Source organism: Aeromicrobium sp. Leaf272, assembly GCF_001422865.1.
Taxonomy (GTDB): Bacteria; Actinomycetota; Actinomycetes; order Propionibacteriales; family Nocardioidaceae; genus Aeromicrobium.
The window spans coordinates 7,946-118,921 of record NZ_LMMY01000016.1 but is presented as its reverse complement, the minus strand read 5'-3'; the positions used below and the strand labels follow the sequence as shown (position 1 = coordinate 118,921).

At 71.2% G+C, this 110,976-nt stretch carries 115 protein-coding genes, 4 tRNA genes, 1 pseudogene and 2 riboswitches (1 of these 122 running past the window's edge); of the genes and pseudogenes, 25 read left to right on the top strand and 95 right to left on the bottom strand.

All coding sequences use genetic code 11. The annotated features are described in order from the left end of the window. From pheS to infC, 7 genes are all read right to left on the bottom strand, one after another. On the bottom strand, positions 1-762 hold the 5' portion of the coding sequence (pheS, locus tag ASF38_RS16825) for a phenylalanine--tRNA ligase subunit alpha (RefSeq protein ID WP_055970361.1). Its footprint begins 342 nt before the window's first position; the window shows 762 of its 1,104 coding nt (coding positions 1-762); it begins with the start codon at positions 760-762; its stop codon lies beyond the left edge, outside the window. Positions 763-840: 78 nt separating this feature from the next. Further along, on the bottom strand, positions 841-1,887 hold the full coding sequence (locus tag ASF38_RS16820) for an ATP-binding protein (protein ID WP_056554976.1): 1,047 nt from the start codon (positions 1,885-1,887) through the stop codon (positions 841-843). A gap of 23 nt (positions 1,888-1,910) precedes the next feature. After that, complete coding sequence (locus tag ASF38_RS16815) at positions 1,911-2,630, bottom strand: 3-keto-5-aminohexanoate cleavage protein (protein ID WP_056554978.1); 720 nt, start codon at positions 2,628-2,630, stop codon at positions 1,911-1,913. Further along, on the bottom strand, positions 2,627-3,430 hold the full coding sequence (locus ASF38_RS16810; RefSeq protein WP_235492994.1) for an RNA methyltransferase: 804 nt from the start codon (positions 3,428-3,430) through the stop codon (positions 2,627-2,629). Before ASF38_RS16810 ends, ASF38_RS16815 begins: the two co-directional genes overlap by 4 nt. A gap of 41 nt (positions 3,431-3,471) precedes the next feature. Further along, positions 3,472-3,864 (bottom strand): 50S ribosomal protein L20, encoded by a 393-nt coding sequence (gene rplT, locus ASF38_RS16805; RefSeq protein ID WP_055970368.1) that lies wholly within the window; start codon positions 3,862-3,864, stop codon positions 3,472-3,474. Between the two features lie 27 nt (positions 3,865-3,891). After that, entirely contained in the window at positions 3,892-4,086 is a 195-nt protein-coding gene (rpmI, locus tag ASF38_RS16800; RefSeq protein WP_055970371.1) for a 50S ribosomal protein L35, read from the bottom strand. A 1-nt stretch (position 4,087) separates the two neighbouring features. Next, positions 4,088-4,816: a translation initiation factor IF-3 gene (infC, locus tag ASF38_RS16795; RefSeq protein ID WP_055970373.1), complete on the bottom strand. Its 729-nt coding sequence runs from the start codon at positions 4,814-4,816 to the stop codon at positions 4,088-4,090. Positions 4,817-5,102: 286 nt separating this feature from the next. On the opposite strand from infC, the gene ASF38_RS16790 reads away from it, so the two are divergent. Then, the gene (locus tag ASF38_RS16790; protein WP_056577582.1) at positions 5,103-6,107 is read left to right on the top strand and encodes a GNAT family N-acetyltransferase; all 1,005 of its coding nucleotides are present in this window, start codon (positions 5,103-5,105) and stop codon (positions 6,105-6,107) included. A 176-nt stretch (positions 6,108-6,283) separates the two neighbouring features. On the opposite strand, the gene ASF38_RS16785 is transcribed toward ASF38_RS16790, so the two are convergent. The 24 genes from ASF38_RS16785 to pyrR all read right to left on the bottom strand — a co-directional run bounded on the left by ASF38_RS16785 (position 6,284) and on the right by pyrR (position 30,099). Continuing rightward, on the bottom strand, positions 6,284-6,769 hold the full coding sequence (locus ASF38_RS16785; protein WP_055970377.1) for an SseB family protein: 486 nt from the start codon (positions 6,767-6,769) through the stop codon (positions 6,284-6,286). Then, complete coding sequence (locus ASF38_RS16780) at positions 6,766-7,179, bottom strand: PH domain-containing protein (protein WP_055970379.1); 414 nt, start codon at positions 7,177-7,179, stop codon at positions 6,766-6,768. The genes ASF38_RS16785 and ASF38_RS16780 overlap by 4 nt, the downstream gene beginning before the upstream one ends. Beyond that, on the bottom strand, positions 7,176-8,027 hold the full coding sequence (gene hisG, locus ASF38_RS16775) for an ATP phosphoribosyltransferase (RefSeq protein ID WP_055970380.1): 852 nt from the start codon (positions 8,025-8,027) through the stop codon (positions 7,176-7,178). Before hisG ends, ASF38_RS16780 begins: the two co-directional genes overlap by 4 nt. A gap of 115 nt (positions 8,028-8,142) precedes the next feature. Next, a complete protein-coding gene (locus tag ASF38_RS16770; RefSeq protein ID WP_055970382.1) occupies positions 8,143-8,406 on the bottom strand; it encodes a phosphoribosyl-ATP diphosphatase in 264 nt (87 codons plus the stop codon). Between the two features lie 7 nt (positions 8,407-8,413). Next, positions 8,414-8,893 (bottom strand): 6,7-dimethyl-8-ribityllumazine synthase, encoded by a 480-nt coding sequence (ribH, locus tag ASF38_RS16765; protein WP_055970385.1) that lies wholly within the window; start codon positions 8,891-8,893, stop codon positions 8,414-8,416. Next, on the bottom strand, positions 8,890-10,170 hold the full coding sequence (locus ASF38_RS16760) for a bifunctional 3,4-dihydroxy-2-butanone-4-phosphate synthase/GTP cyclohydrolase II (RefSeq protein WP_055970387.1): 1,281 nt from the start codon (positions 10,168-10,170) through the stop codon (positions 8,890-8,892). The genes ribH and ASF38_RS16760 overlap by 4 nt, the downstream gene beginning before the upstream one ends. After that, the gene (locus ASF38_RS16755) at positions 10,167-10,838 is read right to left on the bottom strand and encodes a riboflavin synthase (RefSeq protein WP_055970389.1); all 672 of its coding nucleotides are present in this window, start codon (positions 10,836-10,838) and stop codon (positions 10,167-10,169) included. The genes ASF38_RS16760 and ASF38_RS16755 overlap by 4 nt, the downstream gene beginning before the upstream one ends. Then, positions 10,838-11,890, bottom strand: coding sequence for a bifunctional diaminohydroxyphosphoribosylaminopyrimidine deaminase/5-amino-6-(5-phosphoribosylamino)uracil reductase RibD (gene ribD, locus ASF38_RS16750; RefSeq protein ID WP_056577579.1), 1,053 nt, complete (start codon positions 11,888-11,890; stop codon positions 10,838-10,840). Before ribD ends, ASF38_RS16755 begins: the two co-directional genes overlap by 1 nt. 77 nt (positions 11,891-11,967) lie before the next feature. Next, a riboswitch (FMN riboswitch) is annotated at positions 11,968-12,098 on the bottom strand. 96 nt (positions 12,099-12,194) lie between these two features. Next, entirely contained in the window at positions 12,195-12,860 is a 666-nt protein-coding gene (rpe, locus tag ASF38_RS16745; RefSeq protein ID WP_056577576.1) for a ribulose-phosphate 3-epimerase, read from the bottom strand. Between the two features lie 34 nt (positions 12,861-12,894). Then, positions 12,895-14,166 carry an RsmB/NOP family class I SAM-dependent RNA methyltransferase gene (locus ASF38_RS16740; RefSeq protein ID WP_056577568.1) on the bottom strand — a complete coding sequence of 424 codons (1,272 nt, stop codon included), beginning with the start codon at positions 14,164-14,166 and terminating at the stop codon, positions 12,895-12,897. Positions 14,167-14,176: 10 nt separating this feature from the next. Further along, positions 14,177-15,100 carry a methionyl-tRNA formyltransferase gene (gene fmt / locus ASF38_RS16735; RefSeq protein ID WP_055970398.1) on the bottom strand — a complete coding sequence of 308 codons (924 nt, stop codon included), beginning with the start codon at positions 15,098-15,100 and terminating at the stop codon, positions 14,177-14,179. A 57-nt stretch (positions 15,101-15,157) separates the two neighbouring features. After that, entirely contained in the window at positions 15,158-17,158 is a 2,001-nt protein-coding gene (locus tag ASF38_RS16730) for a primosome assembly protein PriA (RefSeq protein WP_235497778.1), read from the bottom strand. Positions 17,159-17,509: 351 nt separating this feature from the next. Next, entirely contained in the window at positions 17,510-18,697 is a 1,188-nt protein-coding gene (metK, locus tag ASF38_RS16725) for a methionine adenosyltransferase (protein ID WP_055970400.1), read from the bottom strand. Between the two features lie 94 nt (positions 18,698-18,791). Then, positions 18,792-20,045, bottom strand: a complete 1,254-nt coding sequence (gene coaBC / locus ASF38_RS16720) for a bifunctional phosphopantothenoylcysteine decarboxylase/phosphopantothenate--cysteine ligase CoaBC (RefSeq protein WP_056577565.1) — start codon at positions 20,043-20,045, stop codon at positions 18,792-18,794. Between the two features lie 10 nt (positions 20,046-20,055). Then, entirely contained in the window at positions 20,056-20,361 is a 306-nt protein-coding gene (gene rpoZ, locus ASF38_RS16715) for a DNA-directed RNA polymerase subunit omega (protein ID WP_056554994.1), read from the bottom strand. After that, entirely contained in the window at positions 20,358-20,996 is a 639-nt protein-coding gene (gene gmk / locus ASF38_RS16710) for a guanylate kinase (RefSeq protein ID WP_082480845.1), read from the bottom strand. Before gmk ends, rpoZ begins: the two co-directional genes overlap by 4 nt. After that, positions 20,986-21,309, bottom strand: a complete 324-nt coding sequence (gene mihF, locus ASF38_RS16705; RefSeq protein WP_055970407.1) for an integration host factor, actinobacterial type — start codon at positions 21,307-21,309, stop codon at positions 20,986-20,988. Before mihF ends, gmk begins: the two co-directional genes overlap by 11 nt. A 61-nt stretch (positions 21,310-21,370) precedes the next feature. Next, positions 21,371-21,814: a hypothetical protein gene (locus ASF38_RS16700; protein ID WP_056577562.1), complete on the bottom strand. Its 444-nt coding sequence runs from the start codon at positions 21,812-21,814 to the stop codon at positions 21,371-21,373. A gap of 64 nt (positions 21,815-21,878) precedes the next feature. Next, entirely contained in the window at positions 21,879-22,694 is an 816-nt protein-coding gene (gene pyrF / locus ASF38_RS16695) for an orotidine-5'-phosphate decarboxylase (RefSeq protein WP_082480856.1), read from the bottom strand. Next, positions 22,691-26,038, bottom strand: coding sequence for a carbamoyl-phosphate synthase large subunit (gene carB / locus ASF38_RS16690; protein ID WP_055970411.1), 3,348 nt, complete (start codon positions 26,036-26,038; stop codon positions 22,691-22,693). The genes pyrF and carB overlap by 4 nt, the downstream gene beginning before the upstream one ends. After that, on the bottom strand, positions 26,038-27,249 hold the full coding sequence (gene carA, locus ASF38_RS16685; protein ID WP_200914578.1) for a glutamine-hydrolyzing carbamoyl-phosphate synthase small subunit: 1,212 nt from the start codon (positions 27,247-27,249) through the stop codon (positions 26,038-26,040). The genes carB and carA overlap by 1 nt, the downstream gene beginning before the upstream one ends. Further along, positions 27,246-28,547 carry a dihydroorotase gene (locus ASF38_RS16680; protein WP_055970414.1) on the bottom strand — a complete coding sequence of 434 codons (1,302 nt, stop codon included), beginning with the start codon at positions 28,545-28,547 and terminating at the stop codon, positions 27,246-27,248. The genes carA and ASF38_RS16680 overlap by 4 nt, the downstream gene beginning before the upstream one ends. Then, complete coding sequence (locus tag ASF38_RS16675) at positions 28,544-29,509, bottom strand: aspartate carbamoyltransferase catalytic subunit (RefSeq protein WP_055970416.1); 966 nt, start codon at positions 29,507-29,509, stop codon at positions 28,544-28,546. Before ASF38_RS16675 ends, ASF38_RS16680 begins: the two co-directional genes overlap by 4 nt. After that, complete coding sequence (gene pyrR / locus ASF38_RS16670; RefSeq protein WP_055970418.1) at positions 29,506-30,099, bottom strand: bifunctional pyr operon transcriptional regulator/uracil phosphoribosyltransferase PyrR; 594 nt, start codon at positions 30,097-30,099, stop codon at positions 29,506-29,508. Before pyrR ends, ASF38_RS16675 begins: the two co-directional genes overlap by 4 nt. A 265-nt stretch (positions 30,100-30,364) precedes the next feature. On the opposite strand from pyrR, the gene ASF38_RS16665 reads away from it, so the two are divergent. Both ASF38_RS16665 and ASF38_RS16660 read left to right on the top strand, forming a co-directional pair. Then, the gene (locus ASF38_RS16665) at positions 30,365-31,474 is read left to right on the top strand and encodes a DUF222 domain-containing protein (protein WP_056577557.1); all 1,110 of its coding nucleotides are present in this window, start codon (positions 30,365-30,367) and stop codon (positions 31,472-31,474) included. A gap of 9 nt (positions 31,475-31,483) precedes the next feature. Beyond that, on the top strand, positions 31,484-32,662 hold the full coding sequence (locus tag ASF38_RS16660; protein ID WP_156366977.1) for a hypothetical protein: 1,179 nt from the start codon (positions 31,484-31,486) through the stop codon (positions 32,660-32,662). A 1,248-nt stretch (positions 32,663-33,910) separates the two neighbouring features. On the opposite strand, the gene ASF38_RS16650 is transcribed toward ASF38_RS16660, so the two are convergent. Continuing rightward, a complete protein-coding gene (locus tag ASF38_RS16650) occupies positions 33,911-35,308 on the bottom strand; it encodes a recombinase family protein (RefSeq protein ID WP_082480843.1) in 1,398 nt (465 codons plus the stop codon). Positions 35,309-35,508: 200 nt separating this feature from the next. Next, a complete protein-coding gene (locus ASF38_RS16645; protein ID WP_156366976.1) occupies positions 35,509-36,588 on the bottom strand; it encodes a hypothetical protein in 1,080 nt (359 codons plus the stop codon). A gap of 68 nt (positions 36,589-36,656) precedes the next feature. On the opposite strand from ASF38_RS16645, the gene ASF38_RS16640 reads away from it, so the two are divergent. Next, positions 36,657-37,232, top strand: a complete 576-nt coding sequence (locus tag ASF38_RS16640; RefSeq protein ID WP_056577546.1) for a GNAT family N-acetyltransferase — start codon at positions 36,657-36,659, stop codon at positions 37,230-37,232. Between the two features lie 21 nt (positions 37,233-37,253). On the opposite strand, the gene ASF38_RS16635 is transcribed toward ASF38_RS16640, so the two are convergent. The 10 genes from ASF38_RS16635 to aroC all read right to left on the bottom strand — a co-directional run bounded on the left by ASF38_RS16635 (position 37,254) and on the right by aroC (position 45,895). Beyond that, positions 37,254-38,222, bottom strand: coding sequence for a glycine betaine ABC transporter substrate-binding protein (locus ASF38_RS16635; protein ID WP_055970425.1), 969 nt, complete (start codon positions 38,220-38,222; stop codon positions 37,254-37,256). Between the two features lies 1 nt (position 38,223). Further along, a complete protein-coding gene (locus tag ASF38_RS16630) occupies positions 38,224-39,015 on the bottom strand; it encodes an ABC transporter permease (protein WP_056555014.1) in 792 nt (263 codons plus the stop codon). Continuing rightward, positions 39,012-40,217: an ABC transporter ATP-binding protein gene (locus ASF38_RS16625; RefSeq protein WP_082480842.1), complete on the bottom strand. Its 1,206-nt coding sequence runs from the start codon at positions 40,215-40,217 to the stop codon at positions 39,012-39,014. Before ASF38_RS16625 ends, ASF38_RS16630 begins: the two co-directional genes overlap by 4 nt. After that, positions 40,210-40,857, bottom strand: coding sequence for an ABC transporter permease (locus tag ASF38_RS16620; RefSeq protein ID WP_055970427.1), 648 nt, complete (start codon positions 40,855-40,857; stop codon positions 40,210-40,212). Before ASF38_RS16620 ends, ASF38_RS16625 begins: the two co-directional genes overlap by 8 nt. A 153-nt stretch (positions 40,858-41,010) precedes the next feature. Next, the gene (gene nusB, locus ASF38_RS16615; RefSeq protein ID WP_056577543.1) at positions 41,011-41,415 is read right to left on the bottom strand and encodes a transcription antitermination factor NusB; all 405 of its coding nucleotides are present in this window, start codon (positions 41,413-41,415) and stop codon (positions 41,011-41,013) included. Continuing rightward, complete coding sequence (gene efp, locus ASF38_RS16610; protein WP_055970431.1) at positions 41,415-41,978, bottom strand: elongation factor P; 564 nt, start codon at positions 41,976-41,978, stop codon at positions 41,415-41,417. The genes nusB and efp overlap by 1 nt, the downstream gene beginning before the upstream one ends. After that, positions 41,978-43,096, bottom strand: coding sequence for a Xaa-Pro peptidase family protein (locus ASF38_RS16605; RefSeq protein WP_056577540.1), 1,119 nt, complete (start codon positions 43,094-43,096; stop codon positions 41,978-41,980). Before ASF38_RS16605 ends, efp begins: the two co-directional genes overlap by 1 nt. After that, a complete protein-coding gene (aroB, locus tag ASF38_RS16600) occupies positions 43,093-44,208 on the bottom strand; it encodes a 3-dehydroquinate synthase (RefSeq protein ID WP_056577537.1) in 1,116 nt (371 codons plus the stop codon). The genes ASF38_RS16605 and aroB overlap by 4 nt, the downstream gene beginning before the upstream one ends. Further along, entirely contained in the window at positions 44,205-44,720 is a 516-nt protein-coding gene (locus ASF38_RS16595; protein WP_055970437.1) for a shikimate kinase, read from the bottom strand. The genes aroB and ASF38_RS16595 overlap by 4 nt, the downstream gene beginning before the upstream one ends. Next, positions 44,717-45,895, bottom strand: coding sequence for a chorismate synthase (gene aroC / locus ASF38_RS16590; RefSeq protein WP_055970439.1), 1,179 nt, complete (start codon positions 45,893-45,895; stop codon positions 44,717-44,719). The genes ASF38_RS16595 and aroC overlap by 4 nt, the downstream gene beginning before the upstream one ends. A gap of 64 nt (positions 45,896-45,959) precedes the next feature. Beyond that, positions 45,960-46,024, top strand: a riboswitch (guanidine-III (ykkC-III) riboswitch). A 10-nt stretch (positions 46,025-46,034) separates the two neighbouring features. On the opposite strand from aroC, the gene ASF38_RS16585 reads away from it, so the two are divergent. Beyond that, complete coding sequence (locus ASF38_RS16585; RefSeq protein ID WP_055970441.1) at positions 46,035-46,349, top strand: multidrug efflux SMR transporter; 315 nt, start codon at positions 46,035-46,037, stop codon at positions 46,347-46,349. Between the two features lie 7 nt (positions 46,350-46,356). On the opposite strand, the gene ASF38_RS16580 is transcribed toward ASF38_RS16585, so the two are convergent. The 9 genes from ASF38_RS16580 to ASF38_RS16540 form a co-directional block, all read right to left on the bottom strand. Beyond that, positions 46,357-47,058 (bottom strand): A24 family peptidase, encoded by a 702-nt coding sequence (locus ASF38_RS16580; protein WP_056577534.1) that lies wholly within the window; start codon positions 47,056-47,058, stop codon positions 46,357-46,359. Between the two features lie 10 nt (positions 47,059-47,068). After that, positions 47,069-47,917 (bottom strand): shikimate dehydrogenase, encoded by an 849-nt coding sequence (locus ASF38_RS16575; protein ID WP_082480855.1) that lies wholly within the window; start codon positions 47,915-47,917, stop codon positions 47,069-47,071. Continuing rightward, positions 47,910-49,040, bottom strand: a complete 1,131-nt coding sequence (gene mltG / locus ASF38_RS16570; protein ID WP_056577531.1) for an endolytic transglycosylase MltG — start codon at positions 49,038-49,040, stop codon at positions 47,910-47,912. The genes ASF38_RS16575 and mltG overlap by 8 nt, the downstream gene beginning before the upstream one ends. 7 nt (positions 49,041-49,047) lie before the next feature. Beyond that, complete coding sequence (ruvX, locus tag ASF38_RS16565) at positions 49,048-49,494, bottom strand: Holliday junction resolvase RuvX (protein ID WP_055970447.1); 447 nt, start codon at positions 49,492-49,494, stop codon at positions 49,048-49,050. Between the two features lie 10 nt (positions 49,495-49,504). After that, positions 49,505-52,183 (bottom strand): alanine--tRNA ligase, encoded by a 2,679-nt coding sequence (alaS, locus tag ASF38_RS16560; protein WP_056577529.1) that lies wholly within the window; start codon positions 52,181-52,183, stop codon positions 49,505-49,507. Then, positions 52,183-52,473, bottom strand: coding sequence for a DUF6167 family protein (locus ASF38_RS16555; protein ID WP_055970452.1), 291 nt, complete (start codon positions 52,471-52,473; stop codon positions 52,183-52,185). The genes alaS and ASF38_RS16555 overlap by 1 nt, the downstream gene beginning before the upstream one ends. Then, positions 52,470-52,991 (bottom strand): hypothetical protein, encoded by a 522-nt coding sequence (locus ASF38_RS16550; RefSeq protein WP_055970454.1) that lies wholly within the window; start codon positions 52,989-52,991, stop codon positions 52,470-52,472. Before ASF38_RS16550 ends, ASF38_RS16555 begins: the two co-directional genes overlap by 4 nt. Positions 52,992-53,060: 69 nt before the next feature. Beyond that, complete coding sequence (locus tag ASF38_RS16545) at positions 53,061-54,692, bottom strand: carboxypeptidase regulatory-like domain-containing protein (RefSeq protein WP_056577526.1); 1,632 nt, start codon at positions 54,690-54,692, stop codon at positions 53,061-53,063. 94 nt (positions 54,693-54,786) lie between these two features. Further along, positions 54,787-56,193 carry a replication-associated recombination protein A gene (locus ASF38_RS16540; RefSeq protein WP_055970459.1) on the bottom strand — a complete coding sequence of 469 codons (1,407 nt, stop codon included), beginning with the start codon at positions 56,191-56,193 and terminating at the stop codon, positions 54,787-54,789. A gap of 75 nt (positions 56,194-56,268) precedes the next feature. On the opposite strand from ASF38_RS16540, the gene ASF38_RS16535 reads away from it, so the two are divergent. Then, positions 56,269-57,291 (top strand): DUF695 domain-containing protein, encoded by a 1,023-nt coding sequence (locus tag ASF38_RS16535; RefSeq protein WP_056577524.1) that lies wholly within the window; start codon positions 56,269-56,271, stop codon positions 57,289-57,291. Positions 57,292-57,358: 67 nt separating this feature from the next. Next, positions 57,359-57,667, top strand: a complete 309-nt coding sequence (locus ASF38_RS16530) for a putative quinol monooxygenase (protein ID WP_055970463.1) — start codon at positions 57,359-57,361, stop codon at positions 57,665-57,667. 22 nt (positions 57,668-57,689) lie between these two features. Here ASF38_RS16530 and aspS read toward each other — a convergent pair whose 3' ends face one another. Genes aspS through ASF38_RS16515 form a run of 3 tightly spaced genes read right to left on the bottom strand, consistent with a single transcriptional unit; the run spans position 57,690 to position 61,580 of the window. Then, complete coding sequence (aspS, locus tag ASF38_RS16525; protein WP_056555048.1) at positions 57,690-59,477, bottom strand: aspartate--tRNA ligase; 1,788 nt, start codon at positions 59,475-59,477, stop codon at positions 57,690-57,692. Further along, positions 59,474-60,880 (bottom strand): histidine--tRNA ligase, encoded by a 1,407-nt coding sequence (gene hisS, locus ASF38_RS16520; RefSeq protein ID WP_055970467.1) that lies wholly within the window; start codon positions 60,878-60,880, stop codon positions 59,474-59,476. The genes aspS and hisS overlap by 4 nt, the downstream gene beginning before the upstream one ends. Before the next feature lies 1 nt (position 60,881). Then, complete coding sequence (locus tag ASF38_RS16515) at positions 60,882-61,580, bottom strand: MBL fold metallo-hydrolase (RefSeq protein WP_055970469.1); 699 nt, start codon at positions 61,578-61,580, stop codon at positions 60,882-60,884. A gap of 117 nt (positions 61,581-61,697) precedes the next feature. Between ASF38_RS16515 and ASF38_RS16510 the strand changes: the two genes are divergently transcribed. Continuing rightward, positions 61,698-62,933 carry a DUF349 domain-containing protein gene (locus tag ASF38_RS16510; RefSeq protein ID WP_055970472.1) on the top strand — a complete coding sequence of 412 codons (1,236 nt, stop codon included), beginning with the start codon at positions 61,698-61,700 and terminating at the stop codon, positions 62,931-62,933. Between the two features lie 861 nt (positions 62,934-63,794). On the opposite strand, the gene ASF38_RS16505 is transcribed toward ASF38_RS16510, so the two are convergent. The 31 genes from ASF38_RS16505 to ASF38_RS16355 form a co-directional block, all read right to left on the bottom strand. After that, positions 63,795-65,369: an alkaline phosphatase gene (locus ASF38_RS16505; RefSeq protein ID WP_056577522.1), complete on the bottom strand. Its 1,575-nt coding sequence runs from the start codon at positions 65,367-65,369 to the stop codon at positions 63,795-63,797. A 77-nt stretch (positions 65,370-65,446) separates the two neighbouring features. Further along, complete coding sequence (locus tag ASF38_RS16500; RefSeq protein WP_200914577.1) at positions 65,447-67,780, bottom strand: bifunctional (p)ppGpp synthetase/guanosine-3',5'-bis(diphosphate) 3'-pyrophosphohydrolase; 2,334 nt, start codon at positions 67,778-67,780, stop codon at positions 65,447-65,449. A 200-nt stretch (positions 67,781-67,980) separates the two neighbouring features. Continuing rightward, positions 67,981-68,505 carry an adenine phosphoribosyltransferase gene (locus ASF38_RS16495; protein WP_055970475.1) on the bottom strand — a complete coding sequence of 175 codons (525 nt, stop codon included), beginning with the start codon at positions 68,503-68,505 and terminating at the stop codon, positions 67,981-67,983. Positions 68,506-68,510: 5 nt separating this feature from the next. Further along, the gene (locus ASF38_RS16490) at positions 68,511-68,966 is read right to left on the bottom strand and encodes a hypothetical protein (protein WP_055970478.1); all 456 of its coding nucleotides are present in this window, start codon (positions 68,964-68,966) and stop codon (positions 68,511-68,513) included. A 31-nt stretch (positions 68,967-68,997) separates the two neighbouring features. After that, positions 68,998-70,113, bottom strand: a complete 1,116-nt coding sequence (gene secF / locus ASF38_RS16485) for a protein translocase subunit SecF (RefSeq protein ID WP_056577520.1) — start codon at positions 70,111-70,113, stop codon at positions 68,998-69,000. Continuing rightward, positions 70,113-71,801, bottom strand: a complete 1,689-nt coding sequence (gene secD / locus ASF38_RS16480; protein ID WP_056555058.1) for a protein translocase subunit SecD — start codon at positions 71,799-71,801, stop codon at positions 70,113-70,115. Before secD ends, secF begins: the two co-directional genes overlap by 1 nt. Beyond that, complete coding sequence (yajC, locus tag ASF38_RS16475) at positions 71,801-72,094, bottom strand: preprotein translocase subunit YajC (protein ID WP_055970484.1); 294 nt, start codon at positions 72,092-72,094, stop codon at positions 71,801-71,803. Before yajC ends, secD begins: the two co-directional genes overlap by 1 nt. A 135-nt stretch (positions 72,095-72,229) precedes the next feature. Further along, positions 72,230-73,312 carry a Holliday junction branch migration DNA helicase RuvB gene (ruvB, locus tag ASF38_RS16470; protein ID WP_055970593.1) on the bottom strand — a complete coding sequence of 361 codons (1,083 nt, stop codon included), beginning with the start codon at positions 73,310-73,312 and terminating at the stop codon, positions 72,230-72,232. A 5-nt stretch (positions 73,313-73,317) separates the two neighbouring features. Then, positions 73,318-73,911, bottom strand: coding sequence for a Holliday junction branch migration protein RuvA (gene ruvA / locus ASF38_RS16465; RefSeq protein WP_056555062.1), 594 nt, complete (start codon positions 73,909-73,911; stop codon positions 73,318-73,320). Continuing rightward, on the bottom strand, positions 73,908-74,432 hold the full coding sequence (locus ASF38_RS16460; RefSeq protein WP_056577518.1) for a crossover junction endodeoxyribonuclease RuvC: 525 nt from the start codon (positions 74,430-74,432) through the stop codon (positions 73,908-73,910). The genes ruvA and ASF38_RS16460 overlap by 4 nt, the downstream gene beginning before the upstream one ends. A gap of 107 nt (positions 74,433-74,539) precedes the next feature. After that, positions 74,540-75,295 carry a YebC/PmpR family DNA-binding transcriptional regulator gene (locus ASF38_RS16455; RefSeq protein ID WP_055970490.1) on the bottom strand — a complete coding sequence of 252 codons (756 nt, stop codon included), beginning with the start codon at positions 75,293-75,295 and terminating at the stop codon, positions 74,540-74,542. Between the two features lie 41 nt (positions 75,296-75,336). Then, a complete protein-coding gene (gene pdxT, locus ASF38_RS16450) occupies positions 75,337-75,960 on the bottom strand; it encodes a pyridoxal 5'-phosphate synthase glutaminase subunit PdxT (protein ID WP_056555068.1) in 624 nt (207 codons plus the stop codon). A 115-nt stretch (positions 75,961-76,075) separates the two neighbouring features. After that, complete coding sequence (locus tag ASF38_RS17715) at positions 76,076-77,092, bottom strand: signal peptidase I (RefSeq protein ID WP_200914576.1); 1,017 nt, start codon at positions 77,090-77,092, stop codon at positions 76,076-76,078. Continuing rightward, on the bottom strand, positions 77,089-77,691 hold the full coding sequence (locus tag ASF38_RS16440) for a TasA family protein (protein WP_056577515.1): 603 nt from the start codon (positions 77,689-77,691) through the stop codon (positions 77,089-77,091). The genes ASF38_RS17715 and ASF38_RS16440 overlap by 4 nt, the downstream gene beginning before the upstream one ends. Further along, positions 77,688-78,497 (bottom strand): hypothetical protein, encoded by an 810-nt coding sequence (locus ASF38_RS16435; protein ID WP_056577512.1) that lies wholly within the window; start codon positions 78,495-78,497, stop codon positions 77,688-77,690. Before ASF38_RS16435 ends, ASF38_RS16440 begins: the two co-directional genes overlap by 4 nt. Beyond that, the gene (locus tag ASF38_RS16430) at positions 78,494-79,075 is read right to left on the bottom strand and encodes a signal peptidase I (protein ID WP_056577510.1); all 582 of its coding nucleotides are present in this window, start codon (positions 79,073-79,075) and stop codon (positions 78,494-78,496) included. The genes ASF38_RS16435 and ASF38_RS16430 overlap by 4 nt, the downstream gene beginning before the upstream one ends. A 17-nt stretch (positions 79,076-79,092) precedes the next feature. Then, positions 79,093-79,638, bottom strand: a complete 546-nt coding sequence (locus ASF38_RS16425; RefSeq protein WP_056577507.1) for an alternate-type signal peptide domain-containing protein — start codon at positions 79,636-79,638, stop codon at positions 79,093-79,095. Between the two features lie 248 nt (positions 79,639-79,886). Further along, on the bottom strand, positions 79,887-80,909 hold the full coding sequence (locus tag ASF38_RS16420) for a signal peptidase I (RefSeq protein WP_056577505.1): 1,023 nt from the start codon (positions 80,907-80,909) through the stop codon (positions 79,887-79,889). A 5-nt stretch (positions 80,910-80,914) separates the two neighbouring features. Further along, entirely contained in the window at positions 80,915-81,526 is a 612-nt protein-coding gene (locus tag ASF38_RS16415; RefSeq protein WP_156366975.1) for a SipW-dependent-type signal peptide-containing protein, read from the bottom strand. Further along, positions 81,523-82,179: an LPXTG cell wall anchor domain-containing protein gene (locus ASF38_RS16410; RefSeq protein WP_156366974.1), complete on the bottom strand. Its 657-nt coding sequence runs from the start codon at positions 82,177-82,179 to the stop codon at positions 81,523-81,525. Before ASF38_RS16410 ends, ASF38_RS16415 begins: the two co-directional genes overlap by 4 nt. Next, the gene (locus ASF38_RS16405; protein ID WP_200914575.1) at positions 82,176-82,748 is read right to left on the bottom strand and encodes a signal peptidase I; all 573 of its coding nucleotides are present in this window, start codon (positions 82,746-82,748) and stop codon (positions 82,176-82,178) included. The genes ASF38_RS16410 and ASF38_RS16405 overlap by 4 nt, the downstream gene beginning before the upstream one ends. 23 nt (positions 82,749-82,771) lie before the next feature. Further along, positions 82,772-83,326, bottom strand: coding sequence for an alternate-type signal peptide domain-containing protein (locus ASF38_RS16400; RefSeq protein ID WP_056577497.1), 555 nt, complete (start codon positions 83,324-83,326; stop codon positions 82,772-82,774). A 161-nt stretch (positions 83,327-83,487) separates the two neighbouring features. Continuing rightward, entirely contained in the window at positions 83,488-84,417 is a 930-nt protein-coding gene (gene pdxS / locus ASF38_RS16395; RefSeq protein ID WP_055970511.1) for a pyridoxal 5'-phosphate synthase lyase subunit PdxS, read from the bottom strand. Positions 84,418-84,426: 9 nt separating this feature from the next. Further along, positions 84,427-86,076, bottom strand: a complete 1,650-nt coding sequence (locus ASF38_RS16390) for an FAD-dependent oxidoreductase (RefSeq protein WP_056577494.1) — start codon at positions 86,074-86,076, stop codon at positions 84,427-84,429. A gap of 3 nt (positions 86,077-86,079) precedes the next feature. Then, positions 86,080-87,129 carry a diiron oxygenase gene (locus tag ASF38_RS16385; RefSeq protein ID WP_055970519.1) on the bottom strand — a complete coding sequence of 350 codons (1,050 nt, stop codon included), beginning with the start codon at positions 87,127-87,129 and terminating at the stop codon, positions 86,080-86,082. 77 nt (positions 87,130-87,206) lie between these two features. Continuing rightward, positions 87,207-87,845, bottom strand: a complete 639-nt coding sequence (pgsA, locus tag ASF38_RS16380; protein ID WP_055970521.1) for a phosphatidylinositol phosphate synthase — start codon at positions 87,843-87,845, stop codon at positions 87,207-87,209. Continuing rightward, positions 87,845-88,330, bottom strand: coding sequence for an HIT domain-containing protein (locus ASF38_RS16375; protein ID WP_082480853.1), 486 nt, complete (start codon positions 88,328-88,330; stop codon positions 87,845-87,847). The genes pgsA and ASF38_RS16375 overlap by 1 nt, the downstream gene beginning before the upstream one ends. Positions 88,331-88,399: 69 nt before the next feature. Then, positions 88,400-89,755 (bottom strand): hypothetical protein, encoded by a 1,356-nt coding sequence (locus tag ASF38_RS16370; RefSeq protein ID WP_156366973.1) that lies wholly within the window; start codon positions 89,753-89,755, stop codon positions 88,400-88,402. 42 nt (positions 89,756-89,797) lie between these two features. Continuing rightward, positions 89,798-91,783, bottom strand: a complete 1,986-nt coding sequence (thrS, locus tag ASF38_RS16365) for a threonine--tRNA ligase (RefSeq protein ID WP_056577490.1) — start codon at positions 91,781-91,783, stop codon at positions 89,798-89,800. A gap of 100 nt (positions 91,784-91,883) precedes the next feature. After that, positions 91,884-93,131, bottom strand: a complete 1,248-nt coding sequence (locus ASF38_RS16360) for a saccharopine dehydrogenase family protein (RefSeq protein ID WP_056577487.1) — start codon at positions 93,129-93,131, stop codon at positions 91,884-91,886. Position 93,132: 1 nt separating this feature from the next. Further along, the gene (locus tag ASF38_RS16355) at positions 93,133-94,686 is read right to left on the bottom strand and encodes an APC family permease (protein ID WP_055970532.1); all 1,554 of its coding nucleotides are present in this window, start codon (positions 94,684-94,686) and stop codon (positions 93,133-93,135) included. Between the two features lie 151 nt (positions 94,687-94,837). Here ASF38_RS16355 and ASF38_RS16350 point away from each other — a divergent pair, with 151 nt between their 5' ends. Both ASF38_RS16350 and ASF38_RS16345 read left to right on the top strand, forming a co-directional pair. Continuing rightward, positions 94,838-96,223: an aspartate aminotransferase family protein gene (locus ASF38_RS16350; protein ID WP_056555114.1), complete on the top strand. Its 1,386-nt coding sequence runs from the start codon at positions 94,838-94,840 to the stop codon at positions 96,221-96,223. Further along, a complete protein-coding gene (locus ASF38_RS16345) occupies positions 96,220-96,678 on the top strand; it encodes an Lrp/AsnC family transcriptional regulator (protein ID WP_055970536.1) in 459 nt (152 codons plus the stop codon). The genes ASF38_RS16350 and ASF38_RS16345 overlap by 4 nt, the downstream gene beginning before the upstream one ends. A gap of 9 nt (positions 96,679-96,687) precedes the next feature. Here the strand turns inward: ASF38_RS16345 and ASF38_RS16340 are convergent, their stop codons facing one another. Then, positions 96,688-98,397, bottom strand: coding sequence for a GMC oxidoreductase (locus ASF38_RS16340; protein WP_055970538.1), 1,710 nt, complete (start codon positions 98,395-98,397; stop codon positions 96,688-96,690). Between the two features lie 56 nt (positions 98,398-98,453). Here ASF38_RS16340 and ASF38_RS16335 point away from each other — a divergent pair, with 56 nt between their 5' ends. From ASF38_RS16335 to ASF38_RS16315, 5 genes are read left to right on the top strand one after another with little or no spacing between them, the layout of a single operon-like run. Further along, positions 98,454-99,032, top strand: coding sequence for a TetR/AcrR family transcriptional regulator (locus tag ASF38_RS16335; protein WP_162237371.1), 579 nt, complete (start codon positions 98,454-98,456; stop codon positions 99,030-99,032). After that, a complete protein-coding gene (locus tag ASF38_RS16330; protein ID WP_056555118.1) occupies positions 99,029-100,450 on the top strand; it encodes an NAD(P)/FAD-dependent oxidoreductase in 1,422 nt (473 codons plus the stop codon). The genes ASF38_RS16335 and ASF38_RS16330 overlap by 4 nt, the downstream gene beginning before the upstream one ends. Continuing rightward, a complete protein-coding gene (locus ASF38_RS16325; protein ID WP_056555119.1) occupies positions 100,441-101,040 on the top strand; it encodes an acetoacetate decarboxylase family protein in 600 nt (199 codons plus the stop codon). The genes ASF38_RS16330 and ASF38_RS16325 overlap by 10 nt, the downstream gene beginning before the upstream one ends. Before the next feature lie 53 nt (positions 101,041-101,093). After that, the gene (locus ASF38_RS16320) at positions 101,094-101,486 is read left to right on the top strand and encodes a hypothetical protein (protein ID WP_055970545.1); all 393 of its coding nucleotides are present in this window, start codon (positions 101,094-101,096) and stop codon (positions 101,484-101,486) included. A 19-nt stretch (positions 101,487-101,505) separates the two neighbouring features. Continuing rightward, positions 101,506-101,709, top strand: a complete 204-nt coding sequence (locus ASF38_RS16315; RefSeq protein ID WP_055970547.1) for a hypothetical protein — start codon at positions 101,506-101,508, stop codon at positions 101,707-101,709. Between the two features lie 64 nt (positions 101,710-101,773). Here the strand turns inward: ASF38_RS16315 and ASF38_RS16310 are convergent, their stop codons facing one another. The 3 genes from ASF38_RS16310 to ASF38_RS16300 all read right to left on the bottom strand — a co-directional run bounded on the left by ASF38_RS16310 (position 101,774) and on the right by ASF38_RS16300 (position 103,293). Beyond that, entirely contained in the window at positions 101,774-102,259 is a 486-nt protein-coding gene (locus tag ASF38_RS16310; protein WP_200914573.1) for a YbaK/EbsC family protein, read from the bottom strand. Positions 102,260-102,332: 73 nt separating this feature from the next. Then, positions 102,333-102,404: transfer RNA gene (locus tag ASF38_RS16305), tRNA-Val, on the bottom strand. A 52-nt stretch (positions 102,405-102,456) separates the two neighbouring features. Next, positions 102,457-103,293: an aminotransferase class IV gene (locus tag ASF38_RS16300; protein WP_056577484.1), complete on the bottom strand. Its 837-nt coding sequence runs from the start codon at positions 103,291-103,293 to the stop codon at positions 102,457-102,459. A 93-nt stretch (positions 103,294-103,386) separates the two neighbouring features. Here ASF38_RS16300 and ASF38_RS16295 point away from each other — a divergent pair. The 5 genes from ASF38_RS16295 (at position 103,387) to ASF38_RS16270 (ending at position 105,219) form a co-directional block, all read left to right on the top strand. Continuing rightward, positions 103,387-103,458 (top strand) — tRNA-Gly (locus ASF38_RS16295). 25 nt (positions 103,459-103,483) lie between these two features. Then, positions 103,484-103,554, top strand: a tRNA-Cys gene (locus tag ASF38_RS16290). Between the two features lie 34 nt (positions 103,555-103,588). After that, positions 103,589-103,660: transfer RNA gene (locus ASF38_RS16285), tRNA-Val, on the top strand. 152 nt (positions 103,661-103,812) lie between these two features. Next, positions 103,813-104,370 (top strand): hypothetical protein, encoded by a 558-nt coding sequence (locus tag ASF38_RS16280; protein ID WP_156366972.1) that lies wholly within the window; start codon positions 103,813-103,815, stop codon positions 104,368-104,370. Positions 104,371-104,931: 561 nt separating this feature from the next. Next, positions 104,932-105,219 (top strand): hypothetical protein, encoded by a 288-nt coding sequence (locus ASF38_RS16270; protein ID WP_156366971.1) that lies wholly within the window; start codon positions 104,932-104,934, stop codon positions 105,217-105,219. A 5-nt stretch (positions 105,220-105,224) separates the two neighbouring features. Here the strand turns inward: ASF38_RS16270 and ASF38_RS16265 are convergent, their stop codons facing one another. Then, complete coding sequence (locus ASF38_RS16265) at positions 105,225-105,974, bottom strand: hypothetical protein (RefSeq protein WP_156366970.1); 750 nt, start codon at positions 105,972-105,974, stop codon at positions 105,225-105,227. Between the two features lie 32 nt (positions 105,975-106,006). Here ASF38_RS16265 and ASF38_RS17710 point away from each other — a divergent pair, with 32 nt between their 5' ends. Beyond that, positions 106,007-106,180: a hypothetical protein gene (locus ASF38_RS17710; protein ID WP_156366969.1), complete on the top strand. Its 174-nt coding sequence runs from the start codon at positions 106,007-106,009 to the stop codon at positions 106,178-106,180. 38 nt (positions 106,181-106,218) lie between these two features. On the opposite strand, the gene ASF38_RS16260 is transcribed toward ASF38_RS17710, so the two are convergent. After that, complete coding sequence (locus ASF38_RS16260) at positions 106,219-106,689, bottom strand: hypothetical protein (RefSeq protein ID WP_156366968.1); 471 nt, start codon at positions 106,687-106,689, stop codon at positions 106,219-106,221. A 264-nt stretch (positions 106,690-106,953) separates the two neighbouring features. Between ASF38_RS16260 and ASF38_RS16255 the strand changes: the two genes are divergently transcribed. The 3 genes and pseudogenes from ASF38_RS16255 (at position 106,954) to ASF38_RS19820 (ending at position 108,820) form a co-directional block, all read left to right on the top strand. Then, positions 106,954-107,634 carry a hypothetical protein gene (locus tag ASF38_RS16255; protein WP_056577464.1) on the top strand — a complete coding sequence of 227 codons (681 nt, stop codon included), beginning with the start codon at positions 106,954-106,956 and terminating at the stop codon, positions 107,632-107,634. Positions 107,635-108,178: 544 nt separating this feature from the next. After that, on the top strand, positions 108,179-108,367 hold the full coding sequence (locus ASF38_RS16245) for a hypothetical protein (RefSeq protein WP_056577458.1): 189 nt from the start codon (positions 108,179-108,181) through the stop codon (positions 108,365-108,367). An 82-nt stretch (positions 108,368-108,449) separates the two neighbouring features. Beyond that, positions 108,450-108,820 (top strand): annotated as a pseudogene (locus tag ASF38_RS19820) (bifunctional DNA primase/polymerase). Here ASF38_RS19820 and ASF38_RS16240 read toward each other — a convergent pair. Next, complete coding sequence (locus ASF38_RS16240) at positions 108,804-109,415, bottom strand: hypothetical protein (protein WP_056577455.1); 612 nt, start codon at positions 109,413-109,415, stop codon at positions 108,804-108,806. The pseudogene ASF38_RS19820 and the gene ASF38_RS16240 overlap by 17 nt on opposite strands. A gap of 30 nt (positions 109,416-109,445) precedes the next feature. Between ASF38_RS16240 and ASF38_RS17705 the strand changes: the two genes are divergently transcribed. Further along, positions 109,446-109,589 (top strand): hypothetical protein, encoded by a 144-nt coding sequence (locus ASF38_RS17705; protein ID WP_156366967.1) that lies wholly within the window; start codon positions 109,446-109,448, stop codon positions 109,587-109,589. A gap of 387 nt (positions 109,590-109,976) precedes the next feature. Here the strand turns inward: ASF38_RS17705 and ASF38_RS16230 are convergent, their stop codons facing one another. Both ASF38_RS16230 and ASF38_RS17700 read right to left on the bottom strand, forming a co-directional pair. Continuing rightward, on the bottom strand, positions 109,977-110,246 hold the full coding sequence (locus tag ASF38_RS16230; RefSeq protein ID WP_056577449.1) for a DUF3263 domain-containing protein: 270 nt from the start codon (positions 110,244-110,246) through the stop codon (positions 109,977-109,979). After that, entirely contained in the window at positions 110,219-110,557 is a 339-nt protein-coding gene (locus ASF38_RS17700) for a hypothetical protein (protein WP_156366965.1), read from the bottom strand. Before ASF38_RS17700 ends, ASF38_RS16230 begins: the two co-directional genes overlap by 28 nt. Positions 110,558-110,976: the final 419 nt, after the last annotated feature.

Here is a 110,976-nt window from a genome sequence, read left to right as displayed (position 1 = left end):
CGCGGCGGCGAAGTGGTCGAGCGTGCCCTTGAGGTGCGCCATCGACAGTCCGCGGTCGATCGCCAGGCCCTCGACCTGGTGGAAGACCGGCATGTGCGTGGCGTCGGCCTCGTCGGTGCGGTAGACGCGGCCGGGGCAGACGACGTAGATCGGCGGGGTGCGGGTCAGCATCGTGCGCGCCTGGACCGGCGACGTGTGCGTGCGCAGCACCAGCGCGGCACTCTCCGGCTCGACCCAGAACGTGTCCTGCATCGTGCGCGCCGGGTGGTTCGGGCCCAGGTTGAGCGCGTCGAAGTTGAGCCACTCGGCCTCGACCTCGGGGCCCTCCGCGACCTCCCAGCCCATCGCGACGAAGATGTCGGCGACGTGCTCCTGGATGGTGGTGATGGGGTGCCGGGCGCCGATCGGCTCGACGTCGGTCGGCAGCGTCACGTCGACGGTCTCCTCGGCGAGACGCCGCTCCTCCTCGAGCGACTCGAGCTCCGTGGAGCGAGCAGCCAGGGCCTGGTTGACGGCCCCGCGCGCCTGTCCGATCCGCTGCCCCGCGTCCTTGCGGGCCTGCGGCGGGAGCGCGCCGATCTCGCGGTTCGCGAGCGCGAGCGGGGAGCGGTCGCCGGTGTGGGCGATGCGCACCTGCTTGAGCGCGTCGAGGGAGTCGGCGGCGGCGATCGCAGCGAGGGCGGCGTCGCGCACGCGCGCGACCTCGGCCTCGCCCAGCGCGGCGACCTCGACGGGGTCGTAGTCGGAGTTCGGGGCGGACACGCGAGCAGTCTAGTGAGCCGGCCGTCCAGCGGGACCGGCCCGGGTCGCGGTGGCCGGGCCCGGATCGGTCGCGGCGGGTCAGTCGGTCAGGGCGTCGGGCTCGTTGACGGGCACCCACACCCGGATGCAGGCGCCACCACCCTCGGCATCGCCGATCTCGATGCGGCCGCCGTGCTCCTCGACGATGCCGCGCACGATGTACATGCCGAGCCCGCTGCCCGCCCCGGGACCGGAGCGCCAGAAGCGGCTGAACACGCGCTGGCGCATCTCCTCGGGGATGCCGGGCCCCTGGTCGTGGATCTCCAGCACCGCTCCCCCACCTCCGGCGACGGCGTCGTCCTCGCCCAGGTGCTCGACCACGACCTTCCGGAGACCGTGCCCGTGCCGCATGGCGTTCTCGATCAGGTTGGTGGCCACCTGGGTCATCCGGTCGGCGTCGCCCCACACCAGGTGCGGCTCGCCGATCGTGGAGAGCTCGAAGGGCTCACCACCGGCCGAGGCGCTGCGCAGGACTCCCCTGACGACCTCGTCGAGCTTCACGGGTCCGCGACGCAGGGTGAGCCGGCCTGCGTCGATGCGGGCGGCGTCGAGGAGCTCGGTGATGAGTCGACTGAGGCGGTCCGCGTCGGAGTCGACCGTCTCGAGCATGAACTGGCGCTGCTCCTCGGAGAAGCGGTCCCACTTCGACAGGAGGGTGGCGGTGAAGCCCTTGATGCCCGTGAGGGGCGACCGCAGCTCGTGGGCGACGGTGGCCACCAGGTCCGACCGCTCACGGTCCCGCTGGTTGCGCACCTTCGCGTTGCGCACGCTCGCGATGACCTTGACCACCGTGCCGCCGGGCCGGTCACGCACCAGCCGGGCCGTCACGAGGTACTCGCTGCCCCGCGGCGAGTACCAGGACTGCTCGGAGAGCCGGTTCCGGATGTTCAGCCCGTCGTAGGGGTGGGTGGAGTCGTACCAGCTGTTGCCGTTCAGGTCGTCGAACGGCATGGCGTCGGACAGGTGCATCCCGAGCATCTCGCCCGGCGCGGCCCGCGCCATCTTCTCGATGCGTCCGTTGACGTACTCGACGATCCCGTCCGCACCGGCGATGACCACGCCGTCGGGGAAGTCGTCGAGGTCCATGGAAGGAATCTAGTACGAATGAACTACTCGCGACGAGCGCCGCGTGCCGACGCGAGCTCCACGAGCGCGAGGTTGCCGTCGACGTGCTCGCCGTCCGGGCCCTCGACGACGTCCTCCAGCCCGATGCGCGTGGAGACCCCGAGCTCGACCGCGAGGTCCAGCATCGGCCAGGCCGAGCGGCCCTCCCCGTGCAGCAGGACCGGGATGCCGGTCGGACGCACCAGCTCCAGGAGCGCCTCGGCCGTCTCGCGCTGGTCGGGGGCGTCGGCCAGCTCGAGCAGCACCACCGACGTGTGCTCGCGCCACGTGGAGGCGAGCCAGTCGCGGGCCGCGTCCTCGGTCCAGAGGCCGGCACTCAGCTGGACGCCGCGGTCGACGAGCGCCGCCGCGAGGTCGACGGCGTCGCGCTCGTGCCAGTTGACCGACGCGTGGTCGGGCAGCACCGTCCACGCGGCCACGGCGCGGGCCGGCGAGGTCCCACCGGTCCAGGCCCACGCACCCGTGGTGACCCCCACCGGGACGTCGACGACGGCGCGGACCGCCTCGACCCAGTGCGCGACGTCGGCCGGCTCGAGGCTGTCGCGTCCGTCGCCCGTGCGCGGGTGCACGTGCAGGTCCTGGGCGCCGGCGGCGACGACGGCGGCGGCGTCGGCCGCGCAGGACTCGGCGGTGACCGGCACCCCGGGGTGCTCGTCGACGTCGCGGGACCCGTTCAGGCAGCACTGCAGGACGGTGGTGGTCATCGATCTCCCTGGGCACGCGCACTGGCGTAGAGGCACACCGCGGCTGCGGTGGCCAGGTTCAGGCTCTCGGCGCGGCCGAGGATCGGCACGGCCACGGCGAGGTCGGCGGCGTCGCGCACCTCGGCGGGCAGTCCCTGGGCCTCGTTGCCCATGACCCAGGCCGTCGGGGCGGCCAGGTCGAGACCCGAGCCCTCGCGATCGGCGTCGAAGAGGTCGACGTCGGCGTCGCCGTCGGTGGCGAGCACCTGGAGACCGCGTGCCCGAAGCGCCTCGAGCACCTCGCCGTGGTCGCGGTGGACCACGACGGGGAGGTGGAACAGGCTGCCGGCACCGGCCCGGACGGCCTTCGGGTTCGTGGGGTCCACGCTGTCGGCCGACAGCACCACGGCGTCCGCGCCGGCGGCGTCGGCGCACCGGATGACCGCACCGGCGTTGCCGGGGTCGCGCATGTCGTGGCACACCACCACGAGACGCGCCTCGTCCGGCACGGCCTCGAGGCCCCTGACGACCGTGCGGCACACGGCCACGATGCCCTGGGGCGTGGTGGCGTCGGCGACCTCGGCGAGCACCTCGTCGTCGACCACCGTCCAGGTGACGGAGGCGGCGTCGGCCGCCTGGTGCAGGAGCGGGTGCCTCTCCTGCGCCGCGGCGGTGGCGAAGACCTCGAGCACCACGTCGGGCACGGCGAGGGCCTCGCGCACGGCCTGCGGGCCCTCGGCGAGGAACTCGCCGGTCTCGGCCCGGAAACGCCGCGTGGCAAGCCGTCGAGCACGCTTGATCCGTCCGCTGCGGACGGTCACGGTGTGCTCGGGGCTTGCCACGGGCGTCGGTGCGAGGGCGGTCAGGCCGTCGCGTCTTCCTTGGGCGCGTTCACGTCGGCCGGAAGGTTGTCCTTCGCGACCTGGACGAGGGCGCTGAACGCGGCCGGCTCGTTGACGGCCAGCTCGGCGAGCATCTTGCGGTCGACCTCGACACCCGCGGCCTTGAGGCCCTGGATGAAGCGGTTGTACGTGAGGCCCTCGGCGCGGACGGCAGCGTTGATGCGCTGGATCCAGAGACGACGGAAGTCGCCCTTCTTGGCCTTGCGGTCACGGTAGTTGTAGACCAGGGAGTGAGTGACCTGCTCCTTGGCCTTGCGGTACAGGCGCGAGCGCTGGCCACGGTAGCCGGACGCCCGCTCGAGGGTCTCGCGGCGCTTCTTCTGCGCGTTGACGGAACGCTTGACGCGTGCCATAGGGGTTCTCCTTCGGGTGGGGTGCGGTCAGCGACCGAGCAGCTTCTTGACCATCTTGGTGTCGGCCTTGGACACGTCGACCGTGCCGTCGAGACGGCGCGTGCGGGTGCTGGGCTTGTGCTCCAAGAGGTGCCGGCGGCCGGTCTGCTCGCGACGGAGCTTGCCCTTGCCGGTGATCTTGACGCGCTTCTTCATGCCCGAGTGGGGCTTGAACTTCGGCATCTCATGCCTCCATGTCTGGGTCGAGGTTCTCGCTTCGACGCCGGGGCTTCTTCGGCGTCGCAGTCTTCTTCTGGGCCTCGCGGTGCGCCTTGTCGGCGGCCGCCTCGGCTTCACGCTCCGCGGTCTTCTCAGCGGTGGTCTTGGCCTTCTCGGCCTTGACCTCGGCCTGGGCCTCGGACTTCTTCTTCAGCGGCGCGAGCACCATCGTCATGTTGCGGCCGTCCTGGCGCGGGTGCGCCTCGACGACGCCGAGGTCAGCCACGTCCTCGCCCAGCTTCTGCAGCAGGCGGTACCCGAGCTCGGGTCGGTGCTGCTCGCGGCCGCGGAACATGATCGTGATCTTGACCTTGTCGCCCGCCCTCAGGAACCGCACGACGTGACCCTTCTTGGTGTCGTAGTCGTGCTGGTCGATCTTCGGACGAAGCTTCATCTCCTTGATGATGGTGTTCGTCTGGTTGCGTCGTGACTCGCGTGCCTTCTGGGCGGCCTCGTACTTGAACTTGCCGTAGTCCATGAGGCGGCACACCGGGGGGCGGGCCGTCGGGGCGACCTCGACGAGGTCGAGGTCGGACTCGGCAGCGAGGCGCAGGGCGTCCTCGATGCGAACGATGCCGACCTGCTCACCGCCGGGTCCGACGAGCCGGACCTCGGGTACGCGGATGCGGTCGTTGACGCGCAGCTCTGTGCTGATGGATCCTCCTGTGGTCTGTGTCCAGGAGGCCCACGACAATGGCCCCCGTCCGACAGGACGGAGGCCACCGATGCACGCCGTCGGTGCGAACCGAACAGCGTCGCTCGGCCGGGCGTACCGGCCGAGGTACCCCCCGATCCGCGGATCGAGCAGGTGGGAGGTGGGCCTCCACTTCTCCCCCAGGATAGCAAACCCTCGCGCCCTCGTGAAAATCGGCGCGCCGGCACCCCTCGGCCGCGGTCCGGAACAGCCGACATCCGGGCGAAACACGGCGGACGTCGACGGGCAACACCGGCCGCCCAGCATGGGCGCAGGAGGTGTCGAGATGAGGTGGAGGGTCAGGGCCACGTTCCCGGATCGGCCCGGTCTGCTGGGCCGGATCGCACTGGCGTGCGGCGAGGCCGACGTGAACATCGTCGGGATGCAGGTCTTCTCGACCCGTCCCACGGTCACCGACGAGTTCGTCGTGGAGGCCGGCGACGACTGGACCGACGTCGGCCTCGCGGAGCTCTTCGTCAAGGCCGGGGGCACCGCCGTCGCGGTCACCCGTGCCGACGAGGACGCCGTGCTGGACACGCCGACGCGCTACCTGGACGCCGTCCACCAGGTCCTGGAGGAGGGACGTGACGTCGAGGACGTGCTCGCCGAGCTGCTCGCCACCGAGCCGCCCGACGTGGCCGACTACGCGGGCCACGACGTGCTGGACCTGCGGCGCCGCAACGGCAGCGCCCTGCGGATCAGCCGGGCTGTCCCCTTCACCGCGGTCGAGCGGGCGCGCGCGCAGGCCCTGCTGTCGCTCGTGAGCGACGCCGGCGTCGACGTGCCCCTCATCGCACCCTCGCCCCGCCACCCGATGCCGCTGGTCCGCCTGGCCGGACTCGCCGACATCGAGGCCGTGGCGGCACTGCACGAGCGGTGCAGCGTCGACACCCTCTACACCCGCTACCAGGTCCCTCTGCGGATGCCGATGACGACGCGGATGGCACGGCGGCTGGTGACTCCCGAGCGTGGCCTCGCGATCGTCGTCCAGGTCGGTCTCGACCTGGTGGGTCACGGGGTGCTCGAGCCGCTCGAGGACCGACTGGTCTTCCAGCTGCTGGTCGAGGACGCCTGGCAGGGGCGCGGCTTCGGCACGTTGCTGGTCAAGCACGCCGCACGGCACGCCAAGGCGCAGGGCGCCGAGCACCTCACGTTCGTGTCCGCGGGATCGAACGACATGCTGCTGCGTGCCGTGGGCGCGGCGGGCTTCGTCGCCCGGGTGGAGCGGCACGACGCCGCCGTGCACATCACCGTCCCGCTCGCCGGGGTTCGGGCGGCCGAGAGCGCGTGAGGAGGCCCTGCTCGCTGCTGCCCTGCCTCGGCTCGCCCCGCCGCTGCGCTGCCGCAGAGGTCTCCACCCACCGGGGCAGGACCCGTGCGACACCGCACCGGAGGATCAGTCGCCCGCGGCAGCGCACCACCAGGACGAGAGCCGCCGCACCGGCGCACCGGCCGTCGCGACCTTCGTCAGCCTCCGGTCACCCACGCGTGGCCGACGTCGGTGGAGACCAGCCGGTCCCCCGCCGCCAGGTGCCGCAGGTCGTCGGTCTCCACGACCTGGAAGTGCGGGGAGCCGAGGTCGAGCAGCAGCGCCGTGGCGCCCTCGGACTGCGCCGCCACGGCGGCCGCCTGGCCCCACACGGGAACCGGTCGGGCCTGCGGGTTCCACCGTGCCATCGCATCGAGGCTGCTGAACGTCAGAAGCGCCTGGCGGCCGTCGGCGCCGGTCATCAGCACCGCGGCCATGTCGGCGTCCTTGTCCCCGCTGGTCAGGGCCTCGGGGCCGGCGGCCTGGCTCGCGGCGCCGAGCGTGGCGACCACGGGCACGAAGACGCGCACGGAGCCGAGGACCGCCAGGACGGCCACCGTGTCGCCCAGGGCAGCGCCGAGGCGAGGATCGAGTCGTCCGTCGTCGTCGGGGAACGCCGGCTCGGCCAGCGAGCGACCGGTCACGGGACGCGCCGCACCAGGTCGTCGACGACCTGACGCACCCGGCCGTGGCCGCTCGTGCCCTGCAGGGCGAACAGCATCAGCCTCTCGTCGTCGACCGTCACGAGGGTGGGCCAGGGTGCGCCCTCGCCGAAGGCGAAGCCCTTCACCCGGTTCCACGGCACGTGGTGCGTGCGGTACCCGTTCACGACCTCGAGCTCGTCGTCGGACACCGTCACCCGGCTGCGACCGATGCCGTGCAGGATCACGATGAAGACCGCGATGGAGCCGTACAGCGTGAGCGCCTGGGAGAGCGTGACCTGGGACCGGATCTCCTGCGGCAGCGCGAAGGTGATCGCGACCGACATCGCCACTAGGGCCACGCAGGACCCGTAGGCGACGTAGCGGGTCCCGCCGGGACGGTGCGTGGTCATACCCGGCACGCCAGGATGTCGGTCACGAGGATGCCGCGGGCGCCCAGCTCGTAGAGGCTGTCCATGATCTTCTGGGCGGCGTCGCGCGGCACCATCGAGCGCACCGCGACCCAGCCCTCACGATGGAGCGGGGACACGGTGGGCGACTCGATGCCCGGCGTGAGCTCGACCGCCCGTTCGACGTGCTCCACGCGGATGTCGTAGTCCATCATCACGTACGTCCGGGCGACGAGGACGCTGTCGAGACGACGCTTGAACACGGCGTACCCGTCGGGCTCGCCCGTTCCTGCCTCGCCGCGCGTGATGAGGACGGCCTCGGACGAGAGGATCGGGTCGCCGAACACCGCGAGGTCGGCCTGGCGCAGCGTGCTCCCGGTCTCGACGACGTCGGCGATCGCGTCGGCCACGCCGAGGCGGATGGAGGACTCGACCGCACCGTCGAGGCGGACCACGGTCGCCGCGACCCCGCGCGCGCTCAGGTAGTCCTGCACGATGACGGGGTACGAGGTCGCGATCCGCTTGCCCTCGAGCTCGGCGATCGCGGACATGGAGCCGGTCGGCGCGGCGAAGCGGAACGTCGAGGCCCCGAAGCCCAGGCCGATCTGCTCGGTCGCCGGGGCCGCGGAGTCGAGCAGGAGGTCACGGCCGGTGATGCCGACGTCGAGCGTGCCCTCCCCCACGTAGACGGCGATGTCGCGGGGTCGCAGGTAGAAGAACTCGACGTCGTTCTCGGCGTCGACGAGGACGAGGTCCTTGGTGTTGCGGCGCTGGCGGTAGCCCGCCTCCGCGAGGATCTGGCTGGCGGCGTCGGACAGGGCGCCCTTGTTGGGAACGGCCACTCTCAGCATGGTGGTGACTTTCTGACGAAGGAGGTCGGGCCCGACCGGCGTCCGCCACGACGGGGGACGGTGGCCGGAACGCACGACAGCGGCACGGCCCGAGGAGGTGCTGGGTCCGCTGTCGTCACAGATGCGCGTAGACGTCGTCGAGCGAGATGCCGGCGGCGATCATCATGACCTGGGCGTGGTAGAGCAGCTGGCTGATCTCCTCGGCCGTGCGCTCGGGGCCCTCGTGCTCGGCGGCCATCCAGGACTCGGCGGCCTCCTCGACCAGCTTCTTGCCGATCGCGTGCACGCCGGCATCGAGCTCGGCGACGGTGCGCGAGCCCTCGGGCCGGTCGCTGGCCTTGGCGGCGAGCTCGGCGAACAGGTCGTCGAAGGTCTTCATGGTGACCTCAGTCTAGGGACGCCAGCGTGCGCAGGGTCGCCCAGGTCGACAGCGCGGCCTCGGCGGCCTCCCGACCCTTGTCCTCGACGCTGCCCTCGAGCCCGGCGCGGTCGAGCGCCTGCTGCTCGGTGTCGCACGTCAGCAGACCGAACCCCACCGGCACACCCGTGTCGAGGGACACCCGCGCGAGGCCGTCGGTGGCTGCGGCCGAGACGTACTCGAAGTGAGGTGTGCCGCCTCGGATGATCACGCCGAGGGCCACGACCGCGTCGAAGCCGGCCGCCGCGCACCCCTGGGCGACGAGCGGCAGCTCGAACGAACCGGCAGCCCGCACGAGCGTGGCGTCGGTGACCCCGGCGTCCGACAGGGCGCGCTGGGCGCCCGCGATCAGGCCGTCCATCACCTGGTCGTGCCAGCTGGAGGCCACGACGGCCACGCGGGCCCCCGTGGCGTCGACCTGCAGGGTGGGTGCTCCGTGTCCGCTCATGCCGTCGTTCCCGTCGTCTCGTCGAGGCCCAGGTCGGGCAGGTCGTGACCCATCCGCTCGGCCTTGGTCCTCAGGTACTGGATGTTCTCGGCGGTCGGCTGGATCTGCAGGGAGATCCGCTCGGCCACCTTCACGCCGTAGGCCTCCAGCTGCGTCGCCTTGTCCGGGTTGTTGGTGAGCAGCCGGACCGAGCCGATGCCGAGGTCGCGCAGCATCTGCGCGCCGGCGGCGTAGTCGCGCTCGTCCTCGCCGAACCCCAGGGCGAGGTTGGCGTCGACCGTGTCACGGCCGGCGTCCTGCAGGGCGTAGGCCTGCAGCTTGTGCAGCAGACCGATCCCTCGGCCCTCGTGACCGCGCAGGTACACCACGACGCCCGCCCCCTCGGCCTTGACCGCCGCCATGGACGCCTGGAGCTGGGGCCCGCAGTCGCAGCGCCGCGAGCCGAACACGTCACCGGTCAGGCACTCCGAGTGCAGACGGACCAGCACGCTCGCACCCTCGGCGGCCGCCGCGGCGAGGTCTCCGTGCACGAGGGCCACGTGCTCGGCCCCGTCGATCGTGTCGCGGAAGCCGTGTGCGGCGAAGGTGCCGAACTCGGTGGGGAGCGTCGTCGTGGCGAGCCGCTCGACCTGGGACTCGTGCAGACGCAGGTGCACCTGCAGGTCCTCGATCGAGACGAGGGCCAGGTCGTGCTCGTCGGCGAACGCGCGCAGGGCGGGCGCCCGCATGAGGGTGCCGTCGTCGTGCACGACCTCGCCGATCACGCCGACCGGCGTCAGGCCCGCGAGCCGGGTGAGGTCCACCGCAGCCTCGGTGTGTCCGGCGCGCGCCAGGACGCCGCCCTCCTTCGCGCGCAGGGGCAGCACGTGGCCCGGCATGACCAGCTCGAACGGCTCGGTCGCCGAGTCGGCGAGCACCCGGACCGTGCGCGCCCGGTCGGCCGCCGAGATGCCCGTGGTGATGCCGTCGCGGGCGTCGATCGAGATCGTGTAGGCGGTGCGCATCATCTCGCGGTTGTGCGGCGTCATGAGCGGGATGCCGAGCCGGTCGAGGATGGCCCCCGGCGCGGGTGCGCACACGTAGCCGCTGGAGTACCGCACCAGGAAGCCCATCAGCTCCGGCGTGGCCTTGCTCGCGGCGAAGATGATGTCGCCCTCGTTCTCGCGGCCCGGGTCGTCGACCACCACGACGGCCTTGCCGTCGCGAATGTCGGCGATCGCCCGCTCGATGCTGTCGAGGCGGACCGTGTCGCCGCCGGCGTCCGAATACGTCGTCATGACTGCTGCTCCTTCGGGAGGCGGGCGGCCAGCAGCCGCTCCACGTACTTGGCGAGGACGTCGACCTCGAGGTTCACCCGGTCGCCGGGGGCGAGGGTGCCGAGCGTCGTGTCCGCGAGGGTGGTGGGGATGAGGGAGACCGAGAACCAGGCGTCCGGTCCGTCCGCCGCCCACGGCCCGGCACCCCCGCCGGGGGCGTCGACGACCTCGACGACCGTGAGCGACACCCCCTGGACCGTGATCGAGCCCTTGGGGACCAGGTACCGGGCCAGCTCGGCCGGCAGGGAGAAGCGCAGCACGTCCCAGTGCTCGCTCGGCGTGCGGTCGATCAGCGCCCCGGTGCCGTCGACGTGCCCCTGCACGATGTGCCCGCCCATCCGCGCACCGGCCTGCATGGCGCGCTCGAGATTGACCTCGTCACCGACCTCCAGGCCACCGAGCGACGTGCGGTCGAGCGACTCGGCCATGACGTCGGCGCTGAAGACGTCGCCGTCCCCCTCCTGCGACGACTGGTCCATGACCGTGAGGCAGCAGCCGTTCACGGAGATCGAGGCTCCGTGCGTCGCGTCGGCCGTGACGACGGGGCCGCGCACCGAGAGGCGCACGGAGTCGCCGAGCGACTCGATCGCCGTGACGACGCCCTTCTCCTCCACGAGACCGGTGAACATCAGGGCATCTCCTCACGTGGGGCACGGCCCGGCGTGCCGATGATGCGGATGTCGGGGCCGATCCGCGCGACGTCGTGCAGGTCGATGGGACGCAGGTCGGCCAGCGTGGCGGCCTCGCCCTCCAGCGCGGCCCGGCCCGAGCCGAGCATCGCGGGAGCGATGTAGCCGATCACCCGGTCGACCAGGCCCGCGTTCCAGAACGCGCCGGCCAGGCGAGGACCGCCCTCGAGCCACACGTGCCGGACGCCGTTCTCGACCATCTTCGCGAGCACCTCGTCGGGCTCGCGGCTCTGCACGAGCAACGTCGGCGCGACCCGGTCGAACACCCGGTAGTACGAGGGGATGTGGGTCTCCCCCACCACGACGCGCAAGGGCTGGCGGTCGTACGGGAGCGGGAGGTCGTCGGCGTCGCGGACGGTCAGGCGCGGGTCGTCGGCCAGGACCGCGCCGGTACCCGCCATGATCGCGTCGGCACCGGCGCGGAAGAGCTGCACGTCGCGTCGGGCCTCGGCCGAGGTGATCCACTTGCTCGAGCCGTCGGGAGCGGCGCTCAGGCCGTCCATGGTCGCGGCGTACTTCCAGGTGACGAAGGGGCGACCGTGGGTGAGGGCGAAGGTCCACTCCACGTTCAGCTCGGCGGCCTCGTCGGCGAGCAGCCCGGACTCGACCTCGACGCCGGCCGCCCTCAGGCGGTCGGCGCCACCTGTGGCCTCGGGGTTCGGGTCGGTCTGGGCGAACACGACCCGGGCCACCCCTGCCTCCAGCAACGCCTCGACGCAAGGCCCGGTGCGCCCGGTGTGCGCGCACGGCTCGAGCGTGACGACCGCCGTGGCCCCACGCGCGGCGTCACCGGCCTGCTGGAGCGCGTCGACCTCGGCGTGCGGCGTCCCCGCACCTCGGTGCAGACCGACCGCCAGCTGCTCTCCCGCGGGAGTCAGCAGCACGCAACCGACCCGGGGGTTCGGGAGCGCGCTGGCCACGGAGCGCGCGGCGTCGATCGCCACGCGCATGGCCTGCTGCTCGGTGCCCGTGCGTCCAGCCTCGGTGCCCATCGTGTCCTCCGGTCGGGCTCGCCGATCCGGGGTCGTCGGGTCGGGTGCACGGGTCCGCGCGGACCCGGCGCCAGACCCCGCGTGTGCCTCTCATCCGGACTTTCACCGTCGGTACCGGAGTTCCACCGGTTCAACCATCCTCCCGAAGGAGGGCGGGTCGCGGACTATGACCGCCGGCTCGGAATTGCACCGACCCCGGAACACGCGAGCTGTTGCTCGTACGGCGAAAGTGTAGCCGGGCGCACGAGACCCTCGGTCGCCGTCTCCCGATGAGAGACCGGGACCACGTCCCGAGGCGTCCGACTCAGTGGCGGCAGGCGGAGTCGGCGAGCCCGCGCAGCGTCTCGACCATGGCACCGGGGTCGTCGGCACCGAACACCGCGGAGCCGGCGACGAAGGTGTCGGCACCGGCGTCGGCGCACCGCTCGATGGTCTCGACGGAGACCCCGCCGTCGACCTGCAGCCAGATCTCGCCGCCGGTGCGCTCGATGAGCTCACGCGTGCGGCGGATCTTCGGCAGGCACAGGTCGAGGAACTTCTGACCACCGAACCCGGGCTCGACGGTCATGACGAGCACCATGTCGAGCTCGGGGAGCAGATCGGCGTACGGCTCGATGGGGGTGGCCGGCTTGAGCGCCATGGACGCGCGGGCACCCTGCGCGCGGATCTCGCGGGCCAGGCGCACGGGCGCGTGCGCGGCCTCCACGTGGAAGGTGACGCTGCCCGCTCCGGCCTCCACGAACTGTGGTGCCCAGCGGTCGGGGTCGGCGATCATCAGGTGCGCGTCGATCGGCTGGGCGGAGGCCTTGCTGAGCGCCTCGATGACCGGTGCGCCGAGCGTCAGGTTGGGCACGAAGTGGTTGTCCATGACGTCCATGTGCAGCCAGTCGGCCGTCGGGATCCGTGCCGCCTCACCCGCCAGGTTCGCGAAGTCGGCGTTGAGCAGGCTCGGCGTGATCTGGATGGCCATGGCCGACAGCGTAGTGGCGCCCCGTTCCCGCCGGTCAGCGGCGGCGGAGGATCGCGAGGAACATCGCGTCGGTGCCGTCGCGGTGCGGCCACCAGCGGTGCACGGACTCGAGCGCGGCGACGCCGGGTCCCACCGACTCCACGACCTCGAGGGTCTCCTCCACAAGGGGCGAGCACGTGGCGTAGCCGACGACCCCGCCAGGACGCGTCAGCTCGACGGCACGCCGCAGCAGGTCGCGCTGCAGCGGCACGAGCGAGGCGAGGTCGTCGGGCGAGCGTCGCCAGCGCGACTCCGGACGTCGGCGCAGTGCGCCCAGCCCGGTGCAGGGTGCGTCCACGAGCACGCGGTCGAACGAACCGGGCTCCCACGGACCCTCACGGCCGTCCTGGACGGTGACGTCGACGTCGGGCAGGGCGCGCAGACCCTGCCGCACCAGCTCGGCCCGGTGCGGCTGGACCTCGTTGGCGACGAGGTGCGCACCTCGCTGTGCGGCGAGCGCCCCCAGGAGGGCCGCCTTGCCACCGGGTCCGGCGCAGAGGTCGAGCCACCGGGCGTCCGGTCCCTCGAGCGTCGCCTCCGCCACGGAGAGCGCGACCATCTGCGACCCCTCGTCCTGCACACCGGCCAGGCCGTCCCGCACGGCGGCGACGTCGCCCGGGTCTCCCCCGTCGAGCACGCGCGCGTAGGGAGAGACCGAGCCGGGCCGCCCGGGAAGCCGCGCGGGGTCGACCAGACCGGGCCGAGCCACGAGCGTGACGCGAGGCGCGAGGTTGTCGGCCGCGAGCAGCTGCTCCAGCTCGTCGGCCGCGTCGACGGACCGCAGCGCGGTCCGCAGACCATCGACGATCCACGCCGGGTGGGAGTACCGCACGGCGAGCGCGTCGTCGCCGGCGCGACCCTGCACGAGGCGGTCGAGCCACGTGTCCAGGTCGTCGGCCGCGATCTTGCGCATGACCGCGTTCACCAGTCCGGCCGTCTTGTGCCCCACCACCCGTCGCACGAGGCTCACGCTCGTGGAGACGGCGGCGTGCGACGGGACCCGCATCGAGAGCGCCTGGTGGGCACCGAGCCGCAGCACGTCGCGCACCTCTGGGTCGAGAGGTCGGTCGACGAGGGAGTCGATCACGGCGTCGTAGGTGCCCCGCAGGCGCAGCGTGCCGTGGACCAGCTCGGTCGCGAACGCGGCGTCGCGCCCCTCGATGCGGCGTTCACGCAGCAGCTGCGGCAGCAGGAGGTTGACGTACGCGTCGCGCTCGTCGGCCGCCCGCAGCACGTCGTACGCGACGCCACGGGACGGGTCGCTCACGAGATCCTCCTCATGACAGCACCACGCCGGGCTCGATCGCCGTGCCGCGCGCCCAGTCAGCAGCCGACATGGCTCGCTTGCCGGTGGGCTGCACCTGACCGAGGACCACGTCGGTCGTGGCGGTGCCGACCCGCACCTCGTGCTTGCCGGCCTGAACCTGACCCGGCGCGAGGGTGTCCTCGGACGTCGGCGTGACCGGTCCGAGCTTGATCCGCTGGTCCCCCAGCACGGACCACGCGCCCGGAGCAGGAGTGCAGCCGCGGACCTGGCGATCGACCGCGAAGGCCGGGCGGGTCCAGTCGACGTGCGCATCGTCGGTGCTGAGCTTCGAGGCGTAGGAGACGCCGTCGTCGGGCTGCGACACCGCCGCGGCGTCACCGTCCTCGACGTGGTCGATCGCATCGACCAGCAGTCGGGCACCCTCGTGCGCGAGCCTGTCCAGGAGGGTCCCGGCGGTGTCGTCCTCGCGGATGCGCTCGGTGATCGTGCCGAGCACCGGTCCGGCGTCGAGCGCCTCGACGAGGCTGAAGACCGTGGCACCGGTGACCTCGTCGCCGGCCATGATCGAGCGCTGCACCGGTGCGGCACCACGCCAGGCGGGCAGCACCGAGAAGTGCAGGTTGAGCCAGCCGTACTCCGGGACGTCGAGCGCCTCGCGTCGCAGCAGCGCGCCGTACGCGACGATCGGGCAGCACGCCGGGCCGATCTCGCGCAGGCGGTCGAGGAAGGCCGGGTCGTCGGCACGAGCGGGCTTGAGCACCTCGATCCCGAGCTCCTCGGCGCGGGCCGCGACGGGCGAGGGATGCAGGGTGCGGCCCCTGCCCTGGCGGGCGTCGGGGCGGGTGATCACCGCCGCCACGTCGTGCCGGCTCTCGACCAGCGCCTCCAACGAGGGCAGGGCGGTCTCGGGGGTACCTGCGAACACGATCCTCACGTCGGCCGAGTCTAGGGCGTGCGCCCACGCCGGCCGTGCGGGCAGGACGTGCCGGGGTCAGAAGGCGTGCGGATCGATCCTGACCCGCAGGGGCGGGAGCTTGGCCGCCGAGCGCGCGGACTGCAGGTCCTTCAGGGCCGCCGCCAGCGCGGGGCCGTCGCGGCGCGGTGTGCGCAGCACCAGTCGGTCATGCTCCGGCTCCCCCGGCCGCGTCGGCACCGGGACCGGGCCCAGCACCTCGGTGGCTCCGGGCCAGGACCTGGACGCGAGCTCGGCGACGACGTCGGCCGGCGCCTCGACCACCGCGACGCGCGCGACCGGGGGCAGGTGCGCCTCGGCGCGCTCGGCCAGCTCGCGCTCGGCCAGGCCGGCGGGGTCGGCGCGGACGAGACCCTGCAGCGTGGCCGGGTCGCCCACCGCCACCGCCGCGGCGCGCTCGCGCGCGAGCGCCAGGGCGTTGAACCACCGCCGGTGCGCCTCCTCGCCGACCCGCAGGTCGTCGCGGCCCAGCGCCAGCCAGGTGTCCATGAGCACCACGAGCGCGTACCCGCCCTCGACGCGCGGCTCGGCACCCGGCGTGGCGAGGACGAGCACGTCGCCGGGCGGTGCCTCGGCCAGGACGTCGGCACCCCCGGAGGTGACGACCGCACGGTCGGGGAAGGCCGCCGCGTACTCCTCCGCCGTCCGCAGCTGGCCGACGACAGGGGCGCGCAGCCGGGCGGAGCCGCACGTCGGGCACGTCCATCGGGGGGCCTCGGTGCCACACCACCGGCAGGCCAGGGTGGCACCGCGACCGCCCTGCGCGAGCGGGCCGTCGCAGGCCGCGCAGCGGGCCGGGGTCCGGCAGTCCTGGCAGCTCAACGACGTGCGGTACCCCCGACGCGGCACCTGGACCAGCACCGGGCCGTCGGCGCGGCGCACCGCGGCGAAGACCTGGTGCGGCAGGCGTGCCGGCGCGCCACCGGCCACGCTGCCGTCGGTGACGTCGAGACGGGGCCACGCACGGCGTCGGGTGACGGCCTCGGCCCGCATCGACCGCGCCCAGCCGGAGCCGACGAGCGACTGCGCCTCGGCCGTGCGTGCGTAGCCGCCGACCAGCACCGCGGCGTCCTCGCGCACGGCCCGGGTGAGCAGGACCTCGCGTGCATGCAGGTACGGCGCCCGAGGCTCCGCGTAGAGGTCGTCACCGTCGTCCCAGACGGTCACGAGACCCAGGTCGTGCACGGGCGCGAACGCGGCGGCTCGCGTGCCCAGCACGATCGACACCTCGCCCCGCGCCACGGCGAGGAACGACCGGTAGCGCTCGGCCGGCTTCTGGCCCGACGAGAGCACCACGTGGCGCCCGTGGCCGAGGACCGACGTGAGTGCCGCGTCCCAGTGGTCGAGCTCGCGCGCGTCGGGCACGCAGACCACCGTCCCCCGCCCCGACCGCAGGGTGGCGAGAGCGGCCTGCGCGACCGCGACGGCGGGGTCGCGCAGGGGCAGCGCCTCCCACACCACACGGGGAGAGGTGCCCGACTCCAGCGCGCCGAGGAAGCCCGGTCCGTCCGGCCAGAGGTGCCAGACCTCGTCGTCGACGCCCGGGAGGTCGTCGTCCGGACGCGGCACCGAGGGACGGGCCTCGACCTTGGCCTGGCGCGGTGGCACCGCCAGCCGCAGCACGTCCGACAGCGTGCCGGCCCAGCGGTCGGCCACCTCGCGGGCCAGTCCCAGCACCTCGGCACTCAGCACGGGCTCGGCCGAGACGACCTTGGTGAGCGGCGCGAGACGTCCCTCGTGGGCGGTCGTCTCCCCCAGGCCGACGACGTAGCCGTCGGTCGCGCGCCCGGCGAAGCGGACCTTGACCCGGCACCCGGGGACGGGCTGCGGATCGAGCTCGGGCGGGACCGCGTAGTCGAACAGCCGGTCCAGGTGCGGCAACGGGGTGTCGACCGCCACCCGCGCGATGCGGACCGGCGCGACCTCGCCCGACCGCTCGTCGACACCCTCCTCGAGGAGCACCGGCGGCGGCACGGGCTCGGGAGCCGCGAGGAGCTCGAGCTGGTCGCCGGTGGTCACGCGGACTGTCTACCAGGCGGTCCGGACGGTGGGCTCGGGGTCCGGCTGGGTCAGCGGTAGGTGGCCCGCGCTACCGGAGCCCCCAGAGGTAGGCCACCCGCGGATAGCGGCGTCGTGTCCGCGGGTGTCCTACCTGGACCCCCGACGTGACGCGGGCCACCTACCCCTCACCCGACGAAGCCCCGAGAACCCAGCCCCGCGCGCACCCGGATCCCCGTTCGAGGCCCTCGCGCGACCCACCACCAGGAGAGGCCGAGAGAAGCAGTCGCAGGCCGAGATCGCGCCGGGGCCACGCCGCACGCACGACCGCCCGCCACCCACGAGGGGCGACGGGCGGTCGAGGGACGAAGGTCAGGCGTGCGCGGCGGCCTTCAGGGCCTCGGCGCGGCCGGTGTCCTCCCACGGGAGGCCGGGGCGGCCGAAGTGGCCGTACGCGGCGGTCTGCGCGTAGATCGGGCGCAGCAGGTCGAGGTCGCGGACGATCGCGCCGGGACGCAGGTCGAAGACCTCGAGCACGGCCTCGCGGATCTTGTCGACCGGGACCGTCTCGGTGCCGTAGGTGTCGACGTAGAAGCCGACCGGGTGCGCCACGCCGATCGCGTACGCGACCTGCACCTCGGCCTTGGTGGCCAGGCCGGCGGCCACGATGTTCTTGGCGACCCAGCGCATCGCGTAGGCAGCGGAGCGGTCGACCTTGCTCGGGTCCTTGCCGGAGAACGCGCCGCCGCCGTGGCGGGCGTAGCCACCGTAGGTGTCGACGATGATCTTGCGACCCGTCAGGCCGACGTCGCCCATGGGGCCGCCGATGACGAACCGGCCAGTCGGGTTCACGTGCAGCTTGTAGTCGCTGGAGTCGATGTCGTACTGCGCGAGCACAGCGTCGATGACGTGCTTCTTGATGTCGCCGCGGAGCTGGCCGTCGAGGTCGATGCCCTCCTCGTGCTGGGTGGACACCACGATGGCCTCGACGCGCTTGGGCTTGTCGTCGTCGCCGTACTCGATGGTCACCTGCGTCTTGCCGTCGGCGCGCAGGTAGGGCAGCGTGCCGTCCTTGCGGACCGCCGTGAGCTGCTCGGCGAGGCGGTGCGCGATCGTGATCGGCAGCGGCATCAGCTCGGGGGTCTCGTCGATCGCGAACCCGAACATCAGGCCCTGGTCGCCAGCGCCCTGGAGGTCGAGCGGGTCGACCGAGCCGTCGGCGCGGTTCTCGAACGCGGCGTCGACGCCCTGGGCGATGTCGGCGCTCTGCGCGTCGAGCGTCACCTGCACGGCGCAGGACTCACCGTCGAAGCCCTTGACGGAGGAGTCGTAGCCGATCTCGAGCACGCGGTCGCGGGCGATTCGCGCGATGTCCACGTAGGCCTCGGTCGTGACCTCGCCGCCGACCAGCACCAGGCCGGTCGTCACGTAGGTCTCGCACGCCACGCGGCTCTTGGGGTCCTCGGCGAGCAGCGCGTCGAGCACGCTGTCGCTGATCTGGTCGGCGATCTTGTCGGGGTGGCCCTCGGTCACTGACTCGGACGTGAAGAAGCGGCTCACTCGATCTCTCCTGATGGGGTGGGGTGCGCGTACGGTGCGCCGGCGGATGCCGGGACGCGTGCGACAGGTGGTTCCTCGGGGAGTGTAACGACGCTCAGGCCGTGACGTTCCGCCGTCCCGAGCGGCGGACGACCTCGTCCCACACGGCGTGCGCCAGGGCGCTCTTCGGACCGCGCGGCACGGCGACCTCGGCACCGTCGGAGCCGAGGATGACGGCCTCGTTGTCCTCCTGGCCGAACACCTGGCCGTCGCTGACGTCGTTGACCACCAGCAGCTCGCAGCCCTTGCGCTCGAGCTTGGCCCGGGCGTGGTCGGCCACGCTCCCGTCGGCGTCGCCGGTCTCGGCGGCGAAGCCGACGACGAACGGGGTCGCGTCACCGGCGCGGTCGCGCACCAGCCCGGCGAGGATGTCGGGGTTCTCGACGAGCTCGATGACGGGCGTGCGGCCGTCGTCGCGCTTCTTGATCTTGTGGCCCGACACGTCGGCGGGCCGGAAGTCGGCGGGCGCGGCGGCCATGACCACGACGTCGGCGGACCGGGCCGCGTCGACCACGGCGGCCTGCAGCTCCGCGGTGGTGACGACCTCGACGACGTCGACCCCCGCCGGCAACGGCACCGACACGTTGGCGGCGACCAGCCGCACGGTGGCGCCCCGAGCCAGCGCGGCCTGGGCGATCGCGACGCCCTGGCGCCCGGACGAACGGTTGCCCAGGTAGCGGACCGGGTCGAGGAACTCGCGGGTTCCCCCTGCGGAGACGACGACGTGCAGGCCGGCGAGGTCCTGGGTGGGCGCGTCGAGCAGGGCTCGACAGGCCGCGAACAGCTCGTCGGGCTCGGGAAGCCGACCCTTGCCGGTGTCGCTGCCGGTGAGCCGACCGGCGGCGGGCTCGATCACCACGACGCCGCGCGAGCGCAGCGTCTCGACGTTGGCCTGGGTGGCGGCGTGCTCCCACATCTCGGTGTGCATGGCCGGGGCCAGCACCACGGGGCAGCGCGCCGTGAGCAGCGTGTTGGTGAGCAGGTCGTCGGCCAGGCCGTGGGCGGCCTTGGCCAGGAGGTCGGCCGTGGCGGGTGCCACCACGACGAGGTCGGCCTGCTGGCCGAGCCGCACGTGGGGCACCTCGTGGACGTCGGCGAACACCTCCGTGGACACGGGCTGCCCGCTGAGCGCCTCCCACGTGGGGGCACCCACGAACTGCAGCGCGGACCGAGTGGGCACGACGCGCACGTCGTGACCGGACTCGGTGAACAGGCGCAGCAACGAGGCCGCCTTGTAGGCGGCGATGCCGCCGGCGACGCCGAGCACGACGCGAGGTCGGTCCGGCCCCCCGGCCGCGGGATCCGTCATGAGCGGGCGCTCAGGCCTTCTCGGGCTTGACCGTCCCGGTGCTGTTGGCCTCGGAGCCGTCGATGTCCTCGGCGGTCAGGAGACCGGCGTTGATCTCGCGCAGGGCGATGGACAGCGGCTTCTCCTGGACCTCGGTCTCGAGGAGGGGGCCGACGTACTCGAGCAGGCCCTCGCCGAGCTGGGAGTAGTAGGCGTTGATCTGCCGCGCACGCTTGGCGCTGTAGAGCACCAGCTTGTACTTGGAGTCGGCCTTGTCGAGCAGGTCGTCGATGGGCGGGTTCGTGATGCCCTCGGCCACGGAACGCGTGCTGGTCACTGTGCCTCGCTGTGATGGATGGCGGAAGAAGTCTGGTCCGGACTCGCGGCGTCGTTCTGGCGCGGGCCCTCGAACAAGCCTATCAACTCCCGGCACGCGGCCGGGACGTCGGTGTTGACGATCGTGACGTCGAACTCGCTCTCGGCCGCCAGCTCCTCGTGCGCGGTGCGCAGTCGACGTTCGCGTTCCTCGGGTCCTTCGGTGCCCCGTCCCAGCAGCCGACGCTCCAGCTCCTCGAACGACGGGGGCGCCAGGAAGCACATCAGCGCCTCCGGCATGGCCTCACGGACCTGGCGCGCACCCTGGAGGTCCAGCTCGAGCAGGGCCGGCTTCCCGGCGCTCAGTCGCTGCTCCACGGGCTCGCGGGGCGTGCCGTACCGATGGCGACCGTGCACCACGGCCCACTCCAGCAGGCCGTCGGTCTCGACGAGGCGGTCGAACTCGGCCTCGCTCACGAAGTGGTAGTGCATCCCGTCCTGCTCGCCCGGCCGCGGTGGGCGGGTCGTGGCGGAGACGGAGATCCAGATGTCGGGCCGCTCGCGACGGACGCAGGCCGCCACGGTGCCCTTGCCGACCGCCGTCGGCCCGGCCAGCACCACGAGCCTGGAACGGGCAGGGGAACCGTCAGCGCTCACGGCTGCCGAACTCGCGCAGGAGTGCCTGCACCTGGTTGACGCCGAGGCCTCGGAGCCGACGGCTGTCGGCGATGCCGATGCGGTCCATGATCTCGCGGGCGCGGACCTTGCCGACGCCGGGCATCGACTGCAGCAGGTCGCTGACCCTCAGCTTGGCGATCACGTCGTCCACCCGCGACTCGGCGATCACGTCGGCGAGACTGGCACCGGAGTGCTTGAGCCGGTTCTTGACCTCGGCGCGCACCTGGCGGGCCTGTGCCGCCTTCGCGAGCGCGGCCTGCCGCTGCTCGGGTGTCAGCTGTGGGAGGGCCACGATGGTCTACCTCTCTCCTGCCGGACGCCTGCGCGCCACGACGTCGATGGATGCGGGGCGATCACTTCAGGGTGATCTCGCACTCGGTCTTGGCGTTCTTGACCACCGCGGTGCGCTGGTCGGCCGTGGCGTTGAACGCCTCGTAGGCGTCGTTCAGGGTCTTGAGCTGCGCGTCGTCGAGCTCGGCCACGACCTTCTCGTCGCGCATGTCCTCGAGCGGCAGGCCGACCTCCTTCTGCGCGGCGAGCACGCCGTCGGTCACCTTGGCCAGGGTCGTCCAGTCGTCCTTGACGCCCGCGGGCGCGTCCTTGGCGATGCTCTTGAAGGTCTTGGAGTAGGAGGTGTACGCCGCGTCGGTCCGCGTCTTGCCGAACGAGTTGAGGGTGTCGGCGTTCTTCTCCACGGCCCCGCAGTAGGGGCTCTGCCCACCACAGCCCGCCAGCAGGACACCGGCCAGGGTCGCCGCCACGGCGGTCGCGGCGTGCTTCACGCGAGGGCGCGTCATGCAGGTCTCCTCGGATCGATGCGGGTGCTCTGACCAGCGCAGACGCGCGGTGGTCAGGGTGAGCCTACAACTGCAGGGACTCGTTCACGGCGACGGCCGCAGCGCGCAGCGCGTCGACGTCGGGACCGGCCGACAGCACCTGCCGCGAGGTGGACGGCAGCACCAGGTGCGCGACGTCGCCGAAGATCCGGCGCAGGTCGTCGACGGTGCCGCCCTGGCTGCCGAAGCCGGGCGCGAGGAGCGGCCCGTTGACGTCGAGGTCCTCGTCGGTCTCGCCGATCGTCGCGCCGACGACGGCGCCGTAGGACCCCATCGGGGTGGCACCCTCGTTGGCGGCACGCAGGGCGGCCAGCACGTCACCGGCGACGGTCCGACCGGAGGCCGAGGCGGCGTGCTGGACCTCGGGACCCTCGGGGTTGGAGGTCAGCGCCAGCACGAAGACGCCGGCGTCGTTCTTCTCGGCCACGTCGAGGAAGGGCCTGAGCGAGCCGAAGCCGAGGTACGGGCTCACGGTCACGGCGTCGGCGGCCATGGGGCTGTCCTCGTCGAGGTACGCGTCGGCGTAGGCCTCGGCGGTGGAGCCGATGTCGCCACGCTTGACGTCGAGGATCGTGAGGGTGCCGGTGTGCCGCAGGTCCTGCAGGGTGCGCTCGAGGATCGCCACGCCCCGTGCGCCGAACCGCTCGAAGAACGCCGACTGCGGCTTGACGAAGCCCACCTGGCCCGCGAACGCCTCCACGCAGGCGGCCGCGAACCGGTCGAGGCCCTCGAGGGTGTCCCCCACGCCCCACGCCTCGAGCAGCGCCCCGTGCGGATCGATGCCGATGCAGGCGGGACCGTAGGCGTCCATCGCGGCGCGGGCGCGGGAACCGAAGCTCACGAGGCGCCCCCCGACGTCGCGGGCGCGGCCGGCTCGAACCGTTCGGCCCACTCCTGGAGCGACCGGACGCCCACCCGCTGCTCGCGCAGCGCCTCGATGCCCTGCACCGCGGCGGCGAGGCCCTGCACCGTCGTGATGCACGGGATGCCCTCGGCCACGGCGGCCGTGCGGATCTCGTACCCGTCGACACGTGCGTTCGCCCCACCGGAGATGCCGTGCGGGGTGTTGATGATGAGGTCGACGTCCTGGTCGCGGATCTTGTCGACGATCGTCGACGGCTCCTGGCCCGGGAGCGGCTCCTCCTGCAGCTTGCGGATGACCGTGGCCTTCACGCCGTTGCGGGCGAGCACCACGGCCGTCCCGCTCGTGGCCAGGATCTCGAAGCCGAGGTCGGCCAGTCGCTTGATCGGGAAGATCATGTGCCGCTTGTCGCGGTTGGCCACCGACACGAACACCTTGCCCGACGTCGGCAGGCCGTTCTGCGCACCCGCCTGGCTCTTGGCGTAGGCGGTGCCGAACGTCGTGTCGAAGCCCATGACCTCACCGGTGGAGCGCATCTCCGGGCCGAGCAGGGTGTCGACGTACGTGCCCTCGTAGGTCCGGAACCGGTTGAAGGGCATGACGGCCTCCTTGACCGCGATGGGCGCGTCGTCCGGCAGCCGTCCGCCGTCGCGGTCGGTCGGGAGCAGGCCCTCGGCGCGCAGGTCGGCGATGCTCTCCCCCAGCATGATCCGCGCCGCGGCCTTCGCGAGCGGCGTCGCCGTGGCCTTGGACACGAACGGCACCGTGCGGCTCGCCCGCGGGTTGGCCTCGATGACGTAGAGGATGTCCGACGACAGCGCGAACTGGATGTTCACCAGGCCGCGCACGCCGACGCCGCGGGCGATGGCCTCGGTGGCCTCGCGGATGCGGTCGATCTCCAGGTTGCCGAGCGTGATCGGCGGAAGGGCGCACGCCGAGTCACCGGAGTGCACGCCGGCCTCCTCGATGTGCTCCATGACGCCGCCGAGGAACAGCTCGGTGCCGTCGTACAGCGCGTCGACGTCGATCTCGATGGCGTCGTCGAGGAAGCGGTCGACGAGCACGGGGCGCTCGGGGGTGATCTCCGTGGCCCGGGTGATGTAGTCGCCGAGGGTCTGCTCGTCGTACACGATCTCCATGCCTCGACCGCCGAGCACGTACGACGGACGCACCAGCACGGGGTAGCCGATCTCGTCGGCGATCTGCTTCGCGTGGTCGAACGTGGTGGCCATGCCGCTCTTGGGAGCCACGAGCCCGGCGGCGTCGAGCACCTGGCCGAACGCACCCCGCTCCTCGGCGAGGTCGATGGCCGACGGCTGCGTGCCGACGATGGTGACACCCGCCTCCTCCAGCCCGGCGGCGAGGCCCAGGGGCGTCTGTCCACCCAGCTGGACGATGACGCCGGCGACCGGGCCGGCCTGCTCCTCGGCGTGCACGACCTCCAGCACGTCCTCGAGCGTGAGCGGCTCGAAGTAGAGCCGGTCGGCCGTGTCGTAGTCCGTCGACACGGTCTCGGGGTTGCAGTTGACCATGATCGTCTCGTAGCCGACCGCGCTCAGGGCCTGCACCGCGTGCACGCAGGAGTAGTCGAACTCGATGCCCTGGCCGATGCGGTTCGGGCCGCTGCCGAGCACCAGGACGGCCGGCTTCTCGCGCGGCTCGACCTCGGTCTCCTCGTCGTAGGAGGAGTAGTGGTACGGCGTCCTCGCCGCGAACTCCGCGGCGCACGTGTCGACCGTCTTGTAGACCGGCCGCACGCCCAGGGCGTGGCGCACCCCGCGCACGACGTCGGCGGACATGCCGCGGATGCGACCGATCTGCCGGTCCGAGAAGCCGTGCCGCTTGGCGCGACGCAGCAGCACGGGCGACAGCTCGGCGGCGGCGATGAGGTCGGTCGCGACCTCGTTGATGAGGGCCAGCTGGTCCACGAACCACGGGTCGATGCTCGTGGCCTCGAACACCTCGTCGGGCGTGGCGCCCGCGCGGATGGCGTCCATGACCTTCTTGAGCCGACCGTCGTGCGGGCGACCGATCTCCTCGAGCAGCGCGTCCTTGTCGAGCTCGACCCACTCCTTGGTCCAGTCGAACTCCGCGTCGGGGCGCTCGAGCGACCGCAGGGCCTTCTGGAGCGCCTCGGTGAAGCTGCGACCGATCGCCATCGCCTCGCCGACGGACTTCATGTGCGTGGTGAGGGTGGAGTCGGCGGCCGGGAACTTCTCGAACGCGAAGCGCGGGACCTTGACGACCACGTAGTCGAGCGTCGGCTCGAAGGACGCGGGCGTGACGCGGGTGATGTCGTTGGGGATCTCGTCGAGCGTGTAGCCGATGGCCACCTTGGCCGCGATCTTGGCGATCGGGAAGCCGGTGGCCTTCGACGCCAGCGCCGACGACCGCGAGACGCGCGGGTTCATCTCGATGACGACGATGCGTCCGGTGGCCGGGTCGACGGCGAACTGGATGTTGCAGCCGCCGGTGTCGACGCCGACCTCGCGGATGACGCCGAGGGAGATGTCGCGCAGGCGCTGGTACTCCACGTCGGTGAGCGTGAGCGCGGGAGCGACGGTGATCGAGTCGCCCGTGTGCACGCCGACCGGGTCGAAGTTCTCGATGGAGCACACGATCACCACGTTGTCGGCGGTGTCGCGCATGACCTCGAGCTCGTACTCCTTCCAGCCGAGGATCGACTCCTCCAGGAGCACCTCGGTGGTGGGGCTGAGCGCGAGGCCGGAGCCGGCGATGCGGTGCAGGTCCTCCTCGTCGTACGCCAGGCCCGAGCCCGACCCGCCCATGGTGAAGGACGGCCGGACGACGACGGGGTAGCCGCCGAGGTCGTCGACTCCGGCGAGGCACTCGTCCATGGTGTGGCAGATGACCGAGCGGGCCACCTCGGCACCCCACTCCTTCGGCAGGTCCTCGACGATCTTCTTGAAGGACTCACGGTTCTCGCCCTTCTCGATCGCCTCGACCGAGGCGCCGATCAGCTCCACGTCGTACTTGCGCAGGACGCCGGCCTTGTCGAGGGCGATGGCGGCGTTGAGCGCCGTCTGCCCGCCCAGGGTCGCGAGCAGGGCGTCGGGACGCTCCTTGGCGATGACCTTCTCCACGAACTCCGGCGTGATCGGCTCGACGTAGGTGGCGTCGGCGAACTCCGGGTCCGTCATGATCGTGGCCGGGTTGGAGTTGACCAGGATGACCCGGATCCCCTCCTCGCGGAGCACGCGGCAGGCCTGCGTGCCGGAGTAGTCGAACTCGCAGGCCTGACCGATGACGATCGGGCCGGAGCCGATCACGAGGATCGACGAGATGTCGGTGCGCTTGGGCATCAGGCGCCGTCCTTCCCAGAAGTGGTGGAGTCGCTGCCGGTGTGCCCGGGTGCGTGGTCGGCCATGAGCTGGACGAACCGGTCGAAGAGGTACGCCGCGTCGTGCGGCCCGGCGGCCGCCTCGGGGTGGTACTGGACGCTGAAGGCCGGGCCGTCGACGAGCGCGACGCCCTCGACCACCTGGTCGTTCAGGCCGACGTGGGTCACGTGCGCGTCGCCGTAGGGCGTCTCGAAGGTGCCCTCGAGCGGGGCGTCGACCGCGAAGCCGTGGTTCTGGCTCGTGATCTCGACCTTGCCGGTGGTGCGGTCCTGCACGGGCTGGTTGATGCCGCGGTGGCCGTACTTGAGCTTGTACGTGCCGCGACCGAGGGCGCGGCCGAGCATCTGGTTGCCCAGGCAGATCCCGAAGTAGGGGATGCGGCGCTCGAGCACCTCGCGCAGGACCCCCACGACGTGGTCGGCCGTGGCAGGGTCGCCCGGACCGTTGGACATGAACACCCCGTCGGGTCCCACGGCCAGCACGTCGTCGATGGTGGAGGAGGCCGGCAGCACGTGCACCTCGATGCCGCGCTCGGCCATGCGTCGGGGCGTCATGCCCTTGATGCCGAGGTCGATCGCGGCCACGGTGAAGCGCTTCTCCCCCACGGCCTCCACCACGTACGGCTCGGGCGTGGTGACGTCGTCGAGGAAGCTCGAGCCCTCCATCGACGGGGCCGCCTGGACGAGGGCGAGGAGCGCGTCGACCGAGCCGCCCGTGTGCTGGGGCTCGGTGCTGATCGCGGCGCGCATGGAACCGCGCTCGCGCAGGTGGCGGGTGAGGGCGCGGGTGTCGACACCGCTGATGCCCACGACGCCCTGCTCGCCGAGCAGGTCGTCGAGCGAGCGGTTGGACCGCCAGCTGCTGCGGACGCGGGAGGGGTCGCGCACCACGTAGCCGTCGACCCACACGCGACGGGACTCGAAGTCCTCGTCGTTGACGCCCGTGTTGCCGATGTGCGGGGCGGTCATGACGACGACCTGGCCGCGGTACGAGGGATCGGTCAACGTCTCCTGGTAGCCGGTCATGCCGGTGGCGAACACGATCTCGGCGATCGTGGTGCCCTCCGCGCCGAACGACTCGCCACGGAAGGTGCGACCGTCCTCGAGGACGAGCACGGCAGCAACGGGCGCACGGCGCGCCCCGCTCGGTCGGGTGGTGGACATCTGGGTCATGCGTGCACTCCTTCGGTCAGCTCGCCGGACAGGACGGTGGGGACGCCGCGCAGGAACGTGGCGACCACGCGGCCGGGCAGCTCGCGCCCGGCGTAGGGGGTGTTGCGTGACAGCGACGCGGTGTCCCCGGGCACCACGGTGCGGGTGGCTGCGGGGTCGTAGAGCACGACGTTGGCCGGCTCGCCCACGGCGAGCGGGCGGCCGTGCTCGCGCACGCGGCCGATGCGGGCCGGACGCGCCGAGAGCACCTCGGCGACCTGCTCCCAGGAGAGGGCGCCGGTATCGACCATCGACTCCTGCACGATGGACAGCGCGGTCTCCAGGCCGATCATCCCGAAGGCGGCGGCAGACCACTCGCACTCCTTGTCCTCCATGGGATGGGGTGCGTGGTCGGTGGCGACGATGTCGATCGTGCCGTCGGCGAGACCCTCGCGCACGGCTGCCACGTCGTCGGCGGTGCGCAGCGGCGGGTTGACCTTGAAGATCGGGTCGTAGCTGCGCACGAGGTCGTCGGTGAGCAGCAGGTGGTGCGGCGTGACCTCGGCGGTCACGTCGATGCCGCGGCTCTTGGCCCAGCGGACGATCTCGACCGACCCGCGGGTGGACAGGTGGCAGACGTGCAGCCGCGAGCCGACGTGCTCGGCCAGCAGCACGTCGCGGGCGATGATCGCCTCCTCCGCCACGGCGGGCCAGCCGACGAGGCCGAGCTCGCCTGACAGCGCGCCCTCGTTCATCTGGGCGCCCTCGGTGAGCCGCGGCTCCTGCGCGTGCTGGGCGACCACGCCGTCGAAGGCCTTGACGTACTCCAGCGCGCGGCGCATCAGGACGGCGTCGGACACGCAGATGCCGTCGTCGGAGAACACCCGGACGCCGGCGGCGGAGTCGGCCATGGCGCCCAGCTCCGCGAGTCGCTCGCCCTTGAGGCCCACGGTCACGGCGCCGACGGGCTGGACGTCGCAGAAGCCGCCCTCGCGGCCGAGCCGCCAGACCTGCTCGACCACGCCGGCCGTGTCGGCGACGGGCGAGGTGTTGGCCATGGCGTGCACGCAGGTGAAGCCGCCGCGTGCTGCCGACTGCGTGCCGGTGAGCACCGTCTCGGCGTCCTCACGGCCGGGCTCGCGCAGGTGGGTGTGCAGGTCGACGAGACCGGGCAGGGCCACGAGGCCCTCGGCGTCGACCACGACGGCCCCGTCATCGTCGAGGTCGGGACCGATCTCGACGATGACGCCGTCGCGCAGCAGCAGGTCGACGGGGTCGCCGCCCAGCGGACGGGCGTCTCGCAGGAGGTAGGAGGTCATGCCGTTCCTTCGTTCTGGTTCTGGGAGCCGCCGAGCAGCAGGTACAGGACGGCCATGCGGACGGCGACGCCGTTCGTGACCTGCTCGACGATGACGGAGCGGCCGGAGTCGGCGACGTCGGCGCTGATCTCCATGCCGCGGTTCATGGGGCCGGGGTGCATGACGATCCCGTGGTCGGGCAGTCGGTTCATGCGGGCGACGTCGAGACCGTAGCGACGGCTGTACTCGCGGGCGCTCGGGAAGTAGGCGTCGTTCATCCGCTCCCCCTGGACCCGCAGCATCATGAGCGCGTCGGTGCCCTCGAGGGTCTCGTCGAGGTCGTAGGAGGTCTCGACCGGCCAGGTGTCGACGCCGACGGGCAGCAGCGTGGGCGGCGCGACGAGCGTGACGTGCGCGCCGAGCGTGTGCAGCAGCAGGGCGTTGGACCGCGCCACCCGGCTGTGCAGCACGTCGCCGACGATGGTGACGCGCTTGCCGGACAGGTCGGCGCCGGTGCCGTTCGCCGCATCGTCGGTCAGGTGGCGGCGCATGGTGAACGCGTCGAGCAGAGCCTGGGTGGGGTGCTCGTGCGTGCCGTCGCCGGCGTTGACCACCGCGCCCTTCGTCCATGCCTCGTGCGCGAGCCGGTGCGGGGCACCCGACGCGCCGTGCCGGACGACCACGGCGTCGGCGCCCATCGCCTGGAGCGTGAGCGCGGTGTCCTTCAGGCCTTCGCCCTTGGAGGCGCTGGACCCCTTGGCGGAGAAGTTGATGACGTCGGCGGAGAGCCGCTTGGCCGCCGCCTCGAAGCTGATGCGGGTGCGGGTCGAGTCCTCGAAGAAGAGGTTGACCACGGTGCGCCCGCGCAGCGTGGGCAGCTTCTTGATCGGGCGCTGCGCCACTCCGAGGAGCTCCTCGGCGGTGTCGAGGACGTGGACCGCCTCGTCACGGTCGAGGTCGCCGGCGCTGAGCAGGTGCTTCATGCCGCGCCTCCCTCGATGGAGACGGCGTCGGGCCGGTCGTCGGCCTCCGCAAGGCGCACGCGCACCTTCTCGGTGAGCGACGTCGGCAGGTTCTTGCCCACGAAGTCGGCGCGGATCGGCAGCTCACGGTGACCACGGTCGACGAGGACGGCGAGCTGCACCGCCTTGGGGCGGCCGAGGTCCGCGAGCGCGTCGAGCGCGGCGCGGATGGTGCGACCGCTCATCAGCACGTCGTCGACGAGGACCACGGTGCGGCCGTCGACGTCGTCGGGGATGTCGGTGTGCTCCAGCGACCGGACGGGGCCGCTGTGCAGGTCGTCGCGATACATCGTGATGTCGAGCGCGCCTGCGTTGATGGAGCGCCCCTCCACCTCGCTCATGCGAGCGGCGATGCGCTTCGCGAGCGGCACGCCACGGGTGGGGATGCCGAGGATCACGAGACCGTCGGCATCGCGGTTGCGCTCGAGGATCTCGTGCGTGATCCGGGTGAGAGCCCGGGAGATGTCGGTCTCGTCGAGGACGGTGCGCCCCACGTCGGAGGGGGTGGCTGCACGAGCGTCAGGACCGGATGTGCCGTCGGGCACGACCATGTCTGACCTCCTTCTCCGCCTCACGGGACGGTGGTTAAAGGATGTCGGGTGGAACGTGTCCGAGCCTAGCAGCGAGCACTCCCCCCTCGAGCGTGGCCCGTCGCCACCCGGACACCGAACGCGTAGACGCGGCTAGAAGCACGCTTCTCCTCCTGCCCACGCGGCTTCGTCGGTCTCGACACACACATGAGGAGTGCTGCAACCTCAGTAGTTTCCGGGACTTTCGACCCTGGAGTATCGCTCATGTGTTCGGTAGTCTGGACTCATGATTACGCAGCACGTCGCCGAGCAGCTGACCACTGCTGCGCGTGCGTTGCGTGAGTACCCGACGACCACCGATGCGCTGCGGCTGCTGCAGGTCGTGCAGAACGCGATCGATGCGGCGAAGGTCGACCTGGTCGCCGAGATGGCCGAGCACGGCGACCACGAGGCCGAGGGCTGCTCGAGTGTGAAGAACTGGCTGCGCGATCAGCTGCACCTCGACGCCAAGGACGCCTCCCAGCTCAGCAGGTCGGCCCGGACGCTGGACGACATGCCCGAGCTCGCCGACCTCGCCACCGCCGGGGCCATCTCGCTGGACCACGTCGACGCGTTCACCTACGCGAGTCGTCACATCGACCCTGCGGTCGTGGAGGTCTCGATGGACTGGATGCTGGACCTCGCGGCGAAGGCCGAGCCCAAGAAGATGCGCCAGGCGGTCAAGAAGCTCCGCGACGCTGCCCACCCCGACGACCTCGACGAGGCCTGGATCAAGGGCATGGCCAAGCACGACATCAAGCTCTCCGCCGTCGGCGAGGGATTTCATGTCACCGGGTTCCTGTCGTTCGACACCGGCACCAAGCTCAAGACCGTCCTGCAGTCGCTCTCCGCACCCACCTGCGCCGAGGACGACCGCCCCGTCAACGAACGCCGCGTCACCGCCCTCGACCAGATGCTCAGCAGCATCCTCGAATCCGGACTTCCCCAGGACAAGGGCGTCCGACCCCACGTCTCACTGACGCTCGACCTCGCCGACCTCGCCCAGGACGCTGACACCACGACCGCCGACCTCGCCGGCTTCGGGACCATCGGACCGGCCCAGCTCCAGCAGATGCTCTGCGACAGCGCCCTCACCCCGATCCTGACCGCCGGCAAGCACTCCGTCCTCGACGTCGGCCGCACCGCACGCCTCGCCACCCCCGCCCAACGCAAGGCCGTCGTCACCCGCCAAGGCGGACGCTGCGGCGGACTCGGCTGCAACGGACCGATCGTGCACGTCCATCACGTCGAGTACTGGTCCCACGGCGGCACCACTGACCTCGCCAACCTCACAAGTTCTGAATCGTGCATGCCGAATCTGGACCTCTGTCTCATTACACTTGATCCAACCGCATAGGAGAGATCAATGGATGACAGCGAACTTGGCACAGGCAAATCCTGCTTTATCGTCGGACCAATTGGCGACCGGCTCGAACCGGCGGGCACTCCGGGTCGAATGAGGTATGAGAATGCCACCCAGATGTGGGAGAACGTATTCCAGCCGGCCTGCGCAAAGTTTGGAATGACGCCGATCCGTGCTGACAAGATCTCAGAAACAGGAGAGATCCCCGAGCAGATCTTTACGTTCCTTCGTGATGCTGATGTAGTCATCGCCGATCTCACTGGCGGCAACGCGAACGTTATGTACGAACTGGGACTTCGACACACGCGAGACAAGATCACAATTCAGATCGGCGAGCACGAGAACCTGCCATTCGATGTCAACACCATTCGCACCGTCAAGTTCAAGCGGACGGAGGCTGGTCTTATCGACGCGAGGGACTCGCTCATCGAAGCTCTCCGGACTGCTCTTTCTGGCGAGGGCAAACTCGTCACGGCGACGAGGGTCTGGAATGAAATGGAGGCTCTCGAACCGTCAGTGGTTGAGCACGCCACAGCACTATCCAACACCCCCGACGATCCATCGGACCCTGATGACGACGATGGTCCGGGAACAGTTGACCTACTCGCGGCCGGAGAAGTCGCCGCAGAAAGAATGGTGGAGCTGCTTGAGGACTTTACTGGACTGATGAATGGGCTTGGCGAGGTCGCCAACCTCCTGGGAAGCGAAGTGGAAAATACGACGTCGTTTGCCGGCCGTCTGACCCTTATTCGGAAGTACGCAGATTCACTAAAGGAACCTGCCAGCCAGTTCGACCTGACCTCGGCGGAGTACGTCGAGCGAGTCAACGAGGTCGACGTGATGGTCAGGCTCATCATCAGCATGGCCCTGGAGGACGAGGACCAGACGATTGAGGAGGATTCCTGGAGCTACTTTCGAACGCTTTGGGGACTGCGCCCCGTGGTCGAGGAAGCCAGTGTGGGAATTACTGGCGCACTCCAGGCGGCGAAGGACCTCCGGCATTTGTCCAATCAACTGCGTCCGGCCTCCAAGTCTCTGGTGCACTCGTTCAACACCATGCTCAGCGGGAATCAAACCGTCGCAAGCTGGGCGGAGATTATCGAGGAAATCCCCGGATCCGAGGACCACCTCTACCTGCCAGACGAGGAAGAGGAGGAGTCCTCCGCTGGAGATGGGGACTAGAAGTGAGGAAGCCGGCGCGCTTCACTTGAACTAGCAACATAACTCGGGGGCCGTGCTGAGACTCCGAGGGCAAGTGGTCGAGCGCTCGCGCTCGACCACGCGGCAGCCCACTTCATAGAGGAATTTCCCGTTCGAATGACAGGCATGTCGTTCGGATGCTCTACTGGTTGCGAACGGTGCTGGCGATTTCACACACATCACTGGTCCTGGGCATCCTCCGCCGGCATGGATGCTCACAGACGTCATCTCATACATAGCTCCTTAGAGAGGGCCGTTCGGTTTCTTCCGACGCCCTTTCGCATGTACGAGGTTGACCGATGGTCTCTCACGACCTTTCCCACTCCGTCCTAATCCGCCCCGATGCCGGCTGGCGGTTCACACTTGTGCCCGCTGCCGGTGAAGGTGGCGGCTCGTTCGTCTCATCGACCCGCAGAACTCCCGCGTATGTAGCCCGGGGCTCAGCAGCCGACCCCGCTCGAGCCGCTGCTGAGGCAGGTCGACGGGCACGCTCAAACCTGCGGCGGTACTGCGCCGCGAACGGTCTCAACCGACTTGGCACGCTCACGTATCGCGGGAGCGGGAACCACGACCCCCTCGTCCTGCGCGACCACCTGGCGCTCTTCTTCCGCGACCTCCGCGGACGCCTTGGCGGGGAGGCGTTCCCGTACGTCTGGGTGCCGGAATGGCACAAGACCGACCACGGCCTTCATGCTCACTTCGCTGTGGGCCGATTCATCAACCGTTCGCAGCTCGTTGCGGCGTGGCCTCACGGATTCGTCCACATCAAGCTCATAGGCGACCTACCCGTCGGGTCGGGCAGGTTGTCAGAGGCGCGCGTGGCCGCGAACTACCTGTCGAAGTACGTAGCGAAGTCATTCGACGATGACCGGGATCGAGTCTCCGGGCTGCACAGGTACGACTTGGCTCAGGGCTTCCAGCCGGTGGCGATCTCAATCGGCGGTCGGTCTGCGGCCGACGTACTTGCGCAAGCCTCGCGGCATCTCGATGCGAGTCCTGCGCAGGTGTGGAACTCCGATGAGGCCGAGTCCTGGGACGGCCCTCCCGCGGTCTGGGCTCAGTGGGGGTCGTGAATCGTGGCGATCGACCCTGATGACCTTGCTGCCTGGGTGGCTGCATCGTGCGCTGAACAGGGTGTTCCGGTCCATGTCGAGGATGCGTCGGTGCTGGCCCGGGTGCGGGTGCTGATAGGTGGCGGCAAGCCGAGCGCGGAGCGCCGGCGGCCGGCGCCTACAGCGCCCACACCGGGACGATCCGGTCGTAGTCGAAATGGCCCCGACGCTGTGCCGGCTTGATGACCGCGTAGTCGAGTACCGCACCAACGATCTTGTGCTGGCGCTCAAGGTTCAGGGCGTCCCACCCCTCGCGGAGTGCCGCGCCTTGTCCGACGATCTGGGCAAGGGTGGAACCGTGAGAGAGGCGCGCCAGTTGGGTGTCCGTGGAGGTGAGCGCTGCTTCGAGGGGATCGCGGGCGGCCTTCCACTCGAGCCGAGACACCTCGCCGGCGGCGAACATCTCACTGAGTTCGGTCATGCGCGCTTGGAGCCGGTCGCGCTCGATGGAGAGCTCCCCGTATCGCTCATCCTGTGCGCGCTGCCCTGAAAGCACCGCCTCCATGTCCGGCGTATCGAGGCGGAACAGGACCGCAGCGGTGAGCCACTCTTCAACCCGCGGCGCGTCGATCATGATGCCGCCGCAACCCTGATGATCTGGGCCGGACAGACACACGTAGCGCCGTCGAGTCTCTCGTGCCGATGAGAACAGCTTGCCCTCGCACTTGCCGCACCGCAGCATCCCTGACAGCAGATACCGTCGAGGGGCGCGCCGGCCCGACGATGCGCGGCGCTTGAACTCGCTACGGATCTGCTCGAACTGCTCGGGACTGATGATCCCCGGCCACGCAGCCGGACCGAGGATGTCCCCGTTGTGCTCCCGCAGGCCGGCGATACGGGCCCGCAGCAGGAGGTTCCGAATCGTGGTGGATCGCCACGGACTGCCTGATGAAGTCGGCACGCCCCTAGCATCCAAGTCTGCAGCCAGCGATCGCGCGGATTCTCCAGCCAAGAATCGCTCGACCATCTCCACGATCACGGCGGCCTCAGCTGGCCGCACGGTCATTCGGTCCTTCTCGAAACCGAACGGGCGCAAACCTCCACCGCCCGGCAGGCCCATCTCCGCGTTCTGGCGAAGCTTGCGCTTCACCCGCTCGGACTTGCGAGCAGACTCCTTCGCAGCGAACGCGGCCATGAGTCGGGCAGCGAACAGGCCGTCGTCATTGCTCATGTCCAGCTCAGCAGTCACGGTGATGACCGCCCGCAGCCCGGCTCCGTTGCACGTCTGGTGGAACTGCTCCAACTCGATCGGCTGGCGAGTTAGTCGATCAAGGTTGTAGACAATCACCGCGTCGCGCAGGCCGTCCCGGATGTCAGCAAGCATCTGCTCGTATCCCGGTCGAGCCTTGCCCGAGTACGCCGATACGTCGTTGTCGACGTACTCCTCGGCCACCGTGATCCCGCGCTGCTGTGCCTGCGCCCGGCAGTCTTCGAGCTGCCGTTGAACCCCCAGCGCGCGACCCGAAGGATCTGATGAAATGCGGGCGTAGATCGCAGCCCGACGCGGCGTCTCCATGCAGGGCAGACTAACGACTCGTCGCCAACCTCATCGGACTCTGTCCCAGATGCCACGCACTCGTCCACCAGGGCTACTTCAGCATCGACCCCGGCACCCACGAGATCGGCCGCACCCTGCGCACCCACCGCACAGGCAGACACATCCGCATCGCCCGAGCCGGCTGACGCGGTCCGATCGCCGGCACGAGCCGCCGACACTCAGTCGTCGAGGTCGTCCCAGGAGTCCCCGCCGTCGGGGCTGGTCCAGGCCTCGTCGTCGCCGAGCGCGACGAGGTCCTTCCCGGCGAAGGCCATCGCGAACACGTCCCCCGGGACGTCGAACCGTTCCAACCCCTCCGGCCCGCCGCGGAACCAGGTCTGCTCGTAGCCGATGAGCACCTGGTCGCCGACCGACCAACCGAGGTAGCCGTCGTCGACGCGCTCCGGCAGGTCGATCGAGCGGACCTGGCCGTCCTCGACGACGTGCAGCGTCCGGGCGGAGAACGCCATGTCCGTCGCGGTCGAGTCGACGATCGCCAGCGCGTCGCCGTGCGCCGAGGTCCCCGCGGGGCCGGTGCGCGGCTCGGGAACGTACTCCGTGCCCGACCACTCCTCACCATCGGTCGACCAGCGAACCGAGACCTTCAGCGGCTCGGACTCCACGAGCCAGATCCGCCCGTCCGCGATCTCGACGTCCGGGAGGATCTCCGGGTCGACCTTCGGCAAGGGCACCTCGTGCACCGTGCGCGTCGACGGACGGTAGAGGGTGACCACCTGGTCGTTGCCGACCAGGACGTCCCCGGGCTCCACGCCGTCGGCCGGCTCGTACCCCTCGAGGACGATCATGCCGTCGGCACCCGTGCCGTTGCGCGTGATCTCGCGCAGCGCACCGTCGGGCTCGACGGTCGTGACCTCGCCGGAGAGGGAGTGGAGCACCGCGTGGTCTCCGACGGCCGTCACCTCCAGGGCTGTGGGGACCAGCTTGGCCACCGGGTCGGCGCCGGGGCGCCGGACCTGCACCGCCGCCTTCTCCGCGTCGCCGCCCTCCTGGTCGTTGATCCCGTAGAGCCGCACCTCGGTGCCGTCGTCCATCTCGGCGATCCCGCTGGGGGCCTCGGCGACCTCGACGACGTCCTCGGCGGTCGCGTCGTCGTCGTACAGGACCTCGTAGTACCGCGTGTCCCGGAAGTCCCCGCTGAGCACCTCGATGCCGACGCCACGGCCGTGGAGCACCACGACGACGGCCGCCACGCCCAGGACCAGCGCGGCGAGGACGAACGGGACGGCGCGGGCTCTCATCGAGCCATGGTGCACCACGGCGCCCGGGAACACCGGAATCGTCCGTCGCGCGCGGCACACTGGCTCCCATGGCCGTCACGACCCGCCCCGCCACCGTCTTCGAGGACGTCCGCACCATGGTCGGCCCCAAGCGACCGGACGCGAACGTCTGCTGGTGCCTGAGCTACCGGCTCACCTCGTCCAAGGAGAACCGCGAGCTCGCTGCCGAGGCGCGGGGCGAGAAGGTGCGCGAGCTCATGGAGCAGGGGCCACCCGGTGTGCTGGCCTACGACGAGGAGGGCGAGGTCGTCGGGTGGGCCGCCGTGCATCCCCGCGCCGACACGTCGTTCGCGACCAACCGGAGGATCCCGCACGTCGACGACCTCGACGTCTGGTCGATCTGGTGCATCCGCGTCCGTCCCGGCCACCGCAAGCAGGGGATCTCCCACGCGCTGCTGTCCGGCGCGGTGGACCTCGCCCGCGAGCAGCGCGCCCCCGCGGTCGAGGGCTACCCCGTCGACAACCGCGGCGAGAAGGTCGACCTGACCATGGCCTACGTCGGGACGAAGGCGCTGTTCGAGGCCGCCGGATTCACGCAGGCCGCCGAGACCACGTCGACCCTCGCCGGCTTCCCGAGAGTCCTCATGAGGCTCGACCTGCGCTGACCGGCGGAGCCGAGAACGGCGCTACTTGACCAGGCCCTCGGACTTCAGCCAGTCCCGCGCGACGATCGCCGGGTCCTCCCCCTCGACGTCGACCTTCGCGTTGAGCTCGAGCATGACCTCGTTCGTCAGCTTCGACAGCACAGGCGCGAAGATGTCCGCCACCTCCGGATGCTTCTCCAGGAAGGACGTCTTCGCCACGAAGCTCAGGTTGTAGAGGGGGAAGAACTCGCGGTCGTCCTCGAGCACCCTGAGGTCCAGACCCGGGATCCGGCCGTCCGTGGTGAACACCTCGCCGAAGTTGCAGGTCCCGTTGGCGGTCGCCGTGTAGATGACGCCGGTGTCGAGGTTGGTGACCTTGGCGAGGTCGGACTCCGTGAGGTCGTAGGCCTCGAGCATCGGGACGAAGCCGTCGTCGCGCTTGGCGAACTCGCTCTCGACGCAGAAGGTCAGCTCCTCCGGGGGCAGGTCGGCCAGCTGCGACAGCTTGGTGATGCCGAGCTCCTCGCCCTTCTTCTCGGCGATCGCGAAGGCGTACGTGTTGTTCATCGGCGCGTAGGGCAGCCAGGTCAGACCGTTCTTCAGGTCGGCGTCGTACACGGCCTTGTACTGCTGCTCCTCGCCCTTCACGGGCTTGTCGTTGCCGAGGTAGTTGATCCAGCCGGTGCCGGTGTACTCCGGCGAGATGTCGACGCGACCGTCGAGCAGCGCCTGCCGGACACCGAAGCTGCCCGGGGTGTTGCTGAGGTTGGTCACGTCGGCGCCCGCCACGCTGAGCACGGTCGACATCATGTTGCCGAGCACGAGCTGCTCGGTGAAGTCCTTCGCGGCGACGGTGACCGGCACGTCCTCGAGCGACTTCACCGGCTTGATGGTCCCCGGCTCGGCACCGAGCACGGCGCCGGAGGCCGACTGCAGGCCACAGCCGGCGAGGGCCAGGCAGAGCAGCCCGGCGACGGTGCCGACGATCTTCTTGCTGGGGTGCTGACGCATGTCAGCCCACTCCCTTCGGCGCAGCCGCGATCTCCACGAGACGAGCCAGCCAGTCGATGAACAGGGCGAGGGCGGCCACCAGGACCGCCCCGACGACCAGCGTCACGTTCTGCTGGAGCTTGATGCCCGTGGTGATGAGGTCGCCGAGTCCCCCGGCTCCCGTGAACGATGCGAGGGCGGCCGTGCCCACGATGAGCACCAGCGCCGTGCGGACGCCCGCGACGATCACGCGCAGCGCCAGCGGCAGCTCGACCCTCATGAGGGTGCCCAGGGCCGAGACGCCCATCCCCCGCGACGCCTCGACGAGACGCCGGTCGACGCCATCGATCCCCGTGACCGTGTTGGCCACGATCGGCAGGATGCCGTAGACCGTGAGGGCGGCGATCGCCCCGGTGCGGCCGACGTCGAAGATCACGGCACCGAGCGCGATGAGCCCGATCGCGGGCGCAGCCTGGCCGAACCCGGCGACGGTGATGATCGGCTTGGAGTAGCGGCGCATCGGCCCGCGCGTGAGCGCGATCCCGAGCGGGATGGCGATCAGGCAGGTGAGCGCGGTGGCGATCAGGCTGATCGTCAGGTGCTGCTGCGTGAGGTCGAGCAGGTTGCCGGCCGTCAGCGAGCGACGCTCGACGTCGGTGATCGAGGCGGTGTTCACGTACACCAGGCAGCCGGCGACCGCGGCGACCACGACGAGCGGCTGCCCGATCCACCGCGCGATCCCCGGTCGGTCGACCGTGACGGTCGGAGTGGCGGCCTCCCCGGCGACGGCCGGAGCGGCGGTGGCGGCGCTCACGGCTCCACCGGCCGCGCCTCGGCGGCGGCGCTGCTGATCTGCTGCATGGCCTGCATGATCGTCTCGACCCGGACGACGCCCTGGTAGGAGTTGCGCCGACCGGTCACGACCACCACGCCGTGCGACGACGTGAGCATCTCGTCGAGCGCGTCGTTGAGGGTCGAGGCCGTGCTGACGACCTCGAGGTCACGGTCGCGCGAGATGCCCGTGAGGGAGCCCGCCCGCTCGAGCTCCTTGACCGAGACCCAGCGCTGCGGACGCTGCTGGTCGTCGAGGACGATGACCCACTCACGGCCCTTCGCGCGGGCGTCCTGGATCGCGGCCGTGGCGTCGCCACCGACCTGGGCGACGGCGGCCTCGTGCAGCTCGACGTCGCGCACGCGGGTGAGCGTGAGCTGCTTGAGCGCGGCGCCGTGGCCGACGAAGCCCTCGACGAAGTCGCTGGCCGGTGCGGCCAGGATCGCCTCGGGCGTGTCGTACTGGACGATGCGCGAGCCGACGTCGAGGATCGCGATCCGGTCGCCGAGCTTGACCGCCTCGTCGAAGTCGTGGGTCACGAACACGATCGTCTTGCGCAGCTCCTCCTGCAGCCGCAGCAGCTCGTCCTGCAGGCGCTGACGCGTGATCGGGTCGACCGCGCCGAACGGCTCGTCCATCAGCAGGACGGGCGGGTCGGCGGCCAGGGCGCGCGCCACGCCGATGCGCTGCTGCTGGCCTCCGGAGAGCTCACGCGGGTAGCGGTCGCGGTACTGCGCGGGCTCGAGGTTGACCAGCTCGAGCAGCTCGTCGACCCGGGCCGCGATGCGGTCCTTCTTCCAGCCGAGCAGGCGCGGGACGATCGCGATGTTCTCGGCGACCGTGTAGTGCGGGAACAGTCCCGCGCCCTGGATCACGTAGCCGATGTGGCGGCGCAGGTCGTCGGCGTTGCGGTGCGTGACGTCCTCGTCGCCGATGAAGATCTTGCCGCTGGTCGGCTCGATCAGGCGGTTGATCATCTTCATGGTGGTCGTCTTGCCGCAGCCCGACGGGCCGACCAGCATGACGATCTCGCCGGCGGGGATCTCGATGGTCACGTCGTCGACGGCGGCGTCGGCCTGGCCGCCGTAGCGCTTGGTGACGTTCTCGAGCAGGATGCGCTGGCCGAAGGACCGCCCGGGCTCGGAGTCGGTCTCTGGCGTGGACGGCTGGGTGGTCTCAGACACGGATGCCCCTCGAGGTCGTGACGCGGGTGAGCAGGTTCAGGACGAGGTCGAGCAGGACGGCGAGCACGATGACGCCGAGGGTGCCCGCCAGGATGGAGTTGGTCGCGTTGGCGCCGCCGGTGCGGGAGATGCCGGAGAAGATGTAGCCACCGAGCCCCGGGCCGAGCACGAAGGCGGCGATCGCGGCGATGCCCATGAGCATCTGCCCCGAGACGCGGACACCGGTCATGATCACCGGCCAGGCGAGCGGCAGCTCGAGCCGCACGAGCGTCGTCAGCCGTCCCATGCCCATCCCCCGCGCCGACTCCACGAGAGCCTGGTCGACGCCGGTGAGACCGACGATGACGTTGCGCAGGATGGGCAGGAAGCCGAAGAACACCAGGGCGATCACCGACGGGAAGACACCGATGCCCACCACGCCGACCAGGAGGCCGAGCAGCGCGTAGGACGGCAGGGTCAGGCCGACCGAGGACAGGGCCTGCGCGATCGACGTCCCGAAGGAGGACCGGTAGGCCAGGACGCCCAGCACGATGGCGAGCAGCGTGGCGATCGCCAACGTCTGCACCACCAGGCTGAGGTGCTGGTAGGCCAGGAACGACAGCACGGACCACCGCTCCTGGACGAACTCGATGAAGCTCACGCGTCGCCTCTCGTCAGGACGAGGGCGGCCGCAAGGACCTCCGGACCCCGTCTCGGTTCCCACGACCGTAGCGACGTGGGACGCATGTGCAACTTAACGTGACATCGTCCGGCCCACCGATGATCTCGAGGTGTGGGCGTGGCGACGGGTCCTTCAGGCGGGGGTGGAGACCTCGAGGATGCGGCTCAGCAGGCCACCGACGAACTTCGGCGACTCGTCCGTCGACAGGTCGGCCGCGAGGTCGACGGCCTCGCTCACGGCCACGGGACCCGGCACGTCGTCGACGTGGAGGATCTCGTAGACCGCCACGCGCACGATGTTGCGGTCGACGCCGGGCATCCGGTCCAGCGTCCAGCCCCGCGCGTGCTCGGTGATCAGGGAGTCGATGCGCTCCTGGTGCGCGGCCACGCCCTCCACGAGCTGGACCGTGTAGGGGTTGACCGGCGGGTCGTTCGTCTCGAGCCGGGCGGCGAGGGTGCCTCCGAGGGGGACGCCCCGCATCTCGGACTCGAAGAGGACGTCGAGCGCCCGCTTGCGGTACTTGGTCCTGGCGCCCATCAGGCCTTCACGCGACCGAGGTAGCCACCGTCGCGCGTGTCCACCTTGATCTTCTCGCCGGAGCCGACGAACAGCGGGACCTGGATCTCGCGGCCGGTCTCCAACCGAGCGGGCTTGGTGCCGCCGCTGGAGCGGTCGCCCTGCAGGCCCGGGTCGGTGTGCTCGATGAGCAGCTCCACGGAGGCGGGGAGCTCGACGTAGAGCACCCGGCCCTCGTTCGTGGCGACCACGGCGTTCTGGTTCTCCAGCAGGAAGTCGGTGGCCGTGCCCATGGCCTCCGGGGGGATCTCGATCTGGTCGAAGGTCTGCACGTCCATGAACACGTAGCTCGAGCCGTCGTTGTACAGGTACTGCATGTCGCGCTTGTCGACGGTCGCGGTCTCGACCTTGGTACCGGCGTTGAACGTCTTGTCGACGACCTTGCCGGACTCGACGTTCTTCATCTTGGTGCGCACGAAGGCGGGACCCTTGCCGGGCTTGACGTGCTGGAACTCGACGATGGTCCAGAGCTGGCCGTCGATGTTCAGCACCATGCCGTTCTTCAGGTCGTTCGTGGTGGCCATCAGGCGATCTCCAGGAGCTCGGTGGTCAGGTCGGTCAGCACCTCGGGGGTTCCCGGGTCCGCCGACGTGACGAGGACGGTGTCTTCGATGCGCACTCCCCCGCGGCCCGGGACGTAGATGCCCGGCTCCATGGTCAAGGTGGTGCGACTGGCCAGTGTACCGGCGTGCGAGGCGGCGATGAACGGGTCCTCGTGGATCTCCAGGCCCACCCCGTGCCCGAGCCCGGTCGTGAAGTGCTCGAGCCAGCCTGCGTCGGCGAGCACGCCACGCGCGACGGTGTCGGACTCGGCCACCGGACGGCCCTCGCGCAGCACGTCCACACCGGCGGCCTGGGAGGCCCGCACGGCCGCGTGCACCTCCCGCTGCCAGGCGTCGGCGGTGCCGAGCACGACGGTTCGCGTGCAGTCGGCGTGGTAGCCCGAGACGCGGGCACCGAAGTCGGTCTTGAGCAGGTCGCCGGGCTGCAGCACCCGGTCGGTCGGGTGGTGGTGCGGGACCGCCGTGTTCGGGCCGGACGCCAGGATCGTCTCGAACGCGACGGCCTCGGCGCCGAGCTCGAGCATGCGCCACTCGAGGTCACGCGCCACGTCGCGCTCGGTCCGACCCACCAGCGGGCCGGCCCACAGCCCCTCGAGCGCCGCCGTGGAGATCCGGCACGCCTCCCGCAGGGCGGCGACCTCGGTGTCGTCCTTGATGGTGCGAGCGTCCTCCACGAGTCGGCCGGCGGGCACCAGCGTGACCGCCGGGGCCGCCTCGACCAGGCGGGCGTGGGCGTCGACGCTGAGCGCGTGCGTCTCGGCCGCCCACGACGTCTGCCCGGACGCGGTGATGCGCTCGGCGGCGACGCCCACGAGGTCGCGGGTGATGACGTGCTCGAGCCCCGGCACCTCCTGCGCGGCCTGGTCCCGGTAGCGACCGTCCGTGAGGAACACCCCGCTTCCGTCGGCGTGCAGCACGAGCGCACCGTTGGAGCCGGTGAACCCCGTCAGGTACCGCACGTTGACGAGCGTCGTGACGACGAGGCCGTCGCGCCCTGCCTCCGAGAGCGCAGCACCCACCCGACGTCGTCGCCGCGCGAGGTCGTCGGTGCCGGGCGTCGCGCCCAGGGGCCCCGTCATCGGCTCGTGAGCGCGGCGAACGAGTCGCGCAGCGTGGACTCGTCGGGACCGGCCAGGATGGTCGTGCGGCCCAGGTCCTCCAGCACGACGAACCGCAGCTGGTCGCCCCGCGTCTTCTTGTCGAGCCGCATGGCCGCGAGCAACGGGGTGAAGGCCCCGGCCCAGGTGGTCGGCAGCGCGAGCGAGCCGAGCACGTCGCGGTGACGCTGCACGAGGTCGGCGTCGATGAGGTCGTGCCGCTGCGCCAGCTCGGCCACGAAGACCATGCCCACGCTGATCGCCTCGCCGTGCCGCACGGAGTAGTTCTCCTCGCGCTCGATCGCGTGGCCGAGCGTGTGCCCGTAGTTGAGCGCCTCCCGGCCGATCGACGCCTCGTCCTCGCGGGATCCACCGGTCTCCCGCAGGTCGCCGGCGACGGTCCGGGCCTTGACCCGGATGCCCTTGGCCACCAGCTCGGCGAGGATCGGCGACGTCGGGTCGAGCACCGTCGCGGCCCCCGCCCCCTCCACCAGCTCCAGGATCGACGGGTCGGCGATGAAGCCGCACTTGACGACCTCGGCCAGGCCGCTGCGCAGCTCGGCCGACGGCAGGTCCGTGAGCAGCTCGAGGTCGCACAGCACGCCGACCGGCTCGTGGAACGCACCCACCAGGTTCTTGCCCGAGGCGGTGTTGATGCCGGTCTTGCCACCCACGGCCGCGTCGACCATGCCGAGGACGGTGGTCGGCAGGTTGATGAACCGCACGCCGCGCAACCAGCTGGCCGCCACGAACCCGGCGAGGTCCGTGGTGGCTCCCCCGCCGAACCCGACGACCACGTCGGACCGCGTGAACCCCGTCGTGCCGAGGACGCCCCAGCAGTACTGCAGCACCTCGGCGGTCTTCGCGGCCTCGCCGTCGGGGAGCTCGACGAGGTGCACGTCGACCGTGTCGGTCGCCTGCTCGCTGATCAGCTGGGCGCGCAGCCGGGCTGCACGCTCCCGCAGGACCGCCGGGTGCAGGATCGCCACCCGCCTCACGTCGTCGCCGACGAGCGAGGCCAGGCGGGCCGACGCGCCCGCGCCCACGACGACGTCGTAGGGGGCTGCGGTCTCGACCCTGATGCGGGTGGTCACGGGTGGATCTCCTCCTGGAGGAAGCGTCGGACGAGGTCGGCCACGTCGGCGGGGTCGAGGTCGTCGGTGACGACCGTGTGGACCGCGAGGCCCTGGTACAGGGGGCGCCGGGCGTCGAGCAGGGCCTTCAGCGTGGCGCGCACGTTGCCCAGCAGGAGCGGGCGGTTCGTCCCGAGCCCCACCCGCTGGGCCGCGGCGGTCAGCCCGACGTCGAGGAAGACGACGCGCTCGCCGCGCAGCAGCTCCTGCGTCCTGGGGTGCATCACCGCACCACCGCCGAGCGCCAGCACACCCTCGTGCTCCTCCAGAGCCGTGGCGACCGCCTCTGCCTCGAGCTCACGGAAGTGCGCCTCGCCTCGCTGGACGAACAGGTCCTGCACGCTGGTCCCGACCGTGGTCTCCACGTCGGCGTCGGTGTCTCGCACCGTGGTGCCGAGCGCCTCGGCCAGCAGCTGGGCCACCGTGGTCTTGCCGGCGCCGGGTGCGCCGATCAGGACGACGACCGGACTCAACGGAACCTCAGGTGGTCGCGGTAGGCCTCGACGTTGCGTCGGACCTCCTCGACCGAGTCGCCCCCGAACTTCTCGGTGATGGCGTCGGCGACCACGAGCGCGACCATGGCCTCGGCCACGATGCCGGCGGCCGGGACGGCGCACACGTCGGAACGCTGGTGGTGGGCACGCGTCTCCTCGCCGGTGGCCACGTCGACGGTCCGCAGGGCCCGCGGCACGGTGGCGATCGGCTTCATGGCGGCACGCACGCGCAGCAGCTCGCCCGTGGTCATGCCGCCCTCGGTCCCGCCGGAGCGGCCGGAGACGCGGCGGATGCCGTCGTCTGTCGGGACGATCTCGTCGTGGGCCAGCGATCCGCGGGTACGGGCCAGCTCGAACCCGTCGCCCACCTCCACGCCCTTGATGGCCTGGATGCCCATGAGCGCGCCGGCGAGCCGGGAGTCGAGGCGCCGGTCCCAGTGCGTGTACGAGCCGAGGCCGGGCGGCAGGCCCTCCACGACCACCTCGACGACGCCACCGAGGGTGTCACCGTCCTTGTGGGCCACGTCGATCTCGGCCACCATCGCCTCGCTGGTGGCCGCGTCGAAGCAGCGCACCGGGTCGGCGTCGAGCGCCTCGACGTCCGAGGCGCTCGGCACGAGGCCCGCGGGCGCCGTGACGGTGCCCAGCTCGACGACGTGCGACAGGATCGTGGCGCCGGTGGTCTGCTCGACGAACTTCGCCGCCACCTCGCCGAGCGCGACGCGGGCGGCGGTCTCGCGGGCGCTGGCCCGCTCGAGCACGGGACGGGCCTCGTCGAAGCCGTACTTCTGCATGCCGGCGAGGTCGGCGTGGCCGGGTCGCGGCCGGGTCAGCGGAGCGCCCCGCTTGAGCCCGTCGAGCACCTCGGGGTCGACCGGGTCGGCCGACATGACCTGCTCCCACTTCGGCCACTCGCTGTTGCCGATGCGCAGGGCCACGGGGCTGCCCATGCTGACGCCGTGCCGCAGGCCGCCGATGACCTCGAGCTCGTCGGCCTCGAAGCTCATGCGCGCGCCCCGCCCGTAGCCCAGGCGGCGCCGGGCGAGCGCGTCCTGCACGTCCTTGCTGGTCACGTGCACGCCGGCTGGGAGTCCCTCGAGGATCGCGACGAGCGCGGGTCCGTGGGACTCTCCGGCAGTCAGCCATCGAAGCATGGGGGTCATTCTGTCAGGAGCTGTCGGGCCGGCAGGGAGGGCCTGCCCGGCTGTGCCAGGATGGGGTCGCCCGCTCTCTGGGGGCTCGGACGAGGCTGCCGTACCCGATCAGCGCAAAGACGGCAGGTCAGGAGTCGTCATGAGCTGGATCGTGCTCGTCGGGTCAGGAGTGCTGGAGGCGGTGTGGGCCACGGCCCTCGGTCGCTCGGACGGCTTCAGCCGCCTCGTCCCGAGCCTCGTGTTCGGCGTCGCCCTCGTGCTCAGCATGGTCGGCCTCGCGTGGGCGATGCGTGACCTGCCGACCGGGACGGCGTACGCCGTGTGGGTGGGCATCGGCGCCACGCTCACCGCCGCCTGGGCCATGGCGCAGGGCGACGAGCCGGTGTCCGTGGCGCGGGTGCTGTGCCTGCTGGCGGTGGTGTCCGGGATCGTCGGGCTGAAGCTCACCCACTGACGCGCCGTCAGCGGAGCAGGGCCACCAGCGGCGGGCCGAGGAAGGCCCCCACGACGAGGTACGGACCGAAGGCGAACGGGTCACGGCGTCCGATCCGTCCCGTGGCGTACAGCCCCAGCCCGACGACGGCGCCCAGGATGAACCCCGCGTAGCCGCCGTACAGCGTCTCGGCGGCACCGAGCGCGCCCAGCAGCAAGCCGATCACGCCCGCGATCCGTACGTCGCCGAACCCGAACGGCTGGCTGATCCACCGGCCGAGGGCGTAGATGAGCCGGAAGACCCCGTAGAGCACGAGGTTGCCGATCAGCCCCTTGAGGATGATCGACCGGTCCTGGGCCACGAGCGACGCCAGGCCGACGAGCGCGAGCACCACCACGTGCAGCGGCAGCGTGAGCGCGTAGGGCAGCAGCCGGGTGCGCAGGTCGATGAACGACAGCCACGTGCCGACGCCGGCGAAGACCGCCCAGGCCGGCAGCAGCAGCGGCTCGTCGATGCCGAGCGCGGCGACGAGCGCCAGCACCGCCGCCACCAGGGCGAGCGCCGGGGCGAGTCGAGGGCGTCGGGCGAGGTCGACGTAGAGCGGCTTCGGGGGCTCGTCGACCTCGGAGGGGTCCGGCTCCGGCTCGGGCAGCCGGGAGATCACGTGCGGGCCCAGCAGGCCGAGCACCCCCGCACCGACGGCGGTGGCGACGACGTAGAGGGTCTGCACGGCCGCAACCCTAGGGCACGTCGCGCGCGGCCGACAGCTCCGCGAGCGCGGCGTCGCGCAGCACGTCGACCTCGACCCGCGAGCCCGTCATGAGGGCGAGCTGCAGCACGGCCTGGTGGGCCAGGAGGTCGAGCCCGGACACCGCAGGACGGTCGGCCTGCTGCGCCGCGAGCAGCAGGCGGGTCGGCCACGGGTCGTAGACGACGTCGAAGACCGCGGCGGCGGACTCGACCAGCTCGTGCGACCGGGCACCGGCCGCGTCCTCCGGCACCGTGGAGACGAGCAGGTCCGCGACGTCGACGAAGGGGTCGTCGCTCGAGCGCACGACCACCTCGAGCCCGGCCGAACGCGCCGATGCCGCGGTCGTCTCGGCCCGCGCCACGTCGCGGACGACCAGCTCCATCCGGCGGGCACCCAGCCCCACCACGGCGTGGGCGACCGACGACGCCGTGGCACCCGCGCCGAGGACACGCACGAGCGGCACGTCGGCGATGCCGGCCTCCTGCAGCGCAGCGAGCGTGCCGGGCACGTCGGTGTTGTCGGCGCGGACCACGCCGTCGGCCAGCAGCAGGGTGTTCGCCCCACCAGCAGCGGCGGCGACGTCGGAGACGTCGTCCGCCAGCTCGAGCGCGTCACGCTTGTGCGGGGCGGTCACGGCGAGGCCGCGCCACGTGGGGTCGAGGCGCTCGACCCACGCACCGAGTCCCGCCGGCTCCACGTCGACCGCGTCGAACGTCCAGTCCAGGCCGAGCTCGGCGTAGGCCGCGCGGTGCATGACCGGCGAGAGGGAGTGCGCGACCGGGTGGCCCACCACCGCACAGCGTCGACGAGCGGGCCGCCCGGTACGCGGGTCAGCCACCACAGGAGCCGGCGCCGTAGACCTTCTGGCAGTCGGCGTTGTGCTGGGCGAAGTCGGTGTTGAAGATCGTGACGCCCTTCTTGTCGGCGAAGAAGTACAACCAGTCGCCGTCGGCGGGGTTGAGGGCCGCCTCGATGGTCTTCTCGCCCGGTGAGCCGATCGGACCGGGCGGCAGCCCGGTGTTCTGGTACGTGTTGTACTCCGACGGGTTCGCGCGCTCCTCCGGCGTGGTCCACACGTCGCCCTCCCGCTGGCTCACGTACGAGACCGTGGAGTCCAGCTGCAGCGGCATGCCGTCCTCGAGCCGGTTGAAGAGCACCCGGGCCACCTTGGGGTAGTCCTCGTCGCGGGCAGCCTCGTACTCCAGGATGCTCGCCATCGTGAGGACGTCCTCCTTCGACAGCCCGAGGGCCTTGGCACGGGCGTCGATGTCGAGGTCGGCCTCGACCTCGAGGGTCTTCTTGACCATCTGCTGCATCAGCTCGAGCGCCGTGGTGCCGGGCTCGACGGTGTAGGTCGCCGGGAAGAGGTAGCCCTCGGGGTTGCCGTTGGCGCCCTCGGGCAGGCCGAGGTCCTTCGGGTCGTCGAGGACCGCGGTGACCTCGTCCTCGCTGATCTCCGAGCCGGCGGCGATCGCCTTCACGATCTGGCCCACCCGCGAGCCCTCGGGGATGGTGACCTTGCCCTCGACCCGGTTGCTCGCGTCGGTGAGCTCACGCATCGCCCACTCCGCCGACATCTTGCGCCGCAGCTGGTAGAAGCCGGGCTGGATGGTCGCGAAGCGCTCGTCGTTCAGCGAGAGCTGGTAGAACGCCTCGGCGCTGGCCACGACGTCCTGCTTCGCCAGGATCGACGCCATCGCCTGGCCGTCCGACCCGGCGGGGATCTCGACGACGACCTCACCGCTGCCCTGGCCGGAGTAGTCCTCCGGTCCGTTCAGGTACGAGCCGGCCTTGTCCCACACGACCTTGCCGGCGAAGACTAGGCCGGCCAGGACCACGAGCACCAGCAGGATGCGTCCCCAGCGGGGTCCGCGCTTGCGGGGGGCACGCCGGCCGCCGGCCTTGGTGGCGCGTCGCGCACCACTGTCGGCGCCCAGGATGTCGAGTCCGCTGTCACTCACGTCGACCTCAGATCGTCTCGCCCGGGGCCGATCCCCGGGTCCGTTCGGTGTCCAGGGCGGTCTGCAGGATGACCGTGGCCGCAGCCTGGTCGATCACCGAGCGTCGAGACCGCCCTGACCGCCCGCCCTCGCGGAGCAGGCTGTCCGCAGTCATCGTAGACATCCGCTCGTCGAACAGCCGGACAACCGTGGGCGCGACCGTGTCGGCGAGAGCGCGGGCGAACACCCGCACCTTCGCCGCAGCAGGACCCTCGCGCCCGCTCAGCGACACCGGGAGACCGACCACGAGCTCCAGCGCGTCGACCTCGGAGGCGAGGGCGGAGAGCCGGCCGATCGCGTCGGGTCCGGCGGCCACCGTCTCCAGCGGCGTGGCCACGAGCCCGTCGGGGTCGCACACGGCCACGCCGATGCGGACGTCGCCGACGTCGACACCGAGTCGACGTCCCCTCCTCATCGGACCTGCCTCACCGAGAGACCGTCTCGCGCACGGCCTCGACGACCGCCCCGAACGCAGCGTCGATCCCGCCGACGTCGGTGCCTCCGCCCTGCGCGACGTCGGGCTTACCGCCGCCCTTGCCGCCGATGCGCTCACCGACGACCCCCACCAGCGTGTTGGCCGAGAGCCCGCGCTCCTGCGCTGCGGGCGTGACGGCCACGACCACGGAGGGCCGGTCGTTCGCGGTCCCGACGACCACCACCACGGCGGGCCGGTCCTGCAGGCGGCCGCGGACGTCGAGGGCGAGCGACCGGACGTCGCCCCCTCCGACACCCTCGGCACGGTGCGTCACGACGGAGACCCCGTCGACGTCGGCCGCGGCAGCGGCGATGTCGCCGGCCGCTCCCTGGAGCTGCGCGGTCCTGAGCTTCTCGAGCTCCTTCTCGGTGGCCTTGAGCCGTGCCACGAGGTCGCCGACCCGCGCCGGCACCTCCTCCGGCCGCGCCTTGAGCACGTCGGTGAGCTGCAGCACGAGGTCGCGCTCCTTGGCCAGGTACGCGAAGCCCTCGATGCCGGTGAGCGCCTCGATGCGACGGTTGCCGGCGCCGACCGAGCCGTCCGAGGTGATGACGACGGTGCCGATCTGGCTGGACCGCTCCACGTGGGTGCCACCGCAGAGCTCACGCGACCAGGGACCGCCGATCTCGACCACGCGCACCTGCTCGCCGTACGTCTCGCCGAAGAGCGCGAGGGCGCCCCACTCGCGGGCCTCGGGCAGGGTCATGTACTGGGCCGAGACGAGCAGGTCCTCGCGCAGCGCCCGGTTCGACACGTGCTCGACGTCGTGCAGCTGCTCGGGCGACAGCGCCCCGTTCCAACCGAAGTCGAGACGCAGGTAGCCGGGTCGGTTGTACGAGCCCGACTGCAGCGCGGTGGGGCCCAGCACCTCGCGCAGCGCCGCGTGCACGACGTGCGTGCCCGAGTGCGCCTGACGCGCTCCGGTGCGCCACTCCCGGTCGACGTCGGCCGAGACCGTCTCGTCGACGACGAGCTCGCCCTCGAGCACGCGCACCTGGTGGACGACCAGGCCCTTGATGGGCCGCTGCACGTCGAGGACCTCGGCGCTGCCTCCCCCGCCCGACGTCCACGTGATGGTGCCGGCGTCGGCGTTCTGGCCGCCGGACTCCGCGTAGAACGGCGTCCGGTCCAGGACGACCTCGCCCACGCTCCCCGCACCGAGCGCAGGCGTCGCTGCGCCCTCGCTCAGCAGCGCGAGGACCCGAGACTCCGTCGACAGGGTCGTGTACGCCTGCCAGTCGGTCGGACCGTTCGCGTCGAGGGCCGCGCGGTACGCCGTGGTGTCGGCGTGGACGCCCTTCTTGGCCTTCGCGTCGGCCTTCGCCCGGGCCCTCTGCTCGGCCATGAGCGACCGGAACCCCTCGGCGTCGACCGTGAGGCCCTGCTCCTCGGCCATCTCGAGCGTCAGGTCGATCGGGAAGCCGTAGGTGTCGTGCAGCGTGAACGCCGCCGAGCCGGACAGGCCGCTCCCGCCCTCGGCCTTCACCTTCTGCGCCGCGACGTCGAAGATCTGCGTCCCCTTGCCGAGGGTGGACCGGAACGCGTCCTCCTCGGCGTAGGCGACCTGGGAGATGCGGGCGAAGTCGGCCTCGAGCTCGGGGTACGACGCCTTCATCCGGTCCTTGCTGACCGGGAGCAGCTCGGGCAGGGCGGGGTCCTCGAAGCCCAGCAGACGCATGGACCGCACCGCGCGCCGCAGCAGGCGCCGCAGCACGTAGCCGCGCGCCTCGTTGCCGGGGGTCACGCCGTCGCCCATCAGCATGAGCCCGCTGCGCACGTGGTCGGCCACGACCCGGAACCGGACGTCGTCCTCGTGGTTCGCGCCGTAGGCCCGTCCGGTCAGCTCGGACGCGCGCTCGATGACGGGGTACACCTCGTCGATCTCGTAGAGGTTCTGCTTGCCCTGCAGCAGGTAGGCGACGCGCTCCAGGCCCATCCCGGTGTCGATGTTCTGGCTCGGCAGCGGGCCCACGACGTCGAACTGGTCCTTGGCGCGGACGTTGGTGATCTCCTCCTGCATGAACACGAGGTTCCAGATCTCCAGGAAGCGGTCCTCGTCGACGACCGGGCCGCCGTCGGGCCCGTGCTCGGGGCCGCGGTCGATGTAGATCTCGCTGCACGGGCCGCCAGGACCGGCGACCCCCATGTGCCAGTAGTTGTCGAGCAGACCCCGGTCCTGGATCCGCTCGTCGGGCAGGCCCGCGACGGACTTCCAGAGCGCGCGGGACTCGTCGTCGCCCTCGAGCACCGTGACCCACACCCGGTCGGCGTCGAAGCCGAACCCCCCGTCGTCGACGTGGCCGGTCACCAGGCGCCAGGCGTGCGTGATCGCACCTTCCTTGAAGTACTGGCCGAAGCTGAAGTTGCCGTTCATCTGGAAGAACGTGCCGTGCCGCGTGGTCTTGCCGACCTCCTCGATGTCGAGGGTGCGCACGCACTTCTGGACGCTGGTGGCGGTGCCGTAGGGCGGCGTCTCCTGGCCGAGGAAGTACGGCTTGAACGGCACCATGCCCGCGTTGACGAACAGCAGGTTGGGATCGTCCAGCAGCAGCGGGGCCGAGGGCACCACGGTGTGCCCGGCGGCCTCGAAGTGCTCGAGGAATCGGCGCCGGATCTCTGCGGTCTCCATCAGGGGTGGTCTCTCTCGTCGGTGAGCTCGGGGCGGTCCGCGGCTGGTTGGTCCGCGGCCGTGACCTCGAGCGAGGGTCGGGGTGGCGTGATCTGGTCGGCGAGCCGGGACTCGGCGGTGGACATCCCGTCGCGGACCTCGTCGGCGAAGGCCCGCCACCCGGTGCCGAGCGCGGCGGCCTGGTCGATGAGTCCGGGCATCGAGACCCGGTAGGCGGCCCGCCGGGCCTTGGCGCTGGCGTAGACCCCCACGGCCGAGCCGGCGACGAACCAGACGGCGCGGGGCTTCATCGCTCCCCCAGCCACTGGTCCGAGGGCGTCGGCGGTGCCGTGGAGGCGTGGGCCGCACGAGCGGCCCGGCGTCCGGCCCGGAGCCGGTCACGTCGGCGGTTCCTGTACTCCCGGCGCATCAGGGCGCCGATCCGGTCGCGGCTCTCGGGCCTCAGGGCGTGAGCCACACCCTGGACGACCACGGCGAACCGGACCTGCGGTCGACTGAGCGCGGCCTCGACGACTTGGTCCTGGGTGGGCGGCACGACGACCCGACCCTCGACGACGCGAGGTTCCAGCACCGCGGGCCGCACCGCGAGCGCGGTGGTGTCCTCGTGCTGCGCCGCCGGCGCAGCCGGACGCTGCACCGACGCCGGTCGAGGCGCCGTGTCCTGGTGGGCCGCAGGTCCGGGGGCCGGAGCCACGGCACCGGCCGAACGGGCGACCCGGCGTGCGGCCACGACCGCCACGACCGCGGCCGCCACGGTCACGACCGCGAGGACCGCGGTGGCGACGAGGACGGCGACGTCGGCGGACATGACCTCGAGGTTACTAGGGACGGGTGCGGCGTCGCCGCGCGCGGGGACGGTCCCGCCACCGGACGGGCCTCAGTACCGAGGGTCGGCGTAGAAGACGATCCGCGACTTCGTCCGCTTGACCACGTGGACTCCGCGGGGGTGCTTCTGGCCACCGCCCGCCGACACGTTGCCCTCGATGGTCCAGACGTGGCTGCTCGAGACCTTGGTGACGATGCCGACGTGCGACGGGGTGCCCTTGCTGAAGTAGCCGATGTACGCCAGCCGTCCGACCTTCGCGGTCTGCGAGGTCCGACCGCGCTTGCGCTCGGCGTCCAGGAGCTTCTTGTACGACGTGGCCTTGATGATCGAGCCGGGCTTGCCCCCGGCGTGCGCGAGCCACGAGACGAAGAACCCGCACCACGGGTCGTAGCGTCCCGTCCGCCCGACCCACTTGTTGTACTTGCTCTTGCGCGGGGACGGCTCGCGGTAGCCGACCTGGGAGCGCGCCACGGCGAGCAGGTCCGCGGCCCCGAGCGTCGACGAGACGGCCGACGTCAGCGTGTCCTTGGCCTTGCTGTTGGTGTAGATCGCGCCGGTACGGAACTGCTGGAGGCATCCGCCCTCGGGCAGACCGCAGCGCACGTCGCCGGTGGGCCCACCCAGGGAGCCTCCTGCACCGCCCCGTGCGGACAGCTCGGACGTCAGTCGTCCCCGGACGACCCACGTGCGGCCGCCGGACTGGATCAGGACGCCCTTCGTGTACCCGCGCCACGACCGACCGCTGCCGGTGTGGGTGCCCGTGCGTCGTTCGCCGAGGAGGAAGGCGAGGGACGCCTCCCGCGACAGCAGCGTCCGCTCCCCCGTGCCGATGCGGACCGTCTGCTTCGCCGAGTAGCGCGTGCCGCTGACCTGCGCGCGGTAGGTCCCGGCGCGACGGTCGGCGGGCGACCAGGTGAACCAGCCGTAGGCGTTGGTCCGCACGGTGGCCACCTTGGTGCGACCCGAGCCGGCGTAGCGGTACAGCGCGACCGTGACACGCGGCTGGGGCTTGCCGGCGGTGGTCAGCACCCGTCCGCGCAGCCAGAAGTTCTCGCGGGTCAGCACCCGGGTCCCGAAGCCGTTGTTGACGAGCAGGCTCACCCAACGACCCGCCTGGACGACGACGGTCGCCTCGGCGGACCGGGATCCGGCATGGGTCCCGGTCTCCTGCAGCTCGGCGCGCAGCCGGTACGTTCCCGCCCGCAGACCGCTGAGGGCGTAGGTCGCGGCACCCGAGGTCCCCGTGGTCACGTCGACCGAGGTGTCGCTCGCACCGTCGGCGACCACCCTCACCCGGGCGCCGGCCAGCGGCTCGCCGTCGGCAGTCACCCGGACGGTCCCGCGTGCAGGCTCCTGGGGCGACGTGGTGCCGGCGGCGCGCTCGAGCACGACCGTCGTGGGGACGAGGTCCGGCGTCGGCGGCGGCTCGTCCGCCTGGGGCGTGGGCTCGGTGTCGTCGATCGTGGCACCCGGCTCGGACGCCTCGGTGGTCCCGGGCTCGGCGGGGACGGCCGCCTCCTCGGGGTCCGACGACTCGTCGCTCGTCGTCGGGGTCGACGCGGGGGCCGAGGTGGGCGGGGCCGGCGTGGACTCCGCGGCGGCAGGGACGACGCCGGCCACGAGCGCCAGCGAGGGCACGAGGCAGAGGACTGCGAGGCGCGCGCGACGGCGGGCGTGAACCATGGAGGTCTCCGAGACAGGACGAGAAGGTTGCCTCACTGTCACACGAGGACGGCACCTGCGCCACTGGTTCGCCGCAGCGGTCCCGTCGAGCCGCTCAACGGTCACGCAGGATGGCGCGGATGCGCGCGAGTCGCTCGGCGACGGCTGCCTCGGCTCCGTGGCGTCCGGGCTCGTAGTAGTCGCGGCCGTCGACGTCGTCGGGTGCGTACTGCTGGGTGACGACACCGCGCGGGTCGTCGTGCGCGTAGCGGTAGTCGTGCCCGTGGCCGAGCTTCTTGGCACCTGCGTAGTGCGCGTCGCGCAGCGCCGGCGGGACGGCACCCACCCGGCCGGCGCGGACGTCGGTCTGGGCGGCGTTGATGGCCTGGACCACGGCGTTCGACTTCGGGGCCGTGGCCAGGTGGATCACGGCCTGGGCCAACGGGATGCGAGCCTCGGGGAACCCGATCATGGCGACGGCCTGGGCCGTGGCCGTGGCCACGGGCAGCGCCGTGGGGTCGGCCATGCCGATGTCCTCGCTGGCGTGGATCATCAGCCGCCGGGCGATGAAGCGCGGGTCCTCCCCCGCCTCGATCATGCGAGCGAGGTAGTGCAGGGCGGCGTCGACGTCGGACCCGCGGATGCTCTTGATGAAGGCGCTCGTGACGTCGTAGTGCTGGTCACCCTGCCGGTCGTAGCGCACCGCCGCCTTGTCGACCGCGAGCGCCGCGTCGTCGACCGTGACCTCGATGCGACCCTGGCTGAGCGTGGCACCGGCGGCAGCCTCGAGGTAGGTGAGGACACGTCGGCCGTCGCCCCCGGCGAGCCGGACGAGGTGGTCGCGGGCGTCGTCGCTCAAGGAGACCGCCCCACCGAGACCGCGGGGGTCCTCGACCGCCCGGTCGATCATGGTGGCGACGTCGTCGTCGTCGAGCGACTGCAGGGTCAGCAGGAGCGAACGGCTGAGCAGCGGCGAGATGACGCTGAAGTGGGGGTTCTCCGTGGTGGCGGCCACGAGCGAGACCCACCGGTTCTCGACCCCGGGCAGGAGCGCGTCCTGCTGGGCCTTGGAGAAGCGGTGCACCTCGTCGACGAACAGCACGGTCTCGACGCCGTTCTGCAGGGCCCGGCGAGCACCCGCGATGACGTCGCGGACCTCCTTGACCCCCGCCGAGACGGCCGAGACCTCCATGAAGCGCCGGTTCGTGTGGTTGCTGATGAGCGAGGCGATCGTGGTCTTGCCGGTGCCCGGCGGGCCCCACAGCAGGATGGTGAGCGGCTGGTCGCCGTCGATCACCTGCCGCAGGGGCGATCCGGGGGTGAGCAGGTGCTGCTGGCCCACCAGCTCGTCGAGCGTGCGCGGACGCATGCGCACCGCCAGCGGCGCCGAGGAGTGAGCGTTGCCGGCGAGCGAGCCCGACGAGTCGGTTCCGTTCGCCGCCCACGGCCCGGCACCCCCGCCGGACCGCGCCGTCGGACGGTCGTCCGCCGCAGGAAGGTCGAACAGTCCGTCGTCGCTCACCCCACGAGCCTAGTCACCGACGCCGACACCCCCGGACGCCGTGCCCGTCGGGGCCCATGGGCCAGGCTGGTGGTCATGGGCCTGTTCTCACGACCTTCTCCCGACGACGACGCTCCACCGGCGCCGACTCCCGTCGGCGCCTTCTGGGGCTGGTGGGCCGACGACGGCCGGCACCTCGACCCGGCGCAGGCCGGGCCCGAGCACGCGGCCCTCGACGGACTTCTCTCCGCGATCGACCCCGACCTGACGTGGCACCTCGGTCCCGGCCGCTCCGCCGAGCACCGGTTGACCGTCTCCGCCGGCGGGCTCGCAGCGGCGCGCCCGGCCGCGGAGCGCTGGTTCCGGGCCGCTCCCCCTGCGGACACGACGTGGGAGTACGCGCCCGCGGTCGAGGCCGACCCCGCGGCGTTCGGCGCCGTCCTGGAGGTCGACGGGGCCGCGGTCGACCTGTCGGCGGTCGTGCTCCACGTCGAGACCGACCTCGAGGACCTCCGCGTGCATGTCGGCGTGCACCATCCGGCCTTCGCCGACCTCCCGGAACGGGTGCACGGCCCCGTCACCTTCATGGTGCTCGACTGGGCGCTCGGCGAGGACGACGTGGCGCGCTGGGTCGGGAGGGTCGAGCCGTCGACCACCGCCCCGGCGTCGCCCCGGTCCGTCGACGACCTGCGGGCCGCAGTGGCGGTCTGCGCCGCCGAGCGTGACCCCGACGCGTGGTCCGCGCTGTCCGGCCAGGACGCCGAAGGACGCCCGGTGTTCGCGCTCGCCCGGACGGGTGCCCGCTGGATCGACCGGCCGACGCTCGACCTGCACCACGCGCTCACCGCGACCTTCGCACCCGACGAGCGTGGTCTCCCCTCGCCGGGGGACCTCGGCCGCCTGCAGGCGCTGGACGACTCGCTCGCGGCGACGATGGAGCCGCGCGGACTGGTGCTGGCGAACGTGACCACGAACGGCACCCGCACGTTGCACGTCTACACCGACGGCGAGGACCAGAACGCCGCCGACGACGTCACGCGCTGGGCCGACGACCACGGCCTCCGGGCCGTGAGCACACCCGATCCGGGGTGGACACGGGTCAGGCACCTGCTCGGCTGAGGGGCAGGCACCTCCGGGTCGTCCGCTCGCCGAGGTCCTGTCGGTGGCGGCCCCTAGCGTTCGCCGCATGAGCCATGGACTGTTCCTCAGGCACCAGGCGAGACCCGGTCGACGACCCGAGCTGGTCGCCGCGTGGGAGGCGCACATGCCGGACGCCGTCGCTGCGAACCCCCACCACGAGGCGTACGTCTACACCGAGGTGGCCGGCGACCCGGACGCCGTGATGGTCTACCAGCAGTACACGGACGCCGAGCACGCCGCAGCGTTCCTGCACGACCCGGCCTACCTCGCGTACCTCGCCGCGTCCGAGCACCTGCTCGCTGCACCACCCGTGGTCACGGTGGTGGCTCCTCGCTGGTCCAAGCACGTCGGCTGACGCGTCAAGGCCCCGGCCGGTCTCAGGCCGTGGTGTCGACCTCGTCGTCCTCGGGCTCCGGCCCCTCTTCGTCTGGCACTGCGTCGACGCCGGCCTCCTTGCGCTGCTCCGGCGTGATCGGGGCCGGGGCGGCGGTGAGGGGGTCGTAGCCGCCACCGGACTTCGGGAAGGCGATGACGTCGCGGATGGAGTCCGTGCCCGCCAGCAGGCCGACGGTGCGGTCCCACCCGAACGCGATGCCGCCGTGCGGCGGCGCGCCGAAGGCGAAGGCGTCGAGCAGGAAGCCGAACTTCTCCTGCGCCTCCTCCTCGCCGATGCCCATGATCTCGAAGACGCGCTTCTGCACGTCGGGACGATGGATACGGATGGACCCGCCACCGACCTCGTTGCCGTTGCACACGATGTCGTAGGCCTGGGCGATCGAGCTGCCCGGATCGGCCAGCGTGGCCGGGTCCTGGGGCGCCGTGAAGGCGTGGTGCACGGCGGTCCACTCGCCACCTCCCACGGCGACGTCGCCGGAGTCGAGGTCGCTCACGGCCTCGAACATCGGCCAGTCGACGACGAAGCAGAACGCCCACGCCGACTCGTCGATGAGGTTCTCCCTGCGGGCGATCTCGATGCGCGCGGCACCGAGCAGCTGGCGCATCTGCTTGACCGGACCGGCCGAGAAGTAGATGGCGTCGCCGGGCTTCGCTCCGACGGCGTCCGCCAGTCCGTCGCGCTCGGCCTCGGACAGGTTCTTGGCGACGGGGCCGCCGAGCGTCCCGTCCTCGCCGACGAGCACGTAGGCCAGACCACGCGCACCGCGCTGCTTGGCCCACTCCTGCCAGCCGTCGAGCGTGCGGCGTGCCTGCGAGCCACCGCCGGGGTGCACCACGGCACCGACGTACGGAGCCTGGAACACCCGGAACGGGGTGTCCTTGAAGTAGTCGGTCAGCTCGACGAGCTCGAGGTCGAAGCGCAGGTCGGGCTTGTCGGAGCCGTAGCGACGCATCGCGTCGGCGTACGTGATGCGCGGGAACGGGCGCGGGAGCTCGACGTCGATGAGCTTCCAGAGCTCGGCGTAGACCTCCTCCGCCAGGGCGATCACGTCGTCCTGGTCGACGAAGCTCATCTCGATGTCGAGCTGGGTGAACTCCGGCTGACGGTCGGCACGGAAGTCCTCGTCGCGGTAGCAGCGCGCGATCTGGTAGTACCGCTCCAGGCCGCCGACCATGAGCAGCTGCTTGAACAGCTGGGGGCTCTGCGGCAGGGCGTACCAGCTGCCGGGGCGCAGGCGCGCGGGCACGAGGAAGTCGCGTGCGCCCTCGGGCGTGGAGCGGGTGAGGGTGGGCGTCTCGACCTCGACGAAGTCGTGACGCTCCAGCACCTGACGGGCCACGGCGTTGACCTTGCTGCGCAGCCGGATGGCGTGGGCAGGGGCGGGCCTGCGCAGGTCGAGGTAGCGGTAGCGCAGACGCGCCTCCTCCCCCACCTCCACGTGCTCGTCGATCGGGAACGGCAGCGGAGCCGACGCGCTGAGGATCTCGACGTCGCTCGCGATGACCTCGATCTCGCCGGTGGGGATCGCGGCGTTCTCGTTGCCCTCGGGACGCTTCTCGACGGTGCCGACGATCTTCAGGCAGAACTCCGAGCGGAGCTGGTGGGCGACCTCCTCGCGCACCACCACCTGCACGACGCCGCTGGCCTCGCGCAGGTCGATGAATGCGACGCCGCCGTGGTCGCGTCGGCGCGCGACCCATCCGGCGAGGGTGACCTGGTCGCCGACGTTGGCGGCGGTCAGGCTTCCGGCGTCGTGGGTGCGGATCACGGCGAGGTCTCCTTCGAGAGGGGGGTCCCGACGACGGTGGGCGTCAGGTCGTGAGCGGGGGGCGTCCAGGTGTCGGGGTCGACCTCGACCTGGTCGCCGGTGCGGATGTCCTTGACACTAGGCGGTTCGCCCGGGAAGAGGACGTACGGGATGCCGCGGCGCTCGGCGGTGCGGATCTGCTTGCCGAACTTCTGCGCGGCGGCGGACACCTCGGTGGGGATGCCACGGGCGCGCAGCCGCTGCGCGAGAGCGTCGCTCGCGGCGCGTGACGCCTCGTCGGTCACCGCGACGAGCACGGCGGACGGGACGGGCCGGCTGCTCGTGAGCCCGTCGGCGACGAGGGGCACCAGCAGCCGCGAGAGTCCGAGCGAGATGCCGACGCCCGGGTACGTGCGCTTCCCGTCGGAGGCGAGCTCGTCGTAGCGGCCGCCGGAGCACACGGAGCCGAGCTGCTCGTGGCCGCTCATGCGGGTCTCGAAGACCGTGCCGGTGTAGTAGTCCAGGCCTCGGGCGATGCGGAGGTCGGCGGTGACCCGGACGCCCTCGACGTCGGCGCACGCGGCCACCACGGAGGCGAGCTCGTCGAGGCCCTCGTCGAGCAGCGGGTGCTGCACGCCCAGCGCGCGGACACGCTCCACGAACGAGGTGTCCTCGGTGCTGATCTCGGCGAGCGCGAGGCAGGCCCGTGCGGAGGCGTCGTCGAGACCGGCCTCGGCCAGGAGCTCCAGGACCTTCTCGCCCGGCAGCTTGTCGAGCTTGTCGACGACCTGCATGACGGCGGTCGGCGTGGCCACCCCGAGCCCGAGGTAGAAGCCCTCGAGCACCTTGCGGTTGCTCACCTGGAGCGTGAACAGCTCCTCCGGAGCCGCCCGGAGCCCGGCACCCCCGCCGGGGGTCGCCCCCGCGCCGAGACCGAGGACCGACGCCACGGCCGCCAGTGCCTCGGCCATCACCCGCGCGACCTCGACGTCGGCGTGGAAGGGCAGGGTGCCGTCGCCGACAATGTCGATGTCGGCCTGGGTGAACTCACGGAACCGACCCTGCTGCGGTCGCTCGCCCCGCCAGACCTTCTGGATCTGGTAGCGCCGGAACGGGAACTCCAGCTTGCCGGCGTTCTCGACCACGTAGCGCGCGAACGGGACGGTGAGGTCGAAGTGCAGGGCGAGCGCGTCGGACCGCGACGACGACGCTCCTGGGGAGGCGTCGTCGTGGATGCGACGCACGACGTAGACCTCCTTGTCGATCTCGCCCTTGCGCAGCAGCGTCTCGACCGGCTCGACCGCCCGCGTCTCGACGTTGGCGAAGCCGTGCAGCTCGAACACGCGACGCAGGGCGTCGGTGACGGCCAGCTCGACCGCACGGTCGGCGGGCAGGAGCTCGGGGAACCCGCTCAGCTTCGCCACGTCAGGCCTCCTTCAGCTCGGACAGGAAGGGGTTGGTGGCCCGCTCACGTCCGATGGACGTCTGCGGCCCGTGCCCGGGAAGCACGACGACGTCGTCCGGCAGCGGGAGGATGCGCTCGCGCAGGCTGGTGAGCATCTGGTCGTGGTCACCGCCGGTGAGGTCGGTCCGGCCGATCGACCCGGCGAACAGGAAGTCGCCGGAGAACATCACCTGCGACACGTCCTCGGGACCGTCCCAGTCCACCCGGTAGTAGACGGTGCCCGGGGTGTGCCCGGGCACGTGGTCGACGCTGATCCGCAGCCCGTCGACCTCCACCACCGCACCGTCGACCGCGTCGCGGACGTCGTCGGGCTCGCGGAACTCCGGCAGGTCGTCGAGACCGAACTGGGCGCGCAGCATCGCCGCCGACGGGCCGGAGATCGCGGCCATGGGGTCGGCCAGGAGGTGCCGGTCGGCGGGGTGGATCCACACCGGTGCGTCGAGCTCGCGGGCCACGTCCTGCGCGCACCACATGTGGTCGAAGTGGCCGTGGGTGATGAGCACGGCGTCGACCGTCAGCCGGTGCTCGGCGACGACCTGGCGCACGCCCTCGATCGAGTCCATGCCCGGATCGACGACGGCGCAGCCGGTGCCGGGACCTCGGGCCACGACGTAGCAGTTGGCCTGGAGCGGGCCGGCGGGGAAGGACGTGAGCAGCACGCACCACAGGGTACGCGGGGCTGCGACGTCGGATCGCCCGGCGGTTCGTCCGGGGCGGCGACGCCCAGTCGACGCCGGGGTGGTCACGCCCAGGTGGTGTCCTCCTAGACTGTCGCCATGACCTCTGCCGCCGAGCATCCGTGGGGCCGCGTCGACGCCGAAGGAAGGGTCTTCGTCAAGACCGGTGACTCCGAGCGCGAGATCGGCGAGTGGAAGGTGGGAGAACCTGCCGAGGGTCTCGCCTTCTACGTCCGCCGCTTCGAGGGCCTCGAGACCGAGGTCGACCTGCTGGAGAAGCGCCTGACCACCGGTGCGCTGTCGCCCGACGAGGCGGCCAAGGCCGTCGCCAAGGTGCGCGGCGAGGTGGCCGACGCCGCCGCGATCGGCGACCTCGCGTCGCTCGACGCGCGCCTGGACGCCCTCGCTCCCGCGATCGAGAAGCAGCGCGAGGAGCGTCGGGCCGAGCGGGAGGCCAAGGTGGCCGAGGCGAGCGTGGCCAAGACCCGCATCGTCGAGGAGGCCGAGAAGATCGCCTCGGGCCAGGACTGGCGCGCCGGGGCCGACCGGCTCCGTGCCCTCCTGGAGGAGTGGAAGGCGCTCCCCCGCCTCAGCAAGTCCGCCGACGACGAGCTGTGGCACCGCTTCAGCGCCGCCCGCACCTCGTTCACGCGCAAGCGCAAGACGCACTTCGCCGAGCAGAACACCCAGCGCGAGGCGGCGCAGAAGGTCAAGGAGAAGCTGATCGTCGAGGCCGAGGCCTTGTCGTCCTCGACCGAGTGGGGTCCGACGTCGGGCAAGTACCGCGACCTCATGACCGAGTGGAAGAAGGCGGGCTCAGCCCCGCGCAACGTCGAGGACAAGCTCTGGAAGCGGTTCCGAGCCGCCCAGGACGTGTTCTTCCAGGCCCGCGACGCCGCGAACGCCGCGCTCGACGAGGAGTTCGCCGCCAACGCCGTGGTCAAGGAGCAGATCCTGGTCGAGGCCGAGGCGCTGCTGCCGATCACCGACCTCGACGCCGCCCGCAAGGCGCTGCACGACATCGCCGACCGCTGGGAGGCCGCCGGCAAGGTCCCGCGTGGCCGGGTCAAGGAGCTCGAGGGGCGTCTGCGCACGGTCGAGCAGGCCGTACGTGCCGCCGGTGAGCAGGAGTGGAAGCGCTCGGACCCGGAGAAGTCGGCCCGCGCCGACGACATGATCGGCAAGCTTCAGCGCGCCATCGACGAGACCCGCGAGTCCCTCGCCAAGGCCGAGGCCGCCGGCGACGCCCGCAAGGTGAAGGACCTGACGCAGAAGCTGGAGTCGAACGAGTCGTTCCTCGCGATGGCCCAGAAGGCCGCGTCCGACTACAGCTGAGCCGCGTCGGCCGGGTCCTCGGCTGGACCGGGTCCTGCAGGATCCTGCGCTCGCGCGCCGTTGCTCGATCGATGGTGCGAGTGCGCCCCAGCCGTTGCTGCGCTCCTGCTGGTGGGTCGTTCCTTGCTGCTGCACTTCCGCTGGCGCGGTCGTTTCCTGCTGCTGCACTGCTACTGCTGGTGGGGTCGTTCCTTGCTGCTGCGTCGCTGTGGCTGCGAGTCGACCTGCTCTCCGAAAGGGCCTCGACCGGCGGACGGGTCCGGGCTCGGGTCGGGCCCTCGGAGCGCGGCTCGGGGAGACGCAAGGTTCTGCGTTCGTGCGTGGAGGGTCGAAGGATGCTGCGTTCGTGTCCGGATCCCGTCGTGGACGCAGCATCGTTCGGGGTTCGGCACGCAAAGGCAGAATCCTGCGTCCGCAGGGCGACCCTGGTGCGTTGGGTGGTCAGGATTCTCCTTCTGCGCGGACCGTTCCACGGGAAGGGAGAATCACTGCCCCTACGGGTCCAAGGTCGCCGCCACGATGCTTCCTTCGCGAGGCACGGTCCACGCGTAGGAAGCATCGTGCGTGGATCCCGCACAGATGAAGAATCGTGGCCGCGCCCCGCAGATCCCACCGAGCCCAGACCCCCGCCCCGGTCGAGGCCCTTTCGGAGACCACACCGACTCGCAGCCACAACGACGCAGCAGCAAGCGAGAACCCAGCCACACCCCGCAGACCCACCCGAGCCCAGTCCCACCGCTCCGGTCGAGGCCCCTTTCGGAGACCACCCCGACTTGCAGCCACAGCGACGCAGCAGCAAGCGTTGACCCGGCCGCACGAGGCGACGAAGCCGGACGGCTCACCCGAAGGACGAGACCCGACTCAGCGACTCTGCGCCTCCAACGTGCGTGAGTACAGGCCCCGGCCCTCGACGTCGCGCAGCGTGACCGTCAGGGCACGGGTCCGGGCGTCGATCTCGACCTCGCCGAAGAACTGGTAGCCGCCGGCGGGACCGGTGTTCGCCACGGGCGGGGCGCTCACGAACTCGGCGCGCGGTCCGAAGGTGTCGTCGAGCGCGTTCGGACCGAAGGCACCGGCGTTGAGCGGCCCGGAGACGAACTCCCAGAAGGGGTCGAACCTCTGGTAGCTCGCGCGGTCGGGCGAGTAGTGGTGTGCGGCGGTGTAGTGCACGTCCGCCGTCAGCCACACGTGGTTGCGGATGCCCGCGTCCTGGAGCGCGGTGAGCACCCGCGCGACGTCCTGCTCGCGACCGAGGGGCGCGCCGGGGTCGCCCTGGGCGATGCCCTCCTGCGCCGCCGCGCCGTCGGGCACCACGAGGCCGATCGGCAGGTCGGCCGCGATCACCTTCCAGGTGGCGCGCGACGCACGGAGCTCGCGGAGGAGCCACCGCGTCTGCTCCTCCCCCAGCACGCCGCCGTCGCGTCGGGTCTCGTCGTTGGCGGTGTTGGGGTCCTTGCGCGTGCGCATGTCGAGCACGAACACGTCGAGCAGCGGCCCCTGGTGCAGCACGCGGTAGACGCGCCCCACGCGGTCGGGCGAGATCTCGGCCACCGGCACGTAGTCGTGGAAGGCGCGGCGGGCGCGCGAGGCGAGGACGTCCACCCGACGCTCGGTGTACCGCGGGTCGTCGAGCACCTCGCCGGGGTACCAGTTGTTGGTCACCTCGTGGTCGTCCCACTGGGTCACCTGGGCGGTGCTCGCCAGGAAGGCCCGCCAGTTGTCGGCCTCGAGGTTGTAGCGGTACTGGCCGCGGAACTCGGCCAGGGTCTCGGCCACCTTCTCCTTCTCCGGGGTCACGAGGTTCCTCCAGGTGCGCCCGTCCGGCAGCGCGACCGTGGGCTGCAGCGGCCCGTCGGCGTAGACGGTGTCACCGCTGCACAGGAAGAAGTCGGCGTCACGCCGCGCCATCGCGTCGGCGATGCGGTAGCCCCCGTACTCGGGGTTGGCACCCCACCCCTGCCCCGCGACGTCTCCGGACCACAGGAAGCGGACGTCCCGTCGGGACCCGCCGAGCGTGCGCAGGCGGCCGGCTACCGGACGTCCGGAGCGCCGCGGGTCGTGCAGGTCGACGGCACGCACGCGGTAGTGCACGTCGGAGCCCGGCGGGAGGCCGCGCACGGCCCACTGCCCGGTCAGGTCGGTCTCGGGCGTCACGCGCGGTCCCTGCACGGTCACGGCACGCCGGAAGGACGGGTCGCGCGAGATCTCGGCCACGAGACGCGCCGGACGGTCCGCACGCCCCCACAACGTCGCCTGGCCGGCGTGCACGTCACCGGCCTGCACACCGTGCGTGAGCTCCGGCCTGCCGCGACGCACCAGTGCCGGTACGCCACGCGCCGACGCAGGACCGCCGCCGAGCAGCACCCCGCCGGTCGTGAGTGCGGCCAGGGCCGCGGAACGGACGGCGGTGCGACGGTCGATCTCCCCCGAGGTCATGACCCGAGCGTCACGGAGCGAAGCGACGAGCGGGTGACCACCCGGTGACCACCGAGCGGCCGGTCACCCCGCCGACGTCACTGCGTGACGCGGTAGACGTCGAAGACGCCCTCGATGGTGCGGACGGCCGCGAGCACGTGGTCGAGGTGCTTGGGGTCGCCCATCTCGAAGCTGAACTTGCTCTTGGCCACTCGGTCGCGCCCGGTGGAGAGCGCGGCGGACAGGATGTTCACGTGCTGGTCGGAGATGATCCGCGTGATGTCGCTCAGCAGACGAGGCCGGTCGAGCGCCTCCACCTGGATCGCCACGAGGAACGTGCTGTGCGCGTTGGGCGCCCACTGGACCGGGACCAGCCGCTCGGGCTGCGACCTCAGCGACTGCAGGTTGACGCAGTCCCTGCGGTGCACCGACACGCCGGAGCCACGCGTCACGAAGCCCTCGATCACGTCGCCCGGGACCGGGGTGCAGCAGCGTGCGAGCTTGACCATCACGTCGCCCGAGACGCCTTCGACCAGCACGCCTGCCTGGCCGTCGGCCCGCTGGCGGCGCGAGCCGCTGCCGGGGATGACGGTGGCCTCCGCGAGGTCCTCCTCGGCACCGTCGCGCCCGCCCGAGAGGGAGATGACCCGCTCCACCACGTTCTGCGCGCCGACGTTGTTCTCCCCCACCGCGGCGTAGAGGGCCGACACGTCGGGCAGGTTGAGGTCCTTGGCGATCGCGTCGAGCGTGTCGTGCTTGAAGATGCGGTGCAGCGGCAGGTTCTCCTTGCGCATCTGCTTGGCGATGAGGTCACGCCCGCGCTCGATCGCCTCCTCGCGACGCTCCTTGGTGAACCACTGCCGGATCTTGTTGCGGGCTCGCGGGCTCTTGACGAACTCGAGCCAGTCGCGGCTGGGTCCGGCGTCCTGCGACTTGGACGTGAAGACCTCCACCACGTCACCGGTCTTGAGCTCGGACTCCAGCGACACCAGCCGTCCGTTCACGCGTGCACCGATGCAGGCGTGACCGACCTCGGTGTGCACGGCGTAGGCGAAGTCGACGGGCGTGGCCTCGGCCGGGAGCTGGATGACGTCGCCGCGCGGGGTGTACGCGTACACGCCGACGCTGTTCATCTCGAAGCGCAGGTTGTCGAGGAAGTCGACGGAGTCCTCGGTCTCGGACTGCCACTGGACCAGCTCGCGCAGCCAGGCCATGTCGTCGCTGCCGGGGCTGGCGCCCTTGGCCGTGGACGGGTTCGCGCTCCCGTCCTCCTTGTACTTCCAGTGCGCCGCCACGCCGTACTCGGCGCGACGGTGCATGGCACGGGTGCGGATCTGCAGCTCCACCGGCTTGCCCTGCGGACCGATCACCGACGTGTGCAGCGACTGGTACATGTTGAACTTCGGGACCGAGATGTAGTCCTTGAAGCGGCCGGGGATGGGGTTCCACCGGGCGTGCAGGACGCCGAGCACGCCGTAGCAGTCGGCAACGGTGTCGACGAGGATCCGGACGCCGACGAGGTCGAAGATGTCGGTGAACTCGCGCTCGCGCACCAGCATCTTCTGGTAGATCGAGTAGTAGTGCTTGGGGCGGCCGCTGACGGTCGCCTTGATCTTGGCGTGGCGCAGGTCGGACTCGACGTCGCCGATCACGCGCTCGAGGAACTGCCCCCGCGACGGTGCCCGGTCGGCCACGAGGCGCACGATCTCGTCGTAGACCTTCGGGTGCAGGGTCGCGAACGCGAGGTCCTCGAGCTCCCACTTGATGGTGTTCATGCCCAGCCGGTGGGCCAGGGGGGCGAAGATCTCGACCGTCTCGCGCGCGATCCGCTCCTGCTTGTCCTGCCGCAGGTAGCGCAACGTGCGCATGTTGTGCAGGCGGTCGGCGAGCTTGATGACGAGCACCCTGATGTCGCGACTCATCGCCACGACCATCTTGCGGATCGTCTCGGACTGCGCGGAGTCGCCGTACTTGACCTTGTCGAGCTTGGTCACGCCGTCGACGAGCAGGGCCACCTCGTCGCCGAAGTCCACGCGGAGCTTGTCGAGCGTGTAGGGCGTGTCCTCCACCGTGTCGTGCAGGAGCGCCGCGCACAGGGTGGGACCGGTCATGCCCAGCTCGGCCAGGATGGTGGACACCGCGAGCGGGTGGGTGATGTAGGGGTCGCCGCTCTTGCGGGTCTGCCCCTCGTGCATGCGCTCGGCGATCTCGTACGCCTTGCGGATGACGTCGACGTCGGCCTTGGGGTGGTTCTCGCGGTACACCGCGAGCAAGGGGTCGAGCACCGGGTTCTGCGGCGTCGACCGGCCTCCGATGCGGGCCAGGCGGCTGCGCACGCGGGCACCGGCCGGCGCCTGGTCGACGCGGGCAGGTTCCGGCGGCGCAGCCGTCTCGGCGGCTCCGCCGTGGTCGGTGTCGATGCGCTCAGCCACTCAGTGCTCCTGTCGTGCCTTCCATCGTAGGACAGGCCCGATCACCGCGGTCACGGGACGGACCCGACCTCAGAGCAGGACGTCGAGCAGCGTGGCCGCGGCGCCGAGCACCAGGATCGCGACGAGCACGAGGGCGATGGTTCGGGTGTGACGGGGGTTCATGGGTGTCCTGACGGATCGCGGGGTCGACGAGCGAGAGGTCAGTAGCGGCGCAGGCTGACGAGCGGCGTGCCGGAGAGCACGTCCCGGCCACCGAGCGCGCCGATCTCGAGGACCACGACGTTGCCGACGACGGTGCTGCCGCACGCCGCCACGAGCTCGCCGGCCGCGACCAGCGTGCCCCCGGTGGCGAGCACGTCGTCGACGACGACCACCCGGGCACCGGGCGCCAGGGCGTCGGTGTGGATCTCGAGCGTGGCCTCGCCGTACTCCAGCGCGTACGTGGCGCTGTGGGTGTCGGCCGGCAGCTTGCCCTGCTTGCGGACCGGGACGAAGCCGACGCCGAGCTCGAGGGCCAGCGGTGCGCCGAAGATGAAGCCACGAGCCTCGACACCCACGACGACGTCGGGATCGAGGTCGCGCACGGCGTCGCGCAGGGCCGCCGACACGGCCGAGAAGGCCTCGTGGTTCGACAGCAGGGGCGTGACGTCACGGAAGGTGACGCCCTGCGCCGGCCAGTCCTCGACCGGCCGGACGCAGGCGTCGATGGCCGTGGCCGCGTCCATGGACGTCAGGAGCCGTTGCCGCTCAGGTCGACGTCGCACTCGTCCTTGGCGTGCTTCTCGATGGCGTCGGAGGCCTTCGTGAACTTCTCGTCGCTCAGCTTCTGGAAGTCGGCGGCCAGGCCCTGGAGCTTGGCCATGTCGACGCCCTCGGGCAGCTCGCCCTGCTGGACCTTCGCGAGGTCCTCGAGCTTGATGCCCGCGTCGTCGAGGGACTTCTCGACCGACGTGATGCCGTCGTCGAGCACCTTCCAGTCGGACTCGACGTCGGAGGGGGCCTCGTCCGCGAGCTTGTGGAAGGTGGCGAAGGCCTTGTCGATCTGCCCGAGGTCGCTGCCCTCGAGGGAGTCGAACTCCTTCGTGGCGGACTTGAGGTCGGAGCAGTAGGCGCTGCTCCCGGATCCACAGGCGGTCAGGGTCGTGGCGGCGGCGAGCACGGCGCCGGCGAGAGCGAGCTTCTTCATGCGCGCAAGCATGTCATGGTTGCCTGAGAGCTCAGGACCGACCCGCCCGGCCCTGGCCGCTGCCACCGCGCTTGCGCGACGACCGCGGACCTCGCGTCGGCTGGCGCCGACCTCCCGCCCCCGCCCCGGCCGCCACCGGCACCGCCTCGCCCGCGCTGGGCGTCGCGGCGTCCTTCTCGCGCCGGGCGAGCACGCGCCCGGTGTGGGCCGCGACCGCCGTGTCACGCTCGCGCAGCTGGACGGCGAGCGGTGTGGCGATGCAGATGGAGGAGTAGGTCCCGGCGGCCATGCCGATGAACAGCGCGAGGGCGAGGTCCTTCAGCGGCCCCTGCCCGAGCACGAACGTGCCGACGACGAGCAACGCCAGGACGGGCAGCAGCGCGGTGACGGACGTGTTCACCGAGCGCACGAGCGTCTGGTTGACGGCGAGGTTCGCCTGCTCGGCGTAGGTACGACGGGACGAGGCGAGCACGCCGTGCGTGTTCTCGCGCACCTTGTCGTACACGACCACGGTGTCGTACAACGAGTAGCCCAGGATCGTCAGGAAGCCGGTGACCGTGGCGGGCGTGACCTCGAAGCCGGACCAGGCGTACACGCCCGCGGTGATGAGCACGTCGTGGGCGAGCGCCACGAGCGCAGCGAGCGACATGCGCCAGTCGCGGAAGTAGGCGGCGATGAAGATGACGACGACCACCAGGAAGACGGCGAGGCCGGTGAGCGCCTTGGTGGCCACCTGCTTGCCCCACGAGGGCCCGATGAGGTTCTGGCTCACCTCCTGCGCGCCCGCGTCGGTCAGGGCCTTCTCGAGCACGGACGTCTCGTCCTGGCTGAGGGCACGGACGTCGATCCGGACGGTGTCCGAGCCGGAGGTCGTGACGATCGGGTCACCCGCGGCGGGGACGTTCGCGTCCTCGATCGCCTGGGCGAGGGCGTCGGCGGTGGCCGCGTCGGCCTTCTGCACCTTGGCGGTCAGCTCGACACCGCCCTTGAACTCGATGCCGAGGTTGAAGCCCTGCACGACGAAGCCGAGCGTGGAGGCGACGATGATGAGGACGGAGATCGAGTACCAGAGCCGACGACGTCCGACGAAGTCGACCGAGACCCGCCCGGTGTAGAGGTGCTGGCCGAAGCTGCTGATGCGTCCCATCAGGATCGTCCTCCCGTGGTGCTGCCGGGTGTCGGGGCTCGGTCCGGACGGCGGACCGGTCCGGTGCGGTCGACGGCCCGGTCCCCGATGCCGAGATGGGCCGCGTCGAAGCCGGAGAGCTTGTGGCCGCGACCGAAGAACGTGGTGCGCGCCAGGAGCGACATGAGCGGCTTGGTGAACAGGAACACCACGATCACGTCGATCACCGTGGTGAGACCCAGCGCGAAGGCGAACCCGCGCACGACGCCGATCGCGAAGATGAACAGGATCACCGCCGCCAGCAGCGAGACACCGTCCGCGGCCAGGATGGTGCGACGCGCGCGCTCCCAGCCGGACTCGACGGCCAGGCGCAGCGACTTGCCGTCGCGCACCTCGTCACGGATCCGTTCGAACAGGACGATGAACGAGTCCGCGGTGATGCCGATGGCCACGATGAGGCCCGCGATGCCGGGAAGGGTCAGCGTGAAGCCGAGCGACTTCCCGAGCAGCAGCACCATGGCGTAGGTGGACGCGCCGGCGACGAGCAGCGAGCCGATGGCCACGAGCCCGAGCGCGCGGTAGTAGAGCAGCAGGTACGCCATCACGAGCACGAGCCCGATGGCCCCGGCGACGATGCCGGCCTCCAGCTGGGAACCCGCGAGCGAGGGGCCCTCGACGGACACCCCGTTGACCTCGAAGGTGAGCGGCAGTGCCCCGTACTTCAGCTGGTTGGCCAGCGACTGCGACGTGGACTGCGTGAACCCGCCGGAGATCTGCGAGCTTCCGTTGGTGAAGTGGCCGTTGGTGGTCGGTGCGCTCAGCACCTCGCCGTCGAGCACGATCGCGAAGCGCGACGCGGCCTGGTTGCCGGCCTGCTCCTGCTGGTAGAGCGCGTCGGTGATGGCGTCGAAGGCCTCGGTCCCGGCCTTGCGCAGCTCGATCGCCACGACCCACTCGACGGAGCCCTGGGGCACCACGGCGTCCGCACTCTTGACCTGGGTGCCCTCGATGACGGTGGGGCTGAGGATCATCGTCTCGCCCGTGGACGGGTCGCACGAGACGATCGGCTCGTCCGGCACGTCGTCGACCGCGAGGTCGTCCTTCGTGCACCGGAACCCGGCCAGCTCGGTCTGCAGCGCCTCGGCGGCCGAGGCGTAGTCCTTCGGCAGCGAGTCCAGACCCTGGGTCTCCGCGGCGATGAGCTGGTCGAGCGAGAGCTTCGACCAGTCCGCCGCGCTCACGGTCTTGGCCGCCGCCGCGACCGCCTTCTGGTCCGGTGCCTGGGCCGCGCTCTGCCCCGACCCCCAGAGCAGACGGAAGCGCAGCTGGGCGGTGCGGCCCACCTCGTCGACGATGTTGCCCTTGCGCTGCCCCGGGATCTCGATGACGACCTGGTTGCCGCCCTGCGTGGAGACCTCGGCCTCGCTCACGCCCGTGGCGTTGACCCGCTGGTCGATGATGTCCCGAGCCTCCTGCAGCTTGGCCTGCGTGACGTCACCGGAGGACGCCTCGGCCTGCAGGGTGATCCGGGTGCCGCCCTGCAGGTCGAGCCCGAGCCTGGGCTTCCAGACCCCGCCGCCGTCCTTGAGGTCGAGCCCTGCCAGCAGTCCGAACAGGGCGAGCAGGAGGGCGAGGAACAGCAGCAGCGTGCGTCGCGGACGCGGGATGCCGGCAGTGCTCCTGCCGGGACGGGGCGCGGGTCTGGCCATCAGTCGGTCGGGCTCTCCGGTTCGGTGGTCGGGCTCGGGTCGACGACCTTCGCGACGGCCTGGCGGTTGACGGTGATCACCGTGTTCGGGGCGATGCGCAGCTCGGCCTCGGTGTCGCCCAGCGACACCAGCTCGCCGAAGATGCCGCTGGCGAGCATGACCCGGCGGCCCGGCTCGAGCGCGGTCTGGGTGGCGAGGTAGTCCTTCTGGCGAGCCCGCGCGGGGCGCATGACCAGGAGGTAGAAGATGACCAGCAGGAGGACGAGCGGGATGAAGCTGTAGACATCGGACACGAGATTGCTCCGTCGAAGGGAATGACGTCCGCACAGCGGACCTGGCACGGGGCCAGGGAGTAGTTTAGACATGCAACCAAGCCCGGCGGCCCTGTCCATGCTTCCACGGACGGCGCCCGGGTCGAGCAGGTGCCTCTAGACCGGGTCCGCGGCGTCGTCGAGCGGCAGCTGGTCGGTCCCGGCGGGCGCCGCCAGACCGAGGTGCCGCCAGGCAGCGGGCGTCGCGATGCGCCCGCGAGGCGTCCGCGCGAGGAAGCCCAGGCGCACGAGGAAGGGCTCGGCGAGCTCCTCGACGGTCTCGCGCTCCTCACCGACGGCGACCGCGAGCGTGCTGATGCCGACCGGTCCCCCGCCGAAGCTGGCGCACAGCGCCTGGAGCACCGCCCGGTCCAGACGGTCCAGACCGAGGTCGTCGACCTCGTACAGGGCGAGTGCGCTGCGGGCCTCGCCGTGCCCGACGGTGCCGTCACCGCGCACCTGGGCGTAGTCACGCACCCGCCTCAGCAGGCGGTTGGCGATGCGCGGGGTCCCACGCGAGCGGGACGCGATCTCGTGGGAGCCGTCGTCGGAGATCGTCAGGTCGAGCAGTCGCGCGGACCGCTCGACGATGCGCTTGAGCTCGGCCGACTCGTAGTAGTCCAGCTGGGCGGTGAAGCCGAACCGGTCGCGCAGGGGTCCGGGCAGCAGACCGGCCCGGGTGGTGGCCCCGACGACGGTGAAGGGCGGGATCTCCAGGGGGATGGCCGTGGCACCCGGGCCCTTGCCGACGATGACGTCGACCCGGAAGTCCTCCATGGCCATGTAGAGGAGCTCCTCGGCCGGGCGCGACATGCGGTGGATCTCGTCGATGAACAGGACGTCGCCCTCGTCGACACCGGAGAGGATCGCCGCGAGGTCGCCGGCGTGCTGGATCGCGGGCCCGCTGGTGAGCCGCAGGTGGGCGCCGAGCTGGTGGGCGATGATCATGGCGATCGTGGTCTTGCCCAGGCCGGGCGGTCCCGACAGCAGCACGTGGTCGGGTGTCCGCCCCCTCCCCTGGGCCGCCTCGAGCACGAGGGACAGCTGCTCGCGCACGCGCTCCTGGCCGACGAGCTCCTCGAGCGTGCGAGGACGCAGCGCCGCGTCGAACGCCCGGTCGTCGGGCGTGGCCTCGGCGAGGACCGCGTCGAGCCCGTCGACGTCGTAGGCGGATGCCTCGGGGTAGGAGTCGTCGTGCACGCCGCTCACGCCTTGGACAACGATCGGAGCGCGAGCCGCAGCAGCTGGCCGACGTCGGGCGAGTCGCCTGCGGCGTCGGAGACGGACTCGATGGCCTTCTCGGCGTCGCGGGTGGACCACCCGAGACCCTCGAGGGCCTGCAGGACCTGGGCACGCCAGGGCGCGGCGGAGGTTCCCGGCGCGGCGGACGTGGGGAGCACGGGACCGACCCGGTCCTTGAGCTCCACCACGATGCGTTCGGCGCCCTTGCGACCGATGCCCGGGACGGAGGTGAGCGCGGCGTGGTCGGACTCGGCGATGGCGCGTCGCAAGCGGTCCGGCGGGAGGACGGCGAGCATGGCCTGGGCCACCTTGGGACCGATCCCGCTGGCCGTCTGCACGAGCACGAACATGTCGCGCTCCTCGGTGTCGGCGAAGCCGTAGAGGGTGAGCGAGTCCTCGCGCACCACGAGCGACGTGGCCAGCTGCGCCTGCTCCCCGAGCCGCAGCCGCGCGATCGTGCCCGGCGTGCAGTAGACGTGGTGGCCGAGACCGCCGACGTCGATGACCGCGGAGTCGAGCGAGAGGGCGGCGACCTCGCCGCGCACGTGGGCGATCATCGGACGGACTCCTTCAGCTGGGCCTGCGCCTGCTGCAGGCGGTTCTGCGCTCCCCCGCGCCAGATCTGGCAGATGGCCAGGGCCAGCGCGTCGGTGGCGTCGACCGGCTTCGGGGCCTCGGCGAGCCGGAGCAGCCGGACCACCATGGCGGCCACCTGGGCCTTGTCGGCCCGACCGCTGCCGGTGACGGCGGCCTTGACCTCGCTGGGCGTGTGCAGGCGGACGTCGATGCCGTGCCGCGCGGCGACCAGCATGGCCACGCCGCTGGCCTGCGCGGTGCCCATGACGGTGCGCACGTTGTTCTGGCTGAACACCCGCTCGACCGCGACGACCGCCGGACGGTGCAGCCGGACCGCCTCCTCGAGCCCCTGCTCGAGCCGGTGCAGCCGCTTGGCCGTGTCGAGGTCGGCAGGGGTGCGCAGCACGTCGACGTGGACGAGGTGCAGCGGTCGACCGACCGAGCCCTCGACGACGCCGAGGCCGAGGCGGGTGAGCCCGGGATCGACCGCGAGCACACGCATGGGAGAACGCATGTTCGAACGATAACCCGCTCCCCCGACGCCCCACCGGACGCCACGCCGACCGACGCACCTCCCGCCGGCACTGACGTCCGACGCTCCTGGCCGACCTACTCCTCGTCGAGCGCGGCGAGCACCTCGTCGCTCATGTCGACGTTGGAGTAGACGTTCTGGACGTCGTCGAGGTCCTCGAGCGCGTCGACCAGCTTGATGACCTTCTTGGCGCCCTCGACGTCGACCGGCACCTCGACCGACGGGACGAAGGAGGCCTCCGCGGAGTCGTAGTCCAGACCGGCGTCCTGCAGCGCGGTGCGGACCGCGACCAGGTCGGACGCCTCGCTGATCACCTCGAACGCCTCGCCGTGGTCCTTGACCTCCTCGGCACCCGCGTCGAGCACCGCCAGGAGGATGTCGTCCTCGCCGGCGTCCTGGGCCGGCACCTGCACGACGCCCTTGCGGTGGAACATGTACGCCACCGAGCCCGGGTCGGCGAGGTTGCCACCGTTGCGGCTGACCGCCGTGCGGACCTCCATGGCGGCCCGGTTCTTGTTGTCGGTGAGGCACTCCACCAGGAGGGCGACGCCGCTCGGGCCGTACACCTCGTACGTGATCGTCGTGTAGTCGACGGCGTCCTCGCCGATGCCGCCGCCGCGCTTGACCGCACGGTCGATGTTGTCGTTGGGGACCGACGACTTCTTGGCCTTCTGGATCGCGTCGTACAGCGTCGGGTTGCCGTCGGGGTCGGGCCCGCCCTGACGTGCCGCCACCTCGATGTTCTTGATCAGCTTGGCGAACATCTTGCCGCGCTTGGCGTCGATCGCGGCCTTCTTGTGCTTGGTCGTCGCCCACTTGGAGTGGCCTGACATCCCGTGCCCCTTTCCGCGCCACCCCGGCGGGTGGCGGATCCCTACGTCGTCACGAGGTCCAGGAACAGGCGGTGCAGGCGCAGGTCGTCTCCCACCTCGGGGTGGAACGACGTCGCCAGCACCGAACCCTGCCGGACCGCCACGATCCTATCGGCAGCACGGTCCGTCGCGCCCGCCGCGGCACCCGGGCCGACCGGGACCGCGGCCAGCACCTCCACGCCCGGGCCCGCCTCCTCCACCCAGGGGGCGCGGATGAACACCGCGTGGACGGGGTCGTCGAAGGTCGTGAAGTCGACGTCGGCCTCGAAGGAGTCGACCTGCCGACCGAAGGCGTTGCGCCGCACCGTGACGTCGAGCCCGCCGAAGGTGGCCTGTCCCTCGGCACCGTCGACGAGCCGGTCGGCCAGCATGATCATCCCGGCGCACGTGCCGAACGTGGGCAGCCCGTCCGCGATCCGACGCCGGAACGCCTCGGCCACGCCGAAGACGTCGGCCAGCTTGATCATCGTGGTGGACTCCCCGCCGGGGATCACCAATCCGTCGACGCGGTCGAGCTCCTCCTCGCGACGCACCGTGACGGCCCGGACGCCCAGCGCCTCGAGGGCCTGCACGTGCTCGCGGACGTCCCCCTGCAGGGCGAAGACGCCGATGGTCGGTGAGATCACCGGGACAGCGTAGTGAGGTCACCCCGCCCGAGCCGGAGTGGCTCGGGACGGCCGCGGTCGCCGGCCTCCGTGCCCGGATCATCGCACGCCCCGGTCCCCCGCCAGGAGGACCGGCTCAGAGTCTCGTGCAGGGGGCGTTGTTGCCGTTCCCGGTGTAGCGGAAGGCGCCCGACGGGGCCGAGGTGCCGGCGGCATTGACCGACCGGACGGAGATCTGACCCGTGGCCCCACCGATGTTGAAGTTGGCGTTCGGCGTGAAGGACGTCGCCGTGGTGCTCGCCGTGCCGACGGGGTTGGTCCAGCTGACCGTGTAGGACGTCGCGCCCGCCACCGCGTTCCACGTGATGGTGATGTCGCCCCCGGACCGCGTGCAGGTGGCGATCGTCGGCGCGACCGGCGCCGCGGCCTGCCGCGCGAACGTCCCGCTGGTGAGCCTGGCGGTGTCGCTGTAGTAGGCCTGGGTGGTGGGTGTCGAGGGCAGGCCGACCGCGGCCAGGGTGGCCACGGCACCGACGGCCACGGCGGTCGCGCGGGCACCGGTGCGGCGGGGCGCGCCGGCCGCGTCCGTCCCGAGGAACCGACGACGGCCCGGTCGCGATCGATCGCCGCGCACCGCGACGAGCAGCACGATGCCGACGAGGAGGCCGCCGAGGAACGTGCCCGGGGTGCCGGACAGGAAGGCGGCGACGTAGCCGAGCTGAGGGACGTCCGCGACGATCCTCGGCGCCGACGACACGACGTACGGCGTCTCGTCCGGCGCGCCGTTGGCATCGCCCTTCAGCACGAGGATGGCCCGGTCCTGGGCATCGATGGTCAGGTTCTGGATGCGGTGGGTCACGTTCACCCCGGCCGGGGTCTGGACCGTCACGACGTCGCCGGTGGCGAGCTCGGATGCGGGCACCGTGCGGGCGATGCCGAGCGCCCCGGTCTCGATGGTCGGGGACATCGACCCCGACTGGAAGACGACCGGACGCACGTCGAACGCGACGGCGACCACGGCCAGCAGGAGGCAGAGCACTCCGGACAGGGCACCGACGGTCAGGGCGCCCTCACGGAGCCGCTCGACGAGGCGCTCCCGGGCGGTCGGCGGCTCCTCGATCCAGAGGAGCCGTGGCTGCGACTCCCCGGTCACGGGGCGCCGACCTGCTTTCCGGTGATGGTGAACGTCACCTTGGCGTTCTGGCCCTGCCCGCCGGTGGTGCCGCTCGGGAGCGTCGCGGTCACGCAGAACGACTCCGTGCCGGTGGCGGCCACGAGCGTGCGCAGCGTGCCGGCGGTGTTCGCGATGATCGTCGTCCCGGTCCCGATCCCACCCGTGAACACCTCCAGGCCACCGGTGCACGCAGTGCCCTGGTCGTTGACCGTGCCGCCCGCTCGCACCGAGTAGGTCAGCAGCGGGGCGAGCGCTCCAGTGGCCGTGGCAGAGGCGTGGTAGTTGGCCGTCAAGGTGCCCACGTTCTGGATCTGTGAGGAGGCCGCAACGCTCTGGCCCGGAGCCAGGTTGTCGGCCTTGAAGGCGTTGGAGAACCCGACCGGGTCGTCCTCGACGCCGTCGACCTGGATCTTGAGGCTGCCGGCCTGGAAGGTGCCGCCTGTGACGGTGGCGGTGTCCGTCCAGTAGGCGAGCGTCCCGACGGTGCCGAGGCCGAGGACGACGCCAAGGGTCATCACTGCTCGGCCGCGGGTGGAACGCAGGGGACGGGTGGCGCGGCGCGCGATCGAGCTGGTCATGGCGTGTCCTGTCGGGTGTGCGGGCGTGCGAGTCGAGTACGGGTGGAGAGTCCGGCGCCGAGACCGAGAGCGAGGGCGGCGGCCGCGAGGAGCCAGCTGGGGGTGAGGGATCCGGTGTCCGGCAGGAGTCCGCCGCGGTCCGACGTGGAGCCACCGTCGGAGCCGGCAACGCCGCCGGTGCCGGTGCCGGCACCCCCGTCGGTGCCGCCGTCCGCACCACCGTCGGTGCCTCCGTCGGTGCCTCCGTCGGACCCGTCCGGGTCGTCGGGCCCGTCGGGACCGTCGGGGTCCTCCTCCGAACCGCCCCCGATCTCCTGGGTCTGGGTGAGGACCACGTCGAAGCCGAGCGAGGCGGAGCGCAGCCGGGTGCCGTTCGGGGCGTCCTCGTCGAAGGTCACCTCGACCTCGACGGGCACGACCTGGGAGCCGGGCACGGGCGCGTCGACGAGCACGGTCGAGGGGCCGGGGCCAGTGATGGCCTCACCCTCGCGAGCGGGGGTGCGCACGACGACGCTGACCCATCCGTCGTCCAGGAGCGACTCCTGGCCGTCGGGGCGCAGCGTGACGTCGAGCCGGGCACCCTGCGGTGCGTTGTTGCGCACGAAGAAGGTGGCGGTCTCCACGTCACCCGGCACCCAGCGCATCGCCGGGTCGAAGAGTGGGGCGGTGATGTCGGGCGTCCAGGTGGCGCCGTCGAGGCTGAGGCTCAGCTCGTCGTCGGCGTGGGCGGCAGCCGGGGTGAGCAGCAGCGCTCCGGACGCGAGCGCGACGGCCGTCAGGCGACGTGCCGGGGGGTGGATCCTCACGCGAGGGTCTCCTGGTCCTGGGGGATGGTCGCGCCCGCGGCGCGTCGGGTGGCCCGACGCTCGCGCACCGCGGCGGTGGCGGCGTACCCGGCGTAGACGAGCAGGCCGAGGCCCACGACCGTCACCCCGCGCTGCCGCCAGGCGGCGTCGATCGCGGTGTTGAGCCGTCCGAGCTCCTGCACGCGGTACCAGAGGACGCCGCGCACCTGCTCGGCGCGCACCACCTCCGGGTCGCGAACCGCGTTCGCGTCGCCCTGGGTCCACAGCACCGGGGTGCCGTCGGGCTCGGTGGTGCGGGCGATCACGCGGTGGGTGGCGACGGTGGGGTCGCCGGACTCGAGCTGGAAGGTGACGACCTGACCGACGAGGATCTCCTCGAACGGTGCGGGGCGGCTCACCACGAGGGTGCCGGGTGGGAGGGTCGGCTCCATCGACGAGGTGAGCACCGTGTAGGGGGTGGCTCCCGCCATGCGCGGGACCACGACGACCACCGCGAGCACGGCGACCACCGCCGCGACGACCGCCCAGGCGAGGGCCTGGGAGAGTCGTCGGGCGGTGGTCGCCGCGCTGCGCGTCATGGTGGTGGGCCCGTCGATCAGGGAGCGACCGGCGCGGCGGGGGTGTCGCTGTGGACCTGCGTCGCGGTGACGACGTAGTCGGTCAGCGAGACGGACTCGCCTTGGGAGTCGTTGTCGACCGCGTCACCGTAGGGGAACGTGACGGTGACGGTGCTCGTGAGCACCTCGGGCGCGTCGTCCTCGGTGATCGAGGTGACCGTCTCGCCGTCGACCTCGAACGCCGTGCTGACCACGACGTCGTCCGCCAGGCCGCCCGACGTCACCGCGCCGACGGCGGCGAGGTCGGCCCGCAGGTGGTCGCCGGTCGCGTCGATGTCGAACGTGCAGGTCTTGGTGGCCACGTCGCCGGGCACCAGGAGGGTCGCGGTCTCGCCCGGGGCGTCCTCGTTCGCGTCGAGGATCCATGCCGAGCAGTCGGCCTCGCCGAGCGTCAGCGTGCCGGCCGTGAGCGTGCTGGCGCCCACGGTGGCCGAGTCGGACCAGAAGGCGAGGGTGGTGGCGCCGCCGGTGAGCAGGACGCCGGCGCCGACGGCCGCGAGGGCGGCCTTGGTGGACTTCTTCATGGGGATCCAATCGGGAGGAGAGGGTGGTCCGGGGTGGGCCGGACCGGGTCCCGACGACACCGGGACCCTCGAACCTCCCAACGACCCCGACGGACGAAGTCACGGTCGGCCCCCGCAGTGCGCACCAAGATCCCCCGAAGGAACTAGACCGGCATGGCCCGACCGGCCGGACGCGGCCAGTCGGATGGGCCATCGGTGCCATGCGGTCGTCCACCGCCGGTTCGCCGCGCAGGGATCGCGACGAGACCTCAGGTCCAGGCGCCGCAGGTGAAGCCGAGGCCGAGCAGCACGAAGGTCCCCGCGCGCGTCGAGGTGGCGGTCCAGCCCGAGCCCGGCAGGGTGGCCGTGACCTCGATGGTGAAGCTGGAACCGAGCAAGGACCCGAGGAGCCCACCGGTCACGGTGACCGAGCGCTCCGTCCCGCTGCTCGTGACGACGAGCGAGGTGCCGGTCTCCCGGATCACCGCCGTGTACGCGAGGCCGGGGGCCGCGGTCCAGGTCGTGGTGAGGCTCTTCGTCCCCACGACGGGGTTGCTGACGGTGCACGCGAGCGCTGCGGGCTTGGTGACCGCGAAGGAGGCGAGGGCGCCGGAGGTGACGGTCGCGCCGCGATCCTCGAAGGTGGCCGACGTCGGCGTGACGAGGGTGGGGACCACGTGCCCGAGCCCGAGACCCAGCAGCATCGCGGCGACCCCGGCTCCGACCCCGACCCCGACCCCGTGTGCTCGCGATCGGTCCTGACGCCGGTGCCGGCCACCGGGGTGGCGCCCGCGCCGAGGACGCCCGCGTACCGACCCCGCGCGACCGGCACCCAGGACGAGGAACAGGCACAGCCCCAGCCACGCTCCCGAGACGAATCGGCCCGACGGTGACGAGACGGCGTCCACGACGTGCCCGGCGGCCGGCACGGAGGTGACCACGCGTTCGACGCGGGTGACGGTGTAGGCCTCGGCATCGGGCGAGGCGTTGGCATCGCCGCGCAGGGTGAGGACCGCCGTCGTGGTGTCCACAGGGTCGATCTCGACGACCCGGTGGGTGACGCGCACGCCGGCGGCGTTGACCACGCTCACGACGTCGCCCACCCCGATGGCCCGCGCCGGCACCGACTCGGCGAGGGCGAGGTCGCCCGCGGCGATCTGCGGTCCCATCGAGCCCGAGGTGAAGATCATGGGGGTGAGGCCGAGGACGTGGATCGTCGCGGCCCAGGCCAGGCAGAGCCCGCCCAGACCGGCACCCGACCAGAGGACGGTCTGACGCAGCCGCTCGAGCACGACGATCAGCCCAGCTGCGTGGCGTCGAAGACGAAGGAGGCGGTCGCCGATGCCCCCTGTGCGGCGTTCGCGGTGCCGCTCGGCAGCTCGACGCGCAGGCAGATGTTCTCGCTCATCGTGGCGCTGGACAGCGTGCGTGGGGAGGCGATCACGTCGCTCGCGGTGCCGGTGAGCGTCACCCCTGTCACCAGGGGCGTGCCGCCGCACGTGTTGGTCCGCAGGCCCGAGGAGCTCGCCGTGCCGGCCGATCCCGCCGAGACGGTCCACCTCAGGTAGGGGGCGAGCGCGCCGGACGCGGTCGCCTTGGCCGTGTAGGTGAAGCCGACGGTGCTCGCGGCCCGCTGGACCGGGACCGTCACCGCCACGCTCTCCCCCGGGACCATGTCGGTCAGCGCGAGGCTCGGCGACGTCGTCGTCCCGCCCGCTCCGGCGAGGTTGCCTGCGACGAGCAGGTCGAGCGATCCCGTCTGGATCGTGCCGGCATCCAGGACCGCATCGTCGGTCCAGAACGCCATGGTGTTGACCGAGCCGAGACCGACCACCAGACCCATGGCCAGCAGCGCCCTCACCCATCCACGACGACCTCGGCTGCGACGTCGACCCGCATGCCTGCTCATGACCACACCTCACGATCCACGCGGAGGCGCGAGGCGAGCAGGACGCCGACGAGCGCAAGGCCAAGGCCACCGAGGACGATCCAGCGCGGCGTGGCGGAGCCCGTGTCCGGAAGATCCCCCACCGTTTCGCCGGCCGACGGACTAGCACCGTCCAGGTCGTCGCCGGGCTCGCCCGCGGCGGCGTCGGCGAGCCTCACGCGGAAGGCGATCGCCAGGCGCCCGACCTGTGACTGGTTCGTCGACGCCTCGTCGAAGGTCGCGTTCACGTCGACGCGCACCGCCGCACCCTGCTCGATCGTCTTCTCGGTGAGGCGGGTCGAGGTGACCTCGTTGCGCAGGTCGACCCACGCACCCTCCGCCGCCCGCGCACGCAGGTGGATGTCGTCGTCGGCCAGCAGCTCGTCGGAGTCGAGGCTGCGCACCTCGATGGTGATCGCGGACCCGCTGGGCCCCTGGTTGCGGACGAAGAAGCTGCTCGTCCGCGTGTCGCCAGGGACCCACCGCAGGCCGGGGTCGAACAGTGGCTCGTCGAGGTTCGACGACCAGGACGTGCCGTCCCGGCTGATGCCGATCTCGTCGGCCGCGTGCGCACCGACAGGGGCGAGCAGCGTCACCGCCACGACCGTCGCGGGCAGCAGGCATCCATGCCTCATCGCGCTGATCCCTCCTTCTCCTGGTCGTCGTCGCTCGTCCTGCTTCCCGGACCGCCGCGCCAGGCGGGCGCCGCCGCGACGAACATCCGGCCCGCGTAGAGCAGGAGCCCGGCCGCGACCAGCTGGACCGCTGCCTTCCGGTGGAACCCGTCGAGCAGGGAGTGGGCTCTGCCGAGGTGCGGCACCGCGTACCAGAGCCGCCCCCGCACCTGCTCCGGCTGGACCGGCGCTGCATCGACCACGTCGTTCGCATCGCCCTGGGTGGTGAGCACCGCCGTCCCGTCGGTCCTGACCCCGGAGCCGACCACACGATGGGTCACGACCGTCGGGTCGCCGGACCGCAGCTGGTAGGTGATCACGTCCCCCACCGAGACGTCGCCCATCTCGACGGGTCGGACCACCACCAACGTGCCCGACGGGAGCGCCGGCGACATGGACCCGGTGAGCACCGCGTAGGGGGTCGCGCCGGCCAGCCGCGGCACGAGCACCGCAGCAGACAGCGAGCCCGTGGCGGCCAGGATCACGACCCAGGCCAGGGCCTTGACGACGACCTGCCACCCGCGAGACACGACAATCCGCGATCAGCGACCGGTCACGGGTTCGGGTCGTTCTGCTCCACGGAGACCGCGATGGCGTTCAGCGTCGCAGCGACCTCCTGGGAGTCGTTGATGTTGATCGGCGCCACGTCGTCCTCGGCGGTGCCGTAGGGGAACTCCACCGAGATGGTCGCGGTGACCAGACCGTCGTCGTCCTCCGTGATGGCAGCGGGCAACGCGTCGCCGAGAGCGTCCTCGTACGTCGCGGTCACCGTGGCGGTCAGCGGGGTCACGCCGGCGAAGGTCGCCGTGGCCGGGACGGTCAGGTCGGCGTTCAGGTTGTCGCCGGTGGCCACGATCTCGAACGTGCACTCCTTGGAGATCACGTCGCCCGGGACGACCGGGCCGACCGTGCCGGTGGCGCCTGCGCTGCCGGTCGCGTAGACCCAGTCGGCGTCGCAGGTCGGGCTCTCGAGCTTGAGCTCGCCCGATGTCACGCTGCCGCCGGGCAGGTCGACGGAGTCGCTCCAGTACGCCAGCGTCCCGGCGCCACCCAGGAGCAGGACGGCGGCCGCACCCGCGGCCAGCGCACCCTTGATCGAGTTCTTCATCGCGTGCTCCCATGTCTCGAGGCGCGGCGCTCCCTACGCCGGCACGAGGGACGAGCCCTCACCTCGAGCATGCGACGTGAGATCTGCGTCACATGGGCATACGGGAAAAGTAGGAGACAAATCCCAAAGACCGGGGCGGCACCCCCCGCCGCCGGGTGCGGCTACCAGCCGCGCTCGGCGAGGCGGTGCGGCTCGGGGATCTCGTCGACGTTGATGCCGACCATGGCCTCGCCCAGGCCGCGCGAGACCTTGGCGACGACGTCGGGGTCGTCGTAGAACGTGGTGGCCTTGACGATCGCCTCGGCGCGCTGGGCCGGGTTCCCGGACTTGAAGATGCCCGAGCCCACGAACACGCCCTCCGAGCCCAGCTGCATGACGAGCGCGGCGTCGGCCGGGGTCGCGATGCCGCCGGCGGTGAAGAGGGTGACGGGCAGCTTGCCCAGCTCCGCGACCTCCTTGACCAGCTCGTACGGCGCCTGGAGCTCCTTGGCGGCCACGAACAGCTCGTCCTCGCGCAGCGACTGCAGGCGACGGATCTCGCCGGTGATCGTGCGGATGTGCGTGACGGCGTTCGACACGTCGCCCGTGCCCGCCTCGCCCTTGGAGCGGATGAAGGCCGCACCCTCGGTGAGCCGACGCAGCGCCTCGCCCAGGTTGGTGGCACCGCACACGAACGGGACGTTGAACGCCCACTTGTCGATGTGGTTCGCGTAGTCCGACGGCGTGAGGACCTCGGACTCGTCGATGTAGTCGACACCCAGGCTCTGCAGCACCTGCGCCTCGGCGAAGTGTCCGATGCGGGCCTTGGCCATGACCGGGATCGAGACCGCCGACACGATGCCGTCGATCAGGTCCGGGTCGCTCATGCGCGCCACGCCGCCCTGGGCCCGGATGTCGGCCGGGACGCGCTCGAGGGCCATGACGGCCACGGCGCCGGCGTCCTCGGCGATGCGCGCCTGCTCGGCGTCGACGACGTCCATGATGACGCCGCCCTTCAGCATCTCGGCCATGCCGCGCTTGACGCGCGCGGTACCGGTCGACTGGGGGCTGGTGCCGTCGGGGGACGTGGAGGGGGTCTGCTCGTTGCTCACCCCTCGAGTCTATCGGCCGCCCCTGGCGGCCTCGACGACGTCCACCATCCGGCGCCGGTCCACCACCTTGCGACGTGGACGTCCTGCCCTGCGCCCCGCCTCGCGCTCGTGCGCGTCGAGCAGCAGCCAGCCCTCGCGGTCGAGGACACCGGCCGTCGCCCGCAACGGCTCCGGCCGGTCGACGGCCTCGATCCGTCCCTGCGCCACGTCGGAGAGCAGGTGGTTGACGGTCTCGAGCGAGCACGACTTGTTGGTGCCGATGAAGCCGGACGGACCGCGCTTGGCCCAGCCGACGACGTAGGTGCGCGGAAGCACGTCACCGCCCGGCACGTCGAGCACGCGTCCGCCGACGTTCGGGATGCGATGGGTCACCGGGTCGAACGGCACCCCCGGGACCGGAGCGGACCGGTACCCCACGGAGCGGAGCACCGCCCGAGTGGGGATCACGTCGTGGTCGCCGGTCGGCACCGCTGCGACCACGCCGTCGGGTCCCGTCACGAGACTCGTGCGCGTGACCTCGAGCCCGGTGACGGACCCGTCCCCCAGCACCGCCACCGGTGCGACGAGGAAGCGCAGGACGACGTGCCGTCGAGCCGGGTCGGCCTCGGCGACCGTCCCCTCCCGCAGGAGGCGGCTCTTGACGTCGTCCCCGTCCAGCAGCTCGCGCTGCGGCACGACGACGTCGAGGTCGGGGTGGTGCAGCAGCCCGACGAGCTCGGGGACGGTGAAGGCCGCCTGGGCCGGACCACGTCGCGCCAGCACCTCCACCACCCTCACCCTGCTGACGCGCAGGGCGTCGAGGGCGTGGTCGGCGATGTCGGTGCTCGCGAGCGACTCCGGATCGCTCAGCAGCACCCGCGAGACGTCGAGCGCCACGTTGCCGTTGCCGACCACCACGATGCGGTCCCCCGACAGGTCCAGCGGTGCCTCCACGCGGTCGGGGTGCCCGTTGTACCAGGCCACCACGTCCGTGGCGGTCGCGTTGCCGGGCAGGTCCTCCCCCGGCACGTCGAGCCGCCGGTCCACGGCCGCGCCCGTCGCGTAGACCACGGCGTCATGGGTGGCGAGCAGCTGGTCGTGCGTGACGTCGGTCCCGACCTCGACCCCGAGCTCGTACGCGAAGCCGGGGTGGGACTCGATCTTCTCGAACAGTCGCCCGATGTCCTTCGTGTGCTGGTGGTCGGGTGCGACGCCGGCCCGGACGAGTCCGTGCGGGGTCGGCAGCCGGTCGAGGACGCGAACCCGCACCTGACGCTGCTTGAGCAGCTCGTCGGCCGCGTACAGCGCGGCCGGACCGGCACCGACGACGGCCACGCTCAAGCGTCGCGACCCGTCGATGCGCACGACCGGCGGAACCGGCGCCTGCGCCGGACGGGTCGGCGACTCGAGCCCGTTGCCGACGTCGGAGTCGGCGTGGAAGAGCGCGTTCAGCTCGACGAACACGCGCTCGTCGGCCGTGAGCCGCGACTCCGGCTTGATCGCCCCCACCGGGCATGCCTTCACGCAGGCTCCGCAGTCGACGCAGGCCTGAGGATCGATGTAGACCATCTCGGCCGTCGCGAAGTCCGGCTCGTCGGGCGTGGGGTGGATGCAGTTGACGGGGCACGCGAAGGCGCAGGCCGCGTCACCGCAGCACGGCTGCGTGACGACGTGGGTCACGGGTCAGACCGTGTCGACAGAGACGGGGTCGACCGAGGCGGGGTCGGCCAGACGCGCGGGCGGCTCGCTGCGGTACCGGGCCGGGCGACCGTCGATCTTGAGCCAGCGCCACATGCGCCGCGAGGACCGTGTCATGAGCGTGGACTCCTCGGCCAGCATGCGCACGTCGCTGAACAGCTCGGAGAGGAACACGCGCGACTCCGGAGCGTCCCAGTAGAGCTCCTTGACGACCTCCTTCGGCACGCCCATCTCGGTGCGCAGCTCCTTCGGCGGCACGAGGATGAGGTCGCCCGCGATCCGCATGATGATCGGGAACAGCATCGACATGACCCACCGGTCGACCTTCCCCAGGTTCGGGCCGCTGCGCATGACGTAGGCGTGCGCGAACGAGATGTGCCGCGCCTCCTCCGCCACGTGGATCTGCATGATGCGGCGCATGACCGGCGGGATCGTGGCGCCCTCGCGCAGCATCTTCTTCTGCGTGTGGTCGATCGGCTCCTCGCCCGCGAGCACCGCGATGAAGAAGCCGAGCGGGTACCGCGAGGCCATGAGCGGGATGATCCCGTGGATCGCCCGCATCCATCGCGGCATGCCCGGGACGTCGGCGCCGATGCGGTTGATGCACTCCTGGAACATCTGCGTGTGGTGGCACTCCTCCGTGGCCTCGTGGGTGAGGTAGCGGAACTCGGCCGACCCGTTGGGGCGCGAGAAGACGTACTGCATGATCCCGCGGATCAGGAGGTTCTCGAACTGCAGACCGACCTTGAAGATGTTCGCGTAGCGCCACATCCCGATCTCGATCTGCCGCTCGACGGGGAGCGACTTGTACCAGGGGTGGGCACCGAGCGGGTCGGCCTCCGGAAGCACCCAGTGGGCGTCGGTCGGGTCGATCGCGAAGTCCGGGTGGTCCCACGGGACGTCGACGAAGGCGTCGAAGTGACGGTCGACCGACGCCTGGGACAGCTGGGTCAGCGTGGCCTCGTACTCGCTGCGCGTCAGCGAGGCCAGCGCGTCCTGGGTGCGGTCGAGGTCCTGCTCGTCCATGAGGGTCATACCGCGAGTATGTGACCCCGATCTCTACGTGTCAAGAGTGATGTCACATTCGCGATGTCACGTTCGGCGGAAGACGGTCAGGACTCCGTCCCGGCGGGCGGGAAGGCCTGCCGGTGCACGATCGCCATGCGCTGGAACACGGTCACCAGGCTCGCGAGGGCGAGCGCCCACAGCGTGATCTCGGTCAGGACGGGCAGCCCGAACAGACCGTTCAGCCCGGTCATCACGAGGATCGCGACCAGACGGTCGGCCCGCTCGGCGATGCCACCCTTGGCCTGCATGCCCAGGCTCTCGGCGCGGGCCCGCGCGTACGAGGTGAGGTTGCCCAGCACGAGGCAGGCGAGGCTCAGGCCGAGGTAGAGGTCGGCCGGGCCGAGCGTGGTGTCGGCGTCGGCGCGCGTGTAGTAGAGCAGGAGGCCACCGAACACCGCAGCGTCGCCGACCCGGTCCAGCGTCGAGTCGAGGAAGGCCCCCCACCTCGACGACTGGCCGGACTTGCGGGCCATGTAGCCGTCCATGAGGTCGCTGAACACGAACGCGGTGACCACCATGACACCGACGAAGAACTGCCCGCGCGGGAAGAACCACAGCGCGCCGGCACTGACCCCGAGCGTGCCGACGATCGTGACGTGGTCGGGCTTGACGCCCAGGCGCAGCAGCAGGTCGGCCAGGGGCGACCAGATGTTCGTCCAGAACTGGCGGAAGCGTTCGAGCATCAGGCGTCGTCCTCGGTCGTGGGCGTCTCCCCCGGCCAGGCGTCGGCCAGGAGGTCGCGGGTGTCCTCGAGCAGCTGCGGGAGCGTCTTCGTCTGCCCGAGCACGGTCATGAAGTTGGCGTCGCCGGACCATCGGGGCACCACGTGCTGGTGCAGGTGCTGCGACAGCGAGCCGCCCGCCACTCCCCCGAGGTTGAGCCCGACGTTGAACCCGTGCGGGTTCGAGGCGGCGCGGACGGCGCGCAGGGCCTGCTGGGTGAGCGTGGCGACCTCGCAGGTCTCGTCCTCGGTGAGGTCGGTGTAGTCGGCCACGTGCCGGTTCGGGACGACCATGAGGTGCCCCGGGTTGTACGGGTAGAGGTTGAGGACCACGAAGCAGTGGGTCCCCCGGTGCACGACGAGCTCGGACTGCCGGCCGCCGGAGGCGATGCGGCAGAACGGGCAGGAGTCGTCGGGCTCGGGCTCCTCGCCCCGCACGTAGGACATGCGGTACGGCACCCAGAGGCGCTCCAGGCGGTCGTCTGCAGTCACCGGGACAACCTACCGAGACGTCGCTCAGCGCCGGGTGACGGTCCAGGTCTTCGTCGTCGCGACCGGGTCGAACGCGTGTCCGCCACCCCGGGTGGACGTCACGTCCCCGATCACGAGTCGGTAGCCCTTCGCCCCCCTGACCTTCGGCACGGTGAACGTCAAGCGACCCCTGGCGTCGATCGTGCGCAGGCCGCCGACGGGGTCCCAGGCACGGTACCGCGGGTTCCAGACGCGCAGCTCGGCGCGGGCGTTCTCGTGTTCGGCGATCGTGACGGTGCGACGCAGGGTCGTCGACCGCTTGGCCGCGATCCGCTTCACCGGCCAGCCGCTGATCTTCGGGCGGAGGCGCACCCTCAGGGTGGCGGTTGCGCCCTGCTCGGCCCTCGTGCCGCGGAAGGAGAAGTGGTACGTGCCCGACCTGGTCGCCCGGTGGGAGCTGTCGAGCGCGATCTTTCCGTCGAAGTCGGCGACCACCAGCGGGGACAGACTGGTGGAGCGACCGGTCACCCGGTCCACGAAGGTGACGTCGACCACCCGGTCCAGCGCACCGCGCCGCCGCCCGTCCCCGCCGTCGGCGACCAGCTCGGCCCGGGTCGTGTAGGTCGTTCCCCGGGTCAGCAGGGTGAACGCCATCAGCTCGCCGCGCACGCCCGTGACGGAGGTGTTGATCCAGGTGGCCTCAGGCGCCAGGTCGCCGGCGCGGCGACCGAGGTGGAGGACGTGACCGTCCGGCGTCCGGCTGCGGACGGTGAACGTCGTCGGGCCGCCGAAGGTCGCCCAGCCGGAGAAGCGCCACTCCCCATCCTCGTCGGGAGGGAGGGATTCCAGCAGCATGGGTTCTGAGTCCTCGGGACCGGTCGCGAGCACGTCCACGAGCGCCCCGGGAACCGGCCGTGTCGTGCACGAGAGGTCGGCCTTCGCCGTCCACTCCCTCGGCCCGGCCCCTCCGACGTCCAGCGGGCGCACCACGGAGGAGGGAACGACGAATCGCCGCACCCAGCCCGCCGAGGCCAGCACCCCGGTGTCACGCACCCTGTCGGGCAGGGTCACCGACCGACCGCTCGCCGGGTCCACGGACGTGACCATCACCGGTTCGTCGGTGCGGACGGCCTGCACGCCCTCGGCCTGCGCGACGCCATGGTCGTCGGTGACCGCGGTGTGCAGGATGGTCCCGTCCTGACGCCACTCCACGGTGGCACCCGCGACGGGGGCCGCGTCGGAGTGCACCGTCACCGACGCGAGCGGGTAGCCCTGGCCGGGCGCCACGCATCGCTCCTTCATCCCGAGACGCAGCAACGCCTCACCTTCTGCGGCAGACGCCGGGACCGTCGACGTCACCATCGCGAGCGCGACGGCACCCGCCAGCATCCCCCTGATCACGGGACCAGACTAGGTCGCCGCACCGCACGGCGTGGCGATTCGTCAGACCTGCTCGCGCGACGCGACGGCCTCGAGGATGCGGCGCACCGCGTCGTCGACCGGGACGCCGTTCTCCTGCTCCCCGTTGCGGTAGCGGAACGAGACGGCGTCGGCCTCGACGTCGTTGTCGCCCACGATGAGCATGAAGGGCACCTTCTGCGTCTGCGCGGTGCGGATCTTCTTCTGCATGCGCTCGTCGGAGTCGTCGACCTCGAACCGGATGCCGGCACCCTTGAGTCGCTGGCCCAGGGTGTACAGGTACTCGGCGTGGCGCTCCGCGACCGGGATGCCGACGGCCTGCACCGGGGCGAGCCACGGAGGGAAGGCGCCCGCGTAGTGCTCCACGAGCACGCCGAGGAACCGTTCGATCGAGCCGAACTTGGCCGAGTGGATCATCACGGGCTGCTGGCGGGTGCCGTCGGCGGCCACGTACTCGAGGTTGAACCGCTCGGGCGACGGCTGGTTGAAGTCGTACTGCACGGTGCCCATCTGCCAGGTGCGGCCGATGGCGTCACGGGCCTGGACCGAGATCTTGGGGCCGTAGTACGCCGCTCCTCCCGGGTCGGGCACGAGCTCGATGCCGGTCTCCGCGGCCACGTCGGCGAGCACCTGCGTGGCGACCTCCCAGTCCTCGTGGGAGCCGATGAACTTGTCCTTGCGGTCGTCGCGGGTGGACAGCTCGAGGTAGAAGTCGTCGAGCCCGAAGTCGCGCAGCAGGCTCAGCATGAAGTTCAGCAGGTGGCGGATCTCGTCGGGCGCCTGCTCGGGGGTGACGTACGAGTGCGAGTCGTCCTGCGCGAACCCGCGCACGCGAGTGAGGCCGTGGATGACGCCCGACTTCTCGTTGCGGTAGACGTGCCCGAACTCGAAGAGCCTCAGCGGCAGCTCGCGGTACGACCGCTGCCGCGAGCGGTAGATGATGTTGTGCATCGGGCAGTTCATCGCCTTGAGGCGGTACTCCTGGCCGTCCACGTCGAGCGAGGGGAACATGCCCTCGCCGTAGTAGGGCAGGTGGCCGGAGGTGTGGAAGAGCCCCTCCTTGGCGATGTGCGGGGTGCCGACGTACTCGAAGCCCTCCTCGATGTGCCGACGACGGACGTAGTCCTCCATCTCCCGCTTGATGACCCCACCGCGCGGGTGGAAGACGGGCAGTCCGGAGCCGATCTCGTCGGGGAAGCTGTAGAGGTCCAGCTCGGTGCCCAGCCGACGGTGGTCACGACGCTGGGCCTCCTCCAGGCGGTGCAGGTAGTCCTCCTGCGCCTCCTTGGTGGGCCAGGCGGTGCCGTAGATGCGCTGCAGCTGCTTGTTCTTCTCGTCACCGCGCCAGTAGGCGGCGGCCGAGCGCATGAGCGTGAAGGCCGGGATGCGCTTGGTGGTGGGCAGGTGCGGGCCGCGGCACAGGTCCTTCCACGCCAGGGAGCCGTCGCGCTTGACGTTGTCGTAGATGCTGAGGCCGCCCTCGCCCACCTCGACGCTGGCACCCTCGGTGGAGCCGGCCTGCGACTTGAGACCGATGAGCTCGAGCTTGTACGGCTCGTCGGCGAGCTCGGTGCGGGCGTCGTCGTCGCTGATCTCGCGACGGTCGAACCGCTGGCCCTCCTTGACGATCTTCTTCATCCGCGACTCGATGGCCTGCAGGTCCTCGGGCTTGAACGGCTCCTCGACGTCGAAGTCGTAGTAGAAGCCGTCGGTGATCGGCGGACCGATGCCGAGCTTGGCGTCCGGGAAGAGCTCCTGCACGGCCTGCGCCATGACGTGGGCGGCCGAGTGGCGCAGCACGTCGAGGCCGTCGGGGCTGTCGATGGCGACGGGCTCCACGGTCGACCCGTCGACGAGGACGGTGGACAGGTCACACAGCTCACCGTCGATGCGGGCGACGACCACGTCGGGCTGCTCGGCGAAGAGCTGCCACGCCTTCGTCCCGTCGTCCACGGTCTGGGAGGTGGGTTCTGCCCCGGCCTCGACGGCGACGTGCACGGTGACGGACATGGCGGTGCTCCATTCGGTTCTCGACGACCCCTACGACTGGGCCGTGCTGCTTGCCCCCACCCTAGGGGGCCCGCGCCGGTCCTCGCAGGTCAGGACGACCTCAGGAGTCGCGCTGGCCCCACGGGGCGCCGTACTCGCTGAGCAGGTCCAGGAACGGCACGGCGTCGAAGGCCTCCGGGCCGAGCACGCCGGCGCCGCTCCAGGTGCCGTTCGCGAGCAGCTCGAGCGCCACGACCGGGTTGACCGCCGTCTGCCACACGACGCACTGGTGCCCGTACTCGCGCATCGCCCACTCGTTGTCGACCACGTGGTAGAGGTACGTCTCGCGCTCCTCACCGTCCTTGCCGACACCGGTGACCCACAGCCCGGCGCACGTCTTGCCGGTCATCTGCGGACCGATGGTGGCCGGATCGGGCAGGCAGGCCGCCACCACGTCGCGCGGGGAGACCATGACCGGGCCGTCGGCCGACGCCACCTGCACGGGGTCGGTCCGATCGAGGCCGACGTCGTGCAGGGCGCGCAGGACGTTGATGAAGTCCTCGCCCAGGCCGTACTTGAACGTCACGCGCTCGGCATCGACCCAGCGCGGCATCAGGAGCACCTCCTCGTGCTCGACGTTGACGCACTCGACCGGTCCGATCCCCTCGGGGAACTCGAAGACCTCGGGCTCGGAGAACGGCGGCGTCGTGAACCAGCCGCCGTCGGGCTCGTCGGCGCGCGCCTTCTCCCAGATGACGGGCGGGTTGAGGCACTCCTCGATCGTGGTCCAGATGGAGAACGAGGGGGCGAACAGCTCGTTGCCGTCCTCGTCGTGGACGGCCAGGTTGGCGCCGTCGCGCGTGCCGAGGTCGCGGATGGAGCTGAAGAGGTGGTCGGCGGCGTAGCGCGCGAACACGTCGGAGAGCCCGGGCTCGACACCCATGCCCACGAGGGCGAGACGACCGTCGGACTCCCACTGGTCGGCGACCGCGAACTGCTCGTCGCCCAGCTTCACGCCGACCCTGGCGTACGGCTCCTCCGGGTGCCGGCGCGACAGCGACATCGCCATGTCGACGTAGTCGGCGCCCGCGGCGTGCGCGCCCTCGAAGACCGGCATGACGAAGCGCGGGTCGACGGCGTTCATCACGTGCGTGACGCCGTGGTCGCGGCACAGCGTCGCGACGGCGTCGGCGGACGACGCGTCCACCTGTGCGGAGACGAACCGGTCGTCGTCGAGCGCGTCGACCGCCTTGTCCGCACGCGCCTGGTCGTAGTCGGCGACCACGATCTTCTCGAAGAAGTCACGTCGCGCGGCGATGGCGGTGAACGCCGCCCCCACGCCACCGGAGCCGACCAGCAGGATCCTCATGTCACTCCCCGTCCTTGGGCAGCGCCGCGCCCGGGCGCGTCGGTCCCAGAGCAGCGAGGGCCACCGCGTCCGAGACCGTCTCGAAGCCCTTGCGGCTGAAGAACGCCGCGCCCACCGTGAACCGCCACACGAGCATGAGCACGAGACCGAGTCCGAGGAAGAACACGGCGATCGCGAGCGGCAGACCCACGCCCAGCACCGAGGTGCCGCTGTAGGACGCCTCGGGGTCGGCCAGGGAGCGCACCGACTCGAACAGCAGGTAGAAGAGCGTCGCGGCACCCACCAGCGGGCCGACCCCGATGAGCAGGAACGCCTTGACCGACGTGAACAGGCGGCGTCGCCAGTAGATCGCGCACGCCACGCCGGTGAGGGCGTAGTAGAAGGCGATCATGAGCGAGAGCGCCGAGATCGAGTCGAACAGGAAGTTGTCGCTCACCGCGCTCGCGCCGACGTACCAGAGGATCGCGACGCCGCCGATGAACCACGTGCTGAACGACGGCGTGCCGTAGCTCGGGTGGATGCGCGAGAAGATCCTCGGGAACGCCCCGGCGCTCGCCATCGACAAGGAGACGCGGGACGCGGGCAGGATCGTCGTCTGGGTGGACGCGATGCCCGAGGTGATGATCGAGAGCAGGAGGATGAACGCGAACGGTCCGAGCACCAGGTCCCCGATGGCGCCGAACAGGGCGTCGTCGTCGTCGTAGCCGGTCACGAAGTCCACGCCACCGGCGGCGATGGTGACGATGCCGACCCCGAGGTACGTGACCACCAGGATCACCGTGCTCCAGATCCCGGCCCGGCCGGGAGCGGTGTCACCGTCCTCGGACTCCTCCGAGAGGTTGACCGCGCTCTCCCAGCCCCAGTAGATGAACACGCCGATGAGCAGCCCGCTGACCAGCTGGTCGGAGGTCAGGCCCGACGGGCTGAGCCAGCTCCAGTCGGGGTTGGTCGCCCCGGCGGGCAGGTTGCCCATGAACAGACGCACGACCGCCACGAGGACGAACAGCAGCAGTGCACCGACCTGGGCGAAGACGAGCCAGACCTGGAACTTGGCCGACGCCTCGGTCCCCCGGACACAGAGCCACGTCATGACCAGCACGATCACGACGGCCACGGTGATGACGACGGTGCGGTTCGCGGCGAGGTCGTCGGCGCCGACCATGACGAACAGGTAGCGCGCGGCCACGTCGGCGAGGGAGCCGATCACGAGGACGCCGGTGGTGAAGACGGCCCAGCCGCCGATCCAGCCGATCCAGGGCCCCATCGCCCGCGTGACCCAGGAGAACGTCGTTCCACAGTCCGTGTCGGCGCGGTTCATGTAGAGGAACGCGCCGGCGATGAGGAACATCGGCACGAACGACAGCCAGATCACCGCGGGCGCATGGATGCCGGCCACGACCACCATCGAGCCGAGGACCGCGGCGATCGAGTAGGCCGGGGCCGTCGCGTCGAGCCCGATCGACAGGCCCTCCCAGAACCCGATCGCGTTGGCCTTCAGACCCTTCTTGCCTGCCGTGGTCGTGCTGCCCGGCCCGGTTCCCTCGACCTCAGACATGACGCTCCTCTGCTCCGCCGACGATGACCGAACTCTGCACCTCGCCAACGGAATCCGCAAGAGTCGTCACACGATCGTTACGCAATCAGATGCGAGGACCCTTGCACTCGACGCAATCCGTCGCGAATACTCACAGGTGATCGGAGGAACCATGACCCCACTCGACCCCGAGGCCGCTCGACGTCAGAAGGCCGCCAAGGACCACCTGTGGATGCACTTCGCTCCCCTGAGGTCCCCCGACGGTGCCGACGTCCCGGTGATCACCCGCGGCGAGGGCTGCTACGTCTGGGACGACCGCGGCCGTCGCTACCTCGACGGCCTGGCCGGGCTGTTCGTGGTGCAGGCCGGGCACGGGCGCCGCGAGCTGGCCGAGGCCGCGGCCCGGCAGGCCCAGGAGCTCGCGTTCTTCCCGCTCTGGTCCTACGCCCACCCCACCGCGATCGACCTGGCCGAGCGCCTGGCGGCGCTCGCCCCCGGGGACCTCAACCGCGTGTTCTTCTCCAGCGGGGGCGGCGAGGCCGTCGAGACCGCGTGGAAGCTGGCCAAGAACTACTTCAAACTCGTGGGCAAGCCGCTCAAGCACAAGGTGATCAGCCGGTCGATCGCCTACCACGGCACGACGCACGGTGCGCTCTCCATCACCGGCCTGCCGACGCTGAAGCAGCAGTTCGAGCCTCTCGTGCCGTCGACCTTCCGCGTCCCGAACACCAACCACTACCGGGCCCCGGTGCACGAGGACGACCTGGAGGCGTTCGGACGCTGGGCCGCCGACCAGATCGAGGTCGCCATCGAGGCCGAGGGACCCGACACCGTCGCTGCGGTGTTCCTGGAGCCGGTGCAGAACGCCGGCGGGTGCTTCCCACCCCCACCCGGCTACTTCCAGCGGGTGCGCGAGATCTGCGACGCGCACGACGTGCTCCTCGTCTCCGACGAGGTGATCTGCGCCTTCGGCCGGCTCGGCACCACGTTCGGCGCCGAGCGGTACGACTACGTGCCCGACATGATCACGTGCGCGAAGGGGCTGACGTCCGGCTACTCGCCGCTCGGCGCGACGATCGTGAGCGACCGCCTGGCCGAGCCGTTCCTGCGCACGGGCACGAGCTTCGCCCACGGGTACACCTTCGGCGGCCACCCCGTGTCGTGCGCCGTCGCGATGGCCAACCTCGACCTCTTCGAGCGGGACGGGCTGCTCGAGCACGTGCGAGCGACCGAGGGTGCGTTCCGCGGGACGCTCGAGTCCCTGCTCGACCTGCCGATCGTGGGCGACGTCCGCGGGGACGGGTTCTTCTACGGCATCGAGCTGGTGAAGGACAAGACCACCAAGGAGACCTTCACGCCCGAGGAGTGCGACCGTCTGCTGCGCGGGTTCCTGTCCACGGCGCTGCTCGACGCCGGTCTCTACTGCCGCGCCGACGACCGTGGCGACCCGGTGGTGCAGCTCGCGCCGCCGCTGGTCGCCGACCAGGCCCAGTTCGACGAGATCGAGCAGGTGCTGCGTTCCGTGCTCGGTGAGGCATGGGCGAAGATCTCCGCATGACCGCACCCGCGCTCGACCAGGTCGCCAAGCGCATCATCGCGCTGCTCCAGGCCGACGGCCGCATGTCCTACGCCGCGATCGGCAAGGAGGTCGGCCTGTCGGAGGCAGCGGTGCGCCAACGCGTGCAGAAGCTCACCGAGGCCGGCGTCATCAACATCGTCGCGGTCACCGACCCGATGCAGCTCGGCTTCGCCCGCGAGGCCATGATCGCCATCCGGGCCAACGGTCCGCTCGAGCCCCTCGCCGACGCCCTGGCCGAGATCCCGGAGGTCGACTACGTCGTCATCACGGCCGGCTCGTTCGACCTCATCCTCGAGCTGGTGTGCGAGAGCGACGAGCACCTGCTGACGGTGCTGTCGGAGAAGATCCGGTCCCGCGAGGACGTGATGAGCACCGAGACCTTCATGTACCTCAAGCTGGTCAAGCAGACCTACTCGTGGGGCGTCCCGGACTGACGCGTCGGTTCAGGCCTCGACCTGCGCGCGGGCGCCCGGCCTGACGGTCGGCATCGGGAGCACCAGGGCACCCGGGGCGTCGTCGGGCACGACCGGGGACCGTGGCGCGACCGCGTCGATGCGCTCGTACGGCTCACCCAGCGCGGGACGCGGGTCGGGCTCGCCCTTGTTGGGCCAGAACGACATCGCGCGCTCGGCCTGGGCGGTGATGGTGAGCGACGGGTTGACGCCGAGGTTGGCACTGATGGCGGACCCGTCGGCGACGTGGAGGCCGTCGTGGCCGTAGAGCCGCTGGTAGGGATCGATGACCCCCTCCTCGGGCGACGTGCCGATCGCACACCCGCCGATGAAGTGGGCGGTGAGCGGGATGCCGACCAGCTCGCCGAACGAGCCGCCCGGCACGCCGTCGAGCTTGTCGGCGAGCTCGCGCGCCACGTGGTCGGCCACGGGGATCCGCGACGGGTTGGGCTCGCCCTTGCCCTGACGGCTGGTCATGCGCAGCCCGAACGGGCCGCGCTTCAGGAACGTGGTGACGGAGTTGTCGAGCGACTGCATGACCAGCACGACGATCGACTGCTCGGCCCAGCGGCGCGGGTCGTGCAGGCGGAGCGACCGTCGCAGGCCGAGGCCGCGGTAGCCGCGCAGCACCTTGCGCAGCTGCGATCCCCCGCCTCGGTGGTCGGCCAGCGCCATGTTCATCAGGCTGAGGGCCCCGGAGCCACGGCCGTAGCGCACCGGCTCCACATGGGTCACGGCGTCGGGGTGGAACGACGAGGTGATCGCGATGCCCGGGGTGACGTCGGCGTCCTTGGCGCTCGCGCGGGCGGAGAGGACGGCCTCGGAGTTGGTGCGGCTGAGCTCGCCGACGCGGTCGGAGAGGTGCGGCAACGACCGTCGACGCAGGCGGTGCAGCAGGTCCTGGGTGTTCAGCGCGTTGCCGGCGAAGACCACGTGGTCGGCGCTGAAGCGACGTCGGCGCAGCCGGTTGCCCGTCCGCCGCGTGCGCACCTCGTACCCGCCACCGGTCCGCGGCCGCACGTCGGTGACGGTCGTCAGGGGGTGGACCTCGGCTCCGGCACTCTCCGCGAGGTACAGGTAGTTCTTGACGAGCGTGTTCTTGGCGTTGCGGCGGCACCCGGTCATGCAGGCGCCGCACTCGGTGCAGGTGCGGCGGCTCGGTCCCGCGCCCCCGAAGTACGGATCGCCGACGTCCTCGCCGGGCCGGTCGCCGAAGAGGACGCCGACGTCGGCCGCGTGCACGGTGTCGCCGACGCCGAGCTCCTGGGCCACCTCGGCCATGAGCCGGTCGGGCAGCGTGTGGCCGGGGTACGTGGCCACGCCGAGCATCCGCTTGGCCTGGTCGTAGTGCGGGGCCAGCTCGTCGCGCCAGTCGGTGACGTGCGCCCACTGCGGGTCGTCGTAGAAGCCGTCGAGCGGCTGGTACAGCGTGTTGGCGTACACCAGGGAACCGCCGCCGACGCCGGCACCGCTGGCGATCAGGACGTCCTTCAGGGGCGTGATGCGCATGATGCCGAAGCACCGGGCCCACGGCGCCCAGAGGTAGCGCCTCAGGCGCCAGGAGGTCTCGGGCAGCTCGTCGTCGGCGAACCGTCGACCGGCCTCCATGACGGCGACCGAGTACCCCTTCTCGGTGAGTCGCAGGGCGCTGACGCTGCCGCCGAACCCCGAACCCACCACCACGACGTCGTAGTGCTTCATGTCCCGCACCGTACCCGCTTGTTGACACTTTGCCAATAGCGTTGTTCACTCGTCCCGTGAACGCCCTCAACCGCACCCGGCTCGAGCCCGACGCCCGGCGACGCCAGATCGTCGAGGCCGCGCGATCGCTGTATGCCGAGCGATCCTACGACGACGTCTCGCTCGCCGAGCTCGCTCGCGCGGCGGGGGTCACCCGGGGACTCCTGCACCACTACTTCGGCTCCAAGCGCGAGATCTTCCTCGCCGTCATGCGCGACTCGCTGCTCATGCCGGCCAGCGAGCTGCCCGACCTCCTGCACCTGCCGCTCGAGGAACGCGTGCGCGTGACGATGGACTGGATCCTCGACGCCGCCCAGACCTACGGCCAGGCCTGGGTGGCCGCGGCGGGCGCGGCCGAGCTCAGCGGCGAGTCCGACCTGCAGCGGATCGTGGACGAGGCCGACGACCGCGCGGCACGACTGGTGCTCGACGCCGTGGGTCTGCCCGACTCCCCCGACCTGCGCGCACGCCTCAGGGCCTCGGCCGCCTACGTGAAGGCACTGTGCCGCGAGTGGCTGCAGCGCGGGACCCTGGCCCGCGAGGACGTCCTCGCCCTGCTCACCATCCACCTCGTCCACGTCCTGGAGGCGTCATGACATCCGTCGGCATCATCGGCTCCGGCTTCGGCGGCATCGCGGTGGCAGCGGAGCTGCTCTCGCACGGCCACCACGACGTCCGCCTCTGGGAGCGTGGCGACGACATCGGAGGGGTGTGGCGCGACAACACCTACCCCGGTGCCGGGTGCGACGTCCCGTCGCCCCTGTACTCCTACTCGTTCGCCGTCAACACGCAGTGGTCGAAGCGGTACGCGCTGCAGCCGGAGATCCGGGAGTACCTGCACCGGGTCGCCGACGAGTACGGCATCACGCCCCGCGTCCAGCTGGGCCGCGAGGTGGTCTCGGCCCACTGGCAGCAGGACGAGCAGGCCTGGGACGTCGGCTTCGCCGACGGGGTCGTCGAGCGGGTCGACGTGCTCGTGAGCGCCGTCGGCCAGCTCTCGGAGCCGCGCCTGCCGGCCCTGCCGGGCCTCGAGGACTTCGCCGGCGACTGGTTCCACTCGGCTCGCTGGGACCACGACGTCGACCTGGCGGGCAAGCGCGTCGCCGCCGTGGGCGTGGGCGCGAGCGCGATCCAGTACGTGCCCCACGTCGCCGAGGACGCCGCCCACCTCACGCTCTTCCAGCGCTCGGCGAACTACATCCTGCCCAAGCCCGACGGCCCGCTCCCCCGCTGGTGGCGACCGGGCATCCGCCTGGAGCGCCCGCTCTGGTGGACGTTCGGCGAGCAGTTCTCACGCGGCCTCGACGAGGGCAGCCTGGTCGGCAAGGTCGAGCAGAAGGCAGCACTCGCGCACCTGCGCCGCCAGGTGCAGGACGCCCGCCTGCGCGAGCTGCTGACGCCCGACTACCCGATCGGGTGCAAGCGGATCCTGTTCTCCAACAACTTCTACCCGACCCTCGAGCGAGACCACGTCGACGTCGTGGCCGATCGCATCGTGCGGGTCCTCCCCCAGGGCGTCGAGACCGCCGACGGCACCGTGCACGAGGTCGACGTGATCATCTACGGCACGGGATTCGACTCGCAGGACTTCCTGAGCTCGATCGACGTGCGCGGCGCCGGGGGCGAGCCTCTGGCCGAGCGCTGGACCGACGGGGCCCACGCCCACCTCGGGATGTACGTGCCGGGGTTCCCCAACCTGTTCGTCTCCTACGGGCCCAACACCAACCTCGGTGGCGGCTCGATCATCTACATGCTCGAGGCGCAGGCCCGGCACATGCGCCAGGTGCTCGACCGCATGGAGGCCGGCGGCTACGAGGCGGTCGACGTGCGCCCCGAGGTCGAGGCCGAGTACGACCAGCAGGTCCAGGAACGGCTCGAGTCCTCCGTGTGGGGCAGCTGCGACAGCTGGTACCGCCATCCGTCGGGCCGGATCACGTCGAACTGGCCGGGGTCGACCTACCCGTACCACCGGCGCGTGCGGACCGTGGAGCCGGAGGACTTCGCATGGACGTGACCTACCCCCCGGAGCCGTGGGACCTGCACGGCCAGGCCCTGGCGTCGGTGTTCCTCGTGCCGGCCGCCGACCTGCCCGCCCCGCCGCCGGGCACGACGATCGTCACCCTCCGCGGCCGAGCGGTCGTGACGGCGGCGTTCTTCCGGTACGAGGAGCCCAGCCCGCTCACCTACGACGAGATCATGGCGACGGTGCTGGTGCGCCGTGGGCTGAGGTTCCGCGTGTGGATCCCGTGGATCTGGGTCGACAGCGAGGCGTCCCGCGACGGTGGCCGGGCGCTGTGGGCCATCCCGAAGGACCTCGCCGAGTTCCGCGTGGAGCCGGGCCGGCGGCACGAGGGCCTCGGCCTGGCGTCAGCCACCGTCGAGCGCACCCGGGCGCTCCCCGGACGCTGGCCGCTCGGCTTCCGCATCGCCCAGGCCCGCGCCGGGCGGTCGGTCGTCACGCCGGTGCGCGGGCGGGTGAGCGCCCAGCTGGTGCGTGCCTCGTGGACCTTCGACGGCGTGCTCGGCCTGCTCTCCGGGCGCAGGCCCGTGGTCTCCATGCGCGTGCCGCGCTTTGCCCTGCTCTTCGGACGGCGCTCGTCCTGACCTCGATGGCCCAGAGCGAGAAGACCCTGCGCGAGATGGCCTAGCCTCGAGGGATGCGTCGTCTTGCCAGCATCCTGCTCCTCGCCGTCCTCGCCGCCGGCTGCACGTCCGGAGGGTCGGACGAGCCCTCGGGCGGCTCCGGTCCCTCGGACCAGCCACGCGGCTCCGACGGAGCGAGTGCCAGCGCGTCGCCCGTGCCCACGGGTCCGGACTGCTCCAGCGTCTGGAAGGCCGGGGACGACCTCCCGGCCGACTACGACCTCTGCGTCGCCGACGGGGAGGCCGGGGTCCAGGAGGTGACGGACTGCGTCGACGGGCCGCCGCTCATCGTGTTCGACGACGAGCTCTACGGCCGTCCGGGCGAGCAGATCGAGGCGCCGACCGCGTCGCCCGTGCAGGACACCGAGGAGTACGGCAAGGCCTACGCGGAGTGCACGGGCGAGTGATCCGGTGCACGGTGGACCCATGGCCGACTACCGACTGACCACCGAGGACGGCGACGTCGTCGCCGAGCGATCCCTGGAGCACGACCAGGCTGCCGTGGCCTGGCGCTCCAGCCACCCCTTCGAGGGCCCGTCCGCGGGTGAGGGGCGCGGGCTCCGGCTCGAGCGCCACACCGACCGCGGCTGGACCCGGCTCGACCCCCTCGGCACCGCCGAGACCACCTGAGCGCGCCCGCGCGCGTCCTGACGCGTTCGGGTCGGTCCTGGCTCCGTCGATCGACCCGAAGGTGTCAGGACGCCGGCGCGGGGTCCTTCGTGACCTGGACCCAGCCCACCGGCTCGGCCACGACCTCGAGCTCGTCTGGCGTCAGCTCCACGGCCGACGCGGCGTTGCCGACGGCCGGGAACACCGACGCGAAGCGCCGTAGTGAGGCGTCGAGGTGCACGGCGGCGACGTCGGGGTTGGCGAACGGGCACACACCGCCGATGGCGTGCCCGGTGAGGGCCTCGACGTCGTCGGGCTTCAGCATGCGCGCCTTGATGCCGAAGGCGGCCTTGAACGCCGCGTTGTCGACCCGGGCGTCGCCGGCCGCCACCACGAGGATGCTCGTGCCCGGCTCGGCTCCGTAGAAGCCCAACGTCTTCGCGATCCGTGCCGGCTCGACACCCAGCTCGGCGGCAGCGAGCTCGACGGTGGCGCTGGACCCCGACGTCTCCACGACGTCGTCGCCTCGGCCGAAGCGGGCGAGGTGGGCGCGGGCGGTCTCGATCGACATGCCCGCCATCGTAGGAGCGCCCGGCGGACGCACGACGAAGCCCCCGGCGCTGGGCCGGGGGCTTCGGTGTCGGTGGGCGATACTGGGTTCGAACCAGTGACCTCTTCGGTGTGAACGAAGCGCGCTACCACTGCGCCAATCGCCCGGGGACGCACAGAACCTTAACGCACGTCTCCGCGGCGGTCCCACTCGGTTCCCTACGGGTCGGAGTGCTTGGCCGCCTCGCGGGCCCAGATGGCCTGCGCCTGCTGGGTGATCGGGCCGGGGGCCGCGCCGACCGCGCGGCCGTCGACGTGGGAGATGGCCTGGATGTCGCGGGTCGTGCCGACGAGCACCACCTCGTCGGCGTCGGCCAGGACCTCGATGGGTGCGTCGCGCTCGACGACGTCGAGCTCGGCCGAGAGCCACTCGAGGGCGAGGGCGCGCGTGATGCCCGCGAGGCAGCCCGACGCCAGCGTCGGCGTGACCAGCGTGCCGTCGAGGACGTACATGATGTTCGACCCCGTGCCCTCGCAGAGGTGGCCCTGCGTGTTGGGCATGACCGCCTCCGACGCACCCGCGGCCCGGGCGGCCTCGACCATCTTCGCGTTCTCGGCGTACGACGTGGTCTTGAGCCCGGCCAGCGCGCCGCGCTCGTTGCGGGGCCACGGCACGGTGGCGATCGACGCGACCGAGGGCGGGCGCTCGGCCGGCTCGGTGACCACCACGTGCGTGAGCCCGTGGTCGCCCCGCGGCGAGCCGAGGGGGCCCCGGCCGGACGTCACGGTGATGCGGATCCGACCGAAGGGCAGGTCCTGCCCGTCCATCGTGGCGGCGACACCCTCCCGCAGGAGGCCGAGATCGGGGCGCCCGATGCCGAGCCCCGCGGACGAGCCGGCCAACCGCTCGAGGTGGCGCGTGAGGGCGAACGGCACCCCGCTGTCGACGGCGACCGTCTCGAAGACTCCGTCGCCGACCACGAGCCCGTGGTCGAGGACGCTGATGGCCGGTTCTTCCGGTGATCCGAGGACTCGTCCGTCCACCCAGGCACGCATGTCGCCACCGTACCCCCGCCGACGACGACCCCCCGTTTGGTGCGCCGGAGCCCATCGGCTAATGTTTCTTCCCGCGCCGGAAACGGTGCGAATGCGGACATAGCTCAGTGGTAGAGCATCACCTTGCCAAGGTGAGGGTCGCGAGTTCGAATCTCGTTGTCCGCTCGGAGGGTCTCCATACCCATCCAGCGGTGGGTTGGCCGAGAGGCGAGGCAACGGACTGCAAATCCGTGTACACGGGTTCAAATCCCGTACCCACCTCGACACGACGCACCAACTGAACAGCACCACCCTCGGGCGATTGGCGCAGCGGTAGCGCGCTTCCCTGACACGGAAGAGGTCACTGGTTCAAACCCAGTATCGCCCACTTCGAGAAGGCTCCGGAATCTCGCCGAATCCGGGGCCTTCTCGTCTTTCTCGGGACGATCAGGCCAGTCCGTCAGCGCCGTGCGCCCTATGTGCGCCCAAATCTCCACCGCAAGCTCCTGGAGCGTCCCATCCGCGCTCTACGCTGCAGGCGTGAAGACACGTTGGCCGAAGCTCAGTCACGACGCTGCCCTGGTCGCAGTCACCGGCATCGTCGCCGGCGTACTCGGACTGCTTGGCGCCCGCATCGGCGCGAGCGGCGCCATCGAGGCGGCGACGCTTGCGCAGGACCAGGCGTCGCAGACGCAAATCGATGCAGAGATGAGGCAGCAGAAGGCGTGGGTCTATCAAGGATTCTTGGAGGCTGCCAACGCCTACTACTACGAGAGCCTCCGCACTGGAGCGATCATCGCTGATCGAGACCCGCTCCCACAGGTGGGCGATCCCGCTCTCGCAAGCTGGGAAGCGGCAAGATACGACTTCCAGGGCGCCGTGAACGACGTCCACGCCTTTGGCTCCGAACTGGCAGTGGCGAAGCTCCGAGCAGTCGCTCAGCCTATGCCTCAATCGCTCGGAAACGCGACGAGAGCCGACATCAAAGAGTTGGCGAACCAGCGAGAGAGCGCCTACTTCAGAGCGGCGTACCAGGTATTCCAGGATGGTCTGTGCGATGAAGTGAATCTCGACCCCACGCGCGACTGCGACGACTAGCGCGCGTCCTCTCGTCGGTCTTCCGACCGGGCCCGTCTCGCGTCGAGCGCCCCGCGGGCGCGATCCATCCGGGGCATCGTCAACCCGCGGGTCGGTCCGGCGGCGGCGACCTCCGACAGCCACGTCCGGGGCCTGCACTCGCGCGGCTTCAACGACGTGGAGATCGCGCGCGAGCTCGGCTGCGTGCCGGAGACCGTATTACGTGCCCAACGCCGGATGAACCTGGCCGCGATCCACACGTATACGCGTGGGGACGTGAGCGCATGAGCGACGTCGAGAAAGTCCGGCACCGTCACGCCGACATCCCGCAGGACGCCCTGCCCGGGCTCCTCGATGTTGACCCGAGTCCTGCGCGCCCCGAGACGAAGCGCAAGGCCCAGAAGACGATCGGCTACGCCGTCTGCCCGACCACCTCTTCGAGCGCCACGACCGGAACAGCGGCCAGACCGGGTTGGTCCGAGACGCCGATGGGGAGCTCGTGTTCCGCGAGCACACTAAGCGAGTCGGCTCGATCACGGTGCGGTGCTCCGGGTCGGGGACAGTCCCGCCGGCGGTGTCGTCATGACCGGGCTCGAACAGCTGCTCTTCGAGGCACTGGACAACCACCGTCCCGCCGCGTCGGGCGACTGCGTCGACGCGAGCGGACGGGCCGGCTGCCCGTGGCGTCCCGTCGCCGGTGAAGTCGCGGCCTTCACCGCCCAGCACCGCGGGCACGTCGTGCGCGACGTCATCGCCCCGCTCGTCATCGAGCACGCGGGCAACCCCACCCCCAGCCCCGGGCGAGGCCACCCGATGACCACCGATCCCACCGCACTGCCAGAGTCCCTGAGCCAGGAGTGGCGGCGGTGAGCAGATCAGCCGGGAAGGTTCTCGATCGCCTTCGTGCCGTACTCGATAGCCCGGCGGCCTGTCTCGGTCGAAGCACCCCGCACGAGGCCACTGGCGACCCTGCCGCCCCAGCTACGGAAGCCCGAAGCCCGCTTCTCGGCGTCCTTGTCCTCTTCGGAGGCGCCGTCCTCGATCTTGTCGGCCACGAGGTGCATCGCGCCGCTGAGCTCGAGAGTGATCTTGCGGACGTGGTTGCCGGTGAACTCAGTCCAGGAGCCCGACATGGTCCACGCCTCAGTGAGCAAGGCGCGAACGTAGTCCCGGACGTCGACAGGGATCTCCGGAGACTCCTCCAAGAGCTCCCTCGCGGCCTCAATCGCCTTGCGAACCGTGCTGATGTCCTGCTCGTCGATAGGTGGCTCAAGGCCCCACTCGTCGATCACGTCGGCGAGCTCGCGCAAGAAACGCATGTCCCACTCGTTCAGCTCCTCGGCGGAGCGCCCACCGTGGTCCCACGACTGACTCGGCAGGAACACGGCTGCCGTCCAGGCGTGGAAGGACTGCTCCAGGTTCTTGACATTTCGGCCGAGGGCCTTCAGATCGCTAAGCGCCTGCTCCACTTCGAGAAGAAGGCTCGCGGCGTGAAGGGACGCGCCGAGATGGGTCATGTCCCACCCTGCACCCCACTCCTGGCGCGCCGCGGCGGCCGTCATGTTCGAAGACTCCACCTGAGTCGCCTCGAGGAAGTCAGCGAGTCGAGCAGCTGCGTTGTCCATGCTCTGAACCGTAGTGGACACGGTGGACACCAGTGAGCACCTACGCGACCGTCGAGAACGTCGGCGAGGGCACGCTTGTCACCTTCCCCGCCGGCGGCACGCTGTGGTTCGACTCCCGGGCTGACGCCGCGGCGTTCGGGTCGGCGAACGTCACTGTGGCCACGCTCGGCGGCGACTCCCTCGACCATCCTCCGGAGCCATTGTGAGCGGCGTGCAGAGCGGCACCCGCCTCGAGCGGCTGGGCTCAGTCGAAGCGCTCACCGTTCATACGGAGATGGCTGAGGTGGGCCAACCGGGAGGGCGTCAGCTTCTCCGGAGTCAAGACCGTCTCAGTGAGCAGCGCTTCCAGCCGAGCGAGTGGCCGCAGGGTGGAATCTGCCGCGTCCGGGTGTTCACCGGTATCGCCAAGGAGTTCGCCGAGAAGTGCAGCCGCCCGCGGGGACAGCTCCCGTTGAACCGCTGGCAAGACACGCCGCGCTTGTCGCACCCACATCGTCATCTCGTTTTCGATCTCGACGCGTTGATGCAACTCACGCATGGCCCCGATTCGGGGTGCAAAGGAACGAAGATCCGCGAGCAAACGCTGCAGCTCAGTCTCCAGCGCGTTGGAGTCCTGCAGACGTCGCTCGTGCCTGAGCGTCAGCGCGACCGCGCCCAGCGTCACTACGGCAGTCGCGACAGCGCCAACGAGTGCGCTTCCGAGTCCTTCCCACATGTCGCCATCTTCGCAGCCTGCGGACGCCTCACTTGTGAACCGACCGCCTCCCCATAAACCGCGTCCCCGAAGCACGCATCGTCCCGGCGGGCACGACGAGCAGCAGGAGACGAAGAAGCCGGGTCGCAGCACCCCCGCGAAGCGGAGGAACGACCCGGCTTCAACAGCGGTCCACCTGCCCCGCGGAACGGAGGGGCGCACCCACTGCTTCCCCAGCACTACGCCGGCCCCGACCACCAGCAGCAACGAGCAGCAGGAGACGACATGACGATCACGACCCCCTCGCCGGACATCGACCGCGACCGCTACGGCCGCCCGCTCATCACGCCGCCCGAGGGCGGCAAGCCGACGGCGTACACCCGCTGCACCACGTTCGTGGACTGCCTCGAGGACAAGTTCACCCTGCAGAAGTGGCAGCAGCGCATGGTGGCCACCGGGCTGGCCAACCGCGCCGACCTCCTGCTCGCGGTCTCGGCCGCCGGCGACGACAAGCGCAAGCTCGACAGCATCTGCGCCGACGCCCGAGAGGCCGCCGGCGCGTCGGGTGCGGCCACTACTGGCACGGCACTGCAAGCCCTGACCGAGCTGATCGACCGTGGCCAGCCGCTCCCCGCGCTGCCCGAGGCCGCGAGGGCCGACCTCGAGGCGTACGCCGCCGCCACGGCCCACCTGACGGCGACGCACATCGAGCAGTTCACCGTCGTGGACAAGCTCAAGGTCGGCGGCACCGCGGACCGCGTCGTGCAGGTGAACGGCGTCTCCTACATGGCCGACATCAAGACCGACTCGATCGAGTGGGCCTGGGCAAGATCGCCATGCAGTTGGCCGTCTACGCCCACGGCACCGGCTACAGCCCCAGCGGCGAGCGATTCAGCCTCGGCCCGATCGACCAGAACGTCGGCATCATCATTCACCTGCCCGCCGGCCAGGCCCGGTGCGAGCTAGTGCCCGTCGACCTGGCCGCCGGCTGAGAGGGCGTCCGGCTCGCCACGCAGGTCCGCGGCTGGCGCTCGCGCAAGGACTTCCGCCTCGAGCGCCCCGACCTCGTCGCTGCGCCGAACGCCGAAGCCGCCGCGCCCGCCCAGCCGACGCCCGCTCCCGACCCCGCGATCGCCTCCCTCGAAAACGCCATCGCCACCGCCACCAGTCGCAAGAAGCTCGAGGCCCTCTGGGAAGAGGACGCCGCGATTTGGACCAACGACCTCACCGAGTTCGCCTCGGCCTGGGCACGCCTGCTCGACGCAGCGTGACGACACACCACCCGAAGAGAAAGAGCACCTCATGAGCATGTTCGCAGCACCCGCCGCCCCCGGAGAGGGCATCAAGTTCGCCGACCACATCGGCGCCCTGCTCCTGATCGACGTCGTCGGCGTCGAGACGGGCATCAAGACCGTGCACGGCGACTCCGACGCCGTGAAGGCCAACGGTCAGCGTCCTCGAGGGCAACGGCGCCGGCGAGTCCTACGCCGAGACGCTGATCTTCCCGAAGGTGCTGCAGTCGCAGCTCCGCGGCTCGGTCGGCCAGAAGGTCCTCGGCCGCCTCGGGCAGGGCAACGCCAAGCCCGGGCAGTCCGCCCCGTGGCTGCTCAACGAGGCCACGGCCGACGACGTGGCGAAGGCCGAGCAGTGGGTCGCGCAGTACGCGCCCACCGTCACCACGGCCAAGCCGCCGTTCTGACCTGAGCCCATCGGTCGCCGCCCAGGGGTCGGCGACCGGTGGAGTCCGGTCAGCGCCACCACGAACCACGAGGAGCACCCACGTGAGACCACTCACCGCCGACGTCGTCGAGGTCGTGCGCGCCTGGTGGACCGAGGTCCCGGACGCGAACATCGGCATCGCCACGGGCCACCTGGTCGACGTGATCGACGTCGACGGGCCGGCCGGCGTGCAGTCGTGGGCGCGGCTCAGCGCGCTGCCGCCCGTGCTCGGCAAGGTCTCCACGCCGCGCGACGGCGGCAAACACCTGTACGTCGAGGCGACTGGACGCGGGAACCGTGCCAGCATCGCCCCGGCATCGACTACCGCGGCGCCGGCGGGTACGTCGTCGCGCCACCCTCGGTCAACGCCGAGGGCGTCGCCTACCGCTGGTACGCGCCGTTGCGGCTCGATCAGGTCAGGACTGCGGCGTGAGGTGCTCGATGAACTGCGCCTCCGCCCCGTCCGGCACCCAGTCCGAGTACAGCGCGGTCATCTCGCTGATGCGGAGGGCCACATCGTCCGCCACCGCCCGAAACTCGTCGACAGAAGTGCAGTCACGGATGGCGACTCCCTTCATGATGAGGACCTTCGACTGCTGCATCGCGTACGCCGACGCTGGCCTCTTCAGTCCGTGCCTGGCGGCCAAGATGTACAGCGATAGGCCCAGTCGCGTGATGGCATTCGAATGGCCCACCAGCTGCGCCTCGAAGGTCCCGTCTGGCTGCACGATCACCTCAGTCATGGCCTCCGACATCTTGGCGAACGAGTCCGCCCGCTGTTCTCGTGACTCTTGCGCCCGAGCGTGTTCCCGCTCCTCTTGCGCGATCTCCCGCTGGTGGTCGCGCTCCTCCAACGCCACTCGCTTGCTGTGGCGCTGCGTGAGGAACCAGATCAGCAGTAGCGCGAGACCGCTGAAGAAGGAGCCGAGGACCGCTGCCAGCACCGGTGGCCACCACGTGGTTCCCGCGCCGGTCACCACGACCTCGATCGGTCCGTCCGGTTGCGCCGTCTCCGTGAGCCAGAACATGACCGACATCCTGCAGGAAGGAAGGGTCGCGTGACCGACCTCCCCTGGGACGACCTCTGGGAACGTCCCCAGGCCAGCAGCATCGCCCTCCCCGGCTCGCACCACCCGGCCGACCTGCAGGGCGCGGCACTGCTGTTCGAAGCCGGCGCCGACCCGCGGCGCGTGACGGCCTAGGCAGACGAGTCGCGGACCCGGGCGAGTGGACACCACACCACGCACGACGTGGGCGGTCCGCCGAACGGGTGAGTCGAGTCGTCTAGGCGTACGCCGCGAGGGGATGCGTCAGACAGTTCTGGCACCCGCGCCGTCGCCCCACCTCGGCTCGAAGAACGACGAGCAGCGACGTCGGGTGCTGGTCCCAGTACACGCCGACCGTCCCGCACCACGCGGGGTGGAAGACCTCGCCACCGGCGAAGGCGTAGACCTGACCCGCCTTCAACAGCGGCGCACCGTCGACCGGGTGGCGTCGCTGCACCTTGACCGGGCGCAGGCCGCCGAGTTCCTCGGCTCTGACCTTGGCTCGCTTCGACTGGCGCCCCTGTCGCGATCCTCGCCGACGGGTCACAGGTCGATCCCGAGGCGCCGCACCAACCGTGACCGGCTGCGCTCAGCTCGCACGCGTCGCAGGCGCTTCACGAGCAGCGGGTCGTAGGCGAGGGCGTCGTCGCGGTCGATCAAGTCGTTGAGCCGCTGGTAGTACTTGGTGGCCGACATGGCGAAGCGCCCGCGGATGCGCTGCTCCTTCGCGCCGGCGAGCTGCCACCACAGCCGCTCCATGGCGAGCATCTCGAGCTCTACGTCGGTCAGCGTGCTAGTGGGTTCGGCGGCCATGGCCCCATCGTGCCGCGAGGTTCCGACACGGAGCGGGCGCGTGGTGTGACGAGGGCGGCAAGCGTGCCCAGGGCGATCACGCAGAGCAGCACGAAGAGCGCGAACCCGCCTCCGATCCCGACGTCACCTTCCCAGTAGATCTCGGCCACGGTGAGCACGCCGAGACTCAACCCCCATGCTGCGGCAACCGCGATCAGCGGTACGCGCGTCCGCCACGAGACCAGCTTCGATGCCAGCAACGCGCAGAGTACGCCGACTCCGCCGACGAGGTACCCGTTCAAACCGAGGCCGTTGCCCAGGACCAGGAACACTCCGCTAGGCAACACAATCGGTGCGAGAGCAAGGCCACGCGCAAACACGAACGCAGAGGCTCGAGACGACACCCGCCCATAATCCCAGACCACCGGTTCCGGTGCTCCTTCGTGCGCCCGCACCTCCGATCCGCTGCGTGTAGCGATGACAACAGTGGGCCGATAATCCCTGCAACGACGGGCGGCGACTGGCTGACCTGGGGCGGGCTGATCCCTGACACGGAAGAGGTCACTGGTTCAAACCCAGTATCGCCCACTTCGAGAAGGCTCCGGAATCTCGCCGAATCCGGGGCCTTCTCGTCTTTCTCCTCACGGCGGATCCGTCCGCTCGTGCGGTGCACGTGCCGCGGGACTCCCCGCACGAGACTCCCGCGCTGGCGCACCCCACGCCGCCAGCACCACGCCGCAGCACTGCGCCT

What these genes read in the sequence shown, in the direction of transcription:
- ASF38_RS16820 (WP_056554976.1), bottom strand. Translation starts at nt 1,887, where the DNA reads ATGGACCTCGACGACTTCCCCGACGGCGTGGTCATCGCCGGTGCGGAC.
- ASF38_RS16815 (WP_056554978.1), bottom strand. Translation starts at nt 2,630, where the DNA reads ATGACCACCACCGTCCTGCAGTGCTGCCTGAACGGGTCCCGCGACGTC.
- rplT (WP_055970368.1), bottom strand. Translation starts at nt 3,864, where the DNA reads ATGGCACGCGTCAAGCGTTCCGTCAACGCGCAGAAGAAGCGCCGCGAG.
- rpmI (WP_055970371.1), bottom strand. Translation starts at nt 4,086, where the DNA reads ATGCCGAAGTTCAAGCCCCACTCGGGCATGAAGAAGCGCGTCAAGATC.
- ASF38_RS16790 (WP_056577582.1), top strand. Translation starts at nt 5,103, where the DNA reads ATGAGGTGGAGGGTCAGGGCCACGTTCCCGGATCGGCCCGGTCTGCTG.
- ASF38_RS16780 (WP_055970379.1), bottom strand. Translation starts at nt 7,179, where the DNA reads ATGACCACGCACCGTCCCGGCGGGACCCGCTACGTCGCCTACGGGTCC.
- hisG (WP_055970380.1), bottom strand. Translation starts at nt 8,027, where the DNA reads ATGCTGAGAGTGGCCGTTCCCAACAAGGGCGCCCTGTCCGACGCCGCC.
- ASF38_RS16770 (WP_055970382.1), bottom strand. Translation starts at nt 8,406, where the DNA reads ATGAAGACCTTCGACGACCTGTTCGCCGAGCTCGCCGCCAAGGCCAGC.
- ribH (WP_055970385.1), bottom strand. Translation starts at nt 8,893, where the DNA reads ATGAGCGGACACGGAGCACCCACCCTGCAGGTCGACGCCACGGGGGCC.
- ASF38_RS16760 (WP_055970387.1), bottom strand. Translation starts at nt 10,170, where the DNA reads ATGACGACGTATTCGGACGCCGGCGGCGACACGGTCCGCCTCGACAGC.
- ASF38_RS16755 (WP_055970389.1), bottom strand. Translation starts at nt 10,838, where the DNA reads ATGTTCACCGGTCTCGTGGAGGAGAAGGGCGTCGTCACGGCGATCGAG.
- ribD (WP_056577579.1), bottom strand. Translation starts at nt 11,890, where the DNA reads ATGGGCACCGAGGCTGGACGCACGGGCACCGAGCAGCAGGCCATGCGC.
- rpe (WP_056577576.1), bottom strand. Translation starts at nt 12,860, where the DNA reads ATGGCCATCCAGATCACGCCGAGCCTGCTCAACGCCGACTTCGCGAAC.
- coaBC (WP_056577565.1), bottom strand. Translation starts at nt 20,045, where the DNA reads ATGACGGATCCCGCGGCCGGGGGGCCGGACCGACCTCGCGTCGTGCTC.
- ASF38_RS16700 (WP_056577562.1), bottom strand. Translation starts at nt 21,814, where the DNA reads ATGACGCGCCCTCGCGTGAAGCACGCCGCGACCGCCGTGGCGGCGACC.
- carB (WP_055970411.1), bottom strand. Translation starts at nt 26,038, where the DNA reads ATGCCCAAGCGCACCGACATCTCGTCGATCCTCGTGATCGGCTCCGGC.
- carA (WP_200914578.1), bottom strand. Translation starts at nt 27,249, where the DNA reads ATGACCCAGATGTCCACCACCCGACCGAGCGGGGCGCGCCGTGCGCCC.
- ASF38_RS16680 (WP_055970414.1), bottom strand. Translation starts at nt 28,547, where the DNA reads ATGACCTCCTACCTCCTGCGAGACGCCCGTCCGCTGGGCGGCGACCCC.
- ASF38_RS16675 (WP_055970416.1), bottom strand. Translation starts at nt 29,509, where the DNA reads ATGAAGCACCTGCTCAGCGCCGGCGACCTCGACCGTGACGAGGCGGTC.
- pyrR (WP_055970418.1), bottom strand. Translation starts at nt 30,099, where the DNA reads ATGGTCGTGCCCGACGGCACATCCGGTCCTGACGCTCGTGCAGCCACC.
- ASF38_RS16665 (WP_056577557.1), top strand. Translation starts at nt 30,365, where the DNA reads ATGATTACGCAGCACGTCGCCGAGCAGCTGACCACTGCTGCGCGTGCG.
- ASF38_RS16660 (WP_156366977.1), top strand. Translation starts at nt 31,484, where the DNA reads ATGGATGACAGCGAACTTGGCACAGGCAAATCCTGCTTTATCGTCGGA.
- ASF38_RS16650 (WP_082480843.1), bottom strand. Translation starts at nt 35,308, where the DNA reads ATGGAGACGCCGCGTCGGGCTGCGATCTACGCCCGCATTTCATCAGAT.
- ASF38_RS16645 (WP_156366976.1), bottom strand. Translation starts at nt 36,588, where the DNA reads ATGAGAGCCCGCGCCGTCCCGTTCGTCCTCGCCGCGCTGGTCCTGGGC.
- ASF38_RS16640 (WP_056577546.1), top strand. Translation starts at nt 36,657, where the DNA reads ATGGCCGTCACGACCCGCCCCGCCACCGTCTTCGAGGACGTCCGCACC.
- ASF38_RS16635 (WP_055970425.1), bottom strand. Translation starts at nt 38,222, where the DNA reads ATGCGTCAGCACCCCAGCAAGAAGATCGTCGGCACCGTCGCCGGGCTG.
- nusB (WP_056577543.1), bottom strand. Translation starts at nt 41,415, where the DNA reads ATGGGCGCCAGGACCAAGTACCGCAAGCGGGCGCTCGACGTCCTCTTC.
- efp (WP_055970431.1), bottom strand. Translation starts at nt 41,978, where the DNA reads ATGGCCACCACGAACGACCTGAAGAACGGCATGGTGCTGAACATCGAC.
- ASF38_RS16605 (WP_056577540.1), bottom strand. Translation starts at nt 43,096, where the DNA reads ATGACGGGGCCCCTGGGCGCGACGCCCGGCACCGACGACCTCGCGCGG.
- aroC (WP_055970439.1), bottom strand. Translation starts at nt 45,895, where the DNA reads ATGCTTCGATGGCTGACTGCCGGAGAGTCCCACGGACCCGCGCTCGTC.
- ASF38_RS16585 (WP_055970441.1), top strand. Translation starts at nt 46,035, where the DNA reads ATGAGCTGGATCGTGCTCGTCGGGTCAGGAGTGCTGGAGGCGGTGTGG.
- ruvX (WP_055970447.1), bottom strand. Translation starts at nt 49,494, where the DNA reads ATGAGGAGGGGACGTCGACTCGGTGTCGACGTCGGCGACGTCCGCATC.
- alaS (WP_056577529.1), bottom strand. Translation starts at nt 52,183, where the DNA reads ATGGAGACCGCAGAGATCCGGCGCCGATTCCTCGAGCACTTCGAGGCC.
- ASF38_RS16555 (WP_055970452.1), bottom strand. Translation starts at nt 52,473, where the DNA reads ATGAAGCCCCGCGCCGTCTGGTTCGTCGCCGGCTCGGCCGTGGGGGTC.
- ASF38_RS16550 (WP_055970454.1), bottom strand. Translation starts at nt 52,991, where the DNA reads ATGTCCGCCGACGTCGCCGTCCTCGTCGCCACCGCGGTCCTCGCGGTC.
- ASF38_RS16545 (WP_056577526.1), bottom strand. Translation starts at nt 54,692, where the DNA reads ATGGTTCACGCCCGCCGTCGCGCGCGCCTCGCAGTCCTCTGCCTCGTG.
- ASF38_RS16535 (WP_056577524.1), top strand. Translation starts at nt 56,269, where the DNA reads ATGGGCCTGTTCTCACGACCTTCTCCCGACGACGACGCTCCACCGGCG.
- ASF38_RS16530 (WP_055970463.1), top strand. Translation starts at nt 57,359, where the DNA reads ATGAGCCATGGACTGTTCCTCAGGCACCAGGCGAGACCCGGTCGACGA.
- ASF38_RS16510 (WP_055970472.1), top strand. Translation starts at nt 61,698, where the DNA reads ATGACCTCTGCCGCCGAGCATCCGTGGGGCCGCGTCGACGCCGAAGGA.
- ASF38_RS16505 (WP_056577522.1), bottom strand. Translation starts at nt 65,369, where the DNA reads ATGACCTCGGGGGAGATCGACCGTCGCACCGCCGTCCGTTCCGCGGCC.
- ASF38_RS16495 (WP_055970475.1), bottom strand. Translation starts at nt 68,505, where the DNA reads ATGGACGCGGCCACGGCCATCGACGCCTGCGTCCGGCCGGTCGAGGAC.
- ASF38_RS16490 (WP_055970478.1), bottom strand. Translation starts at nt 68,966, where the DNA reads ATGAAGAAGCTCGCTCTCGCCGGCGCCGTGCTCGCCGCCGCCACGACC.
- secF (WP_056577520.1), bottom strand. Translation starts at nt 70,113, where the DNA reads ATGGGACGCATCAGCAGCTTCGGCCAGCACCTCTACACCGGGCGGGTC.
- secD (WP_056555058.1), bottom strand. Translation starts at nt 71,801, where the DNA reads ATGGCCAGACCCGCGCCCCGTCCCGGCAGGAGCACTGCCGGCATCCCG.
- ruvA (WP_056555062.1), bottom strand. Translation starts at nt 73,911, where the DNA reads ATGATCGCCCACGTGCGCGGCGAGGTCGCCGCCCTCTCGCTCGACTCC.
- ASF38_RS16460 (WP_056577518.1), bottom strand. Translation starts at nt 74,432, where the DNA reads ATGCGTGTGCTCGCGGTCGATCCCGGGCTCACCCGCCTCGGCCTCGGC.
- ASF38_RS16455 (WP_055970490.1), bottom strand. Translation starts at nt 75,295, where the DNA reads ATGTCAGGCCACTCCAAGTGGGCGACGACCAAGCACAAGAAGGCCGCG.
- ASF38_RS16440 (WP_056577515.1), bottom strand. Translation starts at nt 77,691, where the DNA reads ATGACCAGCTCGATCGCGCGCCGCGCCACCCGTCCCCTGCGTTCCACC.
- ASF38_RS16430 (WP_056577510.1), bottom strand. Translation starts at nt 79,075, where the DNA reads ATGACGCGCAGCGCGGCGACCACCGCCCGACGACTCTCCCAGGCCCTC.
- ASF38_RS16425 (WP_056577507.1), bottom strand. Translation starts at nt 79,638, where the DNA reads ATGAAGAAGTCCACCAAGGCCGCCCTCGCGGCCGTCGGCGCCGGCGTC.
- ASF38_RS16415 (WP_156366975.1), bottom strand. Translation starts at nt 81,526, where the DNA reads ATGAGCAGGCATGCGGGTCGACGTCGCAGCCGAGGTCGTCGTGGATGG.
- ASF38_RS16410 (WP_156366974.1), bottom strand. Translation starts at nt 82,179, where the DNA reads ATGAGGCATGGATGCCTGCTGCCCGCGACGGTCGTGGCGGTGACGCTG.
- ASF38_RS16400 (WP_056577497.1), bottom strand. Translation starts at nt 83,326, where the DNA reads ATGAAGAACTCGATCAAGGGTGCGCTGGCCGCGGGTGCGGCCGCCGTC.
- ASF38_RS16385 (WP_055970519.1), bottom strand. Translation starts at nt 87,129, where the DNA reads ATGACCCTCATGGACGAGCAGGACCTCGACCGCACCCAGGACGCGCTG.
- pgsA (WP_055970521.1), bottom strand. Translation starts at nt 87,845, where the DNA reads ATGCTCGAACGCTTCCGCCAGTTCTGGACGAACATCTGGTCGCCCCTG.
- ASF38_RS16375 (WP_082480853.1), bottom strand. Translation starts at nt 88,330, where the DNA reads ATGTCCTACGTGCGGGGCGAGGAGCCCGAGCCCGACGACTCCTGCCCG.
- thrS (WP_056577490.1), bottom strand. Translation starts at nt 91,783, where the DNA reads ATGTCCGTCACCGTGCACGTCGCCGTCGAGGCCGGGGCAGAACCCACC.
- ASF38_RS16360 (WP_056577487.1), bottom strand. Translation starts at nt 93,131, where the DNA reads ATGAGGATCCTGCTGGTCGGCTCCGGTGGCGTGGGGGCGGCGTTCACC.
- ASF38_RS16355 (WP_055970532.1), bottom strand. Translation starts at nt 94,686, where the DNA reads ATGTCTGAGGTCGAGGGAACCGGGCCGGGCAGCACGACCACGGCAGGC.
- ASF38_RS16350 (WP_056555114.1), top strand. Translation starts at nt 94,838, where the DNA reads ATGACCCCACTCGACCCCGAGGCCGCTCGACGTCAGAAGGCCGCCAAG.
- ASF38_RS16345 (WP_055970536.1), top strand. Translation starts at nt 96,220, where the DNA reads ATGACCGCACCCGCGCTCGACCAGGTCGCCAAGCGCATCATCGCGCTG.
- ASF38_RS16340 (WP_055970538.1), bottom strand. Translation starts at nt 98,397, where the DNA reads ATGAAGCACTACGACGTCGTGGTGGTGGGTTCGGGGTTCGGCGGCAGC.
- ASF38_RS16330 (WP_056555118.1), top strand. Translation starts at nt 99,029, where the DNA reads ATGACATCCGTCGGCATCATCGGCTCCGGCTTCGGCGGCATCGCGGTG.
- ASF38_RS16325 (WP_056555119.1), top strand. Translation starts at nt 100,441, where the DNA reads ATGGACGTGACCTACCCCCCGGAGCCGTGGGACCTGCACGGCCAGGCC.
- ASF38_RS16320 (WP_055970545.1), top strand. Translation starts at nt 101,094, where the DNA reads ATGCGTCGTCTTGCCAGCATCCTGCTCCTCGCCGTCCTCGCCGCCGGC.
- ASF38_RS16315 (WP_055970547.1), top strand. Translation starts at nt 101,506, where the DNA reads ATGGCCGACTACCGACTGACCACCGAGGACGGCGACGTCGTCGCCGAG.
- ASF38_RS16310 (WP_200914573.1), bottom strand. Translation starts at nt 102,259, where the DNA reads ATGTCGATCGAGACCGCCCGCGCCCACCTCGCCCGCTTCGGCCGAGGC.
- ASF38_RS16300 (WP_056577484.1), bottom strand. Translation starts at nt 103,293, where the DNA reads ATGCGTGCCTGGGTGGACGGACGAGTCCTCGGATCACCGGAAGAACCG.
- ASF38_RS16270 (WP_156366971.1), top strand. Translation starts at nt 104,932, where the DNA reads ATGACCGGGCTCGAACAGCTGCTCTTCGAGGCACTGGACAACCACCGT.
- ASF38_RS16265 (WP_156366970.1), bottom strand. Translation starts at nt 105,974, where the DNA reads ATGGACAACGCAGCTGCTCGACTCGCTGACTTCCTCGAGGCGACTCAG.
- ASF38_RS16260 (WP_156366968.1), bottom strand. Translation starts at nt 106,689, where the DNA reads ATGTGGGAAGGACTCGGAAGCGCACTCGTTGGCGCTGTCGCGACTGCC.
- ASF38_RS16255 (WP_056577464.1), top strand. Translation starts at nt 106,954, where the DNA reads ATGACGATCACGACCCCCTCGCCGGACATCGACCGCGACCGCTACGGC.
- ASF38_RS16240 (WP_056577455.1), bottom strand. Translation starts at nt 109,415, where the DNA reads ATGTTCTGGCTCACGGAGACGGCGCAACCGGACGGACCGATCGAGGTC.
- ASF38_RS16230 (WP_056577449.1), bottom strand. Translation starts at nt 110,246, where the DNA reads ATGGCCGCCGAACCCACTAGCACGCTGACCGACGTAGAGCTCGAGATG.